The 109,696-nt window shown below is 72.9% G+C and carries 107 protein-coding genes and 1 tRNA gene (1 of these 108 running past the window's edge); 53 read left to right on the top strand and 55 right to left on the bottom strand.

What is annotated here, in order from left to right; translation table 11 throughout:
- The first annotated feature begins 3 nt into the window (after window positions 1-3).
- Together PSEJ31_RS0108120 and PSEJ31_RS0108125 are read left to right on the top strand one after the other, a co-directional pair.
- Complete coding sequence (locus PSEJ31_RS0108120; protein WP_028915174.1) at window positions 4-1,314, top strand: MFS transporter; 1,311 nt, start codon at window positions 4-6, stop codon at window positions 1,312-1,314.
- A 23-nt stretch (window positions 1,315-1,337) separates the two neighbouring features.
- The gene (locus PSEJ31_RS0108125; protein WP_026010226.1) at window positions 1,338-2,630 is read left to right on the top strand and encodes an NAD(P)/FAD-dependent oxidoreductase; all 1,293 of its coding nucleotides are present in this window, start codon (window positions 1,338-1,340) and stop codon (window positions 2,628-2,630) included.
- A 9-nt stretch (window positions 2,631-2,639) separates the two neighbouring features.
- Here PSEJ31_RS0108125 and PSEJ31_RS0108130 read toward each other — a convergent pair whose 3' ends face one another.
- The 9 genes from PSEJ31_RS0108130 to rhlB form a co-directional block, all read right to left on the bottom strand.
- The gene (locus tag PSEJ31_RS0108130; RefSeq protein ID WP_019397302.1) at window positions 2,640-3,263 is read right to left on the bottom strand and encodes a trimeric intracellular cation channel family protein; all 624 of its coding nucleotides are present in this window, start codon (window positions 3,261-3,263) and stop codon (window positions 2,640-2,642) included.
- Window positions 3,264-3,389: 126 nt separating this feature from the next.
- On the bottom strand, window positions 3,390-4,268 hold the full coding sequence (gene rpoH / locus PSEJ31_RS0108135; RefSeq protein WP_019397303.1) for an RNA polymerase sigma factor RpoH: 879 nt from the start codon (window positions 4,266-4,268) through the stop codon (window positions 3,390-3,392).
- Between the two features lie 179 nt (window positions 4,269-4,447).
- On the bottom strand, window positions 4,448-5,161 hold the full coding sequence (locus tag PSEJ31_RS0108140) for a pirin family protein (protein ID WP_028915175.1): 714 nt from the start codon (window positions 5,159-5,161) through the stop codon (window positions 4,448-4,450).
- Complete coding sequence (locus PSEJ31_RS0108145; protein WP_019397305.1) at window positions 5,158-5,532, bottom strand: hypothetical protein; 375 nt, start codon at window positions 5,530-5,532, stop codon at window positions 5,158-5,160. The genes PSEJ31_RS0108140 and PSEJ31_RS0108145 overlap by 4 nt, the downstream gene beginning before the upstream one ends.
- 97 nt (window positions 5,533-5,629) lie before the next feature.
- Window positions 5,630-6,370, bottom strand: a complete 741-nt coding sequence (gene ung, locus PSEJ31_RS0108150) for a uracil-DNA glycosylase (RefSeq protein WP_028915176.1) — start codon at window positions 6,368-6,370, stop codon at window positions 5,630-5,632.
- Window positions 6,371-6,403: 33 nt separating this feature from the next.
- Window positions 6,404-7,228, bottom strand: coding sequence for a response regulator (locus PSEJ31_RS0108155; RefSeq protein WP_019397307.1), 825 nt, complete (start codon window positions 7,226-7,228; stop codon window positions 6,404-6,406).
- On the bottom strand, window positions 7,228-8,178 hold the full coding sequence (gene ftsX, locus PSEJ31_RS0108160) for a permease-like cell division protein FtsX (RefSeq protein WP_019397308.1): 951 nt from the start codon (window positions 8,176-8,178) through the stop codon (window positions 7,228-7,230). Before ftsX ends, PSEJ31_RS0108155 begins: the two co-directional genes overlap by 1 nt.
- A complete protein-coding gene (gene ftsE / locus PSEJ31_RS0108165; protein WP_028915177.1) occupies window positions 8,175-8,861 on the bottom strand; it encodes a cell division ATP-binding protein FtsE in 687 nt (228 codons plus the stop codon). Before ftsE ends, ftsX begins: the two co-directional genes overlap by 4 nt.
- A 150-nt stretch (window positions 8,862-9,011) precedes the next feature.
- Entirely contained in the window at window positions 9,012-10,736 is a 1,725-nt protein-coding gene (rhlB, locus tag PSEJ31_RS0108170; RefSeq protein ID WP_028915178.1) for an ATP-dependent RNA helicase RhlB, read from the bottom strand.
- A 219-nt stretch (window positions 10,737-10,955) separates the two neighbouring features.
- Between rhlB and trxA the strand changes: the two genes are divergently transcribed.
- Together trxA and rho are read left to right on the top strand one after the other, a co-directional pair.
- A complete protein-coding gene (gene trxA / locus PSEJ31_RS0108175) occupies window positions 10,956-11,288 on the top strand; it encodes a thioredoxin TrxA (RefSeq protein ID WP_019397840.1) in 333 nt (110 codons plus the stop codon).
- Between the two features lie 242 nt (window positions 11,289-11,530).
- Window positions 11,531-13,324: a transcription termination factor Rho gene (rho, locus tag PSEJ31_RS0108180; protein ID WP_028915179.1), complete on the top strand. Its 1,794-nt coding sequence runs from the start codon at window positions 11,531-11,533 to the stop codon at window positions 13,322-13,324.
- 87 nt (window positions 13,325-13,411) lie between these two features.
- Here rho and PSEJ31_RS0108185 read toward each other — a convergent pair whose 3' ends face one another.
- Together PSEJ31_RS0108185 and PSEJ31_RS15855 are read right to left on the bottom strand one after the other, a co-directional pair.
- A complete protein-coding gene (locus PSEJ31_RS0108185) occupies window positions 13,412-14,260 on the bottom strand; it encodes an energy transducer TonB (RefSeq protein ID WP_232211003.1) in 849 nt (282 codons plus the stop codon).
- A 91-nt stretch (window positions 14,261-14,351) separates the two neighbouring features.
- The gene (locus PSEJ31_RS15855; protein WP_083852370.1) at window positions 14,352-15,209 is read right to left on the bottom strand and encodes a hypothetical protein; all 858 of its coding nucleotides are present in this window, start codon (window positions 15,207-15,209) and stop codon (window positions 14,352-14,354) included.
- Between the two features lie 133 nt (window positions 15,210-15,342).
- Between PSEJ31_RS15855 and PSEJ31_RS0108195 the strand changes: the two genes are divergently transcribed.
- Complete coding sequence (locus PSEJ31_RS0108195) at window positions 15,343-17,193, top strand: monovalent cation:proton antiporter-2 (CPA2) family protein (protein WP_028915181.1); 1,851 nt, start codon at window positions 15,343-15,345, stop codon at window positions 17,191-17,193.
- 21 nt (window positions 17,194-17,214) lie between these two features.
- Here PSEJ31_RS0108195 and PSEJ31_RS0108200 read toward each other — a convergent pair whose 3' ends face one another.
- Both PSEJ31_RS0108200 and PSEJ31_RS0108205 read right to left on the bottom strand, forming a co-directional pair.
- A complete protein-coding gene (locus PSEJ31_RS0108200) occupies window positions 17,215-20,529 on the bottom strand; it encodes an ankyrin repeat domain-containing protein (RefSeq protein ID WP_028915182.1) in 3,315 nt (1,104 codons plus the stop codon).
- Window positions 20,522-20,779, bottom strand: coding sequence for a YcgL domain-containing protein (locus PSEJ31_RS0108205; protein ID WP_019397279.1), 258 nt, complete (start codon window positions 20,777-20,779; stop codon window positions 20,522-20,524). Before PSEJ31_RS0108205 ends, PSEJ31_RS0108200 begins: the two co-directional genes overlap by 8 nt.
- A 176-nt stretch (window positions 20,780-20,955) precedes the next feature.
- Between PSEJ31_RS0108205 and PSEJ31_RS0108210 the strand changes: the two genes are divergently transcribed.
- The 4 genes from PSEJ31_RS0108210 to PSEJ31_RS0108225 all read left to right on the top strand — a co-directional run bounded on the left by PSEJ31_RS0108210 (window position 20,956) and on the right by PSEJ31_RS0108225 (window position 25,048).
- Window positions 20,956-22,170, top strand: a complete 1,215-nt coding sequence (locus tag PSEJ31_RS0108210) for a beta-ketoacyl-[acyl-carrier-protein] synthase family protein (protein WP_028915183.1) — start codon at window positions 20,956-20,958, stop codon at window positions 22,168-22,170.
- Window positions 22,167-22,946 (top strand): beta-ketoacyl synthase chain length factor, encoded by a 780-nt coding sequence (locus tag PSEJ31_RS0108215; RefSeq protein WP_028915184.1) that lies wholly within the window; start codon window positions 22,167-22,169, stop codon window positions 22,944-22,946. The genes PSEJ31_RS0108210 and PSEJ31_RS0108215 overlap by 4 nt, the downstream gene beginning before the upstream one ends.
- On the top strand, window positions 22,939-23,700 hold the full coding sequence (locus PSEJ31_RS0108220) for a glycosyltransferase family 2 protein (protein WP_026010218.1): 762 nt from the start codon (window positions 22,939-22,941) through the stop codon (window positions 23,698-23,700). The genes PSEJ31_RS0108215 and PSEJ31_RS0108220 overlap by 8 nt, the downstream gene beginning before the upstream one ends.
- Window positions 23,701-23,782: 82 nt before the next feature.
- The gene (locus PSEJ31_RS0108225) at window positions 23,783-25,048 is read left to right on the top strand and encodes a cation:proton antiporter (RefSeq protein ID WP_037034817.1); all 1,266 of its coding nucleotides are present in this window, start codon (window positions 23,783-23,785) and stop codon (window positions 25,046-25,048) included.
- Window positions 25,049-25,058: 10 nt separating this feature from the next.
- Here PSEJ31_RS0108225 and fabG read toward each other — a convergent pair whose 3' ends face one another.
- Genes fabG through PSEJ31_RS0108265 form a run of 8 tightly spaced genes read right to left on the bottom strand, consistent with a single transcriptional unit; the run spans window position 25,059 to window position 31,504 of the window.
- Window positions 25,059-25,796 carry a 3-oxoacyl-ACP reductase FabG gene (fabG, locus tag PSEJ31_RS0108230; protein WP_037034820.1) on the bottom strand — a complete coding sequence of 246 codons (738 nt, stop codon included), beginning with the start codon at window positions 25,794-25,796 and terminating at the stop codon, window positions 25,059-25,061.
- Between the two features lie 33 nt (window positions 25,797-25,829).
- Entirely contained in the window at window positions 25,830-26,285 is a 456-nt protein-coding gene (locus PSEJ31_RS0108235; protein ID WP_125077366.1) for a phosphotransferase, read from the bottom strand.
- Window positions 26,282-28,624 carry an MMPL family transporter gene (locus tag PSEJ31_RS0108240; protein ID WP_028915186.1) on the bottom strand — a complete coding sequence of 781 codons (2,343 nt, stop codon included), beginning with the start codon at window positions 28,622-28,624 and terminating at the stop codon, window positions 26,282-26,284. The genes PSEJ31_RS0108235 and PSEJ31_RS0108240 overlap by 4 nt, the downstream gene beginning before the upstream one ends.
- Before the next feature lie 6 nt (window positions 28,625-28,630).
- Complete coding sequence (locus PSEJ31_RS0108245) at window positions 28,631-29,290, bottom strand: LolA-related protein (RefSeq protein WP_019397287.1); 660 nt, start codon at window positions 29,288-29,290, stop codon at window positions 28,631-28,633.
- Window positions 29,205-30,215, bottom strand: coding sequence for an acyltransferase (locus PSEJ31_RS0108250; protein ID WP_028915187.1), 1,011 nt, complete (start codon window positions 30,213-30,215; stop codon window positions 29,205-29,207). The genes PSEJ31_RS0108245 and PSEJ31_RS0108250 overlap by 86 nt, the downstream gene beginning before the upstream one ends.
- Complete coding sequence (locus tag PSEJ31_RS0108255; protein WP_019397289.1) at window positions 30,205-30,498, bottom strand: polyketide synthase dehydratase domain-containing protein; 294 nt, start codon at window positions 30,496-30,498, stop codon at window positions 30,205-30,207. The genes PSEJ31_RS0108250 and PSEJ31_RS0108255 overlap by 11 nt, the downstream gene beginning before the upstream one ends.
- 30 nt (window positions 30,499-30,528) lie before the next feature.
- Complete coding sequence (locus PSEJ31_RS0108260) at window positions 30,529-31,209, bottom strand: ketosynthase (protein ID WP_028915188.1); 681 nt, start codon at window positions 31,207-31,209, stop codon at window positions 30,529-30,531.
- Window positions 31,210-31,237: 28 nt separating this feature from the next.
- Window positions 31,238-31,504 carry a phosphopantetheine-binding protein gene (locus PSEJ31_RS0108265; protein WP_037034862.1) on the bottom strand — a complete coding sequence of 89 codons (267 nt, stop codon included), beginning with the start codon at window positions 31,502-31,504 and terminating at the stop codon, window positions 31,238-31,240.
- 264 nt (window positions 31,505-31,768) lie between these two features.
- Here PSEJ31_RS0108265 and PSEJ31_RS0108270 point away from each other — a divergent pair, with 264 nt between their 5' ends.
- Together PSEJ31_RS0108270 and PSEJ31_RS0108275 are read left to right on the top strand one after the other, a co-directional pair.
- Complete coding sequence (locus PSEJ31_RS0108270; RefSeq protein WP_232207879.1) at window positions 31,769-32,746, top strand: pteridine-dependent deoxygenase; 978 nt, start codon at window positions 31,769-31,771, stop codon at window positions 32,744-32,746.
- Between the two features lie 43 nt (window positions 32,747-32,789).
- Complete coding sequence (locus PSEJ31_RS0108275) at window positions 32,790-34,115, top strand: serine hydrolase domain-containing protein (protein ID WP_051403694.1); 1,326 nt, start codon at window positions 32,790-32,792, stop codon at window positions 34,113-34,115.
- A gap of 18 nt (window positions 34,116-34,133) precedes the next feature.
- On the opposite strand, the gene PSEJ31_RS0108280 is transcribed toward PSEJ31_RS0108275, so the two are convergent.
- On the bottom strand, window positions 34,134-35,195 hold the full coding sequence (locus PSEJ31_RS0108280) for a patatin-like phospholipase family protein (RefSeq protein ID WP_051403695.1): 1,062 nt from the start codon (window positions 35,193-35,195) through the stop codon (window positions 34,134-34,136).
- 38 nt (window positions 35,196-35,233) lie between these two features.
- On the bottom strand, window positions 35,234-36,625 hold the full coding sequence (locus tag PSEJ31_RS0108285) for an AMP-binding protein (RefSeq protein WP_028915191.1): 1,392 nt from the start codon (window positions 36,623-36,625) through the stop codon (window positions 35,234-35,236).
- Between the two features lie 168 nt (window positions 36,626-36,793).
- Between PSEJ31_RS0108285 and PSEJ31_RS0108290 the strand changes: the two genes are divergently transcribed.
- Genes PSEJ31_RS0108290 through hemF form a run of 4 tightly spaced genes read left to right on the top strand, consistent with a single transcriptional unit; the run spans window position 36,794 to window position 41,215 of the window.
- On the top strand, window positions 36,794-39,187 hold the full coding sequence (locus PSEJ31_RS0108290) for a S9 family peptidase (protein WP_051403696.1): 2,394 nt from the start codon (window positions 36,794-36,796) through the stop codon (window positions 39,185-39,187).
- Entirely contained in the window at window positions 39,184-39,612 is a 429-nt protein-coding gene (locus tag PSEJ31_RS0108295) for an NUDIX domain-containing protein (RefSeq protein ID WP_028915193.1), read from the top strand. The genes PSEJ31_RS0108290 and PSEJ31_RS0108295 overlap by 4 nt, the downstream gene beginning before the upstream one ends.
- A 57-nt stretch (window positions 39,613-39,669) precedes the next feature.
- A complete protein-coding gene (locus PSEJ31_RS0108300) occupies window positions 39,670-40,239 on the top strand; it encodes a hypothetical protein (protein WP_019398310.1) in 570 nt (189 codons plus the stop codon).
- A 43-nt stretch (window positions 40,240-40,282) separates the two neighbouring features.
- Window positions 40,283-41,215, top strand: coding sequence for an oxygen-dependent coproporphyrinogen oxidase (gene hemF, locus PSEJ31_RS0108305; protein ID WP_019398311.1), 933 nt, complete (start codon window positions 40,283-40,285; stop codon window positions 41,213-41,215).
- Between the two features lie 399 nt (window positions 41,216-41,614).
- Here hemF and polA read toward each other — a convergent pair whose 3' ends face one another.
- The gene (polA, locus tag PSEJ31_RS0108310) at window positions 41,615-44,395 is read right to left on the bottom strand and encodes a DNA polymerase I (protein WP_028915194.1); all 2,781 of its coding nucleotides are present in this window, start codon (window positions 44,393-44,395) and stop codon (window positions 41,615-41,617) included.
- A 98-nt stretch (window positions 44,396-44,493) separates the two neighbouring features.
- Here polA and PSEJ31_RS0108315 point away from each other — a divergent pair, with 98 nt between their 5' ends.
- Entirely contained in the window at window positions 44,494-44,790 is a 297-nt protein-coding gene (locus tag PSEJ31_RS0108315) for a DUF2782 domain-containing protein (protein WP_028915195.1), read from the top strand.
- A gap of 12 nt (window positions 44,791-44,802) precedes the next feature.
- Here the strand turns inward: PSEJ31_RS0108315 and soxR are convergent, their stop codons facing one another.
- Complete coding sequence (soxR, locus tag PSEJ31_RS0108320; RefSeq protein WP_051403697.1) at window positions 44,803-45,273, bottom strand: redox-sensitive transcriptional activator SoxR; 471 nt, start codon at window positions 45,271-45,273, stop codon at window positions 44,803-44,805.
- A 65-nt stretch (window positions 45,274-45,338) separates the two neighbouring features.
- Between soxR and PSEJ31_RS0108325 the strand changes: the two genes are divergently transcribed.
- Together PSEJ31_RS0108325 and PSEJ31_RS0108330 are read left to right on the top strand one after the other, a co-directional pair.
- Window positions 45,339-45,890: an NAD(P)H-dependent oxidoreductase gene (locus PSEJ31_RS0108325; protein WP_019398315.1), complete on the top strand. Its 552-nt coding sequence runs from the start codon at window positions 45,339-45,341 to the stop codon at window positions 45,888-45,890.
- 20 nt (window positions 45,891-45,910) lie between these two features.
- Window positions 45,911-47,800 (top strand): ABC transporter ATP-binding protein, encoded by a 1,890-nt coding sequence (locus tag PSEJ31_RS0108330; protein ID WP_037034823.1) that lies wholly within the window; start codon window positions 45,911-45,913, stop codon window positions 47,798-47,800.
- Window positions 47,801-47,817: 17 nt separating this feature from the next.
- On the opposite strand, the gene PSEJ31_RS0108335 is transcribed toward PSEJ31_RS0108330, so the two are convergent.
- Window positions 47,818-49,122, bottom strand: coding sequence for an MFS transporter (locus tag PSEJ31_RS0108335; protein ID WP_028915198.1), 1,305 nt, complete (start codon window positions 49,120-49,122; stop codon window positions 47,818-47,820).
- A 10-nt stretch (window positions 49,123-49,132) separates the two neighbouring features.
- A complete protein-coding gene (locus tag PSEJ31_RS0108340) occupies window positions 49,133-50,080 on the bottom strand; it encodes an aldo/keto reductase (RefSeq protein ID WP_037034825.1) in 948 nt (315 codons plus the stop codon).
- Window positions 50,081-50,248: 168 nt separating this feature from the next.
- Between PSEJ31_RS0108340 and PSEJ31_RS0108345 the strand changes: the two genes are divergently transcribed.
- A complete protein-coding gene (locus PSEJ31_RS0108345; protein ID WP_019398319.1) occupies window positions 50,249-50,863 on the top strand; it encodes a DNA-3-methyladenine glycosylase in 615 nt (204 codons plus the stop codon).
- A 195-nt stretch (window positions 50,864-51,058) separates the two neighbouring features.
- Window positions 51,059-51,634: a manganese efflux pump MntP family protein gene (locus PSEJ31_RS0108350; protein ID WP_026010457.1), complete on the top strand. Its 576-nt coding sequence runs from the start codon at window positions 51,059-51,061 to the stop codon at window positions 51,632-51,634.
- Window positions 51,635-51,647: 13 nt separating this feature from the next.
- Here the strand turns inward: PSEJ31_RS0108350 and PSEJ31_RS0108355 are convergent, their stop codons facing one another.
- The 3 genes from PSEJ31_RS0108355 to PSEJ31_RS0108365 form a co-directional block, all read right to left on the bottom strand.
- Window positions 51,648-52,094 (bottom strand): universal stress protein, encoded by a 447-nt coding sequence (locus tag PSEJ31_RS0108355; RefSeq protein WP_019398321.1) that lies wholly within the window; start codon window positions 52,092-52,094, stop codon window positions 51,648-51,650.
- Window positions 52,095-52,182: 88 nt separating this feature from the next.
- Window positions 52,183-54,363 carry a DNA helicase II gene (uvrD, locus tag PSEJ31_RS0108360; protein ID WP_028915200.1) on the bottom strand — a complete coding sequence of 727 codons (2,181 nt, stop codon included), beginning with the start codon at window positions 54,361-54,363 and terminating at the stop codon, window positions 52,183-52,185.
- A gap of 198 nt (window positions 54,364-54,561) precedes the next feature.
- Window positions 54,562-55,182, bottom strand: a complete 621-nt coding sequence (locus PSEJ31_RS0108365) for a TIGR00645 family protein (protein WP_028915201.1) — start codon at window positions 55,180-55,182, stop codon at window positions 54,562-54,564.
- A 195-nt stretch (window positions 55,183-55,377) separates the two neighbouring features.
- Here PSEJ31_RS0108365 and PSEJ31_RS0108370 point away from each other — a divergent pair, with 195 nt between their 5' ends.
- Window positions 55,378-56,064 (top strand): glutathione binding-like protein, encoded by a 687-nt coding sequence (locus PSEJ31_RS0108370; RefSeq protein ID WP_019398324.1) that lies wholly within the window; start codon window positions 55,378-55,380, stop codon window positions 56,062-56,064.
- 58 nt (window positions 56,065-56,122) lie between these two features.
- Here PSEJ31_RS0108370 and PSEJ31_RS0108375 read toward each other — a convergent pair whose 3' ends face one another.
- Window positions 56,123-56,569 (bottom strand): zinc ribbon domain-containing protein, encoded by a 447-nt coding sequence (locus PSEJ31_RS0108375; RefSeq protein ID WP_019398325.1) that lies wholly within the window; start codon window positions 56,567-56,569, stop codon window positions 56,123-56,125.
- Between the two features lie 325 nt (window positions 56,570-56,894).
- Window positions 56,895-57,233: a hypothetical protein gene (locus PSEJ31_RS0108380; RefSeq protein ID WP_028915202.1), complete on the bottom strand. Its 339-nt coding sequence runs from the start codon at window positions 57,231-57,233 to the stop codon at window positions 56,895-56,897.
- 345 nt (window positions 57,234-57,578) lie between these two features.
- On the opposite strand from PSEJ31_RS0108380, the gene PSEJ31_RS0108385 reads away from it, so the two are divergent.
- Window positions 57,579-59,801 carry a S9 family peptidase gene (locus PSEJ31_RS0108385; protein ID WP_028915203.1) on the top strand — a complete coding sequence of 741 codons (2,223 nt, stop codon included), beginning with the start codon at window positions 57,579-57,581 and terminating at the stop codon, window positions 59,799-59,801.
- Between the two features lie 97 nt (window positions 59,802-59,898).
- Here the strand turns inward: PSEJ31_RS0108385 and PSEJ31_RS0108390 are convergent, their stop codons facing one another.
- Window positions 59,899-60,375, bottom strand: coding sequence for a hypothetical protein (locus PSEJ31_RS0108390; RefSeq protein ID WP_125108996.1), 477 nt, complete (start codon window positions 60,373-60,375; stop codon window positions 59,899-59,901).
- Window positions 60,376-60,532: 157 nt separating this feature from the next.
- Here PSEJ31_RS0108390 and hemB point away from each other — a divergent pair, with 157 nt between their 5' ends.
- The gene (hemB, locus tag PSEJ31_RS0108395; protein ID WP_028915204.1) at window positions 60,533-61,522 is read left to right on the top strand and encodes a porphobilinogen synthase; all 990 of its coding nucleotides are present in this window, start codon (window positions 60,533-60,535) and stop codon (window positions 61,520-61,522) included.
- Between the two features lie 29 nt (window positions 61,523-61,551).
- Here hemB and PSEJ31_RS0108400 read toward each other — a convergent pair whose 3' ends face one another.
- Window positions 61,552-62,433 carry a PD40 domain-containing protein gene (locus tag PSEJ31_RS0108400; protein ID WP_028915205.1) on the bottom strand — a complete coding sequence of 294 codons (882 nt, stop codon included), beginning with the start codon at window positions 62,431-62,433 and terminating at the stop codon, window positions 61,552-61,554.
- A gap of 71 nt (window positions 62,434-62,504) precedes the next feature.
- Here PSEJ31_RS0108400 and aroE point away from each other — a divergent pair, with 71 nt between their 5' ends.
- Window positions 62,505-63,356: a shikimate dehydrogenase gene (gene aroE / locus PSEJ31_RS0108405; protein ID WP_028915206.1), complete on the top strand. Its 852-nt coding sequence runs from the start codon at window positions 62,505-62,507 to the stop codon at window positions 63,354-63,356.
- A gap of 9 nt (window positions 63,357-63,365) precedes the next feature.
- Window positions 63,366-63,719: a hypothetical protein gene (locus tag PSEJ31_RS0108410; RefSeq protein ID WP_232207903.1), complete on the top strand. Its 354-nt coding sequence runs from the start codon at window positions 63,366-63,368 to the stop codon at window positions 63,717-63,719.
- Between the two features lie 21 nt (window positions 63,720-63,740).
- Here PSEJ31_RS0108410 and PSEJ31_RS0108415 read toward each other — a convergent pair whose 3' ends face one another.
- Window positions 63,741-63,980, bottom strand: a complete 240-nt coding sequence (locus PSEJ31_RS0108415) for a hypothetical protein (protein WP_028915207.1) — start codon at window positions 63,978-63,980, stop codon at window positions 63,741-63,743.
- A 171-nt stretch (window positions 63,981-64,151) separates the two neighbouring features.
- Between PSEJ31_RS0108415 and PSEJ31_RS15860 the strand changes: the two genes are divergently transcribed.
- Window positions 64,152-64,457, top strand: coding sequence for a hypothetical protein (locus tag PSEJ31_RS15860; RefSeq protein ID WP_019398334.1), 306 nt, complete (start codon window positions 64,152-64,154; stop codon window positions 64,455-64,457).
- Here PSEJ31_RS15860 and PSEJ31_RS0108425 read toward each other — a convergent pair.
- Entirely contained in the window at window positions 64,430-64,981 is a 552-nt protein-coding gene (locus tag PSEJ31_RS0108425) for a gamma carbonic anhydrase family protein (protein WP_028915208.1), read from the bottom strand. The two genes, PSEJ31_RS15860 and PSEJ31_RS0108425, sit on opposite strands and share 28 nt — an antisense overlap.
- A 44-nt stretch (window positions 64,982-65,025) precedes the next feature.
- Between PSEJ31_RS0108425 and PSEJ31_RS0108430 the strand changes: the two genes are divergently transcribed.
- The gene (locus PSEJ31_RS0108430; RefSeq protein WP_051403698.1) at window positions 65,026-66,474 is read left to right on the top strand and encodes a coniferyl aldehyde dehydrogenase; all 1,449 of its coding nucleotides are present in this window, start codon (window positions 65,026-65,028) and stop codon (window positions 66,472-66,474) included.
- A gap of 87 nt (window positions 66,475-66,561) precedes the next feature.
- Entirely contained in the window at window positions 66,562-68,115 is a 1,554-nt protein-coding gene (locus PSEJ31_RS0108435; RefSeq protein ID WP_028915210.1) for an MFS transporter, read from the top strand.
- 3 nt (window positions 68,116-68,118) lie between these two features.
- On the opposite strand, the gene PSEJ31_RS0108440 is transcribed toward PSEJ31_RS0108435, so the two are convergent.
- Window positions 68,119-69,141 (bottom strand): cysteine synthase A, encoded by a 1,023-nt coding sequence (locus PSEJ31_RS0108440; RefSeq protein ID WP_019398338.1) that lies wholly within the window; start codon window positions 69,139-69,141, stop codon window positions 68,119-68,121.
- A 117-nt stretch (window positions 69,142-69,258) separates the two neighbouring features.
- Here PSEJ31_RS0108440 and xth point away from each other — a divergent pair, with 117 nt between their 5' ends.
- Entirely contained in the window at window positions 69,259-70,029 is a 771-nt protein-coding gene (gene xth / locus PSEJ31_RS0108445; protein WP_019398339.1) for an exodeoxyribonuclease III, read from the top strand.
- 70 nt (window positions 70,030-70,099) lie between these two features.
- Here the strand turns inward: xth and PSEJ31_RS0108450 are convergent, their stop codons facing one another.
- Window positions 70,100-70,351, bottom strand: a complete 252-nt coding sequence (locus PSEJ31_RS0108450) for a GlsB/YeaQ/YmgE family stress response membrane protein (protein WP_019398340.1) — start codon at window positions 70,349-70,351, stop codon at window positions 70,100-70,102.
- A 137-nt stretch (window positions 70,352-70,488) separates the two neighbouring features.
- On the opposite strand from PSEJ31_RS0108450, the gene PSEJ31_RS0108455 reads away from it, so the two are divergent.
- The 10 genes from PSEJ31_RS0108455 to PSEJ31_RS0108500 all read left to right on the top strand — a co-directional run bounded on the left by PSEJ31_RS0108455 (window position 70,489) and on the right by PSEJ31_RS0108500 (window position 77,753).
- Window positions 70,489-71,079 (top strand): 4'-phosphopantetheinyl transferase superfamily protein, encoded by a 591-nt coding sequence (locus tag PSEJ31_RS0108455; RefSeq protein WP_232211004.1) that lies wholly within the window; start codon window positions 70,489-70,491, stop codon window positions 71,077-71,079.
- Between the two features lie 24 nt (window positions 71,080-71,103).
- Window positions 71,104-71,742, top strand: coding sequence for a 16S rRNA (guanine(527)-N(7))-methyltransferase RsmG (rsmG, locus tag PSEJ31_RS0108460; RefSeq protein WP_051403699.1), 639 nt, complete (start codon window positions 71,104-71,106; stop codon window positions 71,740-71,742).
- Between the two features lie 57 nt (window positions 71,743-71,799).
- On the top strand, window positions 71,800-72,603 hold the full coding sequence (locus PSEJ31_RS0108465; RefSeq protein WP_019398343.1) for an AAA family ATPase: 804 nt from the start codon (window positions 71,800-71,802) through the stop codon (window positions 72,601-72,603).
- A complete protein-coding gene (locus PSEJ31_RS0108470; RefSeq protein WP_028915213.1) occupies window positions 72,603-73,529 on the top strand; it encodes a ParB/RepB/Spo0J family partition protein in 927 nt (308 codons plus the stop codon). Before PSEJ31_RS0108465 ends, PSEJ31_RS0108470 begins: the two co-directional genes overlap by 1 nt.
- 74 nt (window positions 73,530-73,603) lie before the next feature.
- Window positions 73,604-74,566: an SDR family NAD(P)-dependent oxidoreductase gene (locus tag PSEJ31_RS0108475; RefSeq protein WP_028915214.1), complete on the top strand. Its 963-nt coding sequence runs from the start codon at window positions 73,604-73,606 to the stop codon at window positions 74,564-74,566.
- The gene (locus tag PSEJ31_RS0108480) at window positions 74,566-75,309 is read left to right on the top strand and encodes a glycosyltransferase family 2 protein (RefSeq protein WP_037034829.1); all 744 of its coding nucleotides are present in this window, start codon (window positions 74,566-74,568) and stop codon (window positions 75,307-75,309) included. The genes PSEJ31_RS0108475 and PSEJ31_RS0108480 overlap by 1 nt, the downstream gene beginning before the upstream one ends.
- A complete protein-coding gene (locus PSEJ31_RS0108485) occupies window positions 75,309-75,644 on the top strand; it encodes a lipid-A-disaccharide synthase N-terminal domain-containing protein (protein ID WP_019398347.1) in 336 nt (111 codons plus the stop codon). The genes PSEJ31_RS0108480 and PSEJ31_RS0108485 overlap by 1 nt, the downstream gene beginning before the upstream one ends.
- Window positions 75,645-75,877: 233 nt before the next feature.
- Window positions 75,878-76,114, top strand: a complete 237-nt coding sequence (rpmB, locus tag PSEJ31_RS0108490; protein ID WP_019398348.1) for a 50S ribosomal protein L28 — start codon at window positions 75,878-75,880, stop codon at window positions 76,112-76,114.
- Between the two features lie 13 nt (window positions 76,115-76,127).
- Window positions 76,128-76,292, top strand: a complete 165-nt coding sequence (gene rpmG, locus PSEJ31_RS0108495; RefSeq protein ID WP_019398349.1) for a 50S ribosomal protein L33 — start codon at window positions 76,128-76,130, stop codon at window positions 76,290-76,292.
- A 90-nt stretch (window positions 76,293-76,382) separates the two neighbouring features.
- A complete protein-coding gene (locus PSEJ31_RS0108500) occupies window positions 76,383-77,753 on the top strand; it encodes an FAD/NAD(P)-binding protein (protein WP_028915215.1) in 1,371 nt (456 codons plus the stop codon).
- Here the strand turns inward: PSEJ31_RS0108500 and PSEJ31_RS0108505 are convergent.
- Genes PSEJ31_RS0108505 through PSEJ31_RS0108515 form a run of 3 tightly spaced genes read right to left on the bottom strand, consistent with a single transcriptional unit; the run spans window position 77,750 to window position 82,049 of the window.
- Window positions 77,750-78,262 (bottom strand): gluconokinase, encoded by a 513-nt coding sequence (locus tag PSEJ31_RS0108505; protein WP_019398351.1) that lies wholly within the window; start codon window positions 78,260-78,262, stop codon window positions 77,750-77,752. The genes PSEJ31_RS0108500 and PSEJ31_RS0108505 overlap by 4 nt on opposite strands.
- Entirely contained in the window at window positions 78,259-80,667 is a 2,409-nt protein-coding gene (locus tag PSEJ31_RS0108510; RefSeq protein WP_051403700.1) for an NdvB protein, read from the bottom strand. Before PSEJ31_RS0108510 ends, PSEJ31_RS0108505 begins: the two co-directional genes overlap by 4 nt.
- A complete protein-coding gene (locus PSEJ31_RS0108515; protein ID WP_028915217.1) occupies window positions 80,664-82,049 on the bottom strand; it encodes an MFS transporter in 1,386 nt (461 codons plus the stop codon). Before PSEJ31_RS0108515 ends, PSEJ31_RS0108510 begins: the two co-directional genes overlap by 4 nt.
- A gap of 142 nt (window positions 82,050-82,191) precedes the next feature.
- Here PSEJ31_RS0108515 and PSEJ31_RS0108520 point away from each other — a divergent pair, with 142 nt between their 5' ends.
- The 4 genes from PSEJ31_RS0108520 to PSEJ31_RS0108535 all read left to right on the top strand — a co-directional run bounded on the left by PSEJ31_RS0108520 (window position 82,192) and on the right by PSEJ31_RS0108535 (window position 89,116).
- Complete coding sequence (locus PSEJ31_RS0108520) at window positions 82,192-85,650, top strand: PAS domain-containing hybrid sensor histidine kinase/response regulator (protein WP_028915218.1); 3,459 nt, start codon at window positions 82,192-82,194, stop codon at window positions 85,648-85,650.
- An 11-nt stretch (window positions 85,651-85,661) separates the two neighbouring features.
- The gene (locus tag PSEJ31_RS0108525) at window positions 85,662-86,114 is read left to right on the top strand and encodes a hypothetical protein (protein WP_156924937.1); all 453 of its coding nucleotides are present in this window, start codon (window positions 85,662-85,664) and stop codon (window positions 86,112-86,114) included.
- Between the two features lie 84 nt (window positions 86,115-86,198).
- Complete coding sequence (locus PSEJ31_RS0108530) at window positions 86,199-88,004, top strand: copper resistance system multicopper oxidase (RefSeq protein WP_028915220.1); 1,806 nt, start codon at window positions 86,199-86,201, stop codon at window positions 88,002-88,004.
- 377 nt (window positions 88,005-88,381) lie between these two features.
- Window positions 88,382-89,116, top strand: a complete 735-nt coding sequence (locus PSEJ31_RS0108535) for a copper resistance protein B (RefSeq protein WP_232211005.1) — start codon at window positions 88,382-88,384, stop codon at window positions 89,114-89,116.
- Window positions 89,117-89,120: 4 nt separating this feature from the next.
- Here PSEJ31_RS0108535 and PSEJ31_RS0108540 read toward each other — a convergent pair whose 3' ends face one another.
- Window positions 89,121-89,342 carry a hypothetical protein gene (locus PSEJ31_RS0108540; protein ID WP_028915222.1) on the bottom strand — a complete coding sequence of 74 codons (222 nt, stop codon included), beginning with the start codon at window positions 89,340-89,342 and terminating at the stop codon, window positions 89,121-89,123.
- A 290-nt stretch (window positions 89,343-89,632) separates the two neighbouring features.
- Between PSEJ31_RS0108540 and PSEJ31_RS0108545 the strand changes: the two genes are divergently transcribed.
- The 3 genes from PSEJ31_RS0108545 to PSEJ31_RS0108555 all read left to right on the top strand — a co-directional run bounded on the left by PSEJ31_RS0108545 (window position 89,633) and on the right by PSEJ31_RS0108555 (window position 92,995).
- Complete coding sequence (locus PSEJ31_RS0108545; protein WP_028915223.1) at window positions 89,633-91,030, top strand: cytochrome ubiquinol oxidase subunit I; 1,398 nt, start codon at window positions 89,633-89,635, stop codon at window positions 91,028-91,030.
- Window positions 91,027-92,040: a cytochrome d ubiquinol oxidase subunit II gene (gene cydB, locus PSEJ31_RS0108550; protein ID WP_028915224.1), complete on the top strand. Its 1,014-nt coding sequence runs from the start codon at window positions 91,027-91,029 to the stop codon at window positions 92,038-92,040. The genes PSEJ31_RS0108545 and cydB overlap by 4 nt, the downstream gene beginning before the upstream one ends.
- Before the next feature lie 88 nt (window positions 92,041-92,128).
- On the top strand, window positions 92,129-92,995 hold the full coding sequence (locus PSEJ31_RS0108555) for a glucose 1-dehydrogenase (RefSeq protein ID WP_028915225.1): 867 nt from the start codon (window positions 92,129-92,131) through the stop codon (window positions 92,993-92,995).
- Here the strand turns inward: PSEJ31_RS0108555 and PSEJ31_RS15865 are convergent.
- From PSEJ31_RS15865 to PSEJ31_RS0108575, 4 genes are all read right to left on the bottom strand, one after another.
- Entirely contained in the window at window positions 92,944-93,372 is a 429-nt protein-coding gene (locus PSEJ31_RS15865) for a hypothetical protein (protein ID WP_125077164.1), read from the bottom strand. The genes PSEJ31_RS0108555 and PSEJ31_RS15865 overlap by 52 nt on opposite strands.
- A complete protein-coding gene (locus tag PSEJ31_RS0108565) occupies window positions 93,369-94,253 on the bottom strand; it encodes an SDR family oxidoreductase (protein WP_028915226.1) in 885 nt (294 codons plus the stop codon). Before PSEJ31_RS0108565 ends, PSEJ31_RS15865 begins: the two co-directional genes overlap by 4 nt.
- A 102-nt stretch (window positions 94,254-94,355) precedes the next feature.
- On the bottom strand, window positions 94,356-94,829 hold the full coding sequence (locus PSEJ31_RS0108570; protein WP_026010230.1) for a DUF2269 domain-containing protein: 474 nt from the start codon (window positions 94,827-94,829) through the stop codon (window positions 94,356-94,358).
- Entirely contained in the window at window positions 94,810-96,066 is a 1,257-nt protein-coding gene (locus tag PSEJ31_RS0108575) for an SDR family oxidoreductase (RefSeq protein ID WP_255326653.1), read from the bottom strand. Before PSEJ31_RS0108575 ends, PSEJ31_RS0108570 begins: the two co-directional genes overlap by 20 nt.
- Before the next feature lie 57 nt (window positions 96,067-96,123).
- Between PSEJ31_RS0108575 and PSEJ31_RS15870 the strand changes: the two genes are divergently transcribed.
- A complete protein-coding gene (locus tag PSEJ31_RS15870) occupies window positions 96,124-96,627 on the top strand; it encodes a hypothetical protein (protein WP_232211006.1) in 504 nt (167 codons plus the stop codon).
- Here PSEJ31_RS15870 and PSEJ31_RS0108585 read toward each other — a convergent pair.
- The 4 genes from PSEJ31_RS0108585 to PSEJ31_RS0108600 all read right to left on the bottom strand — a co-directional run bounded on the left by PSEJ31_RS0108585 (window position 96,535) and on the right by PSEJ31_RS0108600 (window position 100,400).
- Window positions 96,535-97,041, bottom strand: a complete 507-nt coding sequence (locus tag PSEJ31_RS0108585; protein WP_028915227.1) for a hypothetical protein — start codon at window positions 97,039-97,041, stop codon at window positions 96,535-96,537. The two genes, PSEJ31_RS15870 and PSEJ31_RS0108585, sit on opposite strands and share 93 nt — an antisense overlap.
- The gene (locus PSEJ31_RS0108590) at window positions 97,041-98,567 is read right to left on the bottom strand and encodes an FAD-dependent oxidoreductase (RefSeq protein ID WP_028915228.1); all 1,527 of its coding nucleotides are present in this window, start codon (window positions 98,565-98,567) and stop codon (window positions 97,041-97,043) included. Before PSEJ31_RS0108590 ends, PSEJ31_RS0108585 begins: the two co-directional genes overlap by 1 nt.
- A gap of 88 nt (window positions 98,568-98,655) precedes the next feature.
- A complete protein-coding gene (locus PSEJ31_RS0108595; protein ID WP_028915229.1) occupies window positions 98,656-99,954 on the bottom strand; it encodes a sigma 54-interacting transcriptional regulator in 1,299 nt (432 codons plus the stop codon).
- A 143-nt stretch (window positions 99,955-100,097) separates the two neighbouring features.
- Window positions 100,098-100,400 carry a hypothetical protein gene (locus PSEJ31_RS0108600; RefSeq protein WP_019397318.1) on the bottom strand — a complete coding sequence of 101 codons (303 nt, stop codon included), beginning with the start codon at window positions 100,398-100,400 and terminating at the stop codon, window positions 100,098-100,100.
- A gap of 353 nt (window positions 100,401-100,753) precedes the next feature.
- On the opposite strand from PSEJ31_RS0108600, the gene PSEJ31_RS0108605 reads away from it, so the two are divergent.
- Both PSEJ31_RS0108605 and PSEJ31_RS0108610 read left to right on the top strand, forming a co-directional pair.
- Window positions 100,754-100,933, top strand: a complete 180-nt coding sequence (locus PSEJ31_RS0108605) for a hypothetical protein (RefSeq protein ID WP_028915230.1) — start codon at window positions 100,754-100,756, stop codon at window positions 100,931-100,933.
- Window positions 100,914-101,492 (top strand): isochorismatase family cysteine hydrolase, encoded by a 579-nt coding sequence (locus PSEJ31_RS0108610; protein WP_019397316.1) that lies wholly within the window; start codon window positions 100,914-100,916, stop codon window positions 101,490-101,492. Before PSEJ31_RS0108605 ends, PSEJ31_RS0108610 begins: the two co-directional genes overlap by 20 nt.
- 51 nt (window positions 101,493-101,543) lie before the next feature.
- Here the strand turns inward: PSEJ31_RS0108610 and PSEJ31_RS0108615 are convergent, their stop codons facing one another.
- Together PSEJ31_RS0108615 and PSEJ31_RS0108620 are read right to left on the bottom strand one after the other, a co-directional pair.
- Window positions 101,544-102,440 (bottom strand): manganese catalase family protein, encoded by an 897-nt coding sequence (locus PSEJ31_RS0108615; RefSeq protein ID WP_028915231.1) that lies wholly within the window; start codon window positions 102,438-102,440, stop codon window positions 101,544-101,546.
- Between the two features lie 46 nt (window positions 102,441-102,486).
- On the bottom strand, window positions 102,487-102,999 hold the full coding sequence (locus PSEJ31_RS0108620) for a ferritin-like domain-containing protein (protein ID WP_028915232.1): 513 nt from the start codon (window positions 102,997-102,999) through the stop codon (window positions 102,487-102,489).
- A 229-nt stretch (window positions 103,000-103,228) separates the two neighbouring features.
- On the opposite strand from PSEJ31_RS0108620, the gene PSEJ31_RS15875 reads away from it, so the two are divergent.
- The 3 genes from PSEJ31_RS15875 (at window position 103,229) to PSEJ31_RS0108635 (ending at window position 105,709) form a co-directional block, all read left to right on the top strand.
- Window positions 103,229-104,545 (top strand): HWE histidine kinase domain-containing protein, encoded by a 1,317-nt coding sequence (locus PSEJ31_RS15875; RefSeq protein ID WP_232211007.1) that lies wholly within the window; start codon window positions 103,229-103,231, stop codon window positions 104,543-104,545.
- A gap of 40 nt (window positions 104,546-104,585) precedes the next feature.
- Window positions 104,586-104,969: a response regulator gene (locus PSEJ31_RS0108630; RefSeq protein ID WP_019397312.1), complete on the top strand. Its 384-nt coding sequence runs from the start codon at window positions 104,586-104,588 to the stop codon at window positions 104,967-104,969.
- Window positions 104,970-105,055: 86 nt separating this feature from the next.
- The gene (locus PSEJ31_RS0108635; protein WP_028915233.1) at window positions 105,056-105,709 is read left to right on the top strand and encodes a hypothetical protein; all 654 of its coding nucleotides are present in this window, start codon (window positions 105,056-105,058) and stop codon (window positions 105,707-105,709) included.
- A gap of 493 nt (window positions 105,710-106,202) precedes the next feature.
- Here PSEJ31_RS0108635 and PSEJ31_RS0108640 read toward each other — a convergent pair.
- From PSEJ31_RS0108640 to dtd, 3 genes are all read right to left on the bottom strand, one after another.
- A tRNA-Ile gene (locus PSEJ31_RS0108640) sits at window positions 106,203-106,278 on the bottom strand.
- A 121-nt stretch (window positions 106,279-106,399) separates the two neighbouring features.
- The gene (gene rpoD, locus PSEJ31_RS0108645) at window positions 106,400-108,256 is read right to left on the bottom strand and encodes an RNA polymerase sigma factor RpoD (protein WP_019397173.1); all 1,857 of its coding nucleotides are present in this window, start codon (window positions 108,254-108,256) and stop codon (window positions 106,400-106,402) included.
- Between the two features lie 120 nt (window positions 108,257-108,376).
- Window positions 108,377-108,817 (bottom strand): D-aminoacyl-tRNA deacylase, encoded by a 441-nt coding sequence (gene dtd, locus PSEJ31_RS0108650; protein WP_028915234.1) that lies wholly within the window; start codon window positions 108,815-108,817, stop codon window positions 108,377-108,379.
- Between the two features lie 105 nt (window positions 108,818-108,922).
- On the opposite strand from dtd, the gene PSEJ31_RS0108655 reads away from it, so the two are divergent.
- A protein-coding gene (locus PSEJ31_RS0108655; protein ID WP_026010199.1) for a lauroyl acyltransferase crosses the window boundary here: on the top strand, window positions 108,923-109,696 show its 5' portion. It continues 132 nt past the right edge of the window; 774 of the gene's 906 nt are visible here — the first part of the coding sequence; it begins with the start codon at window positions 108,923-108,925; its stop codon lies beyond the right edge, outside the window.

The raw sequence follows: 109,696 nt of genomic DNA on the forward strand, positions 1-109,696 counted from the left end.
CCCATGGCCGCGACCCGCGAACTCACCCCCGCCCGGCGCCTGCGCAGCATCTTCAGCGGCTCGGTCGGCAACCTGGTGGAGTGGTACGACTGGTACGTCTACGCGGCGTTCTCGCTGTACTTCGCCGAGGTGTTCTTCCCCGGCGGCGACCGCACCAGCCAGCTGCTGAAGACCGCGGCGATCTTCGCGGTCGGCTTCCTGATGCGGCCGCTGGGCGGCTGGCTGCTGGGACGCTACGCCGACCGCCACGGGCGCAAGGCCGCGCTGCTGCTTTCGGTATGGATGATGTGCAGCGGCTCGCTGCTGATCGCGCTGACCCCCGGCTACGCCAGCATCGGCATCGCCGCGCCGGTGCTGCTGGTGCTGGCGCGGCTGCTTCAGGGCCTTTCGGTCGGCGGCGAGTATGGCACCTCGGCCACCTACCTCAGCGAGATGGCCAGCCGCGAGCACCGCGGCTTCTGGTCCAGCTTCCAGTACGTGACCCTGGTGCTGGGCCACCTGCTGGCACTGGGCGTGCTGCTTTCCCTGCAGCAGCTGCTCGACGCGGAGCAGCTGCGCGCCTGGGGCTGGCGCATCCCGTTCGCGATCGGTGCCCTGGCCGCGCTGGCGGCGCTATGGCTGCGGCGGACCATGCTCGAGACCGAGTCGTTCGTGCGCAGCGAGGCCGACGGCTCGCCGGCGCACCAGCGCCGCCAGGGCACGCTGCGCCTGCTGCTGCGGCACCCGCGTGCGCTGCTGAGCGTGGTCGGCCTGACCATGGGCGGCACCCTGGCCTTCTATACGTACACGACCTACGTGCACAAGTTCCTGGTCAACAGCGCCGGGCTTTCCAGCGAGAGCGCGGCGCGGGTCAACGCCGGCACGCTGTTCGCGTACATGCTGCTGCAGCCGCTGGTGGGCGCGCTGTCCGACCGCATCGGCCGGCGCCCGGTGCTGATCGCCTTCGGCGTGCTCGGCACCCTGCTCACCGTGCCGATCCTCGACCGCCTGCAGACGGTGCAGACCGCCGGCGAGGCGTTCTGGCTGGTACTGCTGGCGCTGGCGGTGGTCAGCGGCTACACCGCGATCAATGCGGTGGTGAAGGCCGAGCTGTTCCCGGTGGAGGTCCGCGCCCTGGGCGTGGGCCTGCCCTACGCGCTGACCGTGGCGATCTTCGGCGGCAGCGCCGAATACATCGCCCTGTGGTTCAAGCAGCACGGCATCGAGCGCGGCTTCTACTGGTACGTCACCGCCTGCATTGCATGCTCGCTGCTGGTGTACCTGTGGATGCCCGATACCCGGCGGCATTCGCGCATCGACCAGGATCCCGCCTGACGGCCCACCCCACCGGAGCCCCCATGAGCGCAGCCCCTCCCGATCGCCCCCATCTGGTCGTGATCGGAGGCGGCTTCGCCGGGCTCTGGGCCACCCGCGCGCTGGCCCGGGCGCCGCTGCGCATCACCCTGGTCGACCGCAGCAACCACCACCTGTTCCAGCCGCTGCTGTACCAGGTGGCGACGGCGGGACTCTCGGCACCGGATATCGCCGCGCCGCTGCGCCATATCCTGCGCCGCCAGCGCAACGTGGAGATCCGCCTGGCCGAGGCCAACGCGATCGATCCGCAGGCGCGCTGCGTCGCCCTCGCCGATGGAACCCGGTTGCAATACGACTACCTGCTGCTGGCCACCGGCGCGACCCACGCCTACTTCGGCAACGAACAGTGGGCCAGGCACGCGCCGGGCCTGAAGTCGCTGGACGATGCGCTGGAACTGCGGCGCAAGCTGCTGCTGGCGTTCGAGCGCGCCGAGGCCTGCGACGATCCGGCCGAGCGCGCGGCCTGGCTGGAATTCGCCATCGTCGGCGGAGGGCCGACCGGGGTGGAGCTGGCCGGCACCCTGGCCGAGATCGCGCGCCATACCCTGCGCGACCAGTTCCGCAACATCGATCCGGCCAGCGCGCGCGTGCGCCTGATCGAGGCCGGACCGCGCGTGCTCGCCTCTTTCCCCGAGGCGCTTTCGCAGAAGGCGCGGCGCCAGCTGGAGAAGCTGGGCGTGGAAGTCAGCACCGGCGTGCCGGTGACCGGTATCGACGCCGGCGGCTACCGGCTGGGCGACACCTACGTGCGTTCACGCACCATCGTCTGGGCCGCCGGCGTGGCCGCTTCGCCGCTGGCGCGCTCGCTGGGCGTGCCGCTGGATCGCGCCGGGCGCGTGCCGGTCGGGCCGGACCTGTCGGTACCGGGCCATCCGGAGATCTTCGTGGCCGGCGACCTGGCCGCGGTGAAACAGGCCGACGGTTCGCCGGTACCGGGCGTGGCGCCGGCGGCCAAGCAGATGGGCCGGCATGTCGCCCGCGCGATCCAGGCGCGGCTGCAGGGCGTGCCCGCGCGGCCGTTCCGCTACCGCGACTTCGGCAACCTGGCCACGATCGGGCGCATGGCCGCGGTAGTCGACATCCACGGCCTGCGGCTGTCGGGCGTGCTGGCCTGGTGGTTCTGGCTGGCCGCGCACGTGTTCTTCCTGATCGGCTTCCGCAACCGCCTGGTGGTGCTGCTCAACTGGGCCTGGGCCTACTGGAGCCACCAGCGCGCGGCGCGGATCATCCTCGGCCGCGAGCCTGGCGGCGAACCCGGCGCGCCACCGCCGCCGTAGCGTTCCTCCTCAGCCGCGGTCGTCGGGCAGGTGCGCCGCCGGCAGATGCCAGCCGTGGCGGATGGCCATGTAGCGCAGGCCGAAGCAGACCAGCGCGCCCACCGCCATCGCCGGCGTACGCGGCAGGTCGAACACATCGGCCAGCGCGACCACGCCGCCGCCGGCCAGGGCCGCCACCGCGTACAGCTCGGCCTTGAGCACCACCGGGATGCGCGCCACCAGCACGTCGCGGGCCACGCCGCCGCCGATGCCGCTGAGCATGCCCAGCAGGGTCGCGGCAAATGGCGAGAGCCCGTAGTCCAGTGCCTTGCTGGTACCCAGCACCGCGAACAGGGCCAGGCCGGCGCCATCGAACACCTGCACCGGGTTGCGCATGCGCTCGATGGCCTGGTGGCGGTAGAACGTCACCACGCCGGCAAGCATCGCCACGGCCAGGTAGCGCCAGTCGGCCAGCGCCGCCGGTGGCTGTGCGCCAATCAACACGTCGCGCGCCAGGCCGCCGGACACCGCCGCGGCGCAGGACAGCACCAGCACGCCGAACACGTCCAGGCGGTAGCGCACCGCGAGGGTGCCGCCGCTGAGGGCGAACACGAAGGTGCCGAGCAGGTCGAACAGCAGCAGGAGCAGGCTCACGGCGTGTCAGGTCCCGGGATCCAGGGGAAGCATCGCAGCGGCCGGCGGCGGTGTCATGCCGGCGCCGCGCAAACAAAACGGCCCGGGGAAACCCGGGCCGTCGGCGTGGCGCGCTGGTTGGCGGCTTCAGGCCGCCAGCAGCGCGCGCATCTTCTTCATGGCGTTGGCCTCGATCTGGCGGATGCGCTCGGCGGACACGCCGTACTCGTCGGCCAGCTCCTGCAGGGTCACCTTGTTCTCGTCGTCCAGCCAGCGGCGGGCGATGATGTCGCGCGAACGCGCGTCGAGGTTGGCCAGGCCCTCGCGCAGCAGTTCCAGCTGGTGGCCTTCGCTGTCCTCGCGCTCGTAGGCCTGCGAGGGATCCTCGTCGTGCGCCACCAGGTAGGCGGCCGGCGACGGCAGGGCGTGGTCCTCGTCCTCGTCGACGGGCGCGTCGAAGCCGATGTCGCGGCCGGACAGGCGCGCCTCCATCTCCAGCACCTCGCGCTCGGAGACGTTGAGGTCCTTCGCCACCGCGCTGACCTCGGCGGCGTTCATCCAGCCCAGGCGGGTCTTGGCCTTGCGCAGGTTGAAGAACAGCTTGCGCTGGGCCTTGGTCGTGGCGACCTTCACGATGCGCCAGTTCTTGAGGATGAACTCGTGGATCTCGGCGCGGATCCAGTGCACGGCGAAGCTGACCAGGCGCACGCCCAGGTCGGGGTCGAAGCGCTTGACCGCCTTCATCAGGCCGATGTTGCCTTCCTGGATCAGGTCGCCCAGCTGCAGGCCATAGCCGTTGTAGCCGCGGGCGACGTGCACCACGAAGCGCAGGTGCGAATGCACCAGTTCGCGCGCGGCATCCAGGTCGTTCTGGTCGCGGTAGCGGCGCGCCAGCGCCTGTTCCTGCTCCACGCTCAGCACCGGGATCTGGTGCACGGCGCTGATGTAGGCGTCGAGCGAGCCGAGCGGGCTGGGAACCGGCAGGTTGTTGGCGACGAGCGCGGTGGAACGGATGGTCTGGGTCATGGCAGGCATCTTAGCAATCGGGGGGTTGGACTGCTAACGCCGGGACTGGTTCCCCAGCATTGCGGTGGTGGAACGATTCCGTTCAGCGAATCGCAAGGAAAACAGGCACTTGGACGAGCCGGGAAGCATGCCCCAGACTCCGCCACGGGGCCGTGAGTTCCCCGGATGCGACCCCGGTCTCACTCCGACGGCAGCGGTGGCAGGTCGAACACCAGGACCTCGGCGCCCTCGCCGGCCTCGATCCGGACCTCCGCCTCGTCGCGGTAGCGCAGGGCGTCGCCGGCGACCAGGCGCTGGCCATTGACGGTGGCGGCGCCGCGAAGCAGGTGGACGTAGGCCAGCCGCCCGGGGGCCAGGGCCAGCCGCGCCTGCTCGGCGCCGTCGAACAGGCCCGCGTACAGGCGCGCGTCCTGGTGCATGCGCAGCGAGCCTTCGGCCCCGTCCGGGGACACCAGCAGGCGCAGGCGGCCACGCTTCTCCTCCGGGGCGAAGCGCTTCTGCTCGTAGCCGGGGGCGATCCCGGTGCGCTCGGGCAGGATCCAGATCTGCAGGAAGTGGGTGGTCCGCTCCGGGTCCGGGTTGAACTCGGAGTGGGTGACCCCGGTGCCGGCGCTCATGCGCTGGACCTCGCCCGGGAGGATGCGCTCGACGTTGCCCATCGAGTCGCGATGCGCCAGCGCGCCCTCCAGCACGTAGCTGATGATCTCCATGTCGCGGTGGCCGTGGGTGCCGAAGCCCTGGCCGCCGGCGACCCGGTCCTCGTTGATCACCCGCAGCGGGCCCCAGTGCACGTGCTCGGGGTCGAAATAGCCGGCGAAGGAGAAGCTGTGCCAGGAGTCCAGCCAACCGTGGTTGGCGTGGCCGCGTTCGCGGGCCGGGCGCAGGGTGATCAATGGGCACCTCCGGGGTGCAGGCGGGAAGGATGGGCCTGGCTGGCGCGGGCGCGGCGCCAGGCATCGAAGCTGAAATCGCCGGCGCCGTGCGCCGCCAGCAGCACCAGGCCGCCGCCCAGGAACAGGCTGCGCGCCAGCTCGATCACCTGTTGCGGTTCGCCCGGGGCGGGCACGCCCAGGGCCGGCGCCAGCACGAGGACGGCCAGCGCCAGCGCCGCCGGCCGGGTCCAGGCGCCGGCCAGCAGCGCCAAGGCGGCAGCCAGGCCGGCCAGCCCCGCCAGGGCGCCGGCATCGGCCAGCATGGCCCAGGCCTCGCCGCCCAGCACCAGGGCCAGGGCGATGCGCGCGAGCAGTGCATATAGATGGTGCATGGCGGCCTCGTGGGGATGCCCCGCGGGGAAAGCGGGGCTCCGGATGGCGGCCAGCATGATTGCTTTCACCGGCGGGATAAACCCGCCAATGGAATACTTATTGTTCTACCCATGACTTTTCGGCCCGCAGCATGACCTCGACCTCGGCCCGCGGCGGCAGCGACCAGTCCACCGGTGCCTGGCCGCGGCGGACCAGGTACTCGTTGGCCGCGGCGAAGTGGCCGCAGCCGAAGAAGCCGCGATAGGCCGACAGCGGCGAGGGGTGCGGGGCCTTCAGCACCCGGTGGCGGCGGGAATCGATGATCCGGCCCTTGGCCTGGGCGTAGCTGCCCCAGAGCATGAACACCAGGCCCTCGCGCTCGCGCGCCAGGGTCTCGATGGCGTGGTCGGTGAAGCCTTCCCAGCCCTTGCCCTGGTGCGAGCCGGCACGGCCCTGTTCCACCGACAGCACGGCGTTGAGCAGCAGCACCCCGCGCCGCGCCCAGGGCAGCAGGCAGCCGTGGTCCGGGCGCGGCAGCCCCAGCTCGTCGCCGATCTCCTTGAAGATGTTCTCCAGCGACGGCGGCACCGGCACCCCCGGCAGCACCGAGAAGCACAGGCCATGGGCCTGGCCCGGGCCGTGGTACGGATCCTGGCCCAGGATCACCACCTTGACCTGGTCGAACGGGGTGGCGTCGAACGCGGCGAACAGGCGTGGCCCGGGCGGATACACCTGCACCCCGGCGGCCTTGCGCTGGCGCAGGAACGCCGACAGCTCGCGCATCTCCGGGCGCAGCAGCCAGTCGCCGATGCGCGCCTTCCAGGACGGCTCGAGGCGGATGACGGGTTCGTCGGCCATGGGGGACTGCATCTCCTGCCGCGCGGCGCGCCGCTAGCGGTCTTCCAGCCGCGCCAGGCGCAGCTGGAACAGCACCTTGGTGACCAGCAGGCGTTCCTCGATCGGCTTCTGCACCAGGTCGTTGGCGCCGGCGCGCAGCAGCTCGGACTGGTTGTGGCGGTTGGCATCGCCGGTCATGACCAGCACCGGCAGGCGGCGCTTGCCGTAGTCGAAGTCGATGCGGATGCGCTCGACCACGTCGCGGCCGCTCAGCTCGCCCTTGAGGGTCACGTCGGTCAGCACCAGGTCGATGCGCGGCACCCGGCCCAGCGACTCGGCGGTCAGCAGCGCGAACGCCTCCTCGGCGGTGAGCACGTGCACCACCTCCAGCTGCTGGCGCTCGAGCATGCGCTTGGTGGCCTCGGCCACCACCCGGCTGTCCTCGATGTAGAGCACGCGCGCGCCGGCGATCGGCTGCGGCTGCACGTAGCCGCGGATGAACTCGACCAGGGCCTCGTGGCCCAGCGACTTGTCGAAGTAGTCGGTGACGTATTCGGTGAAGCGGCGCTCGACCAGGTGCTGCTGGGCGTCGCCGGAGACCACGATGATCGGCACGTAGGCCTGGGCCGCGGCGCGCACGCTGCGCGCCAGCTCCATGCCGTCGCCGTCCGGCAGCGACAGCGCGGTGGTCACCAGGTCGACCGGGCCGGCCTCCAGCGCCTCGCGCGCCTCCTCGATGCTGGAACAGCCCACCACTTCAACGCCCGGCAGTTCGCGCACCAGCACGTCGGCAATCAGCTTGCGTACCAGCTTGGAACCATCGGCGACCATCACCCTGGGGTTGTCGCGGATCAGGTATTTCAGGTCGTGCGAGGCCATCAGGTCTCCGTGGGACGGGTCTGGCGCAGGAAATGGCCGGTGACCGCCCAGGCCCCCAGCCACCCCAGCAGGACGGTGCCCACCAATACCATCGCGGAGTGGAAGGCATCCAGTCCCTGCAGCGCGAAACGGCTGCCGTAGCTCTGGCTGAGCGCGGCCAGCGGCCCGCCCAGGGCGGCGCCGGCGGCGGCGATCAGGCCCAGCGCGAGCACCCCGGCGCCCAGGCCGTACCAGGCGCCCAGGTACAGGAACGGGCGGCGGATGAAGCCGTCGCTGGCGCCCAGCAGCTGCAGCACGCCGATCTCCTCGCGCCGCGACTGGATGTCCAGGCGCACGGTGTTGCCGACCACCAGCAGCGCGCCCAGGCCCAGCAGCACCGACAGCACCTGGACCACGCGCTGGCCGAAGCGCAGCCAGGCATCCAGGCGCTGCCGCCAGAGCGCGTCGTGCTGCACCAGGTCGGCCTGCGGCAGCGCCTCCAGCTCGGCCGCCAGCCGGGCCTCGTCGGCCTCCGCGGCGGGGGTGACCACCAGCAGCGCCGGCAGCGGGTTGTCGCCCAGCGCGTCGATCGCCTCGCCCAGGCCGGCTTCGCGCAGCTCGGCCAGGCCCTGCTCGGGGCTGCGCAACTCGACCGCGGCCACCCCGGCGCGGCCGCGCAGCTGCCCGGCCAGCATGGACGCCGCCGGCATGGCCACGTCCTGCTTCAGGAACACGTTGATCTCGCGCGACTGCTGCACGCTGCCGGCGAAGTGGCGCAGGTTGTCCATCACGATCGACAGGCCCAGCGGCAGCGCCAGGGCCAGGCCCATGACCGCCACGGTCAGCAGGGTCGCCCAGGGCTTGCCCGCGGCGCGGCCGGCGCTGAAGGCCAGGCTGTGCAGGTGCTGGTCGAACCACACGCGCAGGCGCGAGGGCGCGGAGGGGGCGGTCGCCTTCTTCGCGGTGCTCATTCGGCCAGGTCCTTCGGCGAGATGTCGTCGACCAGGCGACCGTGGTCCAGCACCAGCACCCGCTTGCGCATGCGCTTGAGCAGGGCCAGGTCGTGGCTGACCACCAGCACGCTGGTGCCGCGCTCGGGCAGCCCGGCGAACAGGGCCATGATCTCCGCGGCGAGGGTCGGGTCGAGGTTGCCGGTCGGTTCGTCGGCCACCAGCAGCGGCGGCTCGGCGATGATCGCCCGGGCGATGCCCACGCGCTGCTGCTCGCCGGCCGACAGCTGGGTCGGCAACGCCTTCTCGCGGTGGCCCAGGCCCATGCGTTCGAGCACCGAGCGCACCCGCTTGCCGATCTCGGCGCGGCGGGTGCCGCGCAGGATCAGCGGCAGGGCCACGTTCTCGCCGACGGTGCGGTCGGTCAGCAGGCGGTGGTCCTGGTAGACCACGCCGACCTGGCGCCGGTGCAGGGCGACCTTGCCGCCACGCACGCGCTGCAGGTTGCGCTCGCCCAGCAGCACCGCGCCGCGGGTGGGGCGTTCGGACAGGTGGATGAGCTTGAGCAGGGTGCTCTTGCCGGCGCCGGAATGGCCGGTGACGAACAGCATCTCGCCCTCGTCCACGCCGAAGCTGACATCGACCAGCGCCTGGTGCCCCCCGGGGTACTGCTTGCTGACGTTTTCGAATCGCAGGACGGTCATGCCGCGATTATGCGGGGGCGCGCACGGCGAAGCGACCGCGACGGCGACGGCCGGCAGGAATCGTGGCTCCAGACGCACGTATCCCCGGACGTGGCGGCCACGACCGGGGATACGGGATGCAGCGAAGCGCCGCCCGCGCGGGGCGACGGATCAGCCGCCGACCAGCGAACGCAGCTTGCGGCCGATGCGGCCCAGCAGGGACTCGCGCTTGGGCTCCTGGGCCGGCACGGGACCACGTACCGACGGGGCCGACTGGCGGATCGCCGGCACCGCGGACGGATTGGCCTGGTCGCCGGCCTGCACCGCACCGTCGACCGGCTTGCCGCGACGGCGGCGACGGCGCTTGCGCGGGGCGCGCTCGCCCTCGCCGGCCACGGCCGGGACCTCGTTGCCCTCGACCGGCGGCTGCTGGCGCGGCGCGCGCTCCGGCGCGGCCGCCTGGGCCTCGCCAGCGGCGGCGGGAGCAGCGGCCTCGACCTGCGGCTTGCGGCGCGGACGACGCTCGCCGCCCTCGCGGCGCTCGCCACCGCTGCGGCCAGCGCCGGCGCCGCCACGGCCGGCGCGCGAACGGCCGCCACCGCGGCGCTCCTCGTCGGCGGCGCGCTGCTCGCGCGCCTCGCGGAAGATCTGGCCGATGCTCTCCTCCTCGCCCTCTTCCGCGGACTCGCCTTCCGGACGCACGCGCTCCGGGCGCGGCAGCGGGGTCAGCAGCTCCGGGGTGACCGGCTCGGACGGGATCTTCTGCTCGATGTAGGCCTCGATGTCCGGCAGGCTCATCGCGTAGCGCTCGCAGGCGAAGCTGATCGCGTCGCCCTCCTCGCCCAGGCGCGCGGTGCGGCCGATGCGGTGGACGTAGTCCTCGGCGTCGAACGGCAGGTCGTAGTTGTAGACGTACTTGATGCCGTCGATGTGCAGGCCGCGGGCGGCCACGTCGGTGGCCACCAGGATCTCCAGCTGGCCCTTCTGGAAGCGGTTGAGCAGGGTCTCGCGCTTCTTCTGCGGCACGTCGCCGGACAGCACGCCCACGCGGTAGCCGGCCTTCTCCAGGGCACGGGCCACGCGCTCGACGTACACCTTGGTGTTGACGAACACCATGGTGCGGGCGCCCTCGCTGCGCGACAGCAGGCCCAGCAGCAGCGGCAGCTTCTCCTCGTCGGCCGGGTAGTAGAGCTTCTGGCGCACGCGCGCGGCGGTGACCGTCTCGGCCTCCACCACCAGCTTCTCCGGCTCGTTCATGTGCTCGTAGGCCAGCTCCAGCACGCGGTGGCTGAGGGTGGCCGAGAACAGCAGGGTCTGGCGCTCGGTGCGCACCGGCATGCGCCGCAGCAGGAAGCGGATGTCCTTGATGAAGCCGAGGTCGAACATGCGGTCGGCCTCGTCCAGCACGCACACCTCGCAGGCATGCAGGGACACCACCTTGTGCTGCTTGACGTAGTCGATCAGGCGGCCGGGGGTGGCGATGATCACGTCCACGCCCTGCTGCAGCAGCTCACGCTGCTTGTCGTAGTCCACGCCGCCGTAGACCAGGGCGAAGCGCAGGCCCAGGTGCGAGCCGAACTTGACCGCGTCCTTGTGGATCTGGATCGCCAGCTCGCGGGTCGGGGCCAGGATCAGCGCGCGCGGATCCTCCGGCTTGCGCTCGGCCAGGGCCGGGCGGGTCAGCAGGCGGTTCATCACCGCGACCAGGAAGGCCAGGGTCTTGCCGGTGCCGGTCTGGGCCTGGCCGGCGACGTCGCGCCCGGCCAGGGCGACCGGCAGGGTCAGCGCCTGGATCGGGGTGCAGCGGGTGAAGCCTGCCGACTCGAGCCCGGCGAGCAGCTCCGGATGCAGGTCGAAGGAGGAAAACGTTACATCGGTCAGCGGCTTGTCGCTCATCATCCAGTCTTCATGTGGCCTGGCCCAGCGTGGCCGGACAGGCGGCCTTTGGCGGCCTTGCAAATACGTTCCCGGCCGCCGCACACTGCGCCGGCGCCGGGCCGCGCGGCCGTCGGTGGGACGGTGTAGCCCACTTGACATCTCCGCGGAACGCCCCAGTTTAACCCAAGCAGCCCCCCGCCCTGCGTGGAGGGCATCCGCAATCCCACGGAGACCCAAGTGAACGACAAGGTGATGCATATCGGCGATGCCGATTTCGACAGCGCCGTGCTGCAATCCCAGGAACCGGTCCTGGTGGACTTCTGGGCCGAATGGTGCGGCCCGTGCAAGATGATCTCGCCGATCATCGACGAGCTCGCCGAGGCCTACGAGGGCCGCATGAAGGTGGCCAAGGTCAACATCGACCAGAACCGGGCCACGGCGATCAAGTACCACGTGCGCTCGATCCCGATGCTGCTGCTGTTCAAGGACGGCCAGGTCCAGGCGACCCAGGTCGGCGCGGTCGGCAAGGGCCAGCTGACCCAGATGATCGACAAGACCCTGGCGGCCTGAAGCCGCCGCGGCGGGCGGCCACGGCCGCCTGCCGCACGGGCCTGAACGCAGGCCCCGCCCGCCTCCCGCGGCGCTTGCCGCCGCCAGGAACCTGGTGCTAGTGTCGGCAGGTCCGGTCGCGCTGCGCGGCCGCCGTCCCGCCGGAACGTTGCCGCCGCAAGTCGCGCCAGGCCGGCGCACCCCACCCACGAGTCATCCGCCCGCTTCCGGGCGCTCGCATCTGCCAGCGAGGAATTCCAGTCTTGTCCGAGAACACCCAGCCTGAAGCGCCCGGGAGCGACGACGCACCCGCCGAGAAGCGCGCCCGCAAGCGCGTGGCCAAGCCCGCCGACGCCGCTGCCGGCGCCGCCGAATCCACCCCCGCCAACCCGCCGGTCCAGGCTGCGCTGCCGATGCCCTCGGCGCCGGCCGCTGCCGCTCCGGCGCCTGCCGCCCCGGCCCCGGCCCCGGCCGCGCAGGGCGGCGCCCAGAACGCGCCGCAGGCGGCCGAGTCCGCGCCGGCCCAGCAGCCGTCCGCCCCGCAGGGTGGCGGCCAGCAGGGCGCGCCGCAGAGCCAGAACGGCCAGAACGGCAACGGCGGCCAGGGCGGCAACGACGGCGGCGAGCGCGAGCAGCGCGAGGGCGGCGGCCGCAACCGCCGCGAGCGCTTCCGCAACCGCCGCGAACGCCAGCGCGAGCGCTTCCGCGAGGAAGGCGGCATGCAGGACGAGGGCGGCAACGGCGGCCAGCAGAACCCGCAGCGGCCGCAGCCGAGCGTGCCCGAGGGCTTCCCGACCTACACCCTCAGCGACCTCAAGCGCATGCCCGCACACAAGCTGCTGGAGATCGCCGAGCAGCTGAACATCCACGAGGGCGTGGCCCGCGCGCGCAAGCAGGACGTGATCTTCGCCCTGCTGAAGGTGCTCACCCGCCACGGCGAGGGCGTGCAGGCCGACGGCGTGCTGGAGATCCTGCCGGACGGCTACGGCTTCCTGCGCAGCGCCGAGGCCAGCTACCTGGCCGGCCCGGACGACACCTACATCTCGCCCAGCCAGATCCGCCGCTTCAACCTGCGTACCGGCGACCACCTGTCCGGCCGCATCCGCTGGCCCAAGGACGGCGAGCGCTACTTCGCCCTGTCGGTGGTGGACACCATCAACGGCGAGCCGCTGGAGGCGAGCAAGAACAAGACCCTGTTCGAGAACCTGACCCCGCTGTTCCCGCGCCGGCGATTCCGGCTGGAGCGCGGCGACGGCTCGACCGAGGACATCACCGGCCGCATCCTCGACCTGATGGCCCCGCAGGGCAAGGGCCAGCGCTCGCTGATCGTCTCCCAGCCGAAGGCGGGCAAGACGATGATGATGCAGCAGATCGCCACCGCGATCACGACCAACCACCCGGACGTGCACCTGATCGTGCTGCTGATCGACGAGCGCCCGGAGGAAGTGACCGAGATGCAGCGCACCGTGCGCGGCGAGGTCATCTCCTCGACCTTCGACGAGCCGGCCGCGCGCCACGTGCAGGTCGCCGAGATGGTGATCGAGCGCGCCAAGCGCCTGGTCGAGCACAAGAAGGACGTGGTGATCCTGCTCGACTCGATCACCCGCCTGGCCCGCGCCTACAACAACGTGGTGCCGTCCTCGGGCAAGGTCCTGACCGGCGGCGTGGACGCCAACGCCCTGCACCGCCCGAAGCGCTTCTTCGGCGCGGCGCGCAACGTCGAGGAAGGCGGCTCGCTGACCATCATCGCCACCGCGCTGATCGACACCGGCAGCAAGATGGACGAGGTGATCTACGAGGAGTTCAAGGGCACCGGCAACTCCGAGGTGCACCTGAGCCGCCGCATCGCCGAGAAGCGCGTGTTCCCGGCCATCGACATCAACCGCTCCGGCACCCGCCGCGAGGACCTGCTGATCGAGCCGGAACTGCTGCAGAAGATCTGGATCCTGCGCAAGCTCCTGCACCCGATGGACGAGATCGGCGCGATGGAGTTCATGCTCGACAAGATGAAGAACACCAAGTCCAACGACGAGTTCTTCAGCTCGATGAAGCGCTGAAGGCCGCCCGCAAGGCGCAGCCAGGCAACACGGGAAGCCCCGCCACCGGCGGGGCTTCCTGTTTCCGTCCGGTGGCGCCGGACGGGCCTACAGGCCGCGGCCGGCCGGGGTCAGCATCACCCCGCTCCTGGCGCCCACCGCGTTCACGCTGCCACCGGCCATGGCCTCCAGCGGGCCGCCCTGTTCATCTTCCGGCACCCACGGCACCTTGCGCCGCGGGCCGGGCACGTAGGCCTGCCATTCGCCGTAGCGGTTGCGCTGGTCGAAGGTGAAGGCCAGCGGTACTCGCACCAGCCAGTACTCGCGCCCGGCCTCCGGCCCCTGGGTCGGCACGTTGAATTTCCAGCTGCGCGCGCCGCGCACGGCGGCGCGGGCGAAGATGTCGCGCCGCTTGTCGGCATCGCGCTCGGGCAGGAAGTGCAGGTTGACCTGCTCGTCGGCGGCGTCCAGCACCTTGCCGTCGGGGCCGACCTTGAGCACCAGGTAGACCGTGGCCTCCACGCCGATCTCGGCGGCCGCCTCCGGGTACGGCGGCGGCGGCATCCGCGCCGCCGCCAGGTCGTAGCCACCGCCCTTCTCGACGGGGGTGAAGCTGGCCGCCTGCAGGACGATGCGCATGCCGCCGTCCGCGCTGGGCCTGGCCACCAGGTACAGGCCCATGCGGTTGCGCAGCGCCACCGGCTTGCCGTCCACCACCGGCGGGTCGAATTCCCAGCGCGGGATATGGAAATCCAGGAACCGGCGCACCTCGGCCGGCAACCGGTTGGCGCCGGTGAGTTCGTACTCCAGCGGCTTGCCTTCCGGTCCCACCACGATCGTGCCGGCGACATGGATGCCGGCTTCCGCCTCGGCCTGGCCCGGCGCCGGCTTCCTCGCCCCCAGCGCCACCGCACTGACCGCCCACAGGACACACACCAACCACCACGGACTGCGCATGTTCTCCCCTCCCCTTGGGCCTCCCCTTTGGGCCCCGGCGGAGTCTAGCGCCGTCGCGGCGTCGTCGCCGCAGGGCAGGCCGCGGGGCGGATCAGCCCCCGGCCTGGGCGACCAGCTTCAGCTGGCCGGGCGCATCCGCCACGTGCAGGGTGTTGCCGGCCAGCGACTCCAGTGGCTGGCGGACGTCGGCTTCCCCGAACCAGTCGACCTGGCGCCACGGCCCGACGACGTAGGCCTGCCACTTGCCGTACTGGTCGCCGGCGCCGGGCAGGGCGGACGGGATGTAGTGCACCGGGACGCGCAGCCGCCAGTACGGGAGCCCGGCGAGCTCGCCGCGGGTCGGCGGCTGGAACGTCCATGCGCGCGCCGCGCGCAATGCGTTGCGGGCGAACAGGTCGCGCCATTTCCCTTCGCTGCCCGCGTCGGGAATGAAATGCAGGTTGACCTGCTCGTCCACCGCCTCCACCACCTTGCCGTCGGGGCCGATCCTGAGCGCGACGTAGACCACGGCGCCGCCCCCGTCGCCGGCCGCCAGGGCCGCGCGGGGATACTCCGGCGGGATCAGCCTGCGCCTGCGCAGTTCGTATTCGGTGTCCCGGGCCGCCGGCCGGAACGAGACGCTTCCCAGTTCGAGGCGCATGCCCTCGCCCTCGGGCACCGCCCTGAGGTGGATGTCCATGAGGTTGTCCAGGGCCACCGCGCGGCCCTCCAGCATCGGCGGCTCGAACTGCCAGCGCGGGATATGCAGGTCCAAGAACCGGCGGACCCCGGCCGGCAGCCGGTCCGGATCCTTCAGCTGGTACTCGCTGGGCTTGCCGTCGGGCCCGACGACGATCCGGCCGGAAACCAGCATGCCGGCTTCGACCTGCGGCTCGCCGCCGCCCTCCGCCGCCAGCGCCAGGCCCGCAACCACCCAGAGCACGACTGCCCACCACCATGGACTGCGCATGTGGATCCCTCCCTTGGACCGGCGGCGAGGCTAGCACAGGCCCGTGCCGAACCGCCCGCGCGCACCGCGGACAGCGGCCAGTCACGTCCGGCCGCCCACGCGGCGCCATCCGCGGCGATAATCGGGCCAATCGATGGACGGCACCTTGCCCGGCAACCTGAGTTTCGAACTGGCGCTGGTGCTGCTGGCGGCTGCGATCGCGGTCGTGCCGCTGTTCCGCCGGCTGGGCCTGGTGGCGGTGCTGGCCTACCTGGCCACCGGCGTGCTGCTGGGGCCGCACGGGGTGGGCGCGGTCAGCGACCCGGAGCGGATCCTGGGCGCGTCCGAGCTGGGCGTGATCATGCTGCTGTTCGTGATCGGCCTGGAGGTGTCCCCCGCGCGCCTGGGCCTGCTGCGGCGGCCGGTGTTCGGCGCCGGGGGCGCCCAGGTGTTCGTGTCGGCGCTGTTCCTGGGCGCGGCCCTGTTCTTCTACGGCGTGCACTGGAAGGGCGCGCTGGTGGCCGGCCTCGGCCTGGCCCTGTCCTCCACCGCGGTGGGCCTGCAGATGCTGGGCGAGCGCCGCGAGCTGGGCAGCGACCACGGCCAGCTGGCATTCGCGATCCTGCTGTTCCAGGACCTGGCGGCGATCCCGCTGCTGGCGGTCATCCCGCTGCTGGGGGGTGTCAAGGACGAGAGCCTGACCTGGGCCATGGTCGGGCACGCGCTGGGCGCGCTGGCGCTGGTGTGGTTCGGCGGGCGCCTGCTGATGCGGCGCGGGCTCAAGGTGGTGGCCAGCATCCGCACCCCGGAAGTATTCACCGCCACCGCCCTGCTGGCGGTGCTGGGCAGTGCCTGGATCATGCAGCAGGCCGGGCTGAGCCCCGGCCTGGGCGCGTTCATCGCCGGCGTGCTGCTGGCCGACTCGGAGTACCGGCACGAGCTGGAATCGCAAATCGAGCCGTTCAAGGGCCTGCTGCTGGGCCTGTTCTTCATCGCCGTGGGCATGGGCATCGACCTGGACCGGATCGCCGCCGAGCCCTGGCTCATCGCCGCCGGCGTGGGCCTGCTGCTGGTGGTGAAGTTCGGCGTGCTGCTGGGCATCGGCAAGGTGGCGCGGCTGCAGCCCGGGCACGGCCTGCTGCTGGGCGGCACCCTGTGGCTGGGCGGCGAGTTCGCCTTCGTGGTGTTCCACGAGGCGCTGCGCGTGCGCCTGCTCACCACCGCCGAGTACGACCGCCTGGCGGCGGTGGTCGGCGTGTCGATGGCGCTGATGCCGCTGCTGCTGATGGCGCTGGACCGCTACCTGCACCGGCGGCGCGAGGAGCAGCCGCCGGCGCCGGCGCCACAGTACGACAGCGCCGCGCCCGGGGTCGAGAAGCCGCAGGTGCTGATCGCCGGGGTCGGCCGCTTCGGCCAGATCGTGGCGCGGGTGCTGGCGGCGCAGAAGATCCCGTACGTGGCCCTGGACCGCAGTCCGCAACGGGTGGAGGACGTGCGCCGCAGCGGCGGCCGCATCTTCTACGGCGACCCCACCCGCTCGGACCTGCTGCGCGCCGCCGGCGCCGAGCACGTCAAGGTGTTCGTGATCTGTGCCGACGAGCCGGAGACCACGCTGCAGGCGGTGCGCCTGATCCGCCGCCAGTACCCGCAGGCGCGGGTGCTGGCGCGCGCGCGCGACCGCCAGCACGCCTGGCGGCTGATGGACCTGGGCACCGAGCCCTACCGCGAACTGCTGGGCACCAGCCTGGAAGTGGCCGGGCGGGTGCTGTGCGAGCTGGGCATGCCCGAAGCGCAGGCGGCCGAGCACGTGCGCCGCTTCCGCGCCCACGACGAGGCCCTGCTGCAGGAGCAGTACCTGGTCTACGACGACGAGGACGCGCTCAAGCGCAGTGCGCAGCAGGCACGCGCCGAGCTGGTGCGGCTGTTCGAGGCCGATGCCGGGGCCCCGGCGGTCAGCCGTCCGGCGCAGGACGCGCCGCCGGCCCCGCCCTCCGACAGGGACTGAGCCGCGGCCTTGCCGGCGCGCTCAGTTGCGCGGCTGGTTGAGGAAGCGCGCCATCGACACCCCGGTGGCCTGGTGCGCGGGCACGAACTCGGCGGCCACGTCGACGAAGCCGCGCATCACCGCGATGTCGCGCGGGGTGCGGTTGAGGGTGTCGCGCAGGTCCGGGTCGGCGCCGGCGCGCAGCAGGCGCTGGACCACCGCGCGCAAGCCGTGCAGCGCCGCCAGGTGCAGCGGGCCGAAGCCGCGCGGGTCCTGCGCGTCCAGCGACACGTCCTCCTCCAGCAGGCGCTCCAGGCCGGCCAGGACCACGTTCTCGTCGCAGGCGCTGCCGGGCTCGGCGCGCGCGCCCAGCAGCAGCAGCAGCGGGGTGACCCCGCCGGCGGCCGGCTGGTCGGGCTCGGCACCGGCCAGCAGCAGGGTGTCCAGCAGCGCCAGCAGGCGCGGGCGGTCGCGCCCGGTGAAGCCGTACAGCGCGGCGCAGTGCAGCGGCGCCAGGCCCTGGCTGTCGCCGGCGGAGACATCGGCGCCGGCGGTGAGCAGGCGCGCGGCCACGTCGGCCAGGCCCAGGGCCGAGGCCAGCATCAGCACGGTGACCCCGCCCGGCAGGCGGTGCTCGAGGTCGGCGCCGGCATCCAGCAGGGCCGAGACGATGCCCAGCTGGCGCATGCTCACCGCCGCCGACAGCGGGGTGGCGCCGCTGTTGGCGGCGTGCTGCGGATTGGCGCCGCGCGCCAGCAGCAGGTCCACCACCGCGGCATGGCCGCCGCCGGCGGCGCGCAGCAGGCCGGTGCAGCCCTGGGCGTCGGTGGAGTCGACCGCGAAGCCCAGGTCCAGCAGGCGGCGCACCGCGTCGGCGTCGCCGGCCATCGCCGCGGCCGGGACGTCGGCCGGGCGCAGCGGGCGCCCGGGCAGCTGCCAGCCGCGCCAGTCCAGCCAGTCGGCCAGGTCGCGGCGGCCGCTGGCCAGGGCCACGCCCAGCGGGGTCTGGCCATCGGCGGCACGCGCCTCCGGCGAGGCACCCTGGGCGACCAGGCGCAGCAGCGCCGATTCGCGGCCCAGCGCAGCGGCCAGGTGCAGGGCGGTCATGCCGTGGCTGTCGCGGGCCTCGCGGTCCACGCCGGCGTCCAGCAGGGCGTCCAGCAGGCGCAGCCAGCCCAGGCGCACGGCCAGGGACAGCGCCGGGTCGCCCGCCGGCGAGGGCGCGAACGGATCGGCGCCGGCGCCGAACAGTTCCAGCGCCAGCTGTTCGTGGCCGCGGGCGGCCTCGTCGCGCTGCACGCAGGCGGCGAGGAAGCGGGCCAGGCCGCCGGCGCCGGCCGGCGAGGCACCGTGGCGCAGCAGCAGCTGGATCGCGGCGGCGGCCTCGCCGCCGCGGCCGAGCAGGGCCGACAGCACGGTATGGCCGTCGACCAGGGTTTCCGGATCGGCGCCCTGCTCCAGCAGCCAGGCCAGCGCTTCCGGGCGGGCCTGCAGCTCGCGCTCGTGCAGCAGTCCGCCCAGTTCGGCCGGGCTGCACAGCCGCGCCAGCGCCGGCAGGCCGTCCATGCGCCCGGCCAGCAGGCCTTCGCGCAGCAGCGCCAGCGGCGGGCGCGCATCGGCCTCGGCCGGCGCGGCGGCCACGCTGTCGGCCACCGCCAGCGGCAGCGGGTAGCCCGGGTCGAGCGCGGCCACGATCGCCCAGCGCCCGGCCTCGGCGGCGGCGTCCACCGCGCGGCGGCCGCTGGCATCGGGCACCGCCGGATCCACGCCGGCCTGCAGCAGGCGCCGCACCAGCGGCAGCGAAGGCTGCTCGGCACTGGCCGCCAGCAGCAGCGCGTTGCGCCCGGAGGCGTCCACCGCGGCCACGTCGACCCCGATCGCCAGCAGCTGTTCCAGCACCTCGGCGTGCTGGCCGCGCGCGGCCTCCAGCCAGGGCGTGCGCCCGGCCTCGTCGGCGCGGTGCGGATCGGCGCCGGCGGCCAGCAGCGCCGCCACGATCCCGGCGTGGCCGGCCAGCGCGGCCTCGTGCAGGGCGGTGCGCCCGCCGCGGCCGGTGGCGCCCACCCGCGCCTTGAACTTCAGCAGCAGCTGCACCCCGGCCGGATCGTCCTCGTCGCCGCCGGCCGCGGCCAGCAGCGCCGGCTGGCCACCGGGCGGCTCGGGCCGGGCGCCGCGTTCGAGCAGGAACTTGGCCAGGCGCCAGTTGCCGGCGGCGCAGGCCACGCCCAGCGGCGACAGGCCGTCGTTGTTGAGCGCCTCCAGCTCGGCGCCGGCGTCGCGCAGCAGCGCGGCCACGCCGGGGTCGGTGCTGCGCGCGGCATGGTGCAGCGGGGAATTGCCTTCGGCGTCGCGGGCGCGCGGGTCGGCGCCGTTGGCCAGCAGGGTCATCACCGCCTCGGGGCGGCCGTGCCAGCTGTCGCGGGTGGCGGCCAGCAGCGGGCCGGTGCCGCCGGGCGGGTTGAGGTCGACGCCCTGGGCAATCAGCGCGCGCAGCAGGCGCAGGTCCGGCAGCACCGCGGCCAGCACCGCCAGGCTGCGGCGGTCGCGTTCATCCTCCGGCGGCGGCGCATGCGGGTCGGCACCGGCCTCCAGCAGCTGCAGGGCCTGGTCGACGCGGCCGGCGCGGGCGGCGGCGTACAGCGCCTCGGCCAGCGCGGCCGGATCTTCCGGTGCCGGCGGCAGCGGCTCCGGTTCGGCCTGCAGCAGGGTCGCGGCGAGGAAATCCAGCGGCGCGGCGCGCTCGACCGGGGCCGGGGTGCGCTGCAGCCACAGGTGCAGCGGGATCCCGGCCAGGGCCCAGGCCGCGGCCAGGCCCCAGCGCGTGGCCGGGGCCAGCAGCTGCGGCCAGGCCAGCAGCAGCCAGCCGCCCAGCACCAGGGCGATGGCCAGCGCTGCACCCAGCCCGGACCAGGTATCGGCCTGCTGCTGCGGCAGCCGGCGCCAGGACGCGCCCGGCGCGGCGCCCTCGCCCTCCACGGCGCGCCACACCGGCCAGGTGCGCCACAGTGCGAGCACCAGCAGGGCCGCCATCAGGCTGGTGCCCAGCGCGGCGCCGAGGCTGGCGTGGGCACGCAGCGCCTGCAGCGGCCAGGCCAGCAGCAGCGCCGCCAGGGCCAGCCCGGCGCCCCAGGCCAGCAACGGCCCCGGCAGCGCGGCCGGCAGTGCGCGCGGACTGGCCGGCAGCGCGCGGGTACCGCGCCACCACGACAGGCCCGCGGCCAGCAGCGCCTGCGCCAGCAGGCCGGCGACCACCGCGACCGCGCCACCGAAGCCGGCCAGCGCTGCCAGCAGCACGCCGGCCGCGAGCAGGAACGCGGCCAGCAGCGGGCGGGCGGGACGGGAAACGGGCTCAGCCATGGGCCGCGTCCGGGGTACCGGGGACCGGCGGGAACTGGATGTGGAAGCCCTGCGCGGCCAGGTTGGCGCGCACGACCGCGGCGTCGGCCCGCGCCAGGCGGCGCTCCGGGGTCAACGCGACCTCGAGGACGAATTCCAGCTGGCCAAGGCCCTGCGCCACCGCCGCGGGCAGGCGCGAGAACCCGTCGCGTTCGGCCAGGAATACGTAGGTGTCTGCTCGGCGGCGGCTCTTGTAGACGTAGGCTTGCATGCGCGCGGTCGCGCCCGGCCCCGGGGGAAACGTAAGAACCTCGGGATTGTGGAGGAAATGTCGCAGGTGCGGAAGCGCGGCAATGCCTGGGGCGTCGTTCATCCTGGTGAAGCCGGCAGGCACGCGGCGGCAACAGGCGCAGTGGCTATACTCCCGCGCCTCCTGCCCGCCAGTCGCTGCCCTTGCTCACGCACTCCCGTCCGGCGCCCGTCGCGCCCGTGGCCATCACCGCCTTCACCGCCACCACCGCGCTTGGCGCCGGGCTGCAGGCGCAGCACGAGGCGCTCGTGCAGCGCCGTGGCGGACTGCGCCGCAACGACCTGCCGGGGCGGCCGCTGGAGTGCTGGATCGGCCGGGTCGAGGGCGTGGAAACGGTGGAACTGCCGGCGGCGCTGGAAGGCTGGCAGTCGCGCAACCACCGCCTGGCCTGGCTGGGCCTGCAGCAGGACGGCTTCCTCGAGGCCGCGCGCGAGGCCGTGGCGCGCCATGGTGCGGCGCGGGTGGCGGTGGTGATCGGCACTTCCACCTCCAGCATCGGCGAAACCGAGGAGGCCTATACCCGGCTGGAGGACGGCCGCTTCCCGGCCGACCTGACGCGGCTGAAGGTGCACTGCCCGGACGCCGCCTCCGGTTTCGTGGGCGCGGCCACCGGCGCCGCCGGCCCGACCCTCACCGTGGCCACCGCCTGCTCCTCCAGCGCCAAGGTGTTCGCCCATGCCGCGCGCCTGATGCAGGCCGGCCTCGCCGATGCAGCCATCGTCGGCGGCGTGGACACCCTGTGCGGCAGCGTGCTGTACGGCTTCAACGCGCTGCAGCTGGTCTCGGCGCAGCCCTGCCGGCCGTTCGACGCCGCGCGCGACGGTTTGTCGCTGGGCGAGGCCGCCGGCTTCGCCCTGCTCGAACGCCAGGCCGAACCCGCCCGCGTGCGCGCCTGGCTGTCCGGCTACGGCGAATCCTCCGACGCCTACCACATGTCCTCGCCGCACCCGGAAGGCCTGGGCGCGCGGCGGGCGATGCAGGACGCGCTGGCGCGTGCCGGCCTGGCGCCGGACGACATCGGCTACCTGAGCCTGCACGGCACCGCCACCCCGGCCAACGACAGCGTCGAGGCGGCGGCGGTGGCGGCGCTGTTCCCGCCAACCCTGCATGCCAGCTCGACCAAGGGCTGGACCGGCCATACCCTCGGCGCGGCCGGCATCGTCGAGTCCGCGTTCGCGCTGCTGGCGCTGGAGCACGGGCTGTTGCCGGGCACCCTCAACAGCGCCGTGCCCGACCCGGTGTGCGGCCCGCAGATCCGTTTCGACAATGCCCGCGCCGACATCGCCCATGCGATGAACAACGCCTTCGGCTTCGGCGGCAACAACTGTTCGCTGGTGTTCTCGCGCCCATGACCACGCCCCTCACCGCCGCGATCGAAGGCATCGGCCTGTGGGCCCCGGGCGTCCCGTCCTGGGAGGCCTTCGTCGGCCTGCACCGCGGCGCCGGGGCGCCGGAAGCGGCGCCCGCGCGGCCGGCACCCACGCTGCTGCCGCCCAACGAGCGCCGGCGCGCGCCGGACACGGTGCTGGTCGCGCTGCAGGCGGCCCAGGCCGCGTGCGAGGCCGCCGGCCGCGACCCGGCCAGCCTGCCCTCGGTGTTCACCTCCACCTACGGCGAGCTGGCGATCACCGACAACATGTGCGCCACCCTGGCGCGCGCCCCCACCGAGGTCTCGCCGACCCGCTTCCACAATTCCGTGCACAACGCCGCCGCCGGCTACTGGACCATCGGCACCGGGGCGATGGAGCCGGCCACCGCGATCAGCGCCGGCCAAGCCAGCTTCGCCATGGGCCTGGTGGAGGCGCTGGCGCAGCTGGAGGCCGGGGCGCAGGCGGTGCTCCTCGTCGCCTACGACGGCCCGGCGGTGGGCCCGCTCAACGATGTGCTGGACAGCCAGGGCCTGCTTGGCGTGGCCCTGGTGCTGGCGCGGCCGGCGGCCGGCGACCGCCTGCGCCTGTCGCTGCAACCGGGCGAGGCCACGCCCGCGGCGCCGCCGGCCGCGGTGGCCGCCGGCAACGCCATGGCCCCGGCGCTGGTGCTGCTGGAGGCGATCGCCGCCGACGCCGCGCAAGCGGTGGTGGCCGCCGGCGACGGCCGCGGCCTGCGCATCGGGCTGGGCCATGGCTGATCCGCGCAGGACCGCAGTGGTGATCCCGGCCCTCAACGAAGTGCTGCGGATCCGCGACGTCGTCACCCAGACCCTGGCGCACTGCCCATGGGTGATCGTGGTCGACGACGGCTCCACCGACGGCACCGCCGAGCGCCTGCGCGATCTGCCGGTGACCGTGCTGCGCCACGGCCTGCGCCGCGGCAAGGGCGCGGCCCTGCGCACCGGTTTCGCCGAGGCGCTGGCGCGTGGCGCCACCGGGGTGCTGACCATCGACGGCGACGGCCAGCACGACCCCTCCGACCTGCCGCGCCTGCTGGCCGCGGCGGCGCGCCACCCCAACCACATCATCATCGGCGCGCGCCTGCGCCACCGCGCCGCGGCCCCACGCCTGCGGCGCATGGCCAATGCCTTCGGCGACTGGGGCGTGAGCTGGGGCGCCGGCTACCGCATCGCCGACAGCCAGAGCGGCCAGCGCTACTACCCGGCGGCGGTGGTCGCGCTGCAGGACGTGCCCGGCGAGGACTTCGTGTTCGAGGCGCAGCTGCTGATCTCCGCCTCGCGCCAGCTGGGCATCCGCAGCGTGGCGGTGCCGGTGGAGACCCGCTACCGCGGCCAGGACGGCGGCCCGCTGCGGCGCAGCCATTTCCGCCCGCTGCGCGACCTGTACCGGATCACCTCGCACGTGGTGCGCCAGGTGCTGGCCCATGGCGACGTGTGGCGCGAGTATGCGCGGGTGCGCGCCCAGGTGCCGCAGATCGACACCACTCCCTGAAGCGAACCGTTTCACGGCCAACCGTGTTTGGCCCGCGGCCGCGTGCGGGCTATAAGGGCCTGTCCGCGCACGGGGAGTAGCGATGACGGGGTTGCTGCTGTTCCAGATCGCCATCGTCCTGGTGGCCGCACGGGCCTGCGGCGTGCTGCTCGCGCGCCTGGGCCAGCCGCCGGTGATCGGCGAGATGGCCGCCGGCATCCTGCTGGGCCCGGTGGTGTTCGGCGCGGCCATGCCCGAACTGCACGCCGCGCTGTTCCCGGCCGCCTCGCTGCCCGGGCTGTCGGCGCTGGCAACCCTGGGCCTGGTGCTCTTCATGTTCGTCATCGGCGTGGAGATGCGCGCGCCGGAAGGCGCGCGTGCGCAGGTGCTGGCCGCGGCGCGGGTGGCCGGGCTGTCGGCGCTGCTGCCGTTCCTGCTGGCGCTGGCGGCGGCGCCGCTGCTGCACGGGATGCTGGCGCCGGAAGGCGTGGCCTTCTGGCCGTTCGCGCTGTACCTGGGCGTGGCCCTGTCGGTGACCGCGTTCCCGGTGCTGGCGCGGATCCTCAAGGACCGGCGCATGCAGCACACCGCGGTCGGGCGGCTGGCGCTGTCGGCGGCGGCGCTGCTGGACGTGGGCGCATGGATCGCGCTGGCGCTGCTGGTGGCGCTGACCGGCGGCGACGGCTATGCCGGCCTGGCCCGCACCCTGGCCGGCCTGGCCCTGCTGCTGGTGCTGGTGTTCGGCCTGCTCAAGCCGCTGTTCGCGGCGATGCTGCGCCGGCATGCCAGCGATGGCCGCCCATCCGGCACGGTGCTGGCGGCGCTGCTGGTGGGCCTGTTCGCCTGCGCCGCGGCCACCGAGTGGCTGCAGCTGCACGCGGTATTCGGCGCGTTCCTGTTCGGCGCCTGCCTGCCGCGCGACGACCGCCTGATGCACGCCCTGGTCGAGCGCATCGAGCACCTGGCCCTGGTCCTGCTGATGCCGCTGTTCTTCGCCGTGGCCGGCATGGGCACCACCGCCGACGCGTTCACCGCCACCGGCGCCGGGGCGCTGCTGCTGATCCTCGGCGTGGCGGTGCTGGGCAAGCTCGCCGGCGGCGGCCTGGGCGCGCGCCTGTCCGGCTATCCGCTGCGCGACAGCCTGGCGGTGGGTTCGCTGATGAACGCGCGCGGCATGATCGAGCTGATCGTGATGAAGGTCGGCCTGGATGCCGGCCTGATCGGCCCGGAGCTGTTCACCCTGCTGTTGCTGGTGGCGCTGTGCACCACGCTGATGACCGGGCCGCTGCTGGCCCTGCTGGCGCGGCGCGATGCGCGCGCCGGGGTGGAGGCCGCGGCGGCCACGCCGCAGGACGGGGGCGGCACCTGAGGGCAGGCCTTCAGCCCATGCCGCCGTTGACCCCGATCACCTGGCCGTTGACGTAGCCGGCCGCCTCCGAGCACAGGAAGGCGACCAACGCCGCCACTTCCTCCGGGCGCCCGGCGCGCGCGGCCGGCACCATCTGCCGGATCGCCTCGGGGCTGAACGTGCCGGCGGTCATCGAGCCTTCGATCACGCCCGGCGCCACGACGTTCACCGTGATCCCGCGGCTGCCCATCTCCCGCGCCAGCGACTTGCTGGCGCCGTGCAGCGCGGCCTTGGCCGCGGCGTAGTTGGTCTGGCCGCGGTTGCCCAGCACCGCCGCCACCGAGGACACGCTGACGATCCGGCCCCAGCGCCCGCGCGCCATCGGCAGCAGCAGCGGCCGGGTGACGTGGAAGAAGCCGTGCAGGGAGACGTCGATCACCCGCTGCCACTGCGCAGCGCTCATCCCGGCCATGGGCGCGTCGTCGTGGATGCCGGCGTTGTTGACCAGCACGTCGATCCGGCCCTCGGCCAGCAGGGCCTCGATCGCCGCGCCGGTGGCGGCGCCGTCGGCCACGTCGAAGGCCACCGCCCGGGCGCTGCCGCCGCGTTCGCGGATCGCCGCGGCCACCGCCTCGGCGCGGGCCAGGTTGGTATTGGCGTGGACGATCACCGCCATGCCGGCATCGGCCAGGGCATGGCAGATCGCGCCACCGATGTCGCCGCTGCCGCCGGTGACCAGGGCGCGGCGCTTGGGAGTCGTCAGGTCCATCGCGGCATTTTGCCAGCGCGCGCGGCGCTGGCGTCAGCCACCAGCCAGCGCGCTGCCGAGCATGGCCGCGGCGCGACCGCTGGCGATGACCTGGCCGCCATGCAGGATGCGGAACGCATACTGCTGGCTGGCCTCGCTGGCGGCCAGCAGTTCCGCCTCGCATTCCAGCGCCCCGGGCAGGTCATCGATGCGGGCAACCGCCAGTTCGATCCCGTGCAACGCCACCAGCACGCCCGGCGCGGCGCGCCCCCCTTCCGTGCCGGCCAGCAGTCCGCCATGCACGGCCATGGCCTGGGCGCCGTACTCGCACAGCGCCAGCGCCGGCAGGCGTCCACGCGCGCGCAGCGGATGCGCCGGATCGCGGTGGTTCCAGGCGCGCACGCGGATGCTGCGCGCGTCCCAGGCCAGCACTTCGTCCCACAGGCACATCGCACCCTGGTGGGGCACCAGGGCGAGGATGCCCGCGCGGCCGGGCAACGGTCGGTTCATCGGGTTTCCTCCGCGGGGCTGCGCGCCACCAGCACCGCCAGCACGAAGTTGCCGACCACGCCCAGGGCCACGGTGCTGCCGATCGCGCGCAGCACCGGGATCGAGGACAGCGCCAGCAGGCCAAACACCAGGGCGGTGGTCAGGCTGCACACGATCACCGCGTGCAGGGTGCGCAGCTGGTCGGCGCGGTCGTCGCCGGCATGGTCGAAGAACAGGGCGTAGTCCAGGCCCAGGCCGGCGGCGAGGATCAGCGAGACCAGGTGGAACAGGTTCAGCTCGACGCCGCAGCCGCGCAGCACGGCCAGGATCAGCAGGGTGGTCAGGGCCATCGGCGCCAGCACCCGCAGCACGCGGCGGCGGTCGCGCAGCGCGGCCACGACCACGCCGGCCAGCAGCAGCGCCGCCACCGCCAGCGCGCCCAGCAGGCGCAACCGCCACTGCGCCACCAGCGATTCGGAGGCCTGCTTGAGGTCCAGCAGCTGCGCGCCCGTGCCGGCCACTGCATCGGCCACGGCCTGCGGATCGGCAAGGCCCGACAGCGACACCAGCGCGGTGGCGTGGTCCTCGCCACGCACCAGGAGGCCGCCGACCGCCAGTTCCAGCGGCGTGCCGGCCAGGTCGTCCACGCCCAGCGGCGGCGCAGCGCGGGCGGCGGCCACGTCCCCGAGGAAGGGCTCGAAGGCATCGGGCAGGAACGGCGAACCGTCCAGTGCCTCTTCCAACGAGGCGCGCAGCGTGTCCGCGTCGGGCAGTCGCGCCTGGCGCGCACGTTGCAGGGCGGCGCTGGGCAGGTAGCGCGCGGCCAGGTCGTAGCCGGCCAGCACGCCGCGTGCCTGCAGTTCCCGCAGCGCGGGCAGCAACTGCTCGGAGCGCTGCAGCGCGCTTTCCACGTCCACGTCCTGGATCGCCAGCATGTAGCGCACGTCCGGCGCCCCCAGCTCGGCGCGCAACTGCGCGTCGCGCTGCAGGTCGGCCGGCGGCACCGGGGTCAGGCGCGACAGGTCGTTCTCCCAGAACGGACCAGGCGCGAACAGCGCCACCGCCGCGGCGGCGACCGCCAGCGCGGCCAGGCTGCGGCGCGGACGCGGCAGGTTGGCGAGGCCGCGCCAGAGGCGTGCCAGGCGTGCCGAATCGGCCGGGTCGCGGCGCGCCGGCGTCACCAGCCGCGGCAGCAGCCAGCGGGTCGAGGCGGCGGCCACGCCCAGGCCGGCGATGGTGAACACCGCCAGCTGCTGCAGGCCCTGCACGCCGGAGAACAGGAAGGTCGCGTAGGCGATGCAGGTGGCCAGCACGCCGGTGACCAGGGTCGGCCACAGCGCGCGCACGCTGGCCACCGGCGATTGTCCGGGACGCAGGTGGCTGAAGAAGTGGATCGGATAGTCCTGGGCCACGCCGATGAGGGTGAAGCCGAAGGCCACGGTGATGCCGTGCACGCCGTCGAACAGCAGTGCCACCGCCCCCAGGCCAGCCAGGCCGCCACTGGCCAGCGGCAGCGCGCCCAGCAGCGGGATGCTCCAGCGCCGGTAGGCAAGGCCCAGCAACAGCAGCAGGCCGACGGTGTCGACCGTGCCGATCCACGAGACCTCGCGCTCGGTGCGCTCGCGGATGGCCACGGCGAAAGCGCCGGGGCCGCTCATCTCCAGCCGGGTCGCCGCGCCTTCGGGGCGGCTGGCTTCGAACGCGGCCTGGATTGCCGCCACCGCCGCCTGCTGGGCGGCGCTGTCGAAGCCGGCGGCGGTGGTCTGCACCAGCAGCAGGGCCCGTTCCCCGGCCTGGTCGAACCACACGCCGTGGCGGCGCCCGGGCGCCTGCGCCGGCTGCCAGGCCTCGGCCAGGCGCAGGATTTCCAGGGTGGGGTCGGAGGGCAGCAGCGGCTCGACCAGGTCGGCCGCCGGCGAACCAAGGTCCTGCAGCCGCTGCTCCAGTTCCTCGCGCAGCGTCCCCGCATCCAGCGACTGCGCCTGCGGCGCGGGCGAGAGCAGGTAGCGGTACGGGCGCAGGCCTTCGGGCACCGCCTCCAGGCCGGCGTCCTCGCCGTTGGCGACCAGCGCGATGCCGGGCCGCGCGGCCAGCTCCACCGCCAGCGCGCGCGAATGCGCGGCCAAAGTCCCGTCGTCGGCGCCGGACAGGGCCAGCAGCAGCAGGCGCGAGCCCGGGCCCTCGCCCAGCTCGTCCACCAGCAGCACCTGCGCCGGCGTGCGCGGGCTGGGCAGGAAGCGGCGCAGGTCCTCCTCCATCCGCAGTCCACGCGACAGCAGCCAGCCGCCCAGCGACAGCAGCGCCACCCAGCCCAGCAGCAGGGCCAGGCGCGCGCGGCCGCGCGGTTCGCGGAAACCCATGCGCGCTTACTCCGTGGCGCCGTGGCAGAGCGCGGCCAGGGCCTGCGCGTCCTCGACCCCGGCCGCGGCCGCGGCGGCGCCGGCCATCAGCGTGCGCTGCGGCTCGCCGCGCACCGGATGGCTTTCCACGCACAGCAGTTCGGCGTTTCGGCCATGCACCTCGATCCGGGCCAGCGAACGCGCCAGCTTCGGGTCGCGCGGCTGCAGGCGCAGGGTCCAGGCCTGCAGGGTGCCGGCGGACTGCACCTGGTAGGTGCGCTGCAGGCGCTCCAGGTCGCCCGCCAGCAGCGCGCCGAAGCCGTCCTGGATCGCCTCCAGCTCCGGCACCTGCTGCAGCGACACCCGCCGCGGCGCGCGCCCGGCACGCTCGATCACCGCCTCGCCGGCGGCCAGCGTGGTGGTTTCCGCGTACGGCACCCGCACCTCGCGCACCAGGCGGCCGTCGGCCTCGCGCCGGTACTGGCCCTCGATGCGTAGCGGCTTGCGCAGCATCGCCGACTGCCGCACCTCCACGAACCCGGTGTGGCTGGGCGCCGGCTGCGCCACCGCGCGCAGGATCGCCGCCGGGGCCGGCGCGGTCTCAGCGGCTGCCGGCAGCGCGGTCGCGCATGCCAGCAGCAGGGCCGGCAGCAGGCGCCGCGGCGCCGGTCGGGAGGGATGCGTCATCGTCGTTCCAGAAGTCGAAGAAGTTGAACCAGTTGTACTCGGCACCGCGGGCGTAGTGCTCCAGGCGCGCGGCATAGGCCGCCACCTGTTGCCGCAACCACTCCGCGCGCCCTTCGCGCCCCGGCGGCGGCGTGGCCACCGGATCGAGGAAAGGCTCGAAGCACAGTTCGTAGCGGTTGCCGCCGCGGTACAGGCCGAAGCACAGCAGCACCGGTGCGTGCAGCGCCAGCGCCAGCCGCCACGGCGTCAGCGGCAGCCGCGCCGGGTGGCCGAGGAAGGGCACGGCCACGGTTTCCTCGTGGCCATGGACGCGGTCGACCAGCAGCGCGACCAGGGCGCCCTGCTGCAGCGCGTGCTGCATCTCCAGCGCGATCGCCGGTCCGGGCAGGGCGCCGTCGATCACCCCGGCGGCCAGCGCCGGGTCCAGCGAATCGAACACTTCGGTCAGCACCGGGTTCTGGCCGCGGTCCAGCACGATCCGCACCTGCAGCCCGGGGCGCCGCCGCGACAGCACCCGCAGCGCGTCGAAGCTGCCCAGGTGCGAGCCGAACAGCAGCGCGCCGCGGCCCTGGTCCAGCAACGCCTCCAGGTGCTCCAGGCCATGCACGTCGATGTCGAACACCTCCATGCGCCCGCCCAGCAGGAACACCCGGTCCAGGATCGTGGCCGAGAAGGTGTGGATGTGCCGCGCCACCTGCCACAGCGAGGCGCGGCGGCCGCGCACCCGCGACAGCCAGGAGCGCGAGGCGCGGCGCTCGGCGCCACGCATGCACAGGAAGTAGGCCACGATCGGGTACAGGCACAGCCGCGCCAGGCCGCGGCCGCCGCCGCGGGCGATCCCGAGGATCAGCCGGATCATGGCCCGGTTGCCGCCCTCCGGGCGCTGCTTCCACGCCGCCGTGGGCTTGCCCGGCTCAGCGGCCATCGCCGGCCTCCGCGCGCAACTGGCCGCTGGCCAGCACGGTGTCGCCGCGGCGCACCTGGAAGCGCCAGGCCGGCGGTGCGCCGTCCAGCACCACCTCGGCCTCCTCGCCGGGCAGCAGCGGATGCAGGAACTTCACCTGCGGCAATTGCAGCGGCCCCTGCGTGCCATGGGCGGCTTCCACCGCCTCCAGCACGCGCTCGAGCAGGACCACGCCGGGCACCAGCGGGCGCCCGGGGAAATGCCCGTCCAGGCACGGATCATCGGCGGGAATGGTGAAACGCATCGGCAAAGGATAGCCCGCCGCGGCCGCGGCTCAGCCCAGCAGGTCGCGCCAGAACTTCGGCCCCAGGGCCGCCATCTGGCGCAGGAAGTCCAGGCCGTTGCGGTAGGGCTGGCGCGGGAAGCGGCGCTTGCGCCAGGCGAATTCGCCGAGCATGAAGCCGCCGACCACGCCGTAGTTGAGCAGGTTGGCGAACCAGGACCAGGCCTGCGGCGAAACCGCCAGCGGCGGCGTGCGCCCCAGGGCATGCAGCACCCCGCCCGGCTCCGCCCACAGCGCCAGCAGCGCATTGGCCACGGTCAGCAGGGCCAGCACCCCGGCCCAGCCGGCGGTGAGCCGGCGCGCGTAGGTTTCCAGTTCGGCGGTCATCGGCTGCCCGGCGCGCTCGTGCAGCGCGCGCACGATGCGCGCGATCAGCGGCACCCGCCCGCCCCACAGGCTGCGAGCGAACCACCACGCCAGCCAGCCGGTGAACAGCACCGGCGGTGCAAGCAGCAGCAGCTGCGGCCAGGGGCCGCCGTCGAGCCGGGCCAGGCCGGCCAGCAGCAGCCCCAGCAGGGCCAGGGCCCAAAGCCGCCGCCTCAGCAGCGGCGCGGCCAGCAGCAGCAGGACCAGGTCGGCCAGGGCGAAGCTGGCCCAGGGCCCACCGCGGGTGGTGGCGGCATGGGCCAGGAACGGATAGGCCACGCACAACAGCAGCTGCAGCGGCAGCAGCAGGGCCGGCGCGGCGCCGCGCGGGGTCTCAGCCGGCGCGCTGGGACTGCACATGTGCCGCCAGCGCGCGCAGCGAGGCGAAGATGCGGTGGTTGTCCTCGCCGTCCGAGCGCAGCTGCACGCCGTAACGCTTGGCCACCGCCAGCGACAACTCCAGCGCGTCGATCGAGTCCAGCCCCAGGCCGTCGTTGAACAGCGGCGCTTCCGGGTCGATCCCGTGCGGATCGACGCCCTCCAGGTTGAGGCACTCCACCAGGAGTTCGGCCAGTTCGCGCTCGGCTTCGGTCTGCGGCATTGCTTTGTCCACGGTCATGCAGGGCCGGCAACGATCCGGCATTGGCCGTTCCCGCGCAAGCCCGCGAAGGCCCAAGCGCGGGCCTGACGGGCCTCGCGCTATCATGTGCGCCCTTCCAGCAATGCCCGGTTTCCAGCGCATGACCGAGAACGACCCGACGGCCCCTCCGACCGCGCCGACGGCGCCCGCGGAGGAGGCAGGCGTGGTCGCGCCGGGAGGCCGGCCGTGAGCCGCCCGCTGCCGCTGCCCGGTTCCGACGCCTGCCTGCGGGTCGGCTACGCCCCGGCCCACACCCTGCAGGCGCAGCTGGACGACCCGCGGACCCTGGCCGTGTTCGGCTTCGGCGCCGGCGCGGCGGCGCATGCCGACCCGCGCTACCTGCGCGTGCCCCTGCAGCCGCTGCAGGACGAGGCGGTGATCGAGGTGTGGCGCGCCGCCGGCCCGGTCAGCCACGGCCGCCAGGGCGAAGTGGCCTGGGCCAGCGACGGCCGCCTGCTGTTCGGCGCCGTGGAAGTGGCCGAGCCGGACGGCGGCGACATCGAGGCCGCCGCGCGCCAGGCCTACCTGTGCATGGGCGCGTTCCTCGCCGCCGCCCCCGCCGGCCACCTGCTGCGGGTGTGGAACTACATGGACGCCATCACTCTGGGCGAGGGCGACGAGGAGCGCTACCGCCGCTTCTGCGTCGGCCGCGTCGCCGGCCTCGGCCAGCTCGACGCCACCCGCCTGCCGGCCGCCACCGCGATCGGCCGCTGCGACGGCCGCCGCGTGCTGCAGGTGTACTGGCTGGCCGCCGCCGGTCCCGGCACCCCGCTGGAGAATCCGCGCCAGGTCAGCGCCTACCGCTACCCGCGCCAGTACGGGCCGCAGCCGCCGAGCTTCGCCCGCGCCATGCTGCCGCCCACCGGCAGCGACATGCCGCTGCTGCTGTCCGGCACCGCCGCCATCGTCGGCCATGCCTCGCAGCACGCCGGCTCGGTCGAAGCCCAGGTGGACGAGACCCTGGCCAACATCGGCGTGCTGATCGCCTCGGCACGCCGGATCCGGCCCTCGCTGCCGCCCGCGCCGGACGCGGCCACCCCGCTGAAGGCCTACGTGCGCCACCCCGGGGACGCCGCGGCGGTGGCCGCGCGCCTGGACCAGCACCTGGGGCGGCAGGTGCCGCGCCTGCTGCTGCACGCCCAGGTCTGCCGCCGCGAACTGCTGGTGGAGATCGACGGCGCCCACGGCGTGCCGCTGGTCTGAACCCGACCCCGGGGCGTTGCAGCCCGGTGGTGCGCGTGGCCTGATGGCGGGCATCGTCCGCCACCGGGAGATCGCCATGCCGCGCCTGCGCACCTGTCTGTCCGCCCTGCTCCTTGCCTGCGCCTTCGCCGCCGGCGCCACCCCGCCCGGCTTCGACGGCCGCGCCGGGGTCGCCCGCGTCGACCAGGCGCGCATCGACGCGGCGCTTTCCGGGCTGGTCGACTCCGGCCAGATCGTGGGCGTCTCCGCCCTGGTCTGGCAGGACGGGCGCGAGGCCTACTTCGGCGCCTTCGGCCTGGCCGACCGCGAGGCCGCGCGACCGATGGCGCGCGACACCCTGGTGCAGATCTTCTCGATGACCAAGCCGGTCACCGGCGTGGCCCTGATGCAGCTGTACGAGCAGGGCCGCTTCGGCCTGGACGACCCGGTCTCGCGCTACCTGCCCGAGTTCGCCGCGACCCGGGTCTACGGCGGCACCGATGCCCAGGGCCAACCGCTGCTGCTGGAGCCGCGGCGGCCGATCACGATCCGCGACCTGCTGCGCCACACCGCGGGCATGGCCGGCGGCGACGCGCCCGAACCGGTGGGCGGCTACTACCGCGCCGCCGATCCGGACAACCTCGACAACACCCTGGAGGAAGCCGTGCGGCGCATGGCCGGGGTGCCGCTGCTGTACCAGCCGGGCGAGCAGTGGCTGTACTCGCCGGCGGTGGACGTGCAGGCGCGCCTGGTCGAGGTGCTGTCGGGCATGCCGTTCGGGCAGTACCTGCAGCGCCACGTGTTCGGCCCGCTGAAGATGAAGGACACCCGCTACACCCTGCGTCCGCAGGACCGGCCGCGCATGGCCGCGCTGTACCGGCGCAGCGACGACGGCGTGCTGACCCGCATCCCCGACGAACAGGCCTATGCCCTCAACGGCCGCCAGCGCAAGCTCACCCCGGGCAGCTGGGGCCTGGTCTCCAGCCTCGACGACTACATGCGCTTCGCGCGCATGCTGCTGGGCGGCGGCGAGCTGGACGGGGTGCGGGTGCTGCAGCCGGCCACGGTGCGGCTGATGGCGACCGACGCGCTGCCGGCCGCGGTCGGCCCGGGCGAGCGCTCGTGGCTGCCGAGCAAGGGCCAGGTCGGCTTCGGCATCGACTTCGCCGTGCGCGTGGCACCGCCGGCCGATGCGGAGGAAGCTTCCGGCGAGGTCGGTGAGTTCTTCTGGGACGGGGTGGCCAATACCCTGTTCTGGGTGGACCCGGCCAACCAGCTGGCGGCGGTGCTGTTCGCGCAGTGGCTGCCGTTCGGCAAGGTGCCGCTGCACAAGGCCTTCCGCGACGCGGTCTACGCCGACGATTCCTCCGCCGCCGCGCCGCGGCCGTAGCCGCGCGCGCCGGCGCGCTCAGTTGGCCGCCGGGATGCAGTCACCCTGGTCGCGGCCCAGGCCGAAGCGCGGACGCGGCTTGCACGGCGGCAGCTGCGGCGCCTGCGCGGCGGCCCGCTTCGCCGCCTCGGCGCGCGCGGCCTGCAGGCGCTGCGCCTTGAACTTGTCCAGCGCCGCGCGGATCTGCGGCAACGCCGCCAGCGCGGCCTTCTCGCCCTCGAGGATGGCCTGGTTGCGGCGGGTGAAGTCGGCCGAGCCGTAGTCGAGCACATTCGGGCGGATCACCACGTCGGCGCGCGCCAGCTCCTGCTCGCCCAGGCGCTGGCCCATGATCGAGATCGACTGGTTGACGATGCCCAGCATGCCGTCCGGGCGCTTGCCGGTGGCCTTGCTGGAAATGTCCACGGCGATGACGAAGTCGGCGCCCAGCTGGCGCGCCGCGTCCACCGGCACCGGGCTGACCACGCCGCCGTCCACGTACTGGTACTGGCCGATGGTCACCGGCTCGAACACGCCGGGGACGCTGCTGGAGGCGCGCACCGCCTGGCCGGTGTTGCCACGCACGAACACGGTGCGCTCGCCGGTCTCCAGGCGGGTGGCGACCGCGGCGAACGGCTTGCGCAGGCGCTCGATCGGGCGCTTGCCGACCTGCGCGTTGACGTAGTCCTGCAGGGCCACGCCCTGGATCAGGCCGCCGGAGAACAGGCGCACGTCGCGGATCTTGGCCTCGTCCAGCGCCACCGCCTTCTCCTGCAGCTGGAACGGGTCCATGCCGCCGGCGTAGAGCGCGCCGACCACGCTGCCGGCGCTGGTGCCCGCGACCACGTCCGGGGCCAGGCCGTTGGCCTCCAGCATCTTGATCACGCCGATGTGGGCGAAGCCCTTGGCCGCGCCACCGCCCAGGGCCAGGCCGATCTTCGGCGGCGGCAGCACCGGGTCGGGCACGACCGGCGCCACCGGCTGCGGCGGGGTCGGGCGGGTGTTGTCGCCACCGCAGGCCGCCAGCAGCACGCCGGCCAGCAGCGGCAGCAGCAGGCGCCAGCGGCGCGGGCGGGAACGACGGGAAGCAGGCTGGTTCACGGCGGGACTACGGGAGCGGACGGGATTGCGGGGCGATTCTAGGCCGCGTTGCCTGAGCCGGACCCGACGACCCGGGCACCCGGGCCGGCCAGCGCCTCCAGCACCGACTCGCGGCACAGCTTGCCGGTGGCGTTGCGCGGCAGCGCCGGCAGCAGGCGCACCTTGCGCGGCAGGAACACCGGGTCGACCGTGGCGCGCAGCGCGGCGACGATGTCCGCCGGCGCCAGGCCGGGGGCCACCGCCAGCGCGGCGATCCGCCCCACCCCGCCCTCGCGCTCCGGCTCCAGCTGCACCACCACGCCGTCCTCCACGCCCGGCACGGCCAGCAGGCGGCGGGTGAGATCGCCCAGCGAGGCGCGCTTGCCGGCGATTTCCAGCAGGTCGGCCTGGCGCCCGCACAGGCGGAAGCGGCCATCGGGCATGACCTCGAAGATGTCGGCCAGCACCACCGGCGCCGGCAGGTGCGGTGCGTGCACCAGGGTGCCGTCCGGCTGCGGCGCCAGGCGCACGCCCGGCAGCGGCGTCCACAGCGGGTCGCGCGCGGTGCGGCGGCGCGCGAACACACAGGTCTCGGTGGAGCCGAACACCTCGCGCACCTCGGCGCCATAGCGGTCCTCGGCCTCGGCCGCCAGTTCCTGCGGCAGCGGCGCGGTCGCCGAGACGATCCCGGCCAGCGCCGGCAACGCCACGCCCGAGCGCAGCAGCGCGCGCAGGTGTACCGGGGTGGTCACCAGGATGCGCGGGCCGCAGGCCTGTTCCAGCGCCTCGGCCACGTCCGCCGGCAGCAGCGGGCGGCCGGCATGCACCGCCGCGCCGCCCAGCAGCGGCAGCAGCACGCTCATCTCCATGCCGTACATGTGTTGCGGCGGCACCGTGGCCACCACCTGCGGCTGGCGCCCGCCCCACAGGTCGGCCAGTGCCGCCAGGTTCTGCGCGGTGCCGGTGGCGAAGCCGGCCCAGGTCTTGGCATGCGCCTGCGGGCGGCCGGTGCTGCCGGAGGTGTAGCCGATCGCGGCCAGGTCGCCGCTGCGTACCCGCGGCGTGGCCGCGGCCGCCACCGGCGCGCCGCGCGCGGCCTCCAGCCCCGGCACGGGGATGCCGTCCTCGCCGCCCAGCCGGTAGGCGCCGCCCTCGGCATGGGCCCGGAGCACCTCGGACAAGATGCGCGGCGCCCCGGACGGCGGCAGCAGCGCCACCTGGCCGCGCAGGGCCGCGGCGCAGAAGCCGAGCAGGAAGCGGTAGCGGTCCTCGGCCAGGTGGGCGACATGGCGCGCCTCCGGCAGGCGCCCGGCCAGGTCGCGGGCCTGGGCGAGGAACTGGCCCAGGGTCACCCCGCCGCGGGCGTCGAACACGAGGACGCGCGCCGGGTCGCCCGCCGCCAGGGGCAGGTCTTCGACGGCGGGAAGGGCTGGCTGGATGACGGCTGACATCGGGCTGGGAGGTTCCTGCGACAGTCCCCGCTGCCGCACAAGACGGTACAGGATGGCGGCCGGCCCCGGCGTGGGCAAGCACGGCTGCGGGCGGGCATGACCTTCTGCCGTGGCCGCGGCGGACCGGGCTGGTACCCTGCGGCGCCAGTCCACCACCCGGTTTCGTCCATGACCCAGCCCTTTCCGCGGGCCGCGCGGCGCCTGCTGCCGCTGCTGCTGGCCGCCCTGCCCCTGGCCGCGTCCGCGCAGTCCCCGTCCGCCGCCTTCACCCTGGAACAGGCGATGGCCGACCCGGACTGGATCGGCCCGCCGGTGGAGAAGGCCTGGTGGAGCTGGGACGGACGCGAGGCGCAGCTGCTGCTCAAGCGCGAGGGCAGCACGGTGCGCGACGCCTGGCGCGTGCCGGTGGCCGGCGGTGCCCTGCAGAAGGTCTCCGACGCCGAGCGCGCCGCGCTCGACGCCCCCGACCCGGTGTACGACCCGCAGCGCCGGCGCATGGCCTTCGTGCGCAACGGCGACGTGTTCGTGCGCGACCTGGCCAGCGGCAACCTTCAGCAGCTGACCCGCACCGCCCAGGCCGAGGCGCAGCCACGCTTCGCCGCCGACGGCGGCGTGCTGTGGCGCGCCGGCGACGACTGGTTCCACTGGCGCGCGGACGGGGTGGTCGCCCAGGTCACCACGCTCAAGGCCGCGCGCGACCCGGCCGCCGCGCCCGCGCCGGACGCCCTGCGCGAACAGCAGCTGCGCACCTTGGAAACCCTGCGCCGCGACCGCGAGCGGCGCGAGGCGCAGCGCGCGCAGGAGGAAGCCTGGCGCAAGGCCGACCCGACCCGCGCCGCCGCCCCGGTCTACCTGGGCGACGACGTGGAGATCGTCGACAGCAGCCTGTCGCCCGACGCCCGCCACCTGCTGGTGGTGGTGAAGAAGAAGGGCGCCGATGCCGGTCGCGAAGGCAGGATGCCGACCTACGTCACCGAGTCCGGCTACGAGGAGTTCGAGGACGTGCGCACCCGCGTCGGCCGCAACGACCCGGTCCCGCATGCGCTGTGGCTGGTCGACGCCGCCACCGGCCAGGTGCGCGAGCTGGCGTTCGACGTCCTGCCCGGGATCAAGGACGACCCGCTGGCGGCGCTGCGCAAGACCGCCGGCAAGGAACCGCTGAAGGGCAACCGCCCGCTGCAGGTCGGCGCCGAGGGTGCGGCGATCCGCTGGAGCGATGACGGCCGCAACGTGGCGGTGATGCTGCGCGCGGTCGACAACAAGGACCGCTGGATCGCCAGCGTGGACCTGGCCGCCGCGCGCCTGCAGCCACGCCACCGCCTCACCGACCCGGCCTGGATCAACTGGAACTTCAACGAGTTCGGCTGGCTGCCGGACAACCAGACCCTGTGGTTCGTGTCCGAGGAAAGCGGCCACGCCCACCTCTACACCCAGTCCGGCAGCGGCAAGCCGCGCCAGCGCACCTCCGGCCGCTGGGAGGCCTCCTCGCCGGTGCCCACCGCCGACGGCCGCGGCCTGCTGTTCCTGTGCAACCGCGCCTGGCCGGGCGACTACGAGGTCTGTGCCCTGGACCTGGCCAGCAACGAGGTGCGCGAGGTCACCGCGCTGGACGGCGTGGAGGACTTCGTGCCCTCGCCCGACGGCCGCCACCTGCTGGTCCGCTACTCCGGCAGCTGGCTGCCGCCGCAGCTGGCGGTGGCCCCGCTCGACGGCGGCCAGGCGCGGGTGCTGACCGATACCCGCAGCGCCGCGTTCAAGGCCCGCGCCTGGACCGGCCCGGAGATCGTGCAGGTGCCTTCCCGGCATGGCGCCGGCACGGTGTGGGGCAAGTTCTACGGACCGAAGGACTACGAACCGGGCCGCAAGTATCCGGTGGTGATGTTCGTGCACGGCGCCGGCTACCTGCAGAACGTGCACGCGCGCTGGCCCAACTACTTCCGCGAGCAGATGTTCCACCACCTGCTGGTCGAGCAGGGCTACGTGGTGCTGGACCTGGACTACCGCGGCAGCGAAGGCTACGGCCGCGACTGGCGCACCGCGATCTACCGGCAGATGGGCCATCCGGAGCTGGAGGACTACCTGGACGGCCTGGACTGGGTGGTGGCCAACCGCCAGGGCGACCGCGACCACGCCGGCATCTACGGCGGCAGCTACGGCGGCTTCATGACCTTCATGGCCCTGTTCCGCAGCCCCGGCACGTTCAAGGCCGGCGCCGCGCTGCGCCCGGTGGTGGACTGGACCCAGTACAACCACGAGTACACGTCCAACATCCTCAACACCCCGGAGCTGGACCCGGGGGCGTACCGCACCTCCTCGCCGATCGAATACGCCCAAGGCCTGCAGGACCACCTGCTGATCGCCCACGGCATGATCGACGACAACGTGTTCTACCGCGACTCGGTGGTGCTGGCGCAGAAGCTGATCGAGCTGCGCAAGGACAACTGGGAGCTGGCCTCCTACCCGCTGGAGCGGCACGGCTTCGTGCGCCCGGACTCGTGGTTCGACCAGTACCGCCGCATCCACAAGCTGTTCGAACGCACCCTCAAGGAGCCCGCCCGATGAACATCCCCGTCGAACCGATCCGCACCGTGGCCGCGGTGATCCGCGACCCGGCCGGGCGCGTGCTGCTGGTGCGCAAGCATGGCTCGGATACCTTCATCCAGCCCGGCGGCAAGCGCGAGCCGGGCGAGGACACCCTGCAGACCCTGGCCCGCGAGCTGGACGAGGAACTGGGCGTGGCCATGCGCGCCGATGGCGCCGTCCGCCTGGGCGAGTTCGAGGCCGACGCGGTCAACGAGCCGGGGCGCCGGGTCCGCACCGAGGCCTACGTGGTCCAGGTCGAGGGCCAGCCGCAGGTGCGCGCCGAGATCGCGGAACTGGCCTGGGTGGACCCGCGCCTGCCGTTCCCGGTGAAGGTGGCCCCGCTCAGCGCCGGCCACGTGCTCCCCGCCCTGGACCGGGCGCTGGCATCCGGCGCGCTGGGCTGAGCCCCTGCGCCGGACGGCTTTCGGCACAATGCAGCGGTCGACCCGGGGAACGGATCCATGAACGCACCGCCGCCCTTGCCGCGCAACGGCTTCGTCAGCGTGCTGGCCCGCATCTCGATGCTGCTGGCGGCGCTGGCGGTGCTCGGCTCGCTGGCACAGGCGGCGCTGGCCCTGGCGGTGGGCGACGCCACCGTGGCCCGGATCGCCAGCCACGCCGCCGTGCCCCCGGCGGTGGCCTGGATGCTGGAGCAGCGGCGCCTGCTGTCGCTGCTGGGGCTGCTGCTGTCGGGCCTGTTCCTGGTCTCGTCCTGGGGCCTGCTGCGGCGCCGGGACTGGGCACGCTGGACCTTCATCGCCTTCCTGCTGGCCACCGCCCTGCTCAACTTCGCCTCGCTGGCGCTGGTCGGCCAGTTCTTCGACGGCATGGTCGGGATGTTCCCGCAGGAGTTCCTGGACAGCCGCGAGGGCCGCGAATTCATGGCCCAGATGCAGGCCAACCGGATCGTCTCGCTGGTCACCGCGACGGCCACCGCGCTGGCCTTCGCCGGCCTGCATGGCTGGCTGGCCTGGAAGCTTTGCACCCCGCAGGTGCGGGCCGAATTCCACCGCGACCCGGCAAGCCCTTGATCCCGATCAAGGGCAGGCCCGGGTCGCCCACTAGAATGCACCCATGGATCCGAACTTCGAGCTCGTCAGGGACTACCTGACCGGACTGCAGGACCGCATCTGCGCGGCCATCGAGGCAGCCGACGGCAAGGCCCGCTTCGTCGAGGACGCCTGGACCCGCCCCGGCGAGCCCGGCGCCAGCACCCATGCCGGCGGCGGCCGCACCCGCGTGCTGCGCGAGGGCGCGGTGTTCGAGCAGGCCGGCATCGGCTTCTCCGACGTCTCCGGCAGCCGCCTGCCGCCCTCGGCCAGCGCTGCCCGGCCGGAACTGGCCGGCGCCTCCTGGCGCGCCACTGGCGTGTCGCTCGTGTTCCATCCGCGCAACCCGTACCTGCCCACCACCCATGCCAACGTGCGCCACTTCCAGGCCCAGCGCGACGGCGAGACGGTGGCCTGGTGGTTCGGCGGCGGCTTCGACCTGACCCCGTTCTACCCGTTCGACGAGGACATCCAGCACTGGCACCGCACCGCCTTCGAGCTGTGCGCGCCGTTCGGCGCCGACCGCTACGAGCGGCACAAGCGCTGGTGCGACGACTACTTCTTCCTGCGCCACCGCAACGAGACCCGCGGCGTGGGCGGCCTGTTCTTCGACGACCTGCACGAGGACTTCGAGCGCGACTTCGCCTACCTGCGCGCGGTCGGCGACGGCTTCCTCGACGCCTACCTGCCGATCGTCGAGCGCCGCAAGGACACCCCGTACGGCGAGCGCGAGCGCGAGTTCCAGCTGTACCGCCGCGGCCGCTACGTGGAGTTCAACCTGGTCTACGACCGCGGCACCCTGTTCGGCCTGCAGAGCGGCGGCCGCACCGAATCGATCCTGATGAGCCTGCCCCCGCGCGTGCGCTGGGAATACGGCTACCAGCCCGAGGAAGGCAGCGCGGAAGCCCGCCTGCGCGAGTACCTGGTACCGCGCGACTGGCTGGCGCAGGAGACCTGACACACCAGGGGATAGCGGCTGCGGCCGCCTGGGAGCTTCCGGCGTTACCGGGGACAGGGGCATGGGGGATGCCCGCCGCGCCAGGCGCGGCGACGTCCCGGCAGGGGCGCGCACGAGCGGACGCCGGAAACAAGAAGCCCCGCCAACCAGGGGGAGGTTGGCGGGGCCGGGGAACGACGGCTTGGGGAGGAGCCCCCGTTCCAGTAGATCTACTCCAGGGGAAGGGAGAGATCCGCGACAGGCGTTGCACCTGTCGAGGGTTATGAAAGCACGGGGGACATTGATGTTTCGTGAAGAAAATTCTGGAAAACCGGTCCCGTTTAGGCCGGATTCAGTAGCGCGAAGCGGTTTCTGACTGAAGCATACAGATTCGGGTGAAACCCTCGTGAAACCGGGCGTTCAGTGCGCCTCGTCCCAGTTGTCGCCCACGCCCACGTCCACCACCAGCGGCACGCTCAGTTGCGCCGCCGCCGACATCCGTTCCCGCACCCGTTCCACCAGCTCCGGCACGAACGCCTCGTCGGCCTCGAACACCAGTTCGTCGTGGACCTGCAGCAGCATGCGCGCGCGGTCGGCGTGCGGCGCCAGCCACGCGTCCACCGCGATCATCGCGCGCTTGATGATGTCCGCCGCCGTGCCCTGCATCGGCGCGTTGATCGCCGCGCGCTCGGCGCCGGCGCGCTGGGCCGCGTTGCGCGCGTTGATGTACTCCAGGTGCAGGCGGCGGCCGAACACGGTCTCGACGAAGCCGCGCTCGCGCGCCTGCTCGCGGGTGCGCTCCATGTAGTCGCGCACGCCCGGGTAGCGGCTGAAGTACAGGGCAATGTAGTCCTGCGCCTGGCCGCGGTCGATGCCCAGCTGGCGCGCCAGGCCGAACGCACCCATGCCGTACATCAGGCCGAAGTTGATCGCCTTGGCGGCTCGGCGCTCGTTGACCGTCACCTCCTCCAGCGGCCGCCCGAACACCTCCGCCGCGGTGGCGCGGTGGATGTCGGCGCCGGAGGCGAAGGCGCGCAGCAGGCCCGGGTCCTGCGACAGATGGGCCATGATCCGCAGCTCGATCTGCGAGTAGTCGCAGGCCACCAGCTTGCGCCCGGGCGGGGCGACGAAGGCACGGCGGATGCGGCGGCCGTCGTCGGTGCGGATCGGGATGTTCTGCAGGTTCGGATCGGACGAGGACAGCCGGCCGGTGGCCGCGCCGGCCTGGTGGTAGCTGGTGTGCACCCGGCCGGTCTCCGGGTTGACCATCTCCGGCAGCTTGTCGGTGTAGGTGCTGCGCAGCTTGGCCAGGCCGCGGTACTCGAGGATGATCCGCGGCAGCTCGTGCAGGTCGGCGATCGCCTCCAGCGCCTCTTCGTTGGTCGAGGGCTGGCCCTTGGGCGTCTTCACCAGCGCCGGCAGCTTCAGCTCGTCGAACAGCAGCGCGCACAGCTGCTTGGGCGAGTCCAGGTTGAAGCTGCGCCCGGCCAGTGCGGTGGCGCGCTCCTGCGCCTCCAGCATCCGCCGCGACAGGTCCGCGCTCTGCCGGCGCAGCTCCTCCATGTCCACCAGCACGCCGTTGGCCTCGATCCGCTCCAGCACCTGCACCAGCGGCATCTCGATGTCGCGGTACACGGCCTGCAGCTGCGGCTCGCCCTGCAGGCGCGCCGACAGCACCCGGTGCAGGCGCAGGGTGATGTCGGCGTCCTCGGCGGCGTAGCGGGTGGCGTCCTCCAGCGCGCACTGCGAGAACGGGATCTGCTTGGCGCCCTTGCCGCAGATGTCCTCGTACTTGACCGTGGTGTAGCCGAGGTGGCGCAGGGCCAGGCTGTCCATGTCATGGCGGGCGTTGCCGGAATCGAGCACGAAGCTCTCCAGCAGGGTGTCGTCGGCGTAGCCGGCCACCGGCACGCCGTGCCGGCGCAGCACGTGCAGGTCGTACTTGCCGTGCTGGCCCAGCTTGCGCACCGCCGGGTCGGCCAGCAGCGGGCGCAGCAGGTCCAGGGCCTGGCCACGCTCCAGCTGCGCCGGCGCGCCGGGATAGTCGTGGCCCAGCGGCAGGTACGCGGCGCGGCCGGGTTCGGCGGCGAAGCTCAGGCCGACCAGGCGCGCGCGCATCGGGTCGAGGCTGTCGGTCTCCGTGTCCAGGGCGAAGCTGCCGGCGGCGCGCAGGGCCGCGATCCAGGCCTGCAGCTGCTCGACCGTGGTGATGGTCTCGTACTGGCCGGGCGCGGCCAGGGCCGGGTCCAGGCCCTCCGGGGCGGCGGCCGCGGCGGTGGCGAAACCGGTGCCGCGGGCGCGGCCGGGCTCCTTCTCGGCCACGTTGCCGGTGGCCGCGCCGCCTTCCAGCTCGCGCAGGGCCTGGTTGAAGCCGTAGCGGGCGTACAGCGCGCGCAGGGTGTCCACGTCCGGCTGGCGCAGCACCAGCGCCTCCGGACCCTGGGCCAGGGCCACGTCGGTGCGGATGGTCACCAGCTCGCGGTTGAGCGGCAGGCGGTCCAGGGCCGCGCGCAGGTTGTCGCCGATCTTGCCCTTGATCGAGGGCGCGGCGGCGATCACCCCGTCCAGCGAGCCGTACTCGGCCAGCCACTTGGCCGCGGTCTTGGGGCCGCACTTCTCCACCCCGGGGACGTTGTCGATGGTGTCGCCCATCAGCGCCAGCAGGTCGACGATGCGCCCGGCCGGCACCCCGAACTTCTCCATCACCGCCGCGTCCGAATCCATGCGGCTTCCGGTCATGGTGTTGACCAGGGCGATCGAACCGGCGCCCCTGCCGGGCTCGCGCACCAGCTGGGCGAAGTCCTTGTCGCCGGTGGAGATGGTCACCTCCATGCCGGCGTCGGCGCCGCGGGTGGCCAGGGTGCCGATCACGTCGTCGGCCTCCACCCCTTCCACCCGCAGGATGTCGATGCCCAGCGCCTGGACGATGTCGCACATCGGCTGCACCTGGGCGCGCAGCTCCTCGGGCATCGGCGGGCGGTTGGCCTTGTACTGCGGGTACAGCTCGTCGCGGAAGGTCTTGCCCGGGGCGTCGACCACGAAGGCGACGTAGTCGGGCTTCTCCTTGAGCGTGGCCCGCAGCATGTTGACCACGCCGAACAGCGCGCCGGTGGGCTCGCCGGCGGCGTTGGTCAGCGGCGGCAGCGCGTGGAAGGCGCGGTAGAGGTAGCTGGAGCCGTCGATCAGGATGAGCCGTTTCATCGGGGCATTCTAGCGGCCCGTGCCGGTACCGGCCGGGAACGGCGCGGCGCGCGCGCCCGGCTGGCGCATAATGGCCGCGTCCACACGGAGAACCCGCGATGCGCACGCCGATCCTGACCGCCGCCACGCTGGCCAGCCTCCTGCTCGCTGGCTGCGCCACCACCGCCACCGCCGACGCGCCGGTGGACGTCAGCGGGGCCGAGGTCGCCAGCCGGGTGCTGGAGAATGGCGACCGGGTGGACGAGTACCGCGTGGCCGGCCAGCTGCGCATGGTCCGCATCACCCCGGTGCGCGGCCCGGCGTACTACCTGTACGACCGCGATGGCGACGGCACCCTGGACCGCGACGACGCCGAGGACCTGCCGCAGGTCTACTGGAAGCTGTTCTCCTGGTGAGCCGCGCCGGGCTCAGCCCGGCTCCAGCCGGCGCGCGCCCGGACCCTGCCGGCCCAGCACGTCGCCCGGGTTGCGCAGCGGGCACTCGCGCAGCGACAGGCAGCCGCAGCCGATGCAGCCGTCCAGCTGGTCGCGCAGGCGCACCAGGCGCTCGATCCGCGCGTCCAGTTCGGCGCGCCACTGGTGCGACAGCCGCCGCCAGTCGGCGCGGGTCGGCACCTTGTCCTGCGGCAGGCTGGCCAGCGCCTGCGCGATCTCCGCCAGGGGGATGCCGGCGCGCTGCGCCACCTTGATAAGCGCCACCCGGCGCAGCACCGCGCGCGGGTAGCGGCGCTGGTTGCCGGCGCTGCGCTCGCTGCGGATCAGGCCGCGGGCCTCGTAGAAATGCAGCGCGGAAACCGCCAGGCCGCTGCGCCTGGCCACCTCGCCCACGCTCAACCAGTCGCCGCCGCGCGGATGCGCCGGACCGCGGGATGCCGCCATCGCTTGACCTCAAGTTTGCTTGAGGTCCTAGCCTGCCACACCCCCAAGACGAGGAGCGTCCGCGCATGCCCGACCCCACCCTGCGCCTTGCCCTGCTGTACGGCAGCGACCGCCGCCAGCGCTTCTGCGACACCATCGCCGCCTGGGCCGTCGCCCACGCCGAGGCGATGGGCGGCTGGAGCATCGACCGCCTCGACCCGGCCACCCCGGAGGGCCGCGACGGCGCGGCGCTGGAACGCAAGGTCCGCGAGGCGGACGCATTCCTGGTGGTGACCCCGGAGTACAATCACGGCTACCCGGCCGCGCTCAAGGCAATGATCGACGCGGTCTACATCCCCTGGCAGGCCAAGCCGGTGGCCTTCATCTCCTACGGCGGCCTTTCCCGCGGGCTGTGCGCGGTGGAGCAGCTGCGGCAGGTGTTCGCCAGCCTGCACGCGGTGCCGCTGCGCGACGGCGTCAGCTTCGCCCACGCGCGCGACCAGTTCGCCGCCGACGGCACGCTGCCGGGCGGGCACCCCGCGCACAAGGCGATGCGCCTGGCCCTGTGGCGCCTGCGCTGGTGGGCCGGCGCGCTGCGCCAGGCCCGCCTCCTGATTCCCTACGACGCCGCCGCCTGAACGGCCCCCGCAGATCCCCGATGGACGCACCCGCCCAACCGACCCCGTCCCGCCGCAGCTGGCTGTTCCGCTGGTTCGAACGCCGCATCGACCCGTACCCGCCGGCGCCGGTGGTGCAGCCGCCACGCTCGCTGTACGCGTTCTGCCGGCACTACACCCGCGGCACCGAGCCGTGGCTGGCGCTGATGGCGGTGCTGACCACCGCGATCGCGGTGACCGAGGTGTCGCTGTACGCGTTCACCGGCTCGATCGTGGACCGCCTGTCCAGCCACACGCCGGCCACCTTCCTGGCCGAGGAAGGCTGGAAGTTCGCCGCCATGGCCGCGGTGGTGCTGGTGGTGATGCCGGCGCTGAACCTGCTCAGCTCGCTGGTGATCCACCAGACCCTGCTCGGCAACTTCCCGATGCGGATCCGCTGGCGGGTGCACCGCTACCTGCTGCGCCAGTCCATGGGCTACTTCCAGGACGAGTTCGCCGGGCGCATCGCCACCAAGCTGATGCAGACCTCGCTGGCGGTGCGCGAGACGGTGATCAAACTGCTGGACGTGGGCAACTACGTGGTCGTGTATTTCGGCGGCGCGCTGCTGGTGGCGGCCTCGGCCGACTGGCGGCTGATGCTGCCGTTCGCCGGCTGGCTGCTCGCCTATGCCGCGCTGCTGCGTTACGCCATCCCGCGGCTCAACAAGGTCGCCCAGGAGCAGGCCGACGCGCGCTCGACCATGACCGGGCGGATCGTGGACAGCTACACCAACATCGCCACGGTCAAGCTGTTCTCGCATTCGCGCCGCGAGGAGGAGTACGCGCGCGGCTCGATGGACCAGTTCCTCGGCACCGTGCACCGGCAGATGCGGCTGGCGACCTTCGTCAACGTCAGCAACGACACCCTCAACATGCTGCTGCTGTTCGCGGTGGCCGCCACCGGCATCGGCCTGTGGATGCAGGACGCGGTGAGCGTCGGCGCGATCGCGGTGGCCATCGCCTTCGTGCTGCGGCTGATGGGCATGTCGCAGTGGATCATGTGGGAGATGTCGGCGCTGTTCGAGAACATCGGCACGGTGCAGGACGGGATCAACTCCATCGCCCTGCCGGCCACGGTCGACGACAGGCCTGGTGCCAAGCCCATCGGCCCGGTGCGCGGCGACATCCGCTTCGACCACGTGACCTTCCACTACGGCAAGAAGGGCGGCGTGATCGAGGGCCTGGACCTGCACGTGCGCCCGGGCGAGAAGGTCGGCCTGGTCGGCCGCTCCGGCGCCGGCAAGTCGACCCTGGTCAACCTGCTGCTGCGTTTCTACGACCGCGAGGGCGGGCGCATCCTGGTCGACGGCACCGACATCGCCACGGTCACCCAGGATTCGCTGCGCGCGGCGATCGGCGTGGTCACCCAAGACACCTCGCTGCTGCACCGCTCGGTGCGCGAGAACATCATGTACGGCCGCCCCGACGCCACCGAGGAGGAGATGGTCGAGGCCGCGCGCCAGGCCAATGCCCACGACTTCATCATGGAACTGGTCGACGCCAAGGGCCGCCGCGGCTACGACGCCCAGGTCGGCGAGCGCGGCGTCAAGCTGTCCGGCGGCCAGCGCCAGCGCATCGCCATCGCCCGCGTGCTGCTGAAGAACGCGCCGATCCTGGTGCTGGACGAGGCCACCTCGGCGCTGGACTCGGAGGTCGAGGCGGTGATCCAGGAGAACCTGTACCGGCTGATGCAGGGCAAGACGGTCATCGCCATCGCCCACCGCCTGTCGACCATCGCGGCGATGGACCGGCTGGTGGTGATGGACCAGGGCCGGATCGTCGAGCAGGGCACGCACGAGCAGCTACTGGCCGCCGGCGGGCTGTACGCGCAGCTGTGGCAGCGCCAGTCCGGCGGGTTCCTCGAGCTGGAGGCGGAGGCCGCGGCGCCCTGAACCGGCGCCGTGCCCCGCTACTGCGCCGCCGCCTCGCGCCGGCGCTGGGCGCGGCCCAGGGCCACGCCGGTGCCGGCCCAGACCAGGGCCACGCCGGCGCCGATGAACAACGCCAGCGACGGGTGCTCGCCCAGCAGGTCGAGCATGCGCTTGACCCAGGCCGAGAGCGCGTCGCCGCCGCGGTAGACCGCGGTGTCGATGAAGTTCTTGGCCTTGTACTTCTGCGCCGCCGGCACGACCGTGTAGAGCATTTCCCGGCCCGGGCGCACCAGCGCGTACTCGCCGGCGCGGCGGGCGACCATCACCACCACGAACACCGCGAACACCGGCGCCAGCGCCAGCCACAGGAAGCCGGCGGCCATCACCAGCGGCACCGCCACCAGCAGCACGCCCACGCCCAGCTTCCTGGCCACGTGGCCGGTGACGAACAGCTGGGTGAGGATGGCCAGCACCTGGACCACGGTATCGATCAGGCCGAACACCCGGGTCTGCTGCTCGCGGTGCGGGAACAGCTCGGCCACCAGCCGCGCCTGCTCGAAGTACAGGAAGGTGGTGACCGTGGTCAGCAGCACCACGAACAGGCAGATGCCCAGCAGGAAGGGCGAGCGGAACACGTCGGTGGCACCCTCGAACGGGTTGCCGCCCAGCCGCTTCGGCGGCGGTGCCGCCGCGCGCTCGTGCGCCGGCAGCGGGTGGCGGTCGCGCCAGCGGTGCAGCCACAGCGCGGTGGCGGCGCTGGCGCCGATCAGCAGCGAGGACAGCAGCAGCAGGCCACCGTGGCCCAGCGTCCCCACCAGCAGGGTGGTCAGCACCGGCCCCAGCAGGCCTCCGGCGCTGGCGCCGGAGGCGACCAGGGCGAACAGGCGCCTGGCTTCCGAAGGCGCGAACACGTCGGCCAGCACGCTCCAGGCCAGCGAGATCAGCAGCAGGTTGACCACCGAGACCCAGATGTAGAACGCGCGCCCGACCCAGACGTTCTCCGGCTGCAGCAGCAGGCTGGCACCGAAACCCAGCAGGGTCGCCACCACCGCGCCGAACACCCAGGGCACGATCCGCCGCCGCGGCACCTTCGAGGCGATCCAGCCGAATACCGGCAGCACCGCGACCGTGGCCAGGAAGGTGCCGGTGAACAGCCATTGCAGGTTGTCCACGCCCCCGGCCACGCCGAAGGTCTCGCGCACCGGCCGCAGCATGAAGTAGCCGGTGAACAGCAGGAAGAACATCGCCAGGCCGGCGCCGACCGCAGGCGCTTCGTGCGGCTGCACGCCGAACAGGCGCGACAGCAGGGGCTGGCGGCGGGCGGAATCCGGCGAGGACGTCATCGGCGCCGGCTCAGGCGGAGAACATCCGCACCAGCTCGCGCTGCTGCGCCTGGTCCAGCAGCGGGCCGGTGCCGGCCGCGAGCTGGTCGCGCTGGCGCTCCGGCTTGCCGGTGGCCGGGATCACCACCGTCACCGCCGGATGGCTGATGGCGAACTTCAGGAACATCTGCGCCCAGGATCCCACGCCGACCTCGGCGGCCCAGCCGGGCAGCGGTTTGCCGCGCACCTGGGCGAACAGTCGGCCGTCGTCGAAGGCGCGGTTGATGAGGACCGCCACGCCGCGGTCCCGCGCCAACGGCAGCACAGTCTTCGCCGCGTTGGTGGAGTTGACCGAGTAGTGGATCTGGATGAAGTCCAGCGCCTCCGTGCGCAGGATCTGCTCCATTTCCGCCAGGCCGGCGTCGGTGTAGTGGGTGATGCCCACGTACTTCGCCTTGCCCTGGGCCTTGAGCTCGCGCGCGTAGGGCAGCTGCCGGCGCCAGTCGCGCATGTTGTGCACCTGCAACAGTTCCACGCGGTCGGTGCGCAGCCGGCGCAGCGACTCGGCCCACTGCGCCTGCGCCGCCTCGCGGCTGTCGGCGGCGATCTTGGTGGCCAGGAAACAGCGATCGCGCCAGCCGCCGTCGGCCAGCAGGCGGCCCACCACCGCATCGGAGCGGCCGTAGTTGGGCGAGGTGTCGATCACCGCGCCGCCGCCCTCGAAGAAGATCCGCGCGACCTCCTCCAGGGCCTGGTATTCGGGCGTACCGAAGTCCACGTCGTAGCTGCCGGAGGTGCCGGCGCCAATCACCGGCAGCTGCTGGCCGGTGGACGGGACCGGGCGGGTCAGCAGCGGGGAAGCACCGGATTGCCCGGCAGCCCACAGCCGGCCCGGGGTTCCCAGCAGGGTGGCGCCGGCGACGGCGGAGGTGGCCAGCAACGACTGGGCGAGGAAGCGGCGACGCGAAGAGGTGTTCATGGAACGGACTCCGTTGGCGGCTCGCGGTCCGCCGATGCTAACCCCATTTCCCGCCTTCGCATGTGCAGCTTGGCAGGGGGCCGGCGGTCATGCCCTGGCGGCAATGACGCACCGGCGCGCGCCGGCACGCTAGGCTGCAGCCCGTTTCCCCGGATCCCATCCGAGCCCGTGAGCGAACTCCCCGACCCCGGCTGGCAGGTGCTGCCGCGCGAGTTCTACCGCCGCCATCCGGCCGAGGTGGCGCCCGAACTGCTGAACAAGATCCTGGTGCGCAGCGACGGCCGCGCCGCGCGCATCGTCGAGGTCGAGGCCTATGCCGGCAGCGAGGACCCGGCGGCGCACTCGTTCCGCGGCCCCACCACGCGCACGGCGACCATGTTCGGCGAGGCCGGGCACCTGTACGTGTACTTCACCTACGGCATGCACTGGGGCAGCAACGCGGTGTGCGGCGAGGTCGGCCAGGGCTACGGCGTGCTGCTGCGCGCGGCCGAACCACTGCTGGGCGTGGAGCTGATGCGCCAGGCGCGGCCACGCGCGCGGCGTGAGCGTGACCTGGCCAGCGGCCCGGGCAAGCTGTCCCAGGCCTTCGGCATCACCGGCGCGTTCGACGGCGCCGACCTGGTCGGCGGCGACCGTGGCCTGTGGATCGCCTGCGACGGCACCCCGCCGCCGGATGCGCCCGTGGTCGGCCCGCGCATCGGCATCAGCCGCGCGGTGGAGTTCCCCTGGCGCTGGCACGTGCCCGGGCACCTGCACGTCTCGGTGCCGCCGCGGCGGCGATGACGGCCTGTGTGGTATCCTGTCCGTCCTCGTTTGGGGAGTAGCCTGCCCCGCCGCAATGGCAGGGCGTCCGCGTCAACACACTCGGCCCATGGCCGTGGCGCGGACACCGCAAGGACTGGCGAGACCAACGGTTGGCTGACGCGTCCGAGGCTGGGCGCCAGCCGGCCGTGTCCGTTGTCCAGCCTGGTATTCCCGATGCGCCCGCTTTCCATCCTCATGATCGGCCTGGCCATGTCCACCGATGCCTTCGCCGCGGCCGTGGGCAAGGGCGCGGCGATGCAGCGCCCCGGCATTGGCCTGGCCCTGCGCACCGGGCTGCTGTTCGGCGTGATCGAGGGCATCACCCCGGTGATCGGCTGGCTGCTGGGTATCGCCGCGGCGCGTTACATCACCGCATGGGACCACTGGATCGCGTTCGCCCTGCTGGTCCTGCTGGGCCTGCACATGATCTGGCACGGCATCCACCCGGACGACGACGAGGACGGAGAAAATCCGGCTCGGCGCCACGGCTTCTGGAACATGGCGCTGCTTGCCTTGGGCACCAGCATCGATGCGATGGCGGTGGGCGTGAGCCTGGCCTTCCTGGATGCGCCAATCGCGGTAGTCGCCCTGGTTATCGGCCTGTGCACGATGGTGATGGTCACCATCGGCATCCTGCTCGGGCGCGTGTTCGGTGCCCTGGTCGGTCGCCGCGCGGAGCTGGCCGGCGGCATCGTGATGATCGTCATCGGTGCCACGATCCTGCACGAGCACCTCGGCGGTGCGGCCTGACGGCCGCGCACGCTCAGCGCACGACCAGCACCGGCACCTTCGAACGCGCCACCACCGCTTCGGTCTGGCTGCCCAGCAGCACCTTGCCCAGGCCGCGACGACCGTGCGAGGCCATCACCACCAGGTCGGCGCCCTGCTCCCCGGCCGCATGCACGATGGCGTCCGACGGATGCCCGTCGGGCACGTGCACCGTGGTGCAGGCGACGCCGGCGGCGGCCGCCTGGGCGGCGGCATCGGCGAGGATGCGCTGGGCCGAGCGCTCGCAGCCTTCACGGTATTCGCGCTGCATGTCCGGATCGGCCGACAGCGCAAGAGCGTCGTCGAAGGCCGGCATCCACGGCTCGGTCACGGTGACCACGACCACGTGCGCGCCCACCGCGCGGGCCAGGTCCAGGCCGTGGTCCAGGCCCTTGCCGGCCAGCTCGGAACCGTCGGTGGCGATCAGGATGCGTCGGTACATGGCGGCCTCCAGGCGCGGGACTGCGCATATTGCACCCCCGCGGGCGTGATGGCGGCAGATACGCCGCCGCCCCGCCCGGGCCGCCGGCTCAGACCGGCTGCAGCTTGGCGAAGGCCAGCACCAGCCACTTGCTGCCGGCCTCGTCGAAGTTCACCTGCACCCGGGCGTGGGCGCCGCTGCCCTCGTAATCGGTGACCACGCCGCGGCCGAAGCTGGGATGCACCACCGCCTGGCCCAGGGCGATGGCCGGGGCCTCGATCGCCGGGTGCACCTGGGTGCGCGGTGGCGCCGCCATCGGCCGCGCCACCTGCACCCGCGGGCGCACCTCGTTGAGCAGGTGCCCGGGGATCTCGCGCAGGAAGCGCGAGGGCAGGCCGTACATGTCCATGCCGTGGATGCGGCGGCTCTCGGCATAGGTCAGCACCAGCTTCTGCCGCGCGCGGGTGATGCCCACGTACGCCAGGCGCCGCTCCTCCTCCAGCCGCCCCTGCTCCTCCAACGACTTGCTGCTGGGGAACACGCCCTCTTCCACGCCGACCAGGAACACCAGCGGGAATTCCAGGCCCTTGGCCGAATGCAGGGTCATCAGCTGCACCCCGTCCTCGTCGGCCTGGGCCTGGCCTTCGCCGGCCTCCAGCGCCGCATAGGACAGGAAGGCGACCAGCTCGCTCATGCTTTCCTGGTCGTCGTCCAGCTCGGCGCGGGAGAAGCGCGAGGCCACCGACACCAGCTCGTCCAGGTTCTCCAGGCGCGACTCGGCGTCGAGCTGGCCGCGGGCCTCGCTGGCCCAGTGCTGGCGCAGGCCGGAGCAGGCCAGCACGTGGTCCACGCGGTCCTTCAGCGCCAGGTCGGCGGTTTCCGCGTCCAGTGCCTCGATCAGGGCAAGGAAGCCGGCGACGGCATTCCGCGCGCGCGCGGCCAGGGCGTTCTCGGCCACCAGCGCGGTGGCCGCATCCCACAGCGACTGCGAGTGCTCGCGGGCGCGGCGCCGGATCTCGTCCAGGGTGCGGTCGCCGATGCCGCGCGCCGGGGTGTTGACCGTGCGCTCGAACGCGGCGTCGTCGGCGCGGCTGGCGACCAGGCGCAGGTAGGCCAACGTGTCCTTGATCTCGGCGCGCTCGAAGAAGCGCATGCCGCCATAGACGCGGTACGGCACCTGTTCGGACAGCAGCACCTCTTCCAGCGCGCGCGACTGCGCGTTGGAGCGGTACAGCACCGCCGCCTCGCGCCAGCTGCCGCCGTCGCGCACCCACTGGCGGATGCGCTCGACCACGAAGCGGGCCTCGTCCATCTCGTTGTAGGCCGCGTATACGTCCACCGGCTCGCCCTCGCCGCTGTCGGTCCACAGCTGCTTGCCGATGCGGTCGGGGTTGTGCGCGATCACCGCGTTGGCGGCGTTGAGGATGTTGGCGGTGGAGCGGTAGTTCTGCTCCAGGCGGATGGTTTGCGCGCCGGGGAAATCGCGCAGGAACTGCTGCACGTTCTCCACCCTGGCGCCGCGCCAGCCGTAGATGGCCTGGTCGTCGTCGCCGACCACGAACACGCGGCCGCTGTCGCCGGCCAGCACCCGCACGAAGGCGTACTGGATGGCGTTGGTGTCCTGGAACTCGTCGATCAGCAGCTCGCGGAAGCGGGCGCGGTAGTGGCCCAGCAGGGCCGGGTTGTCGCGCAGCAGCTCGTGCGCGCGCAGCAGCAGCTCGGCGAAGTCGACCAGGCCGGCGCGGTCGCAGCGCTCCTGGTACAGCTCGTAGGCGCGGCGCATGGACTCGGTCCACGGGTCGTTGACCGCCTGGATGTGCTGCGGGCGGCGGCCCTCGTCCTTCTGCGCGTTGATCCACCAGGCGATCTGGCGCGGCGGGAAGCGGCCCTCGTCCAGCTCCAGCTGCTGCACCACGCGCTTGACCAGGCGCTGCTGGTCGTCGCTGTCCAGCACCTGGAACGACTCCGGCAGCCTGGCCTCGTTCCAGTGCAGGCGCAGCAGGCGGTGGGCGATGCCGTGGAAGGTACCGATCCACATGCCGCGGCTGCCGTTGCGCAGCTGCATGTCGGCGCGGGAACGCATCTCGCCGGCGGCCTTGTTGGTGAAGGTGACCGCGAGGATCCCGTGCGCCGGCACGCCGTGGACCTCGTTGAGCCAGGCGATGCGGTGGGTGAGGACGCGGGTCTTGCCGGAGCCGGCGCCGGCCAGCACGAGGTAATGGCCGGGCGGGGCCGAGACGGCCTCGCGCTGGGCGCTGTTGAGGCCGTCGAGAAGGTGGGAGACATCCATCCGCGCATTTTACGGGGAAGCAGGGCGCAAGCCGTGAGACGCGTGCCCGCGGCCGGCGCCCGCAGGCCGCCCCGATGGCCGCGGAGCGAGGCCTGGCGCGGCCTGCGCGGGTTCCGCGGATACCTGAACGACGGAGGGCCGCCCCGTGGCGGCCCTCCGGTGCGTTGCCGTGCCGCCGTGGCGGCCACAGCGCGCGGCTCAGTGGCCGGCGTGCTCGCGCTTGTGGCTGGTATGGGTCATCAACTTGTCAGTCCAGGCGATGCCGATGGCCGACAGGATGAACACGATGTGGATCACGGTCTGCCACAGCACGCCGTCGGTGGTCAGGGCGTTGCAGCGCGCCGCGCCGACGTTGGAGGCGGCGGTGGCGACCAGCTCCGGCGGGCAGAACGGCAGGCCGTTGAGGGTGCCGGCGGCGATGAAGGTCTTCAGCAGGTGGATCGAGGAGATGCCGATGATCGCCATCGCCAGCTTCACCTTGAGCACCGAGGCGTTGACGTGGCTCAGCCACTCCGGCTGGTCCGGATGGCCTTCCAGGCCCAGGCGCGAGACGAAGGTCTCGTAGCCGCCGACGATCACCATCACCAGCAGGTTGGAGATCATCACCACGTCGATCAGGCCCAGCACGATCAGCATGATCTGCTGCTCGCCCATGCTCGGCGCGTCGTGCACCAGGTGCCACAGCTCCTTGGCGAACAGGAACACGTAGACGCACTGCGCCAGGATCAGGCCCAGGTACAGGGGCAGCTGCAACCAGCGCGAGGCGAAGATCAGCGAGGACAGCGGACTGAGCGGGCGGCGGGGCGTGGGCTGCGACATGGGTGGGTGCTGCACTGCGGAAAAGACGGCGCAGGTTAGCGGCGCGCCGGCCCGGCTGCCAAGCGGCCGGCGGACCGGCGGGCGCCGGGGCGGTCCCGGCGGCGGGCCCCGGCTGCAACGCAGCGGACCACCGGCGCCCACGGGGCCATGCCCTCCGCGGCCCTACACTCGCCGTTCCGAAGCGGAGGCAAGCGCATGATCGAGCTGTACTACTGGCCCACCCCCAACGGCCACAAGATCACCCTGTTCCTGGAGGAATCCGGCCTGCCCTACACCATCAAGCCGGTGGACATCGGCAAGGGGGACCAGTTCAGGCCGGAGTTCCTGGCGTTCTCGCCCAACAACAAGATGCCGGCGATCATCGACCGCGAGCCCAACGACCTGGGCGAGCCGGTCACCGTGTTCGAGTCCGGCGCGATCCTGCGCTACCTGGCCGACAAGACCGGCCGCTTCGGCGGCGAAGGCCTGCGCGGCCGCGTCGAGGTGGACCAGTGGCTGGCCTGGCAGATCGCCGGCCAGGGCCCGATGACCGGCCAGTACGGGCACTTCACCGTGTACGCGCCTGAGCGGATCGAGTACGCGATCGACCGCTACACCCGCGAGGTGCAGCGCCTGCTGGGCGTGCTCGACAGGCGGCTGCAGGGCCGCGCCTTCATCGCCGGCGATGACTACACCATCGCCGACATGGCCGCCTATCCGTGGATCAACCCGTACACGAAGGCACCGCTGGACCTGGAGCCGTATCCGGAAGTACGCCGCTGGCACGCCAGCATCGCCGCGCGCCCGGCCACCCAGCGTGCCTACGCCCTGACCCGGCAGGTCAACCCGAACGCCGGCAAGCCGCTGACCGAGGAAGAGCGCAAGCACCTGTTCGGCCGCTGAGGCAGCGGGCGGCCACCCGGCGTGGCCGCCCGTGCAACGCGGCGCCGCGGCCGGCGGCTCAGCCCTCGCCGGCCGGCGCGGCCGGTGCGGCGGCCGCCTGCTGCCGCTCCAGGTGCAGCAGGATGCTGCCGACCTTGGACAGCAGGTAGCCGAAGAACAGGCCGTTGAGGGTGCCGCCAAGGGCCAGCAGCATCCAGAACGGATCGAAGCCGGACCCGACCACGCACACCACCGCGCCGACCACGGTGACCCAGCCCAGCGCCCGGCCCAGGAACTTGGCGTTCCGGCCCTCGCTGTCCGGCACCTCGCTGGCGGCCGCGGCCGCGCGCGCCGCCGCCTCCTGGTCCAGCCGCTGCAGTTCGGCGCGCAGGCCCGGGATCTGTTCCAGGACCTCGCGCGGCAGGTTGTTGCCGCAGGCGGTGCACCAGATGCGATGGTGCTCATCGCCGATGGCCTGCTGGCAATGCGGGCAGTTGACTAGCGGATTCCCCCTGACTTTCGCCACAAACGTTCCTTGCTCAAGACGCATGCGAGAAGCGCCATCCGCGGGGATGGCGCGGACTTCCGACCCGTGTCGGGCGACGGATTATCGGGTGCGGCGGGCGCCGCCGGAAGCCGTTCCGGGCGGCAACCAGCCCGTACGCAGCGACGGCAGGCACTTGCGCGGGCAATGGAAGAACCTCGTGCCCGCGCCCGCCACCAGCGCCCACACCCGGGGCGGTGTTGGACCAGGACATGCCCGGCCGGAACGCCTCCCGCACCCGGCCCGGGCCACGCCCGCCGCGGCAGACGGGGTAATGCCGTGGCGCCGCGATCCGCGTTCCTCGCGCCTAGGCGCAGGGGAAGGTGCGGGACAGGCCGATCAGCAGGAACAACTCGACCGGCTCCTCGTCGCGCACCCGGCCGTCCTCGCGGGCCTTGCGCAGGGCCTCGTCGATGATCCGCCGGTAGTTGTCCTCGTTCAGCGCCAGCTTCGGCGGCGCGCAGTACAGCGGACGCTGGCCGCCGGTGGCCAGGGCGGCATTGGCATAGGTGAAGCCGTTGCCCAGTCCCAGCAGGTAGATGCCCTGGGCGATGCGCACTTCCGGATCGGCCGAATCCCGCTGCGCCTCGTAGTCGGCGACCGTCAGCGCGCATGCGCCATCGACCACGGTCATCGCGGCGAGCATGGACGCCGCCGCCAGCAATCGCGAAACCTTCAATGCATCCCCCAACAGGCCGGACCGGAAGGGCCACAGGCCGGCCGGGGCTCGCCGCCGCAGTCCTGCGGCGCTGCCCGGGCGCGTCCATGCAAGCCCGCGGCGGGACTCTGCTGGGACACGCCACGGCTGTCAATCCTGGCGTGCGCGCAGCACCGCCGCGATGCGCCTTGCGGCCCCGGTAGCGGCGGCGCGCCACGCGCGGCGCGGTCCGGCGCACGCCGTCTACAATGCCCGGATGTCGCCTTACCGGATGCCTGCATGCGCCTTGCCTTCTTCCCGGCCCTCGTCTCGCCGTTGCTGCTTGCCTTCGCCATGACGCAACCCGCCCCTGCCACCGCCGCGCCGGCGGGAGAAAAGCTCACCCTCGAGGCGATCACCGGCAGCGCGCCGCTGTCCGGCCCGACGCTGATGAAGCCGAAGGTTTCGCCCGACGGCGCGCGGGTGACCTTCCTGCGTGGCAAGGAGAACGACCGCAACCGCCTGGACCTGTGGGAATACGACGTGGCCAGCGGCCAGACCCGCATGCTGGTGGACTCCAGCGTGGTGCTGCCGGGCGAGGAAGTGCTCAGCGAGGCGGAAAAGGCGCGGCGCGAGCGCCAGCGCATCGCCGCCTATTCCGGCATCGTCGACTACCAGTGGTCGCCGGACGGCAAGTCGCTGCTGTTCCCGTTGGGCGGCGAGCTGTACCTGTACGACCTGGCCCGCGGCGGTCGCGAGGCGGTGCGCAAGCTGACCTCGGGCAAGGGCTTCGCCACCGACCCCAAGCTGTCCCCGCGCGGCGGCTACGCCAGCTTCGTGCGCGACCGCGACCTGTGGGTGATCGACCTGCAAAGCGGCCGCGAGATCCGCCTGACCCACGACGCCAGCGACACCATCGCCAACGGCGTGGCCGAGTTCGTGGCCGACGAGGAGATGGGCCGCCACACCGGCTACTGGTGGGCGCCGGACGACAGCGCCATCGCCTTCATCCGCATCGACGAATCGCCCGTGCCGCTGCGCCAGCGCCACGAGGTGCACGCCGACCGCACCGTGGTGGTGGACCAGCGCTACCCCGCCGCCGGCGATCCCAACGTGCGCGTGCAGCTGGCCACCATCGCCCCGCGCGCCGGCGCCAGGCCGCGCTGGATCGACCTGGGCAAGGAACAGGACATCTACCTGCCGCGGGTGGACTGGCGCGACCCGCAGCGCCTGACCTTCCAGCGCCAGTCGCGCGACCAGCAGCGGCTGGAGCTGGTCGAGGCCGACCTGGCCAGCGGCCGGCAGCGCGTGCTGGTGACCGAGACCTCGCCGACCTGGGTGCCGCTGCACAACGCCCTGCGCTTCCTGCCCGACGGCCGCTTCCTGTGGGCCTCCGAGCGCAGCGGCTACCAGCACCTGTACATCGCCAGCGAGGACGGTAGCCAGCTGACCGCGCTGACCTCCGGCGAATGGGTGGTGGACGAGCTGCTGGCGGTGGACGCCGAGGCTGGCTACGCCTGGTTCTCCGGCACCCTGGATTCGCCGCTGGAGAAGCACGTCTACCGCGTGCCGCTGGCCGGCGGCGCGGTGGAGAAGCTGTCGAAGGAGCCGGGCATGCACGGCGCCAGCTTCGCGCGCAACGCCAGCGTGTACGTGGACTACTGGTCCAACGAATCCACCCTGCCGCAGACCGAGCTGTACCGCAACGACGGCACCCGCCTGGCTACCCTGCTGCGCAACGACCCGGCCGATCCGGCGCATCCGTTCGCGCGTTACCGCCAGGCGCAGCTGCCGGTGGAGTTCGGCACCCTGGCCGCGGCCGACGGCCGCACCGAGCTGCACTACAGCCTGATCCGCCCGGCCGGCTTCGACCCCGGGAAGAAATACCCGGTGGTGGTCTACGTCTACGGTGGCCCGGCCACCCAGACCGTGACCCGCAGTTGGGCCGGCCGCGGCGACGGCATGTTCAACCAGTACCTGGCGCAGAACGGCTACGTGGTGTTCTCGCTGGACAACCGCGGCACCCCGCGCCGCGGCCGCGACTTCGGCGGCGCGCTGTACCGCCGCCAGGGCACGGTGGAGGTGGACGACCAGCTGCGCGGCATCGAGTGGCTGAAGTCGCAGCCGTGGGTGGATGCGGCGCGCATCGGCGTGCACGGCTGGTCCAATGGCGGCTACATGACCCTGATGCTGCTGGCGCGCACCGATGCCTACGCCTGCGGCATCGCCGGCGCCCCGGTCAGCGACTGGGGCCTGTACGACACCCACTACACCGAGCGCTACATGGGCCTGCCGGCCTTCAACCCGGACGGCTACCGCGCCGCGCGCGTGCTGGAGCACATCGACGGCCTGGTCGGCCCCAAGGCGCCGAAGCTGCTGCTGCTGCACGGCATGGCCGACGACAACGTGCTGTTCACCAACGCCACCGCGGTGATGTCGGCGCTGCAGAAGCGCGGCCAGCCGTTCGAGATGATGGCCTACCCCGGTGCCCGCCACGGCCTGTCCGGCGCCGACGCGCTGCACCGCTACCGCCTGGCCGAGGACTTCTTCGGGCGCTGCCTCAAGCCCGGGCGCTGAGGCGCGGCTTTGTTCCCGGACGCGCTTCGCTCGTCCGGGCCACAGCCGCAGCGGCCCCCAGGACAGGAACGCCGGCCCAGGGCCGGCGTTCCTGCTTTCAGTTGCCCGGTTCCACCGGCACGGAGGCCCCTGGCCGGCTGCCCGGTTCCGGCTGCGGCGCCACCGCCCCCGGCGGCACCCAGATGGCGACGCCGGCCGCCTTCTTCTGCGTGGTCGGGATGCCCACGCTGAGGCCGCCGGCGGTGTGGCGCCCGAAGCTGCCGGCGCCCACCGACATGCCCACCGGCGAGCCGGACGAACCCACGCCCACCAGCACCACGCCGTTGGCGCCCAGCGCCGCGGCCTCGCGCTTGAGCCGCGCCACCGCAGCGTCGGTCTGGCCCTGGGTGCCGAAGCCGACCGCGCTGGAGGCTTCCAGCTGGGCGATGTCCTGCGAGCCCGGCGGCGGCACCGAGTAGATCTGCACCTGGGACGGGTCGATCGGCGGCCGCGCCTGGCCCAGCATGACCTTGGATGTGCCGGCGCAGCCGGCCAGCAGCAGGCCGGCCAGGGACGCGGCGATAAGTGGCTTCATGTGGCGCATGGCGGTTCCCCCTGGGTCCGATGGTGGTGGCCGGATGTTCCCCCCGGCCGGGTGAATCGGCCGCGAACCGCCCGGCGGGCGGGACAATCGGTCCGGGAAAGCGGCGCCGGCCCGGGGCGTATCATTCCAGGCCTGCAAGGAGCCATCCATGTCCTATCCCCTGATCCGCCCGCGCCGGATGCGGCGCGACGAGTTCTCCCGCCGCCTGATGCGCGAGAACGTGCTGACCACCAACGACCTGATCTACCCGGTCTTCGTCCACGAGGAGAAGGGCCGCGCACCGGTGCCCTCGATGCCGGGCGTGGAGCGGCTGTCGATCGACGAGCTGCTGCGCGTGGCCGAGCAGGCGCTGGAGCTGGGCGTGCCGGTGCTGGACCTGTTCGGCGTGCCCGATCCGGCAGCCAAGACCGCCGACGGCCGCATCGCCTGGGATCCGGACGGCATCGTCCCGCGCGCCATCCGCGCCCTGAAGTCGCGCTTCCCCGAGCTGGGCGTGATGAGCGACCAGGCGCTGGACCCGTACACCACCCATGGCCAGGACGGGCTGATCGACGAGTCCGGCTACATCCTCAACGACGAGACCATCGAAGCGCTGGTCAAGCAGTCGCTGGTGCACGCCGAGGCCGGCGTCGACATCCTCTCGCCCTCGGACATGATGGACGGCCGCATCGGCGCCATCCGCGAGGCGCTGGAGAACGCCGGTTTCATCAACACCCGGATCATGTCCTACGCGGCCAAGTACGCCAGCGCGTTCTACGGCCCGTTCCGCAGCGCGGTCGGCAGCGCCGGCAACCTCGGCAAGGGCAACAAGTTCACCTACCAGATGGACCCGGCCAATTCGGACGAGGCCCTGCGCGAGGTGGAGCTGGACATCGCCGAGGGCGCGGACATGGTCATGGTCAAGCCGGGCCTGCCCTACCTGGACGTAATCCGCCGGGTGAAGGACGCCTTCGGCGTGCCGACCTTCGCCTACCAGGTCAGCGGCGAGTACGCGATGCTCAAGGCCGCCGCCGCCAACGGCTGGCTGGACGAGAAGGCCTGCGCGCTGGAAGCGCTGCTGGCGTTCAAGCGTGCCGGCGCCGACGGCGTACTGACCTACTACGCGCTGGACGTGGCGCGCTGGCTGCGCGAGGACTGAGCCACGCCGGCCTGCGGGCGGCCCGGCGCTCAGGCGCCGGGCATGCAGCCGTCGGCCCCGCGCAGGGTCGGCACGGCGACCCGGTACAGATCACCCTTGCCGGCCTTCGGCGCCGGCGCCGAGCCGGTGACCAGCAGGTCGGCCGGGCGCGAAAGATCGACCACCGGCGCCCGCGTGTCGCGGTCCTCGGTGTTGAAGGACAGCCCCCATGGACCCTGCGCGGCATAAGCCACGCCCCGGCAGGCGGCCAGGTGGAGGCGCGAGCGGCCACTGGCCGGATCGCGCCGCGCGAACAGCAGCGCGCGGCCGCCGTCCAGCGCCAGCACGTCCAGCTCGTCGATCCGGGTGTTGACGCCCGGCAGGGCGCCGGCCAGGACGAAACTGCCATCGGGAAGGATCCGCGCGGCGTACAGGTCCAGCCCTCCGGCACCGGGGTGGCCATCGCTGGCGAACAGCAGGCGGTCCGCGGAGGGCGTGGGCGAATGCTCGTTGCCCGGCGTGTTGAGCGCGACCAGCGGCTCCGGCGTGCCCCAGCGCTGGCCGTCGAATGCCACCCGGTACAGGTCCAGGCCGCCGCGGCCATCCTCGCGTTCGGAGGCGAAGTACAGCCAGCGTCCGTCCGGCGAGAACGCCGGCTCGGTCTCGGTGCCGGGGGTGTTGAACGGCAGCGGCTGCGGATCGACCCAGCGGATGCCGTCGCGGCGGGCGATCCACAGGTCCATGCCGCCGGCGCCACCGGCACGGTCGCTGGCCCAGGCCAGCCACTGCCCGTCCGGGGAAACGCTGCCGCGCAGCTCATCGTCGCGCGTGGACACGGTCCACAGGCCCTCGATGCCAAACTCGGCCAAGCCGGACGCACTGGCCGGCAGGAGTAGACTCAGGCAAAGGGCCGTCCGCAGGTGGCTTCGCATGGCTCGGTCCGTAGTCCCGGGCCGGGCAGTCTAGCCGCCATCGGCCCCACCACCGCAACGTCGAGGACGCCATGCCCGAAGCCCGCTATGCCGTGTTTGGCCACCCCATCGCCCATTCGCTGTCGCCGCGGATCCATGCAGCCTTCGCCCGGCAGACCGGCATCGCCCTGCAGTACACGGCCATCGATGCCCCGCCGGAAGCGTTCGCCGACATCCTCGCGGCGTTCGCCGCCGGCGGTGGCCGCGGCGGCAACGTCACCATGCCGCTGAAGGAACAGGCGCACGCGCTGTGCGCCAGCCTCACCCCGCGCGCGCGCGCCGCGCAGGCGGTCAACACCCTGACCTGGCGCGACGGCCAGTGGCATGGCGACAACACCGACGGCGCCGGCCTGGTGCGCGACCTCACCGGCCGCCACGGCCTGGACCTGCGCGGCCGCCGCACCCTGCTGCTGGGCGCCGGCGGCGCCGCGCGCGGCGTGGCCGGCGCGCTGCTGGAGGCCGGCGTGCTGGAACTGGCGGTGGTCAACCGCACCGCCGCGCGCGCCGACGCCCTGGTCGACGCGCTGGGCCAGCCCGGCCGCGCCTATTCGCGCTACTGGGACGACCTTGCCAACCAGGGCGACTTCGAGCTGATCGTCAACGCCACCTCGGCCGCGCGCGGCACCGGCGCCGGCGCGTTCAACGCCCCGATCACCCTGGTCAACAGCCGCACCGTGGCGGTGGACATCAACTACGGCGAGGCGGCGATCCCGTTCCTGGCCTGGGCGCGCGCCGCCGGCTGCCTGCGCGTGGTCGACGGCCTGGGCATGCTGGTCGAACAGGCGGCCGAGGCCTTCGAGGCCTGGCACGGCGTGCGCCCGGACACCCAGCCGGTGTACGAGGAACTGCACGCGCAACACGCGCGCCTGGTCACCGCGGACTGAGGCCAGCAGATGCCGACCCAGTTGCTGACCATGCTGGCCTACCAGCTGCCGGAACTGCTGGCCGCCAGCCTGGTGCTGGCCCTTCTGCGCATCCGTACCCGCACCGGCGCCCCCGGCCGCAGGCTGGCCGTGGCCGGCGCCCTGGTGGTCCTGCTCGCGTCCCTGCTGCGCCTGCTGGCCAGCCTCGGCCAGGGCTGGGTGCTGGCCCGCGGCATGGCCGGCGGCGGCGAATCCCTGGGCACCTGGCTGGCGCTGTACAGCGCGGCGGTGATGCTGTTTGCGCTGGCGTCCGCGGTGGGCCTGGCCCTGCTGGGCTGGGGCGCGCTGCGCGCGATCAGCGCGGCAGGGCCACGCGCGGCCTGAGCGGGCCGCGCAAAGCCCGGCTCAGGCACCCTGCCGGCGATACACCGCGGCGCTGATGCACGACAGCACGCTGACCACGAACCAGCCGAACGGGAACAGCGACAGGGTCAGCAGCCAGGTCAGGGCGCCGGCGATGCAGGCGGCCAGGAACCACAGCACGGCCGAAAGCACCCGCCCCTGCACCAGCTGGCCCAGGCCGGGCACGACGAGGCTGCAGATGGCGGCAATCACGTTGCCCGCGGAGCCGGGTCCGTTGCTCATTGCGCAACTCCTCTCGAAGGACCGGTCCATCCTCGCCGACCCATTCCTGCCAGCCAGTGAAGAAGGTCACGCGACCACGAACCCCAGCCTGCAAAGGTGGAGCGCCGCCTGGCGGTCAAATGCGGCGGGGCTCCGCCCCAGACGGGCGCCACCAGGGCCTACACTGGGCGCATGCATCCGCCGGCAGCCCCCGCCTTCGCGTGCCGCAGCGGTTGCGCCGCCTGCTGCACCGCCCCGTCGATCTCCTCGGCGATCCCCGGCCTGCCGCACGGCAAGCCGGCGGGCATGCCCTGCCCGCAACTGGACGCGGCCCTGCGCTGCCGCCTGTTCGGCCGTCCGGAACGGCCGGCCGTGTGCGCCTCGCTGCGCCCGGGCCCGGAGATGTGCGGCGCCAGCCGCGCCGAGGCGCTGGCGATCCTGGCCGCGCTGGAGGCGGCCACCACGCCGGATCAGCCGGCCGGCGCCATCCCCAGGTAGGCGTCCTTCAGGCGCACGTAGTGCGCGGCCGAGTAATGCAGGCTCTCGATCTCGCGCTCGCCCAGCTTGCGCACGAAGCGCGCCGGATTGCCCAGCCACAGCTCGGCCTCGCCCACCACCTTGCCCGGACCGACCACCGCGCCCGCGCCGACGAAGCCGTACTTCTCCACCCGGGCACCGTCGAGCACGCGGGCGCCCATGCCGACCAGGCACAGGTCGGCGATGGTGCAGGCGTGCAGGATCGCACCGTGGCCGACGGTCACGTCCTCGCCGACCAGGGTCGGGTAGCCGCCCTTGTTGTACGGGCTGTGGTGGCTGGTGTGGATGATGGTGCCGTCCTGGATGTTGCTGCGCGCGCCGATGCGGATGTGGTTGACGTCGCCGCGCAGCACGCAGCCCGGCCACACCGAGACGTCGTCGCCCAGCTCCACGTCGCCGATCACGACGGCGGCCGGGTCCAGGTACACGCGCTGGCCGAGCACGGGCGAGCGTTCGAGGTAGGGGCGCAGGTTGGGCGTTTGCATGGGCGCATTGTAGGCGCGGCGGCGCGCGGCCCTACACTGCGCGCATGGATGCCCCTGCCGCCCCCGCCAAGTCCCTGCCCGTCGACCCGCCCACCGCGGTGGCCGAACTCGCGCCCACCCTGCAGCGCCTGCGCGCGGCCTGGCAAGGGCAGCGCCCCGGCTATGCGCAGCGGCGCGACGACCTGCGCGCCCTGCGCGCGGCGCTGAAGGCGGGCCTGCCGCGGATGGTGGAAGCGATCGCCGCCGACTTCGGCCACCGCCCGCGCGAGGAAAGCCTGCTGGCCGAGGCCATGCCGGTGCTGTCCACCATCGACCTGCTGCTGCGCAACCTGCGCGGCTGGATGCGGCCGCGCCGGGTTTCGGCCGGCTGGCGGCTGTGGCCGGCGCGCGCGCAGCTGCGCAGCGAGCCGCTGGGCGTGGTCGGGGTGATCTCGCCGTGGAACTACCCGGTGAACCTGGCGCTGGTGCCGCTGGCCACCGCGATCGCCGCCGGCAACCACGTCTACCTCAAGCCCTCCGAGGCCACGCCCGCCACCTCGCGCTTCCTGCGCGAGTTGCTCCAGGAGGTGTTCCCCGCCGACCGCGTGGCCGTGGCCCAGGGCGGCGCCGACGTCGGCGCGGCGTTCGCCGCGCTGCCGCTGGACCACCTGGTGTTCACCGGTTCGACCGCGGTCGGGCGCAAGGTCATGGCCGCCGCGGCGGCCAACCTCACCCCGCTGACCCTGGAGCTGGGAGGCAAGTCGCCGGCCATCGTCTGTCCCTCGTATCCGCCGGAACGGGCCGCCGCGCGCCTGGCCACGGGCAAGTGGTTCAACGGCGGCCAGACCTGCATCGCCCCGGACTACGCGCTGGTGGTCGGCGGCCGCGAACGCCGCGATGCCCTGGTCGCAGCACTGCGCGCCGAAGCCCTGGCCCGCTACGGGGACCTGTCCGGGCAGGCCGGCGACTACACCCGGATCATCGACCAGGCCCAGTTCGCGCGCCTGCAGGCCTGGCTGGACGAGGCCCGCGCGCGCGGTTGCGAGGTGCTGCCGCTGGTGGATGGCCACGACCCGGCGCGGCGCCTGTTCGCGCCGACCTTGGTGCTGGACCCGCCGGAGGACATCGCGCTGATGCGCGAGGAAATCTTCGGCCCGGTCCTGCCGGTGCTGGCGGTGGACTCGCTGGAGGCGGCTATCGGCTTCGTCAACGCGCGCCCGCGGCCGCTGGCGCTGTACCCGTTCTCCGCCGAGCGCGGCGAGATCGAGCGGGTGCTCGGCTCGGTGCTGGCCGGCGGCGTCACCGTCAACGACACCCTGCTGCACTTCGCCGCCGAGCACCTGCCGTTTGGCGGCGTCGGCCCCAGCGGCATGGGCGCCTACCACGGCCGCGCCGGCTTCGATGCCTTCAGCAAGCAGTTGCCGGTGCTGTGGCAACCTCGGCGCAGCGCCAGTGACCTGTTGCGGCCGCCCTACGCAAGGCTGGCGCGCCTCATCGGATTCCTGCTGCGGTAGTCCCGGCACCGGAGGCCTGGGCGCCGTCCGTCGAAAACCCCGCATGCCGCTCGTCGCAGTGGCAGGCTCCCAGCTTTCCCCGAGACAATGCCCCAGCCACTTTCCGCCCCCAAGGCCACCCGCCGCGAATGGATCGGCCTGGCCATCATCGCCCTTCCCTGCCTGGTCTACGCGATGGACCTGACCGTGCTGAACCTGGCACTGCCGGCGATCAGCGCGCAGCTGGATCCCAGCGCCAGCCAGCTGCTGTGGATCGTGGACATCTACGGCTTCCTGGTGGCCGGTTTCCTGATCACCATGGGCACGCTGGGCGACCGCATCGGCCGGCGCAAGCTGCTGCTGGCCGGCGCGGCCGCGTTCGCCGTGGCCTCGGTCATGGCCGCGTTCTCGCGCAGCGCGGAAACCCTGGTGGCGATGCGCGCCCTGCTGGGCGTGGCCGGCGCGACCCTGGCGCCCTCGACCCTGTCGCTGATCCGCAACATGTTCCATGACGAGCACGAGCGCCAGTTCGCGATCGGCGTGTGGATCGCCGCGTTCTCGGTCGGCGGCGCGATCGGCCCGCTGGTCGGCGGCCTGCTGCTGCAATGGTTCTGGTGGGGCGCGGTGTTCCTGGCCGCGGTGCCGGTGATGGTGCTGCTGCTGGTGCTGGGGCCGAAGCTGCTGCCGGAGTACCGCGACCCCGACGCCGGCAGGCTGGACCTGGCCAGCATGCTGCAGTCGCTGGGCGCGGTGCTGGCCGTGGTCTACGGGCTCAAGCGCATCGCCGAACATGGCGTGGATCCACGCGGCATCGCCGTGCTTCTGGCCGGCATCGCCCTGGGCGCGATGTTCGTGCGCCGGCAGCGGCACCTGCCGTATCCGTTCCTGGACGTGACCCTGTTCCGGCGCCCGGCGTTTTCCGCCGCGATCATGGCCTACGCCCTCACCGGCCTGGCAATGATGGGCGTCTACATCTTCATGACCCAGTACCTGCAGCTGGTGCTGGGACTGACCCCGCTGCAGGCGGGCCTGGCCACCATCCCGTGGTCGGTGTGCTTCACCGCCGGCTCGCTGCTGGCGCCGCGGCTGGCGCGGCACTGGGGCGCGCGCCGGGTGATGGTGCGCGGGCTGGTGCTGGCCGCCGCCGGGTTCGTCGTCACCGCGCTGGTGACGCCGCCGCACGCGCTGTGGTTCCTGGTCGCCGGGATGATCGCGATGAGCATCGGCCTGGCACCGGTGATGACGGTGGGCAACGAGCTGATCATCACCACCGCGCCGCCGGAGCGCGCCGGGGCGGCCTCGGCGCTGTCGGAGACCAGCGCCGAACTGAGCGGTGCGCTGGGCATCGCCGTGCTCGGCAGCGCCGGCATGCTGCTGTTCCGGCTGTGGCTGGGCCCGGCGCTGCCGGCGGGCCTGGAACCGGCCGAGGGCGCACGCGCCCTGGCCACCCTGGGCGGGGCGATGTCGGTGGCCGGCGGCCTGGCCGACGGCGGCGCGTTCGCCGAGGCCGCGCGCACCGCGTTCACCGATGCCATGCGCGCGGTGGCCGTGTTCGGTGCGGCGATGATGCTGGCCGCGGCCTGGATGGCCGCGCGCCTGATGCGCGACGGCGAAGGCGAGGGTGCGCCAGTGCCGGCGCTGGACCAGGCCCCCGGCGCCTGAGCCTCAGGCCGGTTCCGGGAACGCGCGCTCCAGCCACTCCGGCACCGGCAGGCCCTTGCCGCGCAGGAAGGCCGGGTTGAACAGCTTGCCCTGGTAGCGGGTGGCGCCGTCGGCCAGCACGGTGACGATCGTGTGCCCGGGGCCCAGTTCCCGCGCCAGGCGCACCGCGCCGGCGATGTTCACCCCGCTGGAGCCGCCCACGCCCAGGCCTTCGTGGGCCATCAGCTCGTGTACCCAGGGCAGCGATTCGCTGTCCGGGATCGACCAGGCGTAATCCACAGGCGCGTCCCGGAAGTTGGCGGTGATCCGGCTGGAGCCGATGCCCTCGGTGATCGAACCACCTTCGGACGTCAGTTCCCCGGTGTTGACGTAGCTGGCCAGCGCCGAGCCGGCCGGATCGGCCAGGGCGATGGCCACCCCGGGCTTGCGCGCCTTCAGCGCGCGGCCCACGCCGGCGAGGGTGCCGCCGGTGCCGGTGGCGCAGACGAAGCCGTCGATGCGGCCGCCGGTCTGCTCCCAGATCTCCACCCCGGTGGTGGCTTGGTGGAAGTCGCGGTTGGCGGTGTTGTCGAACTGGTTGGCGAACCAGGCGCTGCCCGGCGCCCCGGCGTTCATCCGCTCGACCAGGCGCCGCGCCTGGTGCGCGTAGTGCTCCGGGTTGGCGTAGGGCACCGCCGGCACCAGCCGCACCTCGGCCCCGGTCACGCGCAGGGCCTCGATCTTCTCCCGGCTCTGGGTGGCGGGCATGGTGATGATGGTGCGGTAGCCGCGGCTGGCGCCCAGCAGCGCCAGGCCGATGCCGGTATTGCCGGCGGTGCCCTCGACGATGGTCGCGCCCGGGCGCAGCGCACCGCTGCGCTCGGCATCCAGCAGCAGGCCCAGCGCGGTGCGGTCCTTGACCGAGCCGCCAGGGTTGAGGAACTCGGCCTTGCCGAGGATCTCGCAGCCGGTCAGCTCCGAGGCGCGGCGCAGGCGGATCAGCGGGGTGTGGCCGATCGCGGCGGCCAGGTCGGTGCAGGTGCGCATGCTCGGGAGGGGCAAGGTGTCGGGGGCCTGCCGCAGATGGTGCGCGGATCGGCGGCGAAGTCCAGCGCCGCGGCGCAAAACCCGGATAATGCGCGCACGCCCCATGCCTGCGTCGCCATGAAGATCGCCTCCTGGAACGTCAACTCGCTCAACGTGCGCATGCCGCACCTGGAACAGTGGCTGCGCGCCTTCGCGCCGGACATCGTCGGGCTGCAGGAAACCAAGCTGGAGGACCACAAGTTCCCGGACGCGACCCTGGCCGCGCTGGGCTACCGCAGCGTGTTCTCCGGGCAGAAGACCTACAACGGCGTGGCCATCCTCTCGCGCGAGGCGCCGCGCGACGTGCTGGTCGGCGTCCCCGGGTTCGAGCACGAGCACAAGCGCGCCATCAGCGCGACCATCGGCGACCTGCGCGTGGTCAACCTGTACGTGGTCAACGGCCAGGACGTGGGTACCGAGAAGTACGAACTGAAGCTGGCGTGGCTGGCCGCGGTGCGGAACTGGCTGGAGCAGGAAGCGCGGCAGCACCCGAAGCTGGTGGTGCTGGGCGACTTCAACATCGCCCCGGACGAGCGCGACGTGCACGATCCGGCGGTGTGGAACGAGAACCACATCCTCACCTCCGCCGCCGAGCGCGCCGCGCTGCGCGGACTGCTGGACGTGGGCCTGCACGACGGCTACCGCCTGCTGCACCAGGAGGGCGGGGTGTTCAGCTGGTGGGACTACCGGATGGCCGCGTTCCGCCGCAACCTCGGCCTGCGCATCGACCTGACCCTGGTGTCCGAAGCGCTGCGGGGACAGGTCGCCGCCGCCGGCATCGACCGCGAGCCGCGCACCTGGGAGCGGCCCAGCGACCACGCCCCGGCATGGATCGAACTGGCCGCCTGAGCGGGGCCCGGGAAGGCGAAGGCCCGGGAAATCCCGGGCCCACGCCTCCTCGTCGTTCCGTTTTGCCGGCTCAGCGCACGCGTCCGCGCGTGAACAGGTTGACGATCGCCAGCAGGATCACCGCGCCGATCAGCGAGAACAGGAAGGTGCGGATGGTGATGGCTTCGTTGATGCCGCCGCCGAAGATCCATCCGGCCAGCACCGCGCCGACGATGCCGACGATGATGTTCAGCAGGATGCCCTGCTGCGCGTCGCGCCGCATGATCAGGCTCGCAAGCCAGCCGACGATACCGCCCACGATCAACCAGATGATGATGCCCATGACGTCCCTCTCCTCGAGTCCGCGTAGGTCACCCCGCGGCTGCGGGGGTGCGGGCCAATCAGACCCCCGCTGCCGTGAAGCTACCGTGCAAGGGATGCATCCGCCGCATGCACGCGCGCATCGCGCGGGATGCCGCCATGGCTGAGGCTTGGCGCTTCGGCCCGGTGCAGGTGCACGCGCTGCCCTACGCACCCGGGCAGCGCGGCGAGCCGCAGGTGCATGCCACCCTGGCGCGCTGGCTGCAGCGCGCGCCGGAGGAGCCGCTGCCCCTGCAACGCGACGCGCATGGGCGGCCGCGCCTGCTCGCGCCGTACGACGACTTCGATGCCGGCTGGAGCCACAGCGGCGAGCGCCTGCTGCTTGCGTTCGGGCGTGAGGTGGTACTGGGCGTGGACCTGGAGCGCTTCCGGCCGCGTCCGCGCGCGCTGGAACTGGCGCGGCGCTTCTTCGCCCCTGCCGAGGCGGAGTGGCTGCAGGCGCTGCCGGCGGAACTGCGCGAGCCGGAGTTTGTGCGCCTGTGGTGCGCCAAGGAGGCGGTGCTGAAGGCACACGGCCGCGGCCTGGCCTTCGGCCTGCACCGGCTGGAATTCCGCGCCGGAGACCCCGGCGCGCCGCTGCGCCTGCATGCCTGCGACCCGGGCCTGGGTGCGGCCGGCGACTGGCAGCTGCACGAGTGGATCCCGCAGGACGGCTACCACGCCGCCCTGGCCTGGCGCCCACGGGACTAGCCGCGGCGGGCGATAATCGCGCCCATGGATACCCCTCTCCCCGAACCGCTGCGCCGGCGGCTGGCCGACGGCCTGGCCGCGCTGGGCCTGGACCCGGCCCTGGCCCCCCCGCTGCTGGACTACCTGGCGCTGCTGCTGCGCTGGAACCGCACCTACAACCTGACCGCCATCCGCGACCCGGAGGAGATGGTCACCCGCCACCTGCTCGATTCCCTGGCCATGCACCCCTACGTGCGCCCCGGGGCGCTGGCCGACCTGGGCACCGGCCCCGGGCTGCCCGGCATCCCGCTGGCCATCGCCCGCCCGGACGTGCAGGTGACCCTGGTGGAGAGCAATGGCAAGAAGGCCCGGTTCCTGCGCGAGGCGGTGCGCCAGTTGAAGCTGGGCAACGCCCGGGTGCTGGAATCGCGGGCCGAGGTGGTGGCCGAGCCGGGCGCCTACGCCCAGATCACCGCCCGCGCCCTGGACACCCTGGCCGGGATCCTGGAGGTCGGCGGCCACCTGCTGGCCGCCGACGGCCGCCTGCTGGCGATGAAGGGCGTGGCCCCGGCCGAGGAGATCGCCGCCCTGCCCGCCGGCTGGGCCGCGCTGGCGGTCCATCCGCTGGACGTACCGGGGCTGGGGGCCGAGCGGCACCTGGTGGAGGTGGGCCGGGCGGCGTGAAATCCGCATAATGGCCCGTTCCGGACCACCCGCGTCCCCGTCCCGAGGCAGCCGCCCATGGCCCGCATCATCGCCATCGCCAACCAGAAAGGTGGCGTCGGCAAGACCACGACGGCCGTCAACCTGGCCGCAGCGCTGGCGCGCGCCCCGCGCCGGGTGCTGCTGGTCGACCTGGACGCGCAGGGCAACGCCACCATGGGCAGCGGGGTGGACAAGCGCGAGGTCGAGGCCTCCAGCTGCGACGTCCTGCTGGGCGAGCGCGACGCCCGCTCCACCGTGGTCCGCACCGCCGAGGACTTCGACCTGCTGCCGGGCAACATCGACCTGACCGCGGCCGAGATCCAGCTGATGGAGGTCGAGGGCCGCGAGCAGCGGCTGAAGGCCGCGCTGGAGCCGCTGCGCGGCGACTACGACTTCATCATCATCGACTGCCCGCCGGCGCTGTCCCTGCTCACCCTGAACGCGCTGACCGCGGCCGACTCGGTGATCGTGCCGATGCAGTGCGAGTACTACGCCCTGGAGGGCCTGAGCGCGCTGATGGAGACCATCGAGGCGCTGCGCCAGCGGCTCAACCCGGGGCTGGAGATCGAGGGGGTGCTGCGGACCATGTTCGACGTGCGCAACAACCTGGCCAACGCGGTCTCGGCCGAACTGATCGAACACTTCGGCGACCGCGTGTTCCGCACCATCGTGCCGCGCAACGTGCGCCTGGCCGAGGCGCCCAGCCACGGCCAGAGCATCGTCGGCTACGACAGCGCCTCGCGCGGCGGCGTGGCCTACCTGGGCCTGGCCGGCGAGGTGATCCGCCGCCAGGCGGCGCGGACCCAGGCCGCCCCGCAGAACTACGTGGAGGCAGTCTGATGGCCACCGCCAAGAAACGCGGCCTCGGCCGCGGCCTGGAAGCCCTGCTCGGCCCCAAGGGCGCCGCCGGCGCGGCCGCGCCGGTGGTGCTGGAGCCGGAGGCGCCGCAGCCGGGCGACGTGCTGCGCACCCTGCCGGTGGGCCAGCTGCAGCCGGGCAAGTACCAGCCGCGCCGCGACATGGACCCGGCCAAGCTGGAGGAGCTGTCGGCCTCGATCCAGGCCCAGGGGGTGATCCAGCCGATCGTCGTGCGCGAGATCGCCCCGGACCGCTACGAGATCGTGGCCGGCGAGCGCCGCTGGCGCGCCTCGCAGCTGGCCGGCCTGGCCGAGGTGCCGGTGGTCCTGCGCGAGCTGGACGACCGCACGGTCATCGCCATGGCGCTGATCGAGAACATCCAGCGCGAGGACCTCAACCCGCTGGAAGAGGCGCAGGCCCTGCAGCGGCTGATCGACGAGTTCTCCCTGACCCACGCCGAGGCCGCCGCCGCGGTCGGCCGCTCGCGCGCGGCGGTGTCCAACCTGCTGCGCCTGCTCGACCTGCCGCCGGCGATCCGCGCCCTGGTCGAGGCCCGCCGCCTGGAGATGGGCCATGCCCGCGCCCTGCTGACCCTGTCGCCGGAGCTGGCCAGCAAGCTGGCCCACGAGGCCGCCGAGAACGGCTGGTCGGTGCGCGAGGTCGAGCACCGCGCCCAGCAGTTCGCCGCCGGCAAGGTCCCGGTAACCGGCAGCGCCGCGCGCAAGGCCAGGGCCGCGAAGGTGCAGCAGCCGGACATCGCCTCGCTGGAGACCGAACTGTCGGAGACCCTCGGCGCCAAGGTCGCCATCGCCCACGGCCGCGGCGGCAAGGGCAAGCTGGTGATCCACTACACCGACCTGGACACCCTGGACGGCATCCTCGAACGCCTGCGCGGGCCGCGCGGCTGAGGCGCGCGGCGGAGGTTCCGCCCCGTGGGCGCAAGCGCGACAATGTCGCCAACTGACACGGGCACCCCCACCCCATGACCGTCCTCGTCACGGGCGCCGCCGGCTTCATTGGCGCCTATACCTGCCGGGCCCTCGCCGCACGCGGCGACCAGGTCGTCGGCCTGGACAACTACAACGACTACTACGACCCGGCGCTCAAGCGCGACCGGGTCGCCGCACTGTGTCCGCAGGTGGACATCCGGCGCCTGGACCTGGCCGACCGCCAGGGCCTGGCCGCGCTGTTCGCCGAGGTCCGCCCACGCCGGGTCGTGCACCTGGCCGCCCAGGCCGGGGTGCGCTACTCGCTGCAGAACCCGCACGCCTACGTGGCCTCCAACCTGGAAGGCTTCGTCAACGTGCTGGAGCAGTGCCGGCATGGCGATGTCGAACACCTGGTCTACGCCTCCAGCAGCTCGGTCTACGGCGACTCGGCGACCCCGCCGTTCTCCGAGGACCAGCGCGTGGACCGGCCGCGCTCGCTGTACGCGGCGACCAAGGCCGCCAACGAGCTGATGGCCTACACCTACGCCCAGCTGTACGGGCTGCGCGCCACCGGCCTGCGCTTCTTCACCGTGTACGGCCCCTGGGGCCGCCCGGACATGGCGCCGCTGCTGTTCTCGCGCGCGGTCCTGGCCGGGCGCCCGATCGAGGTGTTCAACCACGGCCGCATGCAGCGCGACTTCACCCACGTCGACGACATCGTCGCCGGGGTACTGGGCGCGCTGGACCGCGCCGACGGCGGCGAGCGCCACGAGGTGTTCAACCTGGGCAACCACACCCCGGTGGAGCTGGAGCGCTTCATCGACGTGATCGCCGCGGCTGCCGGCCGCGAGGCCGTGCGCCATTACCGGCCGATGCAGCCGGGCGACATGGTCCGCACCATGGCCGACACCCGCCGCGCGCGCGAGGCGTTCGGCTTCGAGCCGCGCACCCCGATCGAGCAGGGCCTGCCGCCGGTGGTGCAGTGGTGCCGCGACTACTTCGGAAAGGACGCCTGATGACCGCTTCCCAGCCCCACCCCCCGGCACCCGGGCTCTCGGTGGTCGTGCCGGTCCACAACGAGCGCGACAACATCGCCCCGCTGGTGGCCGAGATCGTGGCCGCCCTGCGCGGGCGGCTGGCGTTCGAGATCGTGTACGTGGACGACCACTCGGCCGACGACTCGCTGGCGGTGCTGCGCTCGCTCAAGGCGCAGGTGCCCGAGCTGCGGGTGCTGCACCACGCGGCGCAGAGCGGGCAGAGCGCGGCGGTGCGCAACGGGGTCAAGGCCGCGCGCGGGGCCTGGATCGCCACCCTCGACGGCGACGGCCAGAACGACCCAGCCGACATCCCCAGGCTGCTGGCCGCGCGCGACGCGGCCGCGCCGGAGGTCAAGCTGTTCGCCGGCTGGCGGGTGGACCGCCAGGACTCCGGCTCCAAGCGCTGGGCCAGCCGCTGGGCCAACCGCATCCGCTGCCGCCTGCTGCGCGACGACACCCCGGACACCGGCTGCGGGATCAAGCTGTTCGAGCGCGAGGTGTTCCTCGACCTGCCCTACTTCGACCACATGCACCGCTACCTGCCGGCGCTGGTGCAGCGCGCCGGCTGGAAGACGGTCAGCGTGCCGGTCAGCCACCGCGCGCGCACCGCCGGGGTGTCCAAGTACAACAACCTGGGCCGGGCCCTGGTGGGCATCCGCGACCTGCGCGGGGTGGCCTGGCTGATCGCGCGCAGCCACCGCACCCGGGTGGAGGAACTCTGATGTCGCTGCTGGACCAGCCGCTGGAATGGCTCTACTGGACCGGCCTGCACATCACCGGCTGGAAGCTGATCGGCTACACCGGCGCGCTGATGTTCGGCGGCCGCTGGCTGGTCCAGTTCCTGGCCTCGCGCAAGGCCGGCAAGCCGGTGATCCCGCGCCTGTTCTGGTACATGAGCGTGCTCGGCAGCCTGATGACGCTCAGCTACTTCCTGTTCTCGGCCAAGCAGGACTCGGTGGGGGTGCTGCAAAACCTGTTCCCCGCGTTCACCGCGATCTACAGCCTGTACCTGGACATCCGCCACCGCGGCTGGAAGCGCGACAAGGCCCCGCACTAGGGCCGGCACCGGCCGCCCGGGGGGCCGAACCCGGTTGCAACCAGGCACTTGGCCGCGCATAATGCACGGCTCGCTGCGTCCGGCCGTTGCCGGATCGGCCCGGGAACGCGATCCGGGCCACCCCCTGCAGGCGAACCCCTTCCCGCATCGCGTTCGGCCAGGCCCACCGGGGCATGGCCGGCGGGGCCGCCGTCTCCCGGGCTATGGGCGACACCAGACCTTCCGAGGTGCGTATGTCCCGCGTTTGCCAAGTCACCGGCAAGGGCGTGCAGACCGGCAACAACGTCTCGCACGCCAACAACAAGACCCGCCGCCGTTTCCTCCCCAACCTGCACGAGCGCCGCTTCTGGGTGGCTTCGGAGAACCGTTGGGTGAAGCTGCGTGTTTCCACCGCTGCCCTGCGCACCATCGACAAGAACGGCATCGACGCCGTCCTGGCCGAGCTGCGTGCCCGCGGCGAGAAGATCTGAGGAGTAACCGACCATGGCTTCCAAGCGCGACAAGATCCGCCTGATCTCCTCGGCCGGCACCGGCCACTTCTACACCACCGACAAGAACAAGAAGAACACGCCGAACAAGATGGAGATCAAGAAGTACGATCCCGTCGTTCGCAAGCACGTGATCTACAAGGAAGGCAAGATCAAGTAACTGGTCGCCTCCCGTCCCGGAAGAAGCCCGCCGCCCGGCGGGCTTTTTCTTTGCGCCGGCCGCGACGGTTTCAACCGGTACAATCGCCCGATGCATCGCGACCACGACATCGCCATCGTCGGCGGCGGCGCCGCCGGCACCCTGGCCGCCATCCACCTGCTGCGCCAGGCGCGGCCCGGGCTGCGGATCGCGATCTACGAACCGGCACCGCGCCCGGGCGAGGGCGTGGCCTACTCCACCCGCCGCCCCGAGCACCTGCTCAACGTCCCCGCCGGGAAGATGAGCGCGCTGCCGGAGGAGCCGGCCGATTTCCTGCACTGGCTGGCCGGGCGCGCGGAATACGCCGGCGCCGGCGACCTGTCCGGACGCTACCTGCCGCGCCGCGACTACGCCGCCTACCTGGGCCAGCGCCTGGAGGAGGCGCGCGCCAGCAGCCCGGCCACGCTGGAGCTGCACCGGCACCGCATCACCGCCCTGCAGCGCCGCGACGGCGGCCTGCGCCTGCAGTGGGACGGCGGCAGCGCCGGCGCGGCGCGGGTGCTGCTGGCCACCGGCAACGCCCTGCGTCCGCTGCCGGCGCGCGGCGCCGGTGCCCTGGCCGCGCCGCAGCTGCTGCAGGCCTGGGACAGCGAGGGACTGGCGGCGATCGCGGCGCAGGCACGGGTCTGCATCGTCGGCACCGGGCTGAGCATGGTCGACGTGGTCCTGACCCTGGAAGCCGGCGGCCATCGCGGCCCGGTGCACCTGCTCTCGCGCCACGGCCTGCTGCCGCTGGCGCACGTGCCGGATTCCCCGGTGGACGCCGGCCTGGACGTGGACGCGCTGCTGGCCCTGGGCCTGCGCGCGCGGCTGCGCGCCCTGCGCCAACGGGTGGCCGCGGCCGCCGCCGCGGGCCTGCCCTGGCAGGCGGTCATGGAGCGCCTGCGCCCGCAGGTACAGGCGCTGTGGCGCTCGCTGGACGCGGCCGACCAGCGCCGCTTCCTGCGCCACGTCGTGCGCTACTGGGACATCCACCGCCACCGCATCGCCCCCGAGGCCGGCGCGGTGCTGCGGCAGCTGGCCGGCAGCGGCCGCCTGCAGCTGCACCGCGCTCGCCTGGACCGGGTCGCCGCCGCGCCGCGCTGCGTGCAGGTGGGCGCGCGCGACCGCCATGGCCGCGAACTGGTGCTGGACGTGGACCACGTGGTCAATGCCACCGGCGTGGAGCTGCGCGTGCAGGCCATGCGCAACCCGCTGCTGGAGCAGCTGCTGGGCGAAGGCCTGGCCATGCCGGGCGCGCACGGGATCGGCCTGGCCACCGACGCCGACGGCCGCCTGCTCGATGCCGCCGGCCAAGCGCGCGGGGAGCTGCGCGTCATCGGCAGCCTGCGCATCGGCGAGGCCTGGGAAAGCCTGGCGGTGCCGGAACTGCGCGTGCAGGCACGGGACGTGGCCCGCGCCTGGGCGGATCTTCCGGCCTAGCCCGCGCCGATCGCGCGCAGCGCCGCGTCCAGTTGCGCCTGCGGCTCCAGCGCCGCGGCGATGGGCGTCACGTCGGACTCGCCGAGCGGCGGCTGCAGGGTGGCGAACTGGCTGTCCAGCAGGGCCACCGGCATGTAGTGCCCGCTACGCTGGCGCATGCGCGCGGCGATCAGGCCAGCGTCGCCATGCAGGAACAGGAAGCGCAGCGGCAGCCCGGTGGCGCGCAGCATGTCGCGGTGGCGCCGGCGCAGGCCCGAGAACGCGAGGGTGACGCGCTCGCCGGCCGCGACCCGGTGCCGCAGTTCGGCGGCGATGCGCTGCACCCACGGCACCCGCATTTCGTCGGTCAGCGGCTGGCCGGAAGCCATGCGCGCCCGCGCCTCCTCGCTGTGGAAGTCGTCGGCATCGAGGAAGGTCGCATCCCAGGCCTGGGCCAGCGCCTGGGCCAGCGTGGTCTTGCCGCTGCCGGACACGCCCATCACCACCGCCACCCGTACCGGCGCGCTCATGCCGTACCACCTCCGGCAAGCGGCAGCTCGACTCGCACGCGGTAGATGCGGCCGGCCTCGACCGGCTGCAGCAGGCCATCGGCCAGCGGCTGGCCATCGAGCTGCACGCGCATCGCCTGCACGCCGGCCGCGCGCTCGACCTCCAGCTCGACCTGCGCGCCGCGGAACCGCCGCGATGCCCTGGCCGAATTCCAGTGCGAGGGCAGCTGCGGGGCGATGCGTAGGGCGTGGCCCTCGCCGCGCAGGCCGAACAGGTCCTCGACCAGGCAGCGGTACAGCCAGGCCGCGGTGCCGGTGTTGAACAGCTGGCTGGAGCGGCCGGCGGTGCGCGGATGCAGGCGCCAGGCGCCGCGGTAGTAGTTGGGCACGAACACCGGCAGCTGGCCGCGCTGCAGCATGTCCTCCGGGTCCGGGCCCGGGAGCATGGCGCGCAGCACCTGCCAGGCGCGGTCGGCCTCGCCGGCGCGGAACAGCGCGTGCAGGTAGAACGCGGCGGCGTGGTTGTAGACCGCGCCGTTCTCGGCCGAGCCGGGGAATTTCTGGGTCAGGCGGCCCACGTCCTCGCGCATGCCGGTGTACGGCGGGTCGAGCATGGCCGCCCCGTACGGCGAGAGCAGGTGCTCGTCCACCGCACGCAGCAGCTTGGCACGCCGCGCCTCGTCGGCCGCGCCGCTGAGCATCGCCCAGCTCTGCGGGTTGAGGTAGATGCGGCCTTCGCTGTCGGCGCGCACGCCGAACACCACGCCGTCGTCGGTGATGCCGCGGCCGTACCAGTCACCATCCCACAGGTGCGCGTTGACCGCAGCGTTGAAGGCATCGGCGCCCTCGCGGAACACGGCATCGGGACGGCCGTGGCGGGCGCTGATGTCGGCCCACAGGCGCAGGGCGTGGGCGCTGGCCAGCGACAGCCAGCCGGACACGCCGCGGCCCTTCCAGCCGACCATGTTCATCGGGTCGCACCAGTCGCCCTGGGCGATGTAGCTGAGGCCGCGTTCGTCGCGCTGGGCCAGGAGCCAGTGCATGGCGCGGTCGATGCGCTCGGCCACGCTGGCGCTGGCGCCGTCGCCGCCGGCGACCACCTCGTCGAGGATCGCGTCGTCGCCGGTCTCGTCCAGGTAGGCCTGCAGGCATACCGGCAGCCACACGCAGTGGTCGGTGTGCGGCACCTGGTTGATGTACTTCAGCTCCGCACCCTCCACCAGCAGGATGCCGTCGGGCATGGAGCCGTCGGCGCGCTGCTGCGACAGCGCGTGCACGAACGCCGCGCGCGCGGTGGCCGGGCGCAGGTAGGCCATGCCCATGTGGTCCTGCAGGAAGTTGCGGGTCTGCGGGTCGGTGGTCAGGCGGTTGGAATCGCCGTGGTAGTAGACCTGGCGGGGCAGCCAGTGGTTGGCGAAGTGGTCCAGCCACGGATCCGGCGAGTCGATGCGCACGCAGCCGGCGCCTTCGGCCAGGTAGCGCTCGGTCGCCGCGGCCGCGGCGGCGAAGCCCTCGGCCGAGAGGTGGCGCCCGCGCAGCGCGCGGATCTCCTCGTCATCGTGCGCGGGGGCGAACAGGAAGCGCAGTTCCTCCTCCTGCTCCGGCTCCAGCACCAGGCGGTACTGCAGCGCCGCGGTCGGGGTCTCGTACAGGGCGTCGCCGCAGGCCAGGGCCTCGTGCCGGGCCACCGCGTCCGGCGCGTGCAGCCCGCCCTCGCCCTCGAACGCGGCCTGGTTGGCCTCCCAGGCGTCCGGCGCGCGCTCGTGCAGCAGCACGGTGAGGTCCTTGAACTCGCGCTGGCGGAACCACTCGGCGACCTTCTGGTACGGGGTGACGCTGCTGCAGACGATGCCGCCCAGGTCCGGCCGGTAGCGCCCGCCCTGGTTCATCCACGACATGTAGCCGACCGGGAAGTACGGGTACAGGCTGATCCGGCGCCGGCGCCCGGACACGTTGCGCACGCGGATGCTCCACAGCTCGGCCACGTCGTCGGCGGCCAGGCGCACCGCCATCGCCACCTCGATGCCGTGGCACAGCACCGTCCAGGCCACGTCGCCGGCGCCCACCGAGAACGCGAACGCGTCCGGATGCCGGTTGACAGGCGCGTGCGGCGCCGAGAACAGGCTGCCGGTGTCCTCGTCGCGGACGTAGCAGAAGCGTCCCGGGTGGTGGGCGTAGTACGGCTGCTCCGGCTGCATGAAGGTTTTCGCCTCCAGCACCGGCGCATGCGCGTACTTGGACGGCTCCGGCTGCATGAACTGCGCGGTGGCATAACCGCGGCAGTTGAGCTGCAGCAGCATGCGCCGGTTCCACAGGAAGGTGGACGCCTGCGGCATCGCCGTGGGGCTCTCCAGCACGAAGCGCCGCCCCTGTTCGCGGAATCCGCCCACGCCGGGCACGCTGTCGATGGTCTGCTTGCCGTTCATGCCTGTGCTTCCCGCCTTGCCTCCAGTTCGCCCTGGATGCGCTCCAGCGCGGCCGCATCCAGCGGATAGAAACGCATCAGCCACGCCGCCAGCAGCGCCACCACGCCGGGGATCACCGTCAGCAGCAGGACGATGCCCAGGCGCGAGGCGTCCGACTGCGCCTCGTTGGCCACGTAGCCCAGCGCCGCCAGGGTCCAGGCGATGCCGGCCGAGGCCATGGCGCCGCCCATCTTCTGCGAGAACGCGGCGGCGGCGAAGGTCATCGCGGTGGCGCGGCGGCCGGTCTTCCATTCGGTGTAGTCGGCGCAGTCGGCGTACATGGAGAACGCCAGCGGCGACTTCGGCCCCAGCATCAGCCCGACCAGGGTGTTGAGGCCCAGCATCACCCACACCTGCTGCGGCGGCACGAAGTACATCGCGCAGCTGAGCACGCCCACGCCGCCCATCAGCAGCATCAGCAGGGTGCGCTTGTCGAGGAAGCGGGTCATCAGCGGCGTGGCCGCCGCGCCCACCGCCAGCGCGATCGAGTAGGCGCCCAGGAACAGCCCGGTCAGCTCCGGCCGCTCGACGTGGTACTTGAGGTAGTACACCAGCGAGCCGGTGCGCATCACGATGGTGATCATGATCACCAGCGCCAGCACGAACAGCACCAGCCACGGGCGGTTGTGCAGCAGGTCCACGACGTCCTGGCGCACCGCGCTGCGCTGCTGCGGCGGCGGCTGGATGCGCTCGCGGGTGCTGGCGAACACCGTGGCGAAGCAGGCCACCGCGACCAGGCCGTACAGCGCCATGGTCAGCTGCCAGCCCAGCTGCTCGTCGCCGCGCCCCAGCCAGCGCACCAGGTCCAGGGTCAGCGCGTTGACCGCGGTGGTGCCGGCGAAGGCGGCGATGAAGCGGAAGCTGATCAGCGTGGTGCGCTGCTGGCTGTCGGAGGTCATCACCCCGGACAGCGCCGAGTACGGCATCGCCATCACGGTGTAGGCCAACATCATCAGGGTGAAGGTCGCGTACGCCCACACCAGGCGCCCGTCCCCGTCCAGCCCGGGCACGCTCCACACCAGCACGCCGCTGGCCGCCAGCGGCAGCGCGCCCCACAGCATGTACGGGCGGAACCGTCCCCAGCGGGTGCGGGTGCGGTCGGCGACGGCGCCCATCAGCGGGTCGGTGACCGCGTCCACCAGGCGGGTGACCAGCATCATGGTGCCGATCGCCGCGGCGCCGAGGCCCATCACGTCGGTGTAGAAGATCAGCAGGAAGGCCGAGACGTTGGCCCAGTACAGGTTGAAGCCGAAGTCGCCGAGGCCGTAGCCGGCCTTCTCGCGGAAGGACAGGCGCGCGGATGGATCCGCCGCGGGCGCGGCCCGGTTCTGGTCGTGCTGCATTCCCTCTCCCTGGTGCAGGGCGCCGGCCGGGCGCCGTGGGCACGTGACAGCGTTGTCAGATTGCGCGCAACCCGGGCCCGAGGCAAGCGCCGCACCATGCGCCGCAGTACACTCGCGGGCCGGGTGAGGGGAGGCGATCGGGTTGGTCTCGAGCTGGATCCTGCTGCTGGTCTCGGTCGGCTACGCCGCGCTGCTGTTCACGGTGGCATGGTGGGGCGACCGCCGTCCGATGTACCCAGACCGCCCGTGGCTGCGTCCGGCGGTGTACAGCCTCGCGCTGGCGGTCTACTGCTCCTCGTGGACCTTCTACGGCGCCGTCGGCAGCGCGGTGCGCAACGGCCTCGGCTACCTGCCGATCTACCTCGGCCCGATCCTGCTGATGCTGTTCGGCTGGCGCATCATCGAGCGCCTGGCGCTGATCGCGCGCAGCCAGAACGTGGTCTCCATCGCCGACTTCATGTCCGCCCGCTACGGCCGCTCGCGGCGGCTGGCGGCGCTGGTGGCGGTGATCGCCCTGGTCGGCATCATTCCCTACGTCGCCCTGCAGTACAAAGCCGTGGCCATGAGCCTGGCGGTGCTGTCGGGCCAGCACGTGGAACAGGCCGCGGTCGCCGCCGACCCGGCGCTGTACGTGGCCCTGCTGATGGCGCTGTTCGCCGCCCTGTTCGGCACCCGCCAGGTCGACGCCACCGAGCACCACCACGGCATGATGCTGGCGATCTCGCTGGAGTCGCTGGTCAAGCTGGTGGCGCTGGTGGCGGTGGGCGTGTTCGCCTGGGCCTGGCTGCGCGGCAACGAGATGCGGGTGACCCAGGCCGCGCGCGAGCTGTTCACCCAGGCCCCGCCGATGGGCTTCGTCGCCCAGACCCTGCTGAGCTTCCTTGCCATCGTCTGCCTGCCGCGCCAGTTCCAGGTGGCGGTGGTCGAATGCGGCGACGTGGCCGACATCCGCCGCTCGCGCTGGATGTTTGGCGGCTACCTGCTGGTGGTGACGCTGATGGTGGTGCCGATCGCCACCGCCGGCGTGTCCCTGTTCGGCGGCAACCCGCGGGTGGCCAGCGACACCTTCGTGCTGGCGCTGCCGCTGGCCGAAGGCAGCAGCGCGCTGGCGCTGGCCGCCTACGTCGGCGGATTCTCCGCCGCCACCGGCATGGTGATCGTGGCCAGCATCGCCCTGGCGACGATGGTCTCCAACGACCTGGTGATGCCGGTGCTGCTGCGCCGCGGCTGGGGCGAGCGCCACGCCGCCGCCGACGTCGCCTCGCTGGTGCTGTGGGTGCGCCGCCTTGCGATCCTGCTGCTGTCGCTGTGCGCGTACGCCTACTACCGCTGGATCGGCGGCGACACCGCGCTGGCCGCCTACGGCGTGATGGCGTTCGCGGCGGTGGCGCAGTTCGCCCCGGGCCTGATCGGCGGCCTGTACTGGCGCGGCGCCAGCCGCCGCGGCGTGGAGTTCGGCCTGCTCGCCGGCTTCGCCACCTGGGTGTACACCTTGCTGCTGCCGGCGCTCAGCCGCTCCGGGCTGTTCGACGGGCAGTGGATGGAGACCGGCCCGTTCGGCCTGTACTGGCTGCGCCCGCAGCAGCTGTTCGGGCTCAGTGGCTGGGATCCGCTGACCCACGGCACGTTCTGGTCGCTGCTGCTCAACGCCGGGGTGATGATGGTGGTCTCGGCGCGCTGGCGGCCCAGCGTGGACGAGCGCCTGCGCATCGCCCCGTTCCTGGACCCGTACGCCGAGCGGCAGACGCTGTCGCGCAGCGAGTGGTCGGGCAACGTCAGCGTCGGCGACCTGCTGGCCCTGGCCAAGCGCATCGTCGGCGAGCGCCACGCCCACCGCGCCTTCGTCGAGCAGGCGGCCGAGCTGGGCGGCGAGCTGCAGCCGGCCAGCGCCGCCGACCGCGCCTGGATCCAGTTCACCGAGCGCCTGCTGGCGGCATCGATCGGCGCCGCCTCCGCGCGCCTGGTGCTGACCTCGGTGCTGCGCGGCTCGGGCATGCACCTGGACGAGGTGATGGCGCTGCTGGACGAGGCCGGCCAGGAACTGCGCTTCAACCGCGAGATCCTCTCCACCACCCTGGAGAACATCAGCGCCGGGGTCAGCGTGGTCGACCCGGACATGCGCCTGGTGGCCTGGAACCGCCGCTACCAGCAGATGTTCGGCTACCCGGCCGGCATGCTCTACGTCGGCCGCCCGGTGGCCGACCTGATCCGCTACAACGCCGAGCGCGGCGAGCTGGGCGAGGGCGACATCGAGCAGCACATCCGCAAGCGCATCGAGCACATGCGCGCCGGCACCCCGCACGTGTTCGAGCGCGTGCGCGCCGACGGCACCGTGATCGAAATGCGCGGCCAGGCGCTGCCCGGCGGCGGCTACGTCACCAGCTACAACGACATCACCGCCTACAAGCACGCCGAGCAGGCGCTGCGCGAGGCCAACGAGACCCTCGAGCAGCGCGTGGCCGAGCGCACCCGCGAGGCCGAGGAGGCGCAGCAGTCGCGCACCCGCTTCCTGGCGGCGATCAGCCACGACGTGCTGCAGCCGCTCAACGCCGCGCGCCTGTTCGCCTCGGCGCTGCGCGACAGCGCCCAGGCCGACGTCGAGCAGCGGCACCTGGCCGAGCGCGTGGATGCCTCGCTGCGCGCGGCCGAGGAGCTGCTGGACGGCCTGCTGGACGTCTCGCGCCTGGACACCGGCGCCCTGCAGGCGGAGATCTCCACCTTCGACGCCGGCGAACTGCTGCGCGAGCTCGCCGCGCAGTACGCACCGGTCGCCGCCGGCCGCAGCCTGGACCTGCGGGTGCACGCCCGCCACTGCCCGGTGCGCAGCGACCGCCGCCTGCTGCGCCGCGTGCTGCAGAACTTCCTGGCCAACGCCCTGCGCTACACCCGCCAGGGCCGGATCGTGCTGGGCATGCGCGTGCGCGGCGAGGCCGTGTACCTGCAGGTGTGGGACACCGGCCCGGGCATCCCGCCGCAGCACATGCGCCAGATCTACGAGGAATTCCAGCGTTACCAGCAGCCGTTCGACTGGGGCGAGCGCGGCCTGGGCCTGGGCCTGTCGATCTGCCAGCGCATCTCGCGCCTGCTCGACCACGAACTGGACGCGCGCAGCAAGGTCGGCCGCGGCAGCATGTTCTCCATCGCCGTGCCGCGCAGCGCGCAACCGGCGGCGGCGCCCGCGCCGGCGCCGATGGCGGTATTGCCCGGCGACGGCTCGCTGGCCGGCCTGCGCGTGCTGTGCGTGGACAACGACCGCGAGATCCTCGACGGCATGCGCATCCTGCTGGCGCGCTGGCAGGCCGTCGCCATCCCCGCGGCGACGGTGGACGAGGCGCTGGAGCGGATGGCCGACAGCGCGCCGCAGGCGATGCTGGTGGACTACCACCTGCACGACCGCATGGACGGCCTGGACGCGCTGGACGCACTGCGCGCGGCCGGCGGCGCCATCCCCGGCGCGCTGCTGACCGCCGACGGCCGCGACGAGCTCAAGCGCCAGGCGCGGCTGCGCGGCTACCGGCTGCTGACCAAGCCGGTGAAGCCGGCCTCGCTGCGCGCCTGGCTGGCGGCACAGGTGCCGGCCGCGGCGCGCGCCGGCGCCTGACCGGCGGCGCCGTGGTTGCCGTGGCCCCGGTGCTGGCTTACCGTGGCCGCGTCCGCACCGACCCGACCATGACCGGTTTCCTGCCCCGCCTGTCCGCGCTGCTGCTGCTCCTGTGCCTGCTGGCGGGAGGACTGCCTGCGCAGGCCATGCATGCCCCGGCGCCGTCCGCGGGCGCGGCGCACGCGGACGCCATGCACGGCTGCCACGACGCCGGCGCCACCGCGGCGCCTGCCCACGGCGACCCTGTCATGCCGGCCCCGTCCGCCGGCGACTGCTGCGAGGACGGCGGTTGCGGCGGCACCGGCGGTTGCGGCCTGGCCTGTGCCTGCCCGCTGGCCGCCGCCGCCCCCGCGCCACCGGCCTGTGCCATCGGCAAATCCACCGCCGCCGCGCCGCCGGCTGCTCCGGAATGCGGCGATCCCGGTCGGGTACCCGTGCCACCGCGACGACCTCCCATCGCCTGAAGCCACGCGCAAGCCACCGGTGCGACGCCCCTGCGTCGCGCTTCCTTCGCATGCGCCCCACGGCGCCCCCAGCGGATCTTCGCCATGTCCCCGTCCCGGGATGCTTCCTTCCTGCCGGCTTCGCCGGCGCGCCGCCGCTTCGTCCAGGGCCTGGCCCTGGCCGGCGTGGCCGGCAGCGGCCTGCTGCGCGGCAACGCGCTGGCCATGACCCCGGCCGTGCTCAGCGGCCACGACTTCGACCTGGCCATCGGCCAGACCCTGCTCGACATCACCGGCCGCCCGCGCCCGGCGGTGGCGGTCAACGGCCAGGTGCCGGCGCCGCTGCTGCGCTGGCGCGAGGGCGACACGGTCAGCGTGCGCGTGCACAACCGCCTGCCCAACGTCCCCAGCTCGATCCACTGGCACGGCATCCTGCTGCCGGCCAACATGGACGGCGTGCCGGGCATGAGCTTCGACGGCATCGCGCCGGGCGAGACCTGGCTGTACCGCTTCACCCTGAAGCAGTCCGGCACCTACTGGTACCACAGCCATTCGCTGTTCCAGGAGCAGGCCGGGCTGTACGGGCCGATCATCGTCGATCCCCTGCAGCCGCCGCCGTACCGCTACGACCGCGAGCACGTGCTGCTGTTCTCGGACTGGACCGACCTGGCCCCGGACGCGCTGTTCCGCCGGCTGAAGAAGGCGCCCGGGTACGACAACCTCTACCGGCGCACCGCCACCGACTTCCTGCGCGACGTGCGCCGCGACGGCCTGCGCGCCACCCTCGCCGAGCGCGGCATGTGGGGGCGCATGCGGATGACGCCCAGCGACCTGTCCGACGTCAACGGCAACACCTATACCTACCTGCTCAACGGGCAACCGCCGGCGGGCAACTGGACCGGGCTGTTCCGCCCGGGCGAGAGGGTGCTGCTGCGCCTGGTCAACGCCGGCGCGATGACCCACTTCGACGTGCGCATCCCGGGCCTGGAGATGACCGTGGTCGCCGCCGACGGCCAGTACGTGCACCCGGTGAGCGTGGACGAACTGCGCATTGCCGCGGCCGAAACCTACGACGTGATCGTCGAGCCCACTGGCCAGGACGCGTACACGATCTTCGCCCAGGACCTGGGCCGCACCGGCTTCGCCCGCGGCACGCTGGCGGTGCGCCACGGCCTGGCGGCGCCGGTGCCGGCGGTGGATCCGCGTCCGCTGCTGGCCATGGGCGACATGGCCCATGGCGGACACGCGGGCCATGGCGGACAGGGCAGGCACCGGACCGGGCACCACGACACCACCGGCCAGGCGCACGCCGGGCACCAAGCGGCGCAGGCGCACGCGGGCCACGACGGGCATGGCGGCCATGCTCCGGCCACGCCACGCGGCGTCGTCCACCCGCCCACTGAAGCCGGCAATCCGCTGGTGGACATGCAGGCCTCGCCCACCGGCCCGCGCCTGGACGATCCGGGCATCGGCCTGCGCGGCAACGGCCGCCGGGTGCTGGCCTATGCCGACCTGCGCAGCCTGTTCGAGGATCCGGATGGACGCGAGCCGGGCCGCGAGGTCGAGCTGCACCTGACCGGGCACATGGAGAAGTTCGCCTGGTCGTTCAACGGCGTGCCCTTCGCCTCGGCCGAACCGCTGCGCCTGAACTACGGCGAGCGCGTGCGCATCGTGCTGGTCAACGACACGATGATGCACCACCCCATCCACCTGCACGGGATGTGGAGCGACCTGGAAGACGCGCAGGGCCGCTTCCAGGTGCGCAAGCACACCGTGGACATGCCGCCCGGCACCCGCCGCAGCTACCGCGTGCGCGCCGACGCGCTCGGCCGCTGGGCCTACCACTGCCACCTGCTCTACCACATGGAAGCGGGGATGATGCGCGAGGTGCGCGTGGAGGAAGCCGCATGAGCCGCCTGCTCCCGACCCGCCTGCTTCCGGCACTGCTGGCGCTGCTGGCCGGCATGGCGTCCGCGCAGGAACCACCCGGACATGCGGCGCATGCCCAGCACCATCCCTCCACGGAGCCGGAACGCCACGCTGCGCATGCAGGCCATGCCCCGGCGCAGGCGCCCGCCGCTGAAGACCACGCCGGCCACCACCGGCACGCATCCACCGCGCCATCGCCGTCCGCACCGCAGCCTTCCAGCGACGCGCACGGGGAGCATGCCGGCGCAGGCCATGCGGAGCACGCTCCGGCACCGGGCCACGACGGACACGCCGGCCACGCGCCGGCCGGCCAGTCCGCGGCGGCGCATGCCATGCACGCGCACACCCATGGACCTGGCATGCCCGCAGCGGACGCCAGCCTCCCGCGCGAGCCGATCCCGGCCGTGACCGATGCCGACCGCGCCGCCGCATTCCCGTCCCTGCGCCATGGCCACGCGCACGACGCAGGCCGCAACGGCCTGCTGCGGATCGACCGGCTGGAAGCCTGGGATGCCAGCGGCGGCAGCGGCCAGGCCTGGGAGGCGCAGGCCTGGATCGGCGGCGACGTGCAGCGCCTGTGGCTGCGCAGCGAGGGCGAGCGCGAACGGTCGCGCACCCGTGCCGCGGAGCTGGAGCTGCTGTACGGGCGCGGCATCGCGCCGTGGTGGGACCTGCTGGCCGGGGTGCGCCGGGACTTCGCGCCGGGCGACGGCCGCACCTGGGCGGCGCTGGGCGTGCAAGGCCTGGTCCCGTACAAGATCGAGGTCGCGGCCACTGCCTATCTGGCCAGCGGCGGCCACACCGCGCTGCGTGCCGAACTCGGTTACGAACTGCCGCTGAGCCGCTACCTGGTCCTGCAGCCGCGGCTGGAGGCGGAACTGCGCGGCCGCGACGATCCGCTCCGCGGCATCGGCTCCGGGCTGTCCAGCGCCGAGGCGGGGTTGCGCCTGCGCTGGAACCTCACCCCGCGCTTGGCGCCCTACCTCGGCCTGGTGCACGAGCGCGCCTTTGGCGACACCGGCCGGTACCAGCGCGCGGAGCATGGCGGCGCCCGCGACACCCGTTGGGTTGCGGGCGTGCGCGCGTGGTTCTGAGCCGCTAGGGACCGGGCAGGGGCGCGGGCCCGCGCTCCTGCCGCCCTTCCCGGCGCTCCGCGTCCAGCCGCTCCACCGCGGCGACCACGGCCTCGTAGGCTGCCTCCAGCGCGTCCAGGTGCTCCGGGTCGCGCTCGCGCCGATATGCGTGCAGCGCGAATCCCAGCAGGTTGAGCCGGTTGCGCAGCTCGTGCAGCAGCAGATCGTCGCCGTCGGGTTGGCTCATGGAGCAGTCGCGCTCGCGTTGGAGGGCAGCCGGGGCGGCCTGCAGGTGCCACGTAACGGCCGCGGCCAGCCCCGGATGATGCGGGCGCCGGCGTGATGGTCCCGGCAAGCACCACGCACCGGAGGATCCGTCACGGCGCGGTGACGCGCCGTCCACGGGCCGCTGCGCACACTCCGCTCCACCGCCGCGCATGCGCCCTCCGGAGCATCGATGAACGCCGCGAGCCGCCATCCCCCCGCCGTGGATGCCCTGCGCCGGGCACCCGCGACCGTGCGCCGCGAGGCCTAGCCATGGACGCCCTGCTGCTTTCGCGCATCCAGTTCGCGTTCGTCATCTCCTTCCACGTGCTGTTCCCGGCCTTCACCATCGGCCTGGCGTGGTGGCTTTCCTTCGTGGAGTGGCGCTGGCTGCGTACCCACGACGCGGCCTGGCGGCGGATCTACTTCTTCTGGATGCGGATCTTCGCCATCTCCTTCGGCATGGGCGTGGTCAGCGGCATCGTCATGACCTTCCAGTTCGGCGCCAACTGGCCGGAGCTGAGCCGTGTCGGCGGAGGCATCCTGGGCCCGCTGCTGAGCTACGAGGTGATGACCGCCTTCTTCCTGGAGGCCAGCTTCCTGGGCGTGATGCTGTTCGGCTGGGGGCGGGTGTCGGAGAAGCTGCACTTCCTGGCCACCTGCATGGTCGCGGTGGGCACGCTGTTCTCGGCGTTCTGGATCCTCAGCGCCAACAGCTGGATGCATACGCCGGCCGGTTACGCGCTGGCCGGTGGCATCGTCGAGCCGGCGGACTGGCTGGCGATCATCTTCAATCCCTCCTTCCCCTACCGCCTGGTGCACATGACCCTGGCGGCGTTCATCACCAGCTGCTTCGTGATCGGCGGCGTGTCGGCCTGGCTCCTGCGCCGCGGCATCCAGGCCGACGAGGCGCGGCGCATGCTGCACGCGGCGGTGGCCTTCGCCGCGATCACCGTGCCGCTGCAGATCCTGGCCGGCGACATGCACGGCCTCAACACCCTGGAGCACCAGCCGATCAAGGTCGCGGCGATGGAGGGCCACTGGCATCCGGCCGAACCCGGCGCCGGGGTACCGCTGACCGTGTTCGCCGTGCCCGACCAGGAGGCGGAGACCAACCGCCACGCCATCGCCATCCCACGCCTGGGCAGCCTGATCCTGACCCATGAATGGGACGGCGACATCCCGCCGCTGACCTCGGTGCCGCCGGAGGAGCGGCCGCCGGTGGCGCCGGTGTTCTATGCCTTCCGGATCATGGTCGGCATCGGCGTACTGATGCTGCTGCTGGCCTGGGCCTCGGCCTTCGCCTGGTGGCGCGGCACGCTGCTGCGCAGCCGGCTGCTGCTGGGCGCCTGGAACCTGATGCTGCCGGCGGGCTTCATCGCCCTGGTCGCCGGCTGGTTCGTCACCGAGATCGGGCGCCAGCCCTGGGTGGTACACGGGCTGATGCGCACCGCCGATGCGGTGGGCGAGCAGAGCGCCGGCATGGTCCTGGCTTCGCTTGCCACCTACGTCGTCGGCTATGCCTTCGTGTTCGGCTTCGGGGTCTGGTACCTCGCCCGGCTGGTGCGCCGCGGCCCGGTGCCCGACCGCGACGGCCCGGACCTGGAAGGCGGCGAGCGCACCCCGGCACGGCCGATCTCCGCGGCCGGCATTCCCGGAGAAGACCAATGAGCATGGAGCAATGGCTGCCGGTCGCCTGGTTCGTGGTGATCTGCTTCGGGATCCTGATGTACGTGGTGCTGGACGGCTTCGTCCTGGGCCTGGGCATCCTCGCCCCGTTCGCGCGCAATCCGCAGGAACTGGACCTGATGATGAACACCGCCGCGCCCATCTGGGACGGCAACGAGACCTGGCTGGTGCTGGGCGGCGTCGGCCTGCTCGCGGCGTTCCCGGCAGTGTACGCGCTGGTGCTGTCCTCGCTGTACCTGCCGGTGCTGGTGATGGTGATGGCGCTGGTGTTCCGCGGCGTGGCCTTCGAGTTCCGCTTCAAGGCGCGGCGCTCGCGCTGGGTCTGGGGCGGTGCGTTCTTCGCCGGATCGCTGCTGGCGGCGGTGGCGCAGGGCGTGATCCTCGGCGCCATCGTCCAGGGCCTGGCGGTGGAGGACGGTCGCTACGTGGGCGGCGCGTTCGGCTGGTTCAGTCCCTTCACCATGCTCACCGGGCTGGCGCTGGCCGCCGGCTATGCACTGCTGGGCGGCAGCTGGCTGATCCTCAAGACCGAAGGCCCGGTGCGCACCCTGGCCTGTGGGCTGACCCGGATGCTGGCCGGCGTGGTGATCGCCGCGCTGGGCCTGGTCAGCACCTGGCTGCCCTTCCTCAGCTCGCGGGTGATGGCGCGCTGGTTCGAGAGCGGCAACTTCTGGTGGCTGTCGCCGGTGCCGCTGTGCGCCCTGGTCGTGTCGGTGCTGCTGTGGCGCGCGACCGGACGCGGCGGCCCCGATTCGCGGCCGTTCCTGCTGTCGCTGCTGCTGTTCGCGCTGGCCTTCGTCGGCCTGGTGCTGGGCATGTGGCCGTACCTCGTTCCGCCGACCTACACCCTGTGGCAGGCGGCCGCGCCGCCCTCGTCGCAGGTCTTCGCCCTGGTCGGGCTGGTCGTGTTGCTGCCGCTGGTGCTGGGCTACACCGCCTGGTCCTACCGCGTGTTCCGCGGCAAGGTCGGCGCCGACGCCGGATACCACTGACGCATCACGCCGCGACAACGGCGGGCGCGCACGGCCTTTACCGGCCTGCACACACACTGGCGGTTCCCCCCGACCACGGAGCACCGCCATGGCCCTGCCCGATTACCCGAAGCCGCCGTTCAAGCGCCAGCAGCAGTCCTTCCCCGGCAAGACCTCGCGCATGGAGCCGCGCCCGGACCATGGCGAGGACAGCTACGTCGGCAGCGGCCAGCTGGAAGGCAAGCGCGCCCTGGTCACCGGCGGCGACAGCGGCATCGGCGCCGCGGTGGCGATCGCCTACGCGCGCGAGGGCGCGGACGTGGCCATCGCCTTCCTCCCCGGCGAGCGCGACGATGCGCAGCACGTGCAGGAGCAGATCGTGGCCGCGGGCCGCCGCGCCCTGCTGGTGGAATGCGACATCAGCGACGCGCACCAGGCGGCCCACCTCATCGAACGGGTCCGCAAGGAATTCGGCGGCCTGGACGTACTGGTCAACAACGCCGCCTACCAGCGCTACTTCGAGAGCTTCGACGAGATCACCCTGGACGAGTGGCGCCGCACCTTCGAAACCAACGTGCACGCGGTGTTCAACCTGGTGCGGCTGAGCCTGCCGATGCTGGAGGGCGGCGGCTGCGTGATCAACACCGCCTCGGTCAACTCGAAGAAGCCCAAGCCCAACATCCTGCCCTACGCCGCCACCAAGGGCGCGGTGGCCAACCTCACCGTCGGCCTGGCCGGCCTGCTGGCCGACCGCGGCGTGCGCGTGAATGCGGTGCTGCCTGGCCCGATCTGGACGCCTTTCATCCCCGCCGGCATGTCGGAGGAGGAGGTCGAGACCTTCGGTGACCAGACGCCGTTCGGGCGGCCGGGGCAGCCGGCGGAACTGGCCTCGGCCTACGTGATGCTGGCCAGCGACAAGGCCAGCTACACCTCCGGCGCGTTGCTGACCATCTCCGGCGGCGCGGTGGTGGTGTAGGCGCCCCAGGCCCCCCGCAGCGCGGCAGGCTGCGGGGCGCGGGCGGAAGGTGGTGGTGCGTGCAGCGCGCCGCCGCTGCCGCGGAACAGGCGCGGCCCGTGGCGCGAACTGCGCTGGCACGGTGGCATGCGTTCCGGCGCGTGCCCTTCCAGCGCGCGCCAGCCGACCACCGCCCAGTGGCCTCCGCCGGCCGGCAGTTCCGGTGACCACCAGCAGCGGCCATCGAAGGTGCCGGCAAACCAGCGGGCGTAACCGTCCTCGCCGCGTGCGCGGATCGCCAGCGGCGCGCGCAGCGGCGGGACCACGTCCACGCTGCGGCAGCAAGGGCAGTCGCCGCCGGCGGACGCGGCGAGGCCGGGCGGCATTTGCGCGCTCATGCCGCGCCCCCGTGGATGCGGCCGCCATGGCCGGGGTGGTCCAGGGTACCGCGCGGATCGCGCGGCGGCGCGTCCAGCTGCTGGCGGTCGGCCTGGCGCGCGGCCATGCGGTCGGCCAGCGCCGGTGCCAGGCGGCTGGCCAGCGAGTTGAACTTCGACATCGCGCCGACCTGGGTCGCGCGGCCGCCATGGCTGGCCGTGTGCAGGATGGCCGCGGCCACCCGCGACGGATCGATCAGCGGCGTCGGCAGCTTGGGCTCGCGGTCCATGTAGCTGCGCGCGTGCTGGGGGAACGGGGTATCGGTGGCGGTCGGCTGCACCAGCACGATCGAGACCGGGCTGTCGCCCACGTGCTCCTCCTCCACCCGCAGCGCATCGGTAAAGCCCTTCACCGCGTGCTTGGACGCCGAATACATGCCCTGCAGCGCCACCACCGCGTCCGACACCTCGCTGCCCAGGTTCACCAGCACGCCGCCGCTGGCGCGCAGGAACGGCAGCGCGGCCAGCGAGCCGTTGACCACGCCCCAGAAGTTCACGTCGAACAGGCGGCGGCTGTCGGCCTCGCCGACTTCCTCCAGCCGCCCGTAGATCGAGACCCCGGCATTGTTCACCCAGGTGTCGATGCCGCCGAAGCGCTGGTGCGCCAGCCGCGCCACCGCGTCCACGTCCGCGCGCCTGGACACGTCGCACTGCGTCGCCAGCGCCTGGCCGCCGGCGGCGACGATGGTGGCGACGGCCTCCTCCAGCACGTCCAGGCTGCGCGCCGCCAGGACCACGCGCGCGCCCTGTTCGGCCGCCGCCAGGGCGGTGCAAAGGCCGATGCCGCTGGAGGCACCGGTGACGACGATGACCTGCTGGTCCAGCGGCTTGTGCTGGGCCATGGGAGACTCCCGGTAACGGCGGGGCGGCCATTGGGCCCTGCGCGCCGGCCAGCCGGCGTGAAGCGGGGGCGCCGGAGCGTGCAGACCTTGCACGGCTGTGGTTCAGCCGAATGGCACCCGCCGCGCCACCATCATGTAGAAGATCGCCAGGAACGAGACCAGCGCCGGGAAACCGAGCGCGGTCCAGGCGCCAAGCACGCGGGCGTACTGCAGCGGCAGCTCGCGCCCCTGCGCGGCGGCGGCCACGGCGATGTCGCGCAGGCGCATCTGCAGCCACACCACCGGCAGCCAGCAGGCCGCGGCAACCACGTACAGCACGATCGACCAGTACAGCCACGGCGTGGACAGCGGGATGTGCAGTCCGCGGGCCAGGTACAGCCCGGTGAGCGGCTGCACCACGATGGTGGTGGCGGTGAACAGCCAGTCGGCCACCACCACCAGCCGCGCCACCGGCGCGATCACCGCCGGATCGCGGGTGCGGCTGATGAACAGCAGGTAGAACGCCGTGCCCACGCCCGTGCCGAACAGGAACGTGGAGGAGAGCACGTGCAGGTACTTAACGGTCACCAGGTCCATGCGCTCGGTCCAGCAGGATCAGGGCCAGGATCGCGCCGGCGATCGGGACGTTCTTCAGCAGCGGGCCGAACGGATGCAGCCAGAACTCCGGCAACCACAGGCTGATCAGCACGGTGTATCCGGCCATCAGCGCCAGCTGGGCGTAGTACACCGGACGCCGCCGCGGCAGCAGGAGCATGGCGATGCCCAGCAGCGCGTCGAGCAGCGCACCGCTCCACAGGGCCGCTTCGGCCACCCCGCCGTGCAGCCCGACCCGCGCCAGCAGCGCGTGGCTGGCCTCGCGCGGGTAGCCCCATAGCGAGACCCAGGCCGTGCCCAGCCACATCGCCGCCAGCGACACGCGCAGGGCAAGCACGGCGCGGCGGAGGCGCAGGCCGGCGCGCAGGCGCGCGGCCTCCGGGGCGGCGATGAAGACCGACGGATCGCGCGGCGGGCGGCCCAGCACGGCGGTGATGCCGTCCGGGTCGCCGGTATTGCCGGCTTCCAGCATGCGCAGCGCATCGGCCCCGACCAGGCCGCCACTCAGGCGCGCAGCCAGCGGCAGCAGCGGCCGCAGCGGCGCCATCGGCAGGCTTGCCACCCGGGGCGCGCGGCCCAGTGCCGCGCCCAGCTCGCGCAGGTAGTCGCGCAGCGGCAGCGGACGCGGGCCGACCGCCTCCAGCGTATCCGGCGGCTCCGCGCAGGTCGCCAGCCGCGCCAGCGCCTCGGCCAGGTCGTCCAGGTGCAGCGGCTGCACCGGCTGGCGTCCGCCGCCCGGCAGCAGCAGCAGCGGCCAGGTCGCCAGCCCCAGGAAGAAGCGGCTGCTGGCGCCCTGCGGCGAGAACACCAGCGAGGGACGCACGATCACCACCGGCGCCGGCAGCTGCCGCAACAGGACCTCGGCGCGCCCCTTGGAGTCGAAGTACGCGGTGCTGCCGCCCAGCTCCGCGCCCAGCGCGGACACATGCAGCAGCCGCCCGATCCCGGCCTGGACCGCGGCGCCGAACAGCGCGGCCACCGCCTTCACGTGCACCGCATCGAAGCTCTGCTGTGCTTGCGCCTGGAAGATGCCCACCGCGTTGACCAGTACGTCGTGGCCGCGCAGGCGCCGCACCAGTTCCCCTTGCGGCGGCAATGCATTGAAGTCCAGCGCCAGGTCCACCCCCTGCCCGCGTCCCGCGAGGACCACCTCATGACCCGCCTGCCGCAACCTGCGCGCGACCGCGCCGCCGATCATCCCGCGCCCCCCGGCCACCACGATCCGCAGGCGCCTGGATGGCGTGCCGTCCTGCTGCGTGCGCTCGGGTCCGGGGCGGTGGCGAGCATCATCTCCACCCTGGTGGTCTCCGCCCGCAGCCGGTGGCGCAGCGGATCGGTGCCCGCCGGCACCAATGCCGCCAGCCAGTGGGTCTGGGACTGGCCGGCCCGGCATGCCAGCGGCTGGTCGGCGCGGCATACCCTGCTCGGCTACGCCATCCACCATGCCAGCTCGCTGCTGTGGGCCGGCGGCTACGAGGCCTGGGGCCACAGGCGTCCGGCCGATCCGCCGTTGCTGCGCGCCGCCGGGATCGCCGCCCTCGCCTACGTGGTCGACTACCACGTGGTGCCGCGGCGGCTCAGCCCGGGCTTCGAGAACCGCATCGGCGCGTCCGGCGTGGCGGCCGCGTACGCGGGCTTCGCCCTGGGCCTGGCGCTGTGCGACCTGGTGAAAGCGCGCCGGCACGGCTCAGCCCCCGCGCGCGCGCAGCGCCGCGCGGAACTCGTGCAGCCACGGCAGCACGCACAGCGCCAGCGGCGGCAACAGCAGCGCCAGCCATAGCGGCGCCGGCGCCGGCTCGGGGCGCAAGGCCCAGCCCGCGGCGCGGTCCGCGCCGCCCTGCACCAGCACGATCGCGCCCAGGGCGATCCACGGCGCCATGTCCAGCACGCTGTGCAGGTGCTGCTCCAGTGGTGTGATCGTGCGCCGGCCGAACGCGGTCCGCGTGTCCACGTAACCGGCCACCGCATGCGCCACCACCAGGGCGGCAAGCACGGCGAGCAGGCCCGGGCCGGGCGCGAACGCGAGCCAGGCCAACACGCCACCACCCAGCAGGCCCAGCTGCAGCGCATGCATGGACGACTCGCGCAGGCCGGAGGTGTGCGGCAGGTCGGTGCGGCGATGCTGGGCGAAGTCGAGGAAGCCGGCGGCCAGCCAGGCCAGGTATCCGGCATAGGCCCAGCCGCCGGCGGACATCAGTCCTCGTCCTCCAGTGCGTACGGTGCCAGCGGCGCGTTGGCCGGGCCGTTGAGCACCACGCCGGTGCGCGCCTCGAAGCGCGAACCGTGGCAGGGGCAGTCCCAGGACTTCTCCTCGCCGCTCCAGCGCACCACGCAGCCCATGTGCGTGCAGCGCGCGCTGTACGCATGCACCGAACCATCGCCGGCGCGGTACACCGCCACCCGGTGCAGGCCGCGGCGCAGCACCGCGCCGGTGCCGGGGGCGATGTCGGCCACCTCCGCCACCTGCGCGGGCCGCACCCAGTCGCGGTACTGCAGCACGGCGTTGGCGTTCTCGCGCAGCCATTCGCCGCCGGCGCGCAGCGGCTGGCGGCTGGGCTCGTAGAGTTCGCGCCAGGGATTGTCGCGGCCCTGCACCAGGTCGGCGACCAGCAGCCCGCCCAGGGTGCCATGCGTCATGCCGTTGCCCGAATCGCCGGTGATCAGCCACACGTTGTCGTGGTGCGGGTCGGCGCCGATGAAGGCCAGGCCGTCGGCCGGCTCCAGCACCTGGCCGGACCAGGCGGCATGGAAGGATTCAACCTGCGGGAAGCGCTCGCGGGTCCATTCCTGCAATCGCGCATAGGCCTGCGGATCGTCGTCCTGGCCGGTCCTGTGGTCCTCGCCGCCGACCAGCAGCTCCATCCATTCCGGATCGGCGGTCTCGCGCAGGCGCACGTAGTGGTAGGGATCGGCATCGTCCCAGATGAGCGCGTCGGGCACCGTGCCGGCGGGCACGCGCCCGGCGACCACGTAGGTGCGGTACGGCGCCTGCTTGGGGAAGGTGGCGGTGGTGCCGTGGAACGGCACGTTGGCGGCGACCACCACGGCGCGTACGCGCAGCACGCTGTCGTCGTCCAGGTGCAGCACCGGCTCGTCGCCGCCGGCCACGCGCTGCACGTGCGCGCGCAGGAAGCGGCCGCCGGCATCGCGTACCTCGCGCGCCAGGGCCAGCAGGTAGCCGCCGGCGTCGATCCGCGCCTGGCCGGCGAAACGGATCGCCGGGCCGAACCGCGCCGGAAGTTCCTCGCCCGCCTCGCACCAGCGCACCTCCAGCCCGGACTCGCGCGCGGCCTGCATCTCCCGGCGCAGGCCCTCCGGCTCGCCCGCGTGCGAATACAGGTAGCCGGGCACGCGATGGAAGCCGCAGTCGGGCGCACCGTTGGCCAGGTCCTCGATCCAGTCGATCGCCGCCGCGTGGCTGGCCGCGGCCAGGCGCGCGCCGTCCTTGCCGTGGTGGCGCTGCAGCAGGGTGAAGCGGTCGTCCAGCGCGGAGGCCAGGTGCGCGGTGGTGCGCAGGGTCTCGCCCGCGCCCACGCCTCCGCGGTCGACCACCAGCACCTGCCTGCCCTCGCGCAGCAGGCAGGCGGCGGTGGTCAACCCTGCGATGCCGGCGCCCACCACCACCACGTCCTGCACGGCGTCCGCTGCCTGCGCCTCGAACCAGGCGGCGGTGGCGTCGCCGATGGGCGCCCAGACCGGGATGGTGCGTGCGGTGGACATGCGGGGCTCCTGTGCGGCGGGGGCCTCCGCACCATCCGGCAGCCGGCGTGAACCCGCCGTCGTGCGCCGTCGGCGGGCAACCGGCCCCTCACTCCACGGGGCGGCCGCGTTCCTCGCCGCGGCGGGCCAGGTAGTTGTAGATCGTGCGCACGCTGATCCCCAGCGCGCGGGCGGCGGCGGCCTTGTCGTTGCCGTAATGGGCCAGGGTTGCGTCCACCGCGCGACGTTCCAGGTCGGCCAGGCTGGTGCCGACGCTGAAGCCGATGCGCGCGCCCTCGCCGTCCGCGGGCGCCGGCACGCTGCCCTGCGGCTCCACGTGCAACAGCAGCGAGCGCTGCAGCAGGTAGGCCGCATGCACGGCGGCGCGCAGTTCGCGCACGTTGCCGGGCCAGGCATGCCGCAGCAGGGCATGGTCGGCACCGGGGGCCAGGCGCTTGTCCTGGCCATGGCCCTCGTTGAGCCGCTGGATGAACAGGTCCGCGAGCACGACCACGTCCTGGCCACGCTCGCGCAGCGGCGGCACCCGCAGCGACAGCGCGCCGATGGCGTGGTACAGGTCCGCGCGCAGCAGGCCCTCGGCCACGCTGCGCGCGGGGTCGCCGGCGACGCAGAACAGCAGGCGCGGGGGCGGGGCATCGACGGTGGCCGCCTGGCGCCCCTCGACCACCGCAAGCAGGCGTGCCTGCACATGCGGCGGCAGGCGCTCGGCAGCGTTTACCAGCAAGCTGCCACCGGCGGCGCGTGCGAACGCGCAGGCATGGGAGTCGGTGTCCGTTTCGCCAAACAGCGCCGCCTCCATGCGCGCGGCGGGCAAGGCACCGCAGTCCACCGCCACGAAGGCGCCTTCGCGGCCGCTGGCTGCATGGATGGCACGGGCCACGGCCGCACGCCCGCTGCCCGGCTCGCCGCACAGCAACAGCGGCGCGTCGCCTGCCGCAACGCGCAGCACCAGGTCCGCAAGCCGGCGCATGGCGGGCGAGCCGCCGGCCAGCTCGATGGCGTCGGCAGCCCCGCCCAGGCCCGGCCAGCTGCGCCGCGCGATGCGGCGCAGGACCGCCTGCAGCTGTTCCGGGCGGAATGGTTTGACCAGGTACTCCACCACCGGCGAGGCAATCGCGCGCACCGCGGTGTCGACGCTGGGACGGCCGGTCGCGACCACGATCTGGCCATGGCGCGCCAGGTCCAGGCCATCGAGCAGGTCCATGCCGTTGCCATCCGGCAGGGTCAGGTCCAGCAGGATCAGGTCGGTGGCGTGGTCGCGCACGAAGGCACGTGCTTCGGCCAGGGTGCCGGCCAGCTGCACGCCGCAGCCTTCGTCGGCCGCCAGCCTGCCCGCGGCGCGCGCGAAGCCGGCGTCGTCGTCGACGATCAGGACGGTGGGGGTCATGTGCGGCCTCGGGGGAATGAGTGCAGCATCGACCCCCACCGGTTAAGCGAGGGTAGGCGCGATCGCACGGCGGCGTCAAAGCGTGACGCGTGCAACCCGCCTGGCTGCCCCGCCGGGCGTGCGCCGGGCGGGGGGCGGGGCCGTCACTCGGTCGGCTGGGTGGGAGGCGGCGGATTGGTCGCCGGGTCGGTCGCCGGATCGGTGGTCGTCGGTACGCAGTTGGGATCGTTCTCCGCGCACGGCGTCGCCGGCGCATTGGGATCGGCGGGCGGCGGCATCGACGGATCGGTCATGGTCGGATCCGGCGTGGTGGTGTCGGCCGGGACGGTGGTGTCGGCGGGCGCCACCGTACCGGTGCTGGCCGGATCCACGGCGGGTTGTTCCTCGCGGCGGTCGCAGGCCGCGCAGGCCAGGACCAGTACAGCGCAAAGCAGGGGGATTCGCATGGCAGTCCTCCACGGATGCCGCACGTGCGGCCAGTGCATGAAACCCCGCCCGGGCTTTGGCCGGTGTGAACGCGCCCGCCGCGGTCCTGCAGCGCGTTTAACACAAACCTTAATCCGCTTTACGTGCCATGCACGGCGCGGGTCCGACAGTGCGCGTCCCGGCATCCATTGCCACATCGCGTCCCGACCATGCCCCGACCCCACCCCCCCGCGCGCAGCAGCGCGCTCGACCCGGCGCGGCTGCGCCGCCATCTTCCGGAACTGCTGCAGCAGTTCGTTCCCGACCCTTCGCCGCAACCGGCGCGTCCCGGCGCCCGCATGCCCGCGCCGGCGCGGCCTCCGGAGCGCCGCCGATGAACCGCGACCAAGACCAGCCGTCGCCGTCGCGGCAACCGGCCCGGCGCGGCGAACAGACCGGCAAGCACGACAGCCGCGACCGCAACGATCCGGAGGTGCAACCGGGCGCGCGCAAGGGCCGCGGGGAGCCGCCGCACGTGAACCCGGAGCCGCCGCGTGGACGTGGCCAAGGATAGGCGGCGCAGGACCCCCGCCCTGCTGCTGGTGGACATGATCAACCTGTTCGACTTCCCGGACGGGGCAGCCATGGCCACCGCCGCACGCCGCATCACCCCGGCGCTGGTGCGCCTGCGCGCGCGCTTCGACCGCGCCGGCGCGCCGGTGATCCACGTCAACGACAACTTCGCGCAGTGGCGTGGCGAGTTCCGCGACCTGGTCGCGTCCTGCGTGGAAGCCGGCGGCATCCCCGCGGAGATCGCCACCCGCCTGGCGCCGCAACCGCAGCACTACCACGTGCTCAAGCCCAAGCATTCGGCCTTCGCCAGCAGCGCGCTGCCGGTGCTGCTGGCCAAGCTGGGCGTGCGGCGCCTGGTGATCACCGGCATCGCCGCAGATTCCTGCGTGCTGGCCACCGCGCAGGACGCGAACATGGCCGAATACGGGACCTGGGTGCCCAGCGACTGCGTGGCCTCGCGCCAGCCGCAGCGCAAGCGCGAGGCGCTGTCGCTGCTTTCGCGTTCGCTCAACGCGCGCACCGTGGCCAGCAACCGCGTGCACGGGCTGTTCCCGCAATAGCACCCACCCGCTAAGGGAACGGCCGCGCGCGCGGCCGTTTCCCGTTCCCGGTTACTTCTCCACCGGCGTGGTGGTGCCTGCGCCCGGGCCTGCACCGAGGTCGGCGCCGGTGACCGGATCCACGTCCGGCCGCGACGCGGTGCGCTCCACCAGCGCCTTCATCGCGGCCTTCTGGCTGGCCGACAGCTTGACCGTGGCCTCGCCGTCGCCGCCGTCGACCGCGGCCTGCTGCTCGCGGTCGGAAACCACCTCCCACTGCGGACCGCTGTTCCACGGGCCCTGGGCATCGCCAGGCCCCTGCGACATGTCGAAGTAGGTGTCGGTGAAGCGCGGATCGCCGGGCAGCTTGCCGGCCGGGAAGTTGTCCTGGATCGCGTACAGCGCCTTCTCGAACGACTTCTGGTGGGCGATCTCGCGGGTCATCAGGAAAGTCAGCGCGTCCTTGATCCCGGGGTCGTCGGTGACGTTGATCAGCCGCTCGTACACGATCTTCGCGCGCGCCTCGGCGGCGATGTTCGAGCGCAGGTCGGCCATCGGCTCGCCGATCGTGTCCACGTACGCCGCCGTCCACGGCACGCCGCTGGAGTTCACCAGCGCCGGCCCGCCGCCGTACAGGATCTGCTGGGTATGGCTGGCGCTGTTCTGGGTGAGGCTGCGCATCTCCATCGCCTCCTCCATGCCCTCGGAGAGCACGGCCTTGGGACCGCTGTTGAGCATGGCGACGATCGAGCCGATGATCTCCAGATGGCTCAGCTCCTCGGTGGCGATGTCGTAGAGCATGTCCTTGCGCCCGGGGTCGTTGTCGCCCAGGGCCTGGGTGAAGTAGCGCATGGCCGCGGCCAGCTCGCCCTGCGGGCCGCCGAACTGCTCGAGCATCAGCGTGGCCAGGTCCGGGTCGGGACGGGCGACGCGTACGGTGTACATCAGGCGCTTGTTGTGGATGAACATGGGGGAAACTCTCCGTGGGACCTGGCGGGGGGGCTGGGTGGCGGCGTCAGCGCTTGGCGGTGACGCCTTCGGTGGTCTCGCGCGCGAGGAAGGCGAGGATCACCGACTCCTGGTGCTGCAGCAGCCAGTCGGCCATCGCTTCCTCTTCCTGCAGGATCTGCGCGCACACGGCGGCCACGTCCTCGCGGCTGGCCTCGCGCGCGGCGACCACCAGCGCGCGGTAGGACGCAATCTCCATGTGCTCGAACGCGTAGCTGATGCCCAGGCCCTTGGCGACCTCGTCGCTCATCATCGAGTTGCCCGCCGCGTGCATCGCCGCCATGGCGTCGGCGAGCATGCCGCGCGCCACCGGGATGCTGCCGTCCAGGCCACGGATGCAGGTCTCCAGGCGCTCGGACTGCTGCCGGGTCTCGGCGACGTGCGCCTCGATGCGGCCGCGCAGCTCGGGGTAGTGCTCCAGGCGGCCGGCCATGGCCTTGAGCATGGTCTCGGCTTCCTGTTCCATCGTGTAGGCATCCTGCAGCCACTTCAGCAGCCGCTCGGTGGTCGAACGCGTCATGTGTCTTTTCCCGTGATCGTGGCGGCAGGCGTGCCGCGGACGTCCGACCCTGCGCCCGTGCCGGTGCACGCCCCGTGTTACGTCCGTGCAGGGTTTGCACCGCCGGACGCCGGTACCGGCTCGGCGCAGCCTTCACATCCCTGACCGCCGGGCCCGCTATCTTGGGCGCGGGACTTCACGCATCGATCACACCGGGGGCCCGCGCACGATGCCGACGGAAAGTTCGATCATGGACACCACGCCCGCGCCGGCCGCCGGATGCGGGCCGGCCGAGGCCCTGCTGGAGTCCACTCCCGACCTGGCCTGCCTGTTCGACCGCCAGCACCGCTGCATCTACGCCAACCGCGCGCTGCTGGAGGCGCTGGGGCGCCCGCGCGCCGAAGTGATCGGCCGCTCGCTGCTGGAACTGGGCTACGCGCCCTGGGATGCGGCCATGCACGGTTCGGAGATCGACCAGGTGTTCGCCACCGCGCGCCGCCTGCGCGGCGATGGCCGCTTCCACGGCCCGCGCGGCGAACGCATCCACGACTACATCCTGGCGCCGGTGCTGGCCGCCGACGGCAGCGTCCAGGCAGTGGCGGCCACCATCCGCGACGTCACCGAGCGCACCGCGCACGAAGACGTGGCCCGCCGCAACGAACGGCGCCTGCGCGCGATCGCCAGTGCCAGTTCCAGCGTCATCTACCGCCTGGACCCGGACTGGTCGCGGGTGCAGGTGCTGGTCGGGCCCGGGGTCGAGAACCCGCCGCCGCTGTCGCGGCTGGAACTGCAGGCGGAGCACCTGCATCCGGACGACCACGCCCGGGTGGCGCATGCGGTGGCGCGCGCGCGCGAGGAAACCACGGTATTCGAGGCCGAGTACCGCTGGCTGCGGGGCGACGGCCGTTACCACTGGCTGGCCTCGCGCGTGGTGCCGGTGCGCGGCGACGACGGCAGGGTGCACGAATGGGTGGGTGCGACCACCGACGTGGAGGACCGCCGCCGGCAGGAGACGCACCAGCGCCTGCTGCTGGACGAACTCAACCACCGGGTCAAGAACACCCTGGCGGTGGTGCAGTCGATCGCGGTGCAGACCTTCGCCCGCACCGGCGCCGACCGCCAGGCGGTGGAACGCTTCCACGCCCGCCTGCTGGCGCTGGCCAAGGGCCACGAGCTGCTGACCGCCTCGCGCTGGAACGGCACCTGGCTGCGCGACGTGGTCGAGACCGCGATCGGCCCCGGCATGGGCCACGGCCTGGAGCGCTTCCTGATCGACGGCCCGCGGGTGTGGCTGGCGCCGCGGCCCTCGCTGGCGCTGTCGATGAGCTGTGCACCAACGCGGTCAAGTACGGCGCGCTGTCGGCGCCCGGCGGCACGGTGGCGATCCGCTGGGAGGTGCACGAGGAGGGCGGCCACCCACGCCGGCTGCGGCTGGAGTGGCGCGAGAGCGGCGGCCCGGCGGTCGTCGAGCCGCAGCGGCGCGGCTTCGGCACGCGCCTGGTGGAACAGGGCCTGCGCCACGACCTCGACGGCGAGGTCGTGCTCGCGTTCGAAGCATCTGGCGTAAGCTGCCACATCGACGTGCCGCTGGTGGAGGCAAGCACAGCATGAGCGGGAACCCGCAACCGGTACGCGCGCTGGTGGTCGAGGACGAGTTCCTGTTGCTGGCGCTGCTGGAGGAACTGCTGCCCGACCTCGGCGTGGAGGTAACCGCGCGCGCACGCTCGGCCGAGGGCGCGGTAGCCGCGGCACGCACGCCCGAGCATTTCGACATCGCGCTGGTGGACGTGAACCTCGCCGGCGAGCAGTCCTACGACGCGGTGGACGCCCTGCTGGAGGCGCGCGTGCCGACGCTGTTCATCACCGGCTACGGCAGCGGCAGCCTGCCGCCGCGCTTTGCCACGCTGCCGGTGCTCAGCAAGCCGTTCGGGCGCGACGACCTGGCGCGGGCGCTGGCCGCGCTGTGCGGCGGGAGCCACGGCGCCGCCTGAGGCGCGGGTTCACGCCCCGCGAAGGCGCCGCGGCCGACCATGGCCGTTCCGCCGTACACGGCATGCACATCCGCCGAGGCGTATCCATGGCAGACGAACCCAGCAGCGGCGTCGCCGAGCTGAAGGCCGTGGTCCTGGACCTGCTGCACCCGGGAGCACGTCCGCCCCGCGACGCGCACGCCGCGCCCGAACAAGGACCCAGCCCCATGGCCGAGCACGCCAAGCACGACAGGCCGCAGCCTGCCGACACCGCCGATACCGCCACTTCCGGCAAGCCGGCCGCCTCCGGCAAGCCCTCCGGCCTGCCCGCGGCCTCCGACCGTGGCCGCCGGGATGCGGACGCGCCGGCCCGGCGCGAGGGCGGCAACCCCGGCCAGGTCGCCGGCCGTGCCGGTGGCCGCGATGACGCCTCGCTCAACGCCAGCGACGACCGTCCGGAGGAATACGGTACCGGCGCGGATTCCCGCCGTACCGGTCCGGACGCCGACCGCGGCGACTGGCCTCCGCGGGACTGGGACGGGACGGGCGACGGCGGACGCCAGCGCACGGCCGGCAAGGAGCAAGGCCCCGGCGGCTACGAGGACCGCTCGCAGGAACTGCACGACTACGGCCCCGGTCCCAAGGGCTCGACCGGCGAAGCCTGGCGTACCTACGAACACCACCGCGACGGCAACCCCGGCGCGGACGACCAGGGCGCTCCACGCAAGGACAAGCCGCAGGGCAGCGGCGGGAAGAAGTAGGGAAGGTTGCCGGCAGGCGGTGCTGGCGGGAATAAAGCCGGGTCACGACGAGCCTTCCGGGCGTCCATGCCGTCATCGGTGCGCTTGGCACCCGGGTGGCGGCATCCGGCGTGCGCGGCTGGGGAGGCCGCGCGGATCTCCATCCTCGGTCCTTCATGGACCGAGACCAGCTGGCCGCCGAAAGGGGATTTGGGCGGTGTGCAGGGGATTGGCGCCCGGGGGGAATGTCCAGGGCACCTGCAGGCTGGCGCCGGGAATTATGTGAAAGAACGCCGGCGGGCGCTGTCAGGAAACTCCTGAAAATGTCAGGAAAAACCCGACACGCGCCGCGGGATCCAGTGTTCCATGCGGCGTTACGCGGCTCCGGTGGCACGCAGGCGCGCAGGGCGTCGTCGGTCCGATGATGCCAGCGGCGTGGCATTGCGCAATGCGCCATGCGCCAAACCGCGACCACGGTGGCGGCATCCGGCCGCCCGGCCGGCGGGCGCGCAGGTGGTGGGCCCACCAGGATTCGAACCTGGAACCAAGGGATTATGAGTCCCCTGCTCTAACCGTTGAGCTATAGGCCCCCGCGGGGGCGACAGTGTAGTGGATGGCCGCGGCGCGGCGCAGGCCCGGGGAGCACGCGGCACAAAAAACGAAGGCCCCGCGCGGGCGGGGCCTTCGTCGTCGCGGTGGCGGGCGCCGGGATCAGTCGATGTCGAGGAACGAGCGCAGCTGCTCGGAGCGGCTCGGGTGGCGCAGCTTGCGCAGCGCCTTGGCCTCGATCTGGCGGATGCGCTCGCGGGTGACGTCGAACTGCTTGCCGACCTCCTCCAGGGTGTGGTCGGTGTTCATGTCGATGCCGAAGCGCATGCGCAGCACCTTGGCCTCCCTCGGGGTCAGGCCCGCGAGCACCTCGCGCACCGTCTCCATCAGGTTGGTGTTGGTGGTCGCGTCGATCGGGGACTCCACGTTGGTGTCCTCGATGAAGTCGCCCAGGTGCGAGTCCTCGTCGTCGCCGATCGGGGTCTCCATGGAGATCGGCTCCTTGGCGATCTTCATGACCTTGCGGATCTTGTCCTCGGGCATGTCCATCTCCTTGGCCAGCTCCTCCGGCGTGGCCTCGCGGCCGTACTGCTGGAGCATCTGGCGGGAGATGCGGTTGAGCTTGTTGATCGTCTCGATCATGTGCACCGGGATGCGGATGGTGCGCGCCTGGTCGGCGATCGAGCGGGTGATCGCCTGGCGGATCCACCAGGTGGCATAGGTCGAGAACTTGTAGCCGCGGCGGTACTCGAACTTGTCGACCGCCTTCATCAGGCCGATGTTGCCCTCCTGGATCAGGTCCAGGAACTGCAGGCCGCGGTTGGTGTACTTCTTGGCGATGGAGATCACCAGGCGCAGGTTGGCCTCGACCATCTCCTTCTTCGCCTTGCGCGCCTTGGCCTCGCCGTAGGCGAGCTGGCGGCCAATCTCGCGGATCTCGGCCAGGTCCAGGCACATGGCCTGCTCGATGGCGATGGTGGCCTGCTGCTCGGCGACGATCTGGTCCTTGACCTCGCGCAGCGCCGAGGACCACTTCTGCTTGCGCTTGAGGACCTCGTCCACCCAGTCGAGGTTGACCTGGTTGCCTTCCCAGGCACGCAGGAAGTCCTTGCGCGGCATCCTGGCGACGTTGGTGGCCAGGTGCAGCACGCGGCGTTCGCGCTCCTTGATCTCGTTGAGCACGTCGCGCAGCTTCCTGACCAGCACGTCGGTCAGCGGCAGCGGCAGCTTGAAGGTCATGAACTGCTCGGCCATCTCGGCGCGCAGCTTGACCACCTTCTTGTCCTGCGGGCCGCCCTTGGCGTGGGCCTTCTTGAACTTGGCGAAGTCGGCGGCCAGCTGCTCCATGCGGCGCGCGACCTCGGCCGGGTCGGGGCCGGTCGGGCCGGCATCGGCCTCGTCGTCGGTGGCGACCTCTTCCTCGTCGTCATCCACGTCGTCGGCCACCGCCTCGGCGGCGTCCTCGACCACCGGCGGCTCCGGGGTCTCGTCGAGCATGTCGTTGAAGCCGACCACCACCTCGGCCAGGCGCTTCTTGCCGGCCTTGTGCAGCTCGTACTCCTCCAGCAGGGTCTCGATCGAGGCCGGCACCGCGCCCAGCGCGGCCTGGACCTGGCTCAGGCCCTCCTCGATGCGCTTGGCGATGGCGATCTCGCCCTCGCGGGTCAGCAGCTCGACCGTGCCCATCTCGCGCATGTACATGCGCACCGGGTCGGTGGTGCGGCCACCCTCCGAATCCAGGGCGCTCAGCGCGGCGGCGGCTTCCTCGGCGGCGGTGTCGTCGATCTCGCGGCCACCGGTGTTGCCGTCGTTGAGCAGCAGGGTCTCGACGTCCGGAGCAACCTCATGGACATCGATGCCCATGCCGTTGATCATGCCGATGATGTCTTCGATCTGTTCCGGGTCGACGAGGTCATCGGGCAGGTGGTCATTGACCTCGGCATAGGTCAGATAGCCCTGCTCCAGGCCCTTGCTGATGAGCTGCTTGATTTCGGATTGGGCTGGACGTTCGTTGGCCATGTGCGGCGCCACCGGTCTCTGGGAAGGGGTGAAGTGAACCTAGCATTATAACAGGCCGGTGGGTCCATGCCCCTTCCGGCCTTTCACATCAACGACTTAAGCCACCGACCGTTCAGCCGCTCAGGCCTGCAGGAGGAAGGTGACAGGCCCGTCGTTGACCAGGCTCACCACCATATGGGCCCCGAAGCGGCCGGTTTCCACCCTGCCGGGGATCTGCCGGTCGCATGCCGCCACCAGCTGGTTGAACACGCGTTCAGCCTCCGCCGGCGCGGCCGCGGTGCTGAAGCTGGGACGCATGCCCGAGCGCGTGTCGGCGGCCAGGGTGAACTGGCTCACCAGCAGCAGGCCGCCGCCGGTATCGAGCAGCGAGCGGTTCATCTTGCCGGCATCGTCGGCGAATACGCGGTATCCGAGCAGCCGCTGCGCCATCCGCGCCACCTCCGCCTCTCCGTCCCCCGGCTGCACCCCCACCAGGGCCAGCAGGCCCGGCCCGGTCTGGCCGACCACCTCCCCTTCGACCTCCACCGAGGCACGGGTGACGCGCTGGATCAGGGCAAGCATGCGGGGCGGTTCTCCTGCAGGACGGGGACACCCAAGCATCGGGCCTGGGCGCGCCGCTGTCACCCGCCGCCGCGGCCGCCGCGGCCGACCCGCTAGACTTGGCGGATGTCAGCGCAACGCCGTGCCCGCTTCCTGTACGCCCTCGCCTCGCTCGTGGGCAGGCTCCCGTGGCCCGTCCTGTACCGCCTTGGCGACCTGGTGGCCGCGTTCTGGCGCTGGCGCGACGTGCGCGAGAGCCGGGTCACCCGGCGCAACCTGGAGCTGGCCTTCCCGGACTGGGCGCCAGCCCGGCGCGAGGAGCTTTACCGCCAGGTGCTGCGCACCACCGCGCGCCAGGCGCTGGAGACGCTCAAGCTGTGGACCCGCCCGCCGGAGGAGAACCTGCGGCTGTTGCGCGCCCGCCACGGCGAGGCGCTGTACGACGCGGCGCTGGCCTCCGGCCGCGGCGTGATCGTGGCCGCACCGCACTTCGGCAACTGGGAGCTGCTGAACCAGTGGCTGGCTTCGCGCGGGCGCATCGCGGTGGTCTACCGGCCGCCGGAGTCGGCCACCGGCGACGCCTTCCTGCAGCTGGTGCGCGGGGTCGACAACGTGCAGCAGGTACGCGCCGAGGGCCCGGCCGTGCGCCAGCTGTGGAAGGTGCTCAAGGAAGGCGGCGCGGTCGGCATCCTGCCCGACCAGCAGCCCAAGGCCGGCGACGGCGAGTTCGCCCCGTTCTTCGGCAAGCAGGCGCTGACCATGACCCTGCTCTCGCGCCTGGCCGAGCGTACCGGCGCGACCGTGCTGCTGGCCTGGTGCGAGCGGGTTGGCGACGGCCCGCAGTTCGAGCTGCACGTGGAGCCGGCGCCGGCGGCGATCGGCGACCCGGACCCGGGCGTC

This window comes from Pseudoxanthomonas sp. J31 (genome assembly GCF_000510725.1).
Classification (GTDB): domain Bacteria; phylum Pseudomonadota; class Gammaproteobacteria; order Xanthomonadales; family Xanthomonadaceae; genus Pseudoxanthomonas.

Coding starts and splice junctions, on each gene's coding strand:
- PSEJ31_RS0108435 (WP_028915210.1), top strand. CDS start 66,562: ATGCCCCAGCCACTTTCCGCCCCCAAGGCCACCCGCCGCGAATGGATC.
- PSEJ31_RS0108205 (WP_019397279.1), bottom strand. CDS start 20,779: ATGCAAGCCTACGTCTACAAGAGCCGCCGCCGAGCAGACACCTACGTA.
- PSEJ31_RS0108570 (WP_026010230.1), bottom strand. CDS start 94,829: ATGGACCTGGTGACCGTTAAGTACCTGCACGTGCTCTCCTCCACGTTC.
- PSEJ31_RS0108250 (WP_028915187.1), bottom strand. CDS start 30,215: ATGGCCGCTGAGCCGGGCAAGCCCACGGCGGCGTGGAAGCAGCGCCCG.
- PSEJ31_RS0108605 (WP_028915230.1), top strand. CDS start 100,754: ATGAACCGCGACCAAGACCAGCCGTCGCCGTCGCGGCAACCGGCCCGG.
- PSEJ31_RS0108195 (WP_028915181.1), top strand. CDS start 15,343: ATGGACGGCACCTTGCCCGGCAACCTGAGTTTCGAACTGGCGCTGGTG.
- PSEJ31_RS0108325 (WP_019398315.1), top strand. CDS start 45,339: ATGCCCGACCCCACCCTGCGCCTTGCCCTGCTGTACGGCAGCGACCGC.
- PSEJ31_RS0108535 (WP_232211005.1), top strand. CDS start 88,382: ATGCCCGCAGCGGACGCCAGCCTCCCGCGCGAGCCGATCCCGGCCGTG.
- PSEJ31_RS0108440 (WP_019398338.1), bottom strand. CDS start 69,141: ATGCGCACCTGCACCGACCTGGCCGCCGCGATCGGCCACACCCCGCTG.
- PSEJ31_RS0108410 (WP_232207903.1), top strand. CDS start 63,366: ATGCCGACCCAGTTGCTGACCATGCTGGCCTACCAGCTGCCGGAACTG.
- PSEJ31_RS0108540 (WP_028915222.1), bottom strand. CDS start 89,342: ATGAGCCAACCCGACGGCGACGATCTGCTGCTGCACGAGCTGCGCAAC.
- rpmB (WP_019398348.1), top strand. CDS start 75,878: ATGTCCCGCGTTTGCCAAGTCACCGGCAAGGGCGTGCAGACCGGCAAC.
- PSEJ31_RS15865 (WP_125077164.1), bottom strand. CDS start 93,372: ATGAGCGCGCAAATGCCGCCCGGCCTCGCCGCGTCCGCCGGCGGCGAC.
- PSEJ31_RS0108390 (WP_125108996.1), bottom strand. CDS start 60,375: ATGAAGCCACTTATCGCCGCGTCCCTGGCCGGCCTGCTGCTGGCCGGC.
- soxR (WP_051403697.1), bottom strand. CDS start 45,273: ATGGCGGCATCCCGCGGTCCGGCGCATCCGCGCGGCGGCGACTGGTTG.
- aroE (WP_028915206.1), top strand. CDS start 62,505: ATGCCCGAAGCCCGCTATGCCGTGTTTGGCCACCCCATCGCCCATTCG.
- cydB (WP_028915224.1), top strand. CDS start 91,027: ATGAGCATGGAGCAATGGCTGCCGGTCGCCTGGTTCGTGGTGATCTGC.
- PSEJ31_RS0108335 (WP_028915198.1), bottom strand. CDS start 49,122: ATGACGTCCTCGCCGGATTCCGCCCGCCGCCAGCCCCTGCTGTCGCGC.
- PSEJ31_RS0108555 (WP_028915225.1), top strand. CDS start 92,129: ATGGCCCTGCCCGATTACCCGAAGCCGCCGTTCAAGCGCCAGCAGCAG.
- PSEJ31_RS0108145 (WP_019397305.1), bottom strand. CDS start 5,532: ATGCACCATCTATATGCACTGCTCGCGCGCATCGCCCTGGCCCTGGTG.
- PSEJ31_RS0108545 (WP_028915223.1), top strand. CDS start 89,633: ATGGACGCCCTGCTGCTTTCGCGCATCCAGTTCGCGTTCGTCATCTCC.
- PSEJ31_RS0108485 (WP_019398347.1), top strand. CDS start 75,309: ATGTCGCTGCTGGACCAGCCGCTGGAATGGCTCTACTGGACCGGCCTG.
- PSEJ31_RS0108465 (WP_019398343.1), top strand. CDS start 71,800: ATGGCCCGCATCATCGCCATCGCCAACCAGAAAGGTGGCGTCGGCAAG.
- uvrD (WP_028915200.1), bottom strand. CDS start 54,363: ATGGATGTCTCCCACCTTCTCGACGGCCTCAACAGCGCCCAGCGCGAG.
- PSEJ31_RS0108370 (WP_019398324.1), top strand. CDS start 55,378: ATGATCGAGCTGTACTACTGGCCCACCCCCAACGGCCACAAGATCACC.
- polA (WP_028915194.1), bottom strand. CDS start 44,395: ATGAAACGGCTCATCCTGATCGACGGCTCCAGCTACCTCTACCGCGCC.
- rpmG (WP_019398349.1), top strand. CDS start 76,128: ATGGCTTCCAAGCGCGACAAGATCCGCCTGATCTCCTCGGCCGGCACC.
- PSEJ31_RS0108470 (WP_028915213.1), top strand. CDS start 72,603: ATGGCCACCGCCAAGAAACGCGGCCTCGGCCGCGGCCTGGAAGCCCTG.
- hemF (WP_019398311.1), top strand. CDS start 40,283: ATGGATCCGAACTTCGAGCTCGTCAGGGACTACCTGACCGGACTGCAG.
- PSEJ31_RS0108620 (WP_028915232.1), bottom strand. CDS start 102,999: ATGACGCGTTCGACCACCGAGCGGCTGCTGAAGTGGCTGCAGGATGCC.
- PSEJ31_RS0108215 (WP_028915184.1), top strand. CDS start 22,167: ATGACCACGCCCCTCACCGCCGCGATCGAAGGCATCGGCCTGTGGGCC.
- PSEJ31_RS0108220 (WP_026010218.1), top strand. CDS start 22,939: ATGGCTGATCCGCGCAGGACCGCAGTGGTGATCCCGGCCCTCAACGAA.
- ung (WP_028915176.1), bottom strand. CDS start 6,370: ATGGCCGACGAACCCGTCATCCGCCTCGAGCCGTCCTGGAAGGCGCGC.
- PSEJ31_RS0108225 (WP_037034817.1), top strand. CDS start 23,783: ATGACGGGGTTGCTGCTGTTCCAGATCGCCATCGTCCTGGTGGCCGCA.
- PSEJ31_RS15875 (WP_232211007.1), top strand. CDS start 103,229: ATGGACACCACGCCCGCGCCGGCCGCCGGATGCGGGCCGGCCGAGGCC.
- PSEJ31_RS0108285 (WP_028915191.1), bottom strand. CDS start 36,625: ATGTCAGCCGTCATCCAGCCAGCCCTTCCCGCCGTCGAAGACCTGCCC.
- PSEJ31_RS0108185 (WP_232211003.1), bottom strand. CDS start 14,260: ATGCGCAGTCCGTGGTGGTTGGTGTGTGTCCTGTGGGCGGTCAGTGCG.
- PSEJ31_RS0108585 (WP_028915227.1), bottom strand. CDS start 97,041: ATGTCCGCCGGCGGCTGGGCCTATGCCGGATACCTGGCCTGGCTGGCC.
- PSEJ31_RS0108515 (WP_028915217.1), bottom strand. CDS start 82,049: ATGCAGCACGACCAGAACCGGGCCGCGCCCGCGGCGGATCCATCCGCG.
- PSEJ31_RS0108200 (WP_028915182.1), bottom strand. CDS start 20,529: ATGGCTGAGCCCGTTTCCCGTCCCGCCCGCCCGCTGCTGGCCGCGTTC.
- PSEJ31_RS0108450 (WP_019398340.1), bottom strand. CDS start 70,351: ATGGGCATCATCATCTGGTTGATCGTGGGCGGTATCGTCGGCTGGCTT.
- PSEJ31_RS0108265 (WP_037034862.1), bottom strand. CDS start 31,504: ATGCCGCAGACCGAAGCCGAGCGCGAACTGGCCGAACTCCTGGTGGAG.
- PSEJ31_RS0108385 (WP_028915203.1), top strand. CDS start 57,579: ATGACGCAACCCGCCCCTGCCACCGCCGCGCCGGCGGGAGAAAAGCTC.
- PSEJ31_RS0108290 (WP_051403696.1), top strand. CDS start 36,794: ATGACCCAGCCCTTTCCGCGGGCCGCGCGGCGCCTGCTGCCGCTGCTG.
- PSEJ31_RS0108340 (WP_037034825.1), bottom strand. CDS start 50,080: ATGAACACCTCTTCGCGTCGCCGCTTCCTCGCCCAGTCGTTGCTGGCC.
- PSEJ31_RS0108475 (WP_028915214.1), top strand. CDS start 73,604: ATGACCGTCCTCGTCACGGGCGCCGCCGGCTTCATTGGCGCCTATACC.
- rpoD (WP_019397173.1), bottom strand. CDS start 108,256: ATGGCCAACGAACGTCCAGCCCAATCCGAAATCAAGCAGCTCATCAGC.
- ftsX (WP_019397308.1), bottom strand. CDS start 8,178: ATGAGCACCGCGAAGAAGGCGACCGCCCCCTCCGCGCCCTCGCGCCTG.
- PSEJ31_RS0108565 (WP_028915226.1), bottom strand. CDS start 94,253: ATGGCCCAGCACAAGCCGCTGGACCAGCAGGTCATCGTCGTCACCGGT.
- PSEJ31_RS0108455 (WP_232211004.1), top strand. CDS start 70,489: ATGGCTGAGGCTTGGCGCTTCGGCCCGGTGCAGGTGCACGCGCTGCCC.
- PSEJ31_RS0108480 (WP_037034829.1), top strand. CDS start 74,566: ATGACCGCTTCCCAGCCCCACCCCCCGGCACCCGGGCTCTCGGTGGTC.
- PSEJ31_RS0108120 (WP_028915174.1), top strand. CDS start 4: ATGGCCGCGACCCGCGAACTCACCCCCGCCCGGCGCCTGCGCAGCATC.
- PSEJ31_RS0108255 (WP_019397289.1), bottom strand. CDS start 30,498: ATGCGTTTCACCATTCCCGCCGATGATCCGTGCCTGGACGGGCATTTC.
- rhlB (WP_028915178.1), bottom strand. CDS start 10,736: ATGAGCGACAAGCCGCTGACCGATGTAACGTTTTCCTCCTTCGACCTG.
- PSEJ31_RS0108365 (WP_028915201.1), bottom strand. CDS start 55,182: ATGTCGCAGCCCACGCCCCGCCGCCCGCTCAGTCCGCTGTCCTCGCTG.
- PSEJ31_RS0108530 (WP_028915220.1), top strand. CDS start 86,199: ATGTCCCCGTCCCGGGATGCTTCCTTCCTGCCGGCTTCGCCGGCGCGC.
- PSEJ31_RS0108510 (WP_051403700.1), bottom strand. CDS start 80,667: ATGAACGGCAAGCAGACCATCGACAGCGTGCCCGGCGTGGGCGGATTC.
- PSEJ31_RS0108350 (WP_026010457.1), top strand. CDS start 51,059: ATGCGCCCGCTTTCCATCCTCATGATCGGCCTGGCCATGTCCACCGAT.
- PSEJ31_RS0108125 (WP_026010226.1), top strand. CDS start 1,338: ATGAGCGCAGCCCCTCCCGATCGCCCCCATCTGGTCGTGATCGGAGGC.
- ftsE (WP_028915177.1), bottom strand. CDS start 8,861: ATGACCGTCCTGCGATTCGAAAACGTCAGCAAGCAGTACCCCGGGGGG.
- PSEJ31_RS0108380 (WP_028915202.1), bottom strand. CDS start 57,233: ATGCTCGCCGCGATGACCGTGGTCGATGGCGCATGCGCGCTGACGGTC.
- PSEJ31_RS0108235 (WP_125077366.1), bottom strand. CDS start 26,285: ATGAACCGACCGTTGCCCGGCCGCGCGGGCATCCTCGCCCTGGTGCCC.
- PSEJ31_RS15855 (WP_083852370.1), bottom strand. CDS start 15,209: ATGCGCAGTCCATGGTGGTGGGCAGTCGTGCTCTGGGTGGTTGCGGGC.
- PSEJ31_RS0108245 (WP_019397287.1), bottom strand. CDS start 29,290: ATGACGCATCCCTCCCGACCGGCGCCGCGGCGCCTGCTGCCGGCCCTG.
- PSEJ31_RS0108415 (WP_028915207.1), bottom strand. CDS start 63,980: ATGAGCAACGGACCCGGCTCCGCGGGCAACGTGATTGCCGCCATCTGC.
- PSEJ31_RS0108240 (WP_028915186.1), bottom strand. CDS start 28,624: ATGGGTTTCCGCGAACCGCGCGGCCGCGCGCGCCTGGCCCTGCTGCTG.
- PSEJ31_RS0108635 (WP_028915233.1), top strand. CDS start 105,056: ATGGCAGACGAACCCAGCAGCGGCGTCGCCGAGCTGAAGGCCGTGGTC.
- PSEJ31_RS0108615 (WP_028915231.1), bottom strand. CDS start 102,440: ATGTTCATCCACAACAAGCGCCTGATGTACACCGTACGCGTCGCCCGT.
- rsmG (WP_051403699.1), top strand. CDS start 71,104: ATGGATACCCCTCTCCCCGAACCGCTGCGCCGGCGGCTGGCCGACGGC.
- PSEJ31_RS0108600 (WP_019397318.1), bottom strand. CDS start 100,400: ATGCGAATCCCCCTGCTTTGCGCTGTACTGGTCCTGGCCTGCGCGGCC.
- dtd (WP_028915234.1), bottom strand. CDS start 108,817: ATGCTTGCCCTGATCCAGCGCGTCACCCGTGCCTCGGTGGAGGTCGAA.
- PSEJ31_RS0108630 (WP_019397312.1), top strand. CDS start 104,586: ATGAGCGGGAACCCGCAACCGGTACGCGCGCTGGTGGTCGAGGACGAG.
- PSEJ31_RS0108155 (WP_019397307.1), bottom strand. CDS start 7,228: ATGGCCTCGCACGACCTGAAATACCTGATCCGCGACAACCCCAGGGTG.
- PSEJ31_RS0108430 (WP_051403698.1), top strand. CDS start 65,026: ATGGATGCCCCTGCCGCCCCCGCCAAGTCCCTGCCCGTCGACCCGCCC.
- PSEJ31_RS0108355 (WP_019398321.1), bottom strand. CDS start 52,094: ATGTACCGACGCATCCTGATCGCCACCGACGGTTCCGAGCTGGCCGGC.
- fabG (WP_037034820.1), bottom strand. CDS start 25,796: ATGGACCTGACGACTCCCAAGCGCCGCGCCCTGGTCACCGGCGGCAGC.
- rpoH (WP_019397303.1), bottom strand. CDS start 4,268: ATGACCCAGACCATCCGTTCCACCGCGCTCGTCGCCAACAACCTGCCG.
- xth (WP_019398339.1), top strand. CDS start 69,259: ATGAAGATCGCCTCCTGGAACGTCAACTCGCTCAACGTGCGCATGCCG.
- PSEJ31_RS0108275 (WP_051403694.1), top strand. CDS start 32,790: ATGGCGGGCATCGTCCGCCACCGGGAGATCGCCATGCCGCGCCTGCGC.
- hemB (WP_028915204.1), top strand. CDS start 60,533: ATGTCCTATCCCCTGATCCGCCCGCGCCGGATGCGGCGCGACGAGTTC.
- PSEJ31_RS0108295 (WP_028915193.1), top strand. CDS start 39,184: ATGAACATCCCCGTCGAACCGATCCGCACCGTGGCCGCGGTGATCCGC.
- PSEJ31_RS0108330 (WP_037034823.1), top strand. CDS start 45,911: ATGGACGCACCCGCCCAACCGACCCCGTCCCGCCGCAGCTGGCTGTTC.
- PSEJ31_RS0108300 (WP_019398310.1), top strand. CDS start 39,670: ATGAACGCACCGCCGCCCTTGCCGCGCAACGGCTTCGTCAGCGTGCTG.
- PSEJ31_RS0108425 (WP_028915208.1), bottom strand. CDS start 64,981: ATGCAAACGCCCAACCTGCGCCCCTACCTCGAACGCTCGCCCGTGCTC.
- PSEJ31_RS0108315 (WP_028915195.1), top strand. CDS start 44,494: ATGCGCACGCCGATCCTGACCGCCGCCACGCTGGCCAGCCTCCTGCTC.
- PSEJ31_RS0108400 (WP_028915205.1), bottom strand. CDS start 62,433: ATGCGAAGCCACCTGCGGACGGCCCTTTGCCTGAGTCTACTCCTGCCG.
- PSEJ31_RS0108505 (WP_019398351.1), bottom strand. CDS start 78,262: ATGAGCGCGCCGGTACGGGTGGCGGTGGTGATGGGCGTGTCCGGCAGC.
- PSEJ31_RS0108590 (WP_028915228.1), bottom strand. CDS start 98,567: ATGTCCACCGCACGCACCATCCCGGTCTGGGCGCCCATCGGCGACGCC.
- PSEJ31_RS0108595 (WP_028915229.1), bottom strand. CDS start 99,954: ATGACCCCCACCGTCCTGATCGTCGACGACGACGCCGGCTTCGCGCGC.
- PSEJ31_RS15860 (WP_019398334.1), top strand. CDS start 64,152: ATGCATCCGCCGGCAGCCCCCGCCTTCGCGTGCCGCAGCGGTTGCGCC.
- PSEJ31_RS0108500 (WP_028915215.1), top strand. CDS start 76,383: ATGCATCGCGACCACGACATCGCCATCGTCGGCGGCGGCGCCGCCGGC.